Origin of the sequence: Bartonella sp. AA78NXGY (genome assembly GCF_042197005.1) — a bacterium.
In the GTDB taxonomy this organism is placed as follows: domain Bacteria; phylum Pseudomonadota; class Alphaproteobacteria; order Rhizobiales; family Rhizobiaceae; genus Bartonella.
On the sequence record NZ_JBHIRI010000007.1, the window covers coordinates 1 to 115,343 of the forward strand.

Annotated in this window: 99 protein-coding genes, 1 other RNA gene and 1 pseudogene (1 of these 101 running past the window's edge); 47 read left to right on the forward strand and 54 right to left on the reverse strand. The window is 37.6% G+C overall.

Annotated elements, in window-relative coordinates:
- From ACFINL_RS05145 to ACFINL_RS05165, 5 genes and pseudogenes are all read right to left on the reverse strand, one after another.
- Window positions 1–351, reverse strand: a pseudogene (locus tag ACFINL_RS05145) (hemagglutinin repeat-containing protein); the annotation flags it as partial.
- A gap of 215 nt (window positions 352–566) precedes the next feature.
- The gene (locus ACFINL_RS05150) at window positions 567–1,457 is read right to left on the reverse strand and encodes an outer membrane protein (protein WP_375650795.1); all 891 of its coding nucleotides are present in this window, start codon (window positions 1,455–1,457) and stop codon (window positions 567–569) included.
- A 181-nt stretch (window positions 1,458–1,638) separates the two neighbouring features.
- Window positions 1,639–1,863 (reverse strand): outer membrane protein, encoded by a 225-nt coding sequence (locus ACFINL_RS05155; protein ID WP_375650798.1) that lies wholly within the window; start codon window positions 1,861–1,863, stop codon window positions 1,639–1,641.
- Complete coding sequence (locus ACFINL_RS05160; RefSeq protein WP_375650801.1) at window positions 1,856–2,014, reverse strand: hypothetical protein; 159 nt, start codon at window positions 2,012–2,014, stop codon at window positions 1,856–1,858. The genes ACFINL_RS05155 and ACFINL_RS05160 overlap by 8 nt, the downstream gene beginning before the upstream one ends.
- 113 nt (window positions 2,015–2,127) lie before the next feature.
- Window positions 2,128–2,319: a hypothetical protein gene (locus ACFINL_RS05165; protein WP_375650803.1), complete on the reverse strand. Its 192-nt coding sequence runs from the start codon at window positions 2,317–2,319 to the stop codon at window positions 2,128–2,130.
- A gap of 32 nt (window positions 2,320–2,351) precedes the next feature.
- Here ACFINL_RS05165 and ACFINL_RS05170 point away from each other — a divergent pair, with 32 nt between their 5' ends.
- Window positions 2,352–2,492, forward strand: a complete 141-nt coding sequence (locus tag ACFINL_RS05170; RefSeq protein WP_375650806.1) for a hypothetical protein — start codon at window positions 2,352–2,354, stop codon at window positions 2,490–2,492.
- Between the two features lie 291 nt (window positions 2,493–2,783).
- Here the strand turns inward: ACFINL_RS05170 and ACFINL_RS05175 are convergent, their stop codons facing one another.
- The 14 genes from ACFINL_RS05175 to gshB form a co-directional block, all read right to left on the reverse strand.
- Window positions 2,784–3,620, reverse strand: coding sequence for a porin (locus ACFINL_RS05175; RefSeq protein ID WP_375650808.1), 837 nt, complete (start codon window positions 3,618–3,620; stop codon window positions 2,784–2,786).
- A gap of 334 nt (window positions 3,621–3,954) precedes the next feature.
- Window positions 3,955–4,788, reverse strand: coding sequence for an outer membrane protein (locus tag ACFINL_RS05180; RefSeq protein WP_375650926.1), 834 nt, complete (start codon window positions 4,786–4,788; stop codon window positions 3,955–3,957).
- 1,491 nt (window positions 4,789–6,279) lie between these two features.
- Entirely contained in the window at window positions 6,280–6,609 is a 330-nt protein-coding gene (locus ACFINL_RS05185; protein ID WP_375650811.1) for a hypothetical protein, read from the reverse strand.
- A 1,127-nt stretch (window positions 6,610–7,736) separates the two neighbouring features.
- Window positions 7,737–8,357 carry a ribonuclease D gene (locus tag ACFINL_RS05190; protein ID WP_375632307.1) on the reverse strand — a complete coding sequence of 207 codons (621 nt, stop codon included), beginning with the start codon at window positions 8,355–8,357 and terminating at the stop codon, window positions 7,737–7,739.
- Entirely contained in the window at window positions 8,350–9,744 is a 1,395-nt protein-coding gene (locus ACFINL_RS05195) for a M20/M25/M40 family metallo-hydrolase (protein WP_375650814.1), read from the reverse strand. The genes ACFINL_RS05190 and ACFINL_RS05195 overlap by 8 nt, the downstream gene beginning before the upstream one ends.
- An 84-nt stretch (window positions 9,745–9,828) precedes the next feature.
- The gene (mutM, locus tag ACFINL_RS05200) at window positions 9,829–10,704 is read right to left on the reverse strand and encodes a bifunctional DNA-formamidopyrimidine glycosylase/DNA-(apurinic or apyrimidinic site) lyase (protein WP_375613328.1); all 876 of its coding nucleotides are present in this window, start codon (window positions 10,702–10,704) and stop codon (window positions 9,829–9,831) included.
- Window positions 10,705–10,975: 271 nt separating this feature from the next.
- Window positions 10,976–12,223 carry an aminopeptidase gene (locus tag ACFINL_RS05205; RefSeq protein ID WP_375650819.1) on the reverse strand — a complete coding sequence of 416 codons (1,248 nt, stop codon included), beginning with the start codon at window positions 12,221–12,223 and terminating at the stop codon, window positions 10,976–10,978.
- A 178-nt stretch (window positions 12,224–12,401) separates the two neighbouring features.
- A complete protein-coding gene (locus tag ACFINL_RS05210) occupies window positions 12,402–13,235 on the reverse strand; it encodes a cell wall hydrolase (RefSeq protein WP_375650823.1) in 834 nt (277 codons plus the stop codon).
- Window positions 13,236–13,784: 549 nt separating this feature from the next.
- Window positions 13,785–14,507 carry a phosphate signaling complex protein PhoU gene (phoU, locus tag ACFINL_RS05215; RefSeq protein WP_375638370.1) on the reverse strand — a complete coding sequence of 241 codons (723 nt, stop codon included), beginning with the start codon at window positions 14,505–14,507 and terminating at the stop codon, window positions 13,785–13,787.
- A 21-nt stretch (window positions 14,508–14,528) separates the two neighbouring features.
- Window positions 14,529–15,287 (reverse strand): phosphate ABC transporter ATP-binding protein PstB, encoded by a 759-nt coding sequence (gene pstB / locus ACFINL_RS05220; RefSeq protein WP_375611792.1) that lies wholly within the window; start codon window positions 15,285–15,287, stop codon window positions 14,529–14,531.
- A gap of 51 nt (window positions 15,288–15,338) precedes the next feature.
- Entirely contained in the window at window positions 15,339–16,628 is a 1,290-nt protein-coding gene (gene pstA, locus ACFINL_RS05225) for a phosphate ABC transporter permease PstA (protein ID WP_375611793.1), read from the reverse strand.
- Window positions 16,625–18,085: a phosphate ABC transporter permease subunit PstC gene (pstC, locus tag ACFINL_RS05230; protein WP_375611794.1), complete on the reverse strand. Its 1,461-nt coding sequence runs from the start codon at window positions 18,083–18,085 to the stop codon at window positions 16,625–16,627. Before pstC ends, pstA begins: the two co-directional genes overlap by 4 nt.
- Window positions 18,086–18,160: 75 nt before the next feature.
- The gene (locus tag ACFINL_RS05235) at window positions 18,161–19,207 is read right to left on the reverse strand and encodes a substrate-binding domain-containing protein (RefSeq protein WP_375613323.1); all 1,047 of its coding nucleotides are present in this window, start codon (window positions 19,205–19,207) and stop codon (window positions 18,161–18,163) included.
- 133 nt (window positions 19,208–19,340) lie between these two features.
- Window positions 19,341–20,288, reverse strand: a complete 948-nt coding sequence (gene gshB / locus ACFINL_RS05240; RefSeq protein ID WP_375627632.1) for a glutathione synthase — start codon at window positions 20,286–20,288, stop codon at window positions 19,341–19,343.
- An 87-nt stretch (window positions 20,289–20,375) separates the two neighbouring features.
- Between gshB and ACFINL_RS05245 the strand changes: the two genes are divergently transcribed.
- Window positions 20,376–21,170, forward strand: a complete 795-nt coding sequence (locus tag ACFINL_RS05245) for a molybdopterin-synthase adenylyltransferase MoeB (protein WP_375650827.1) — start codon at window positions 20,376–20,378, stop codon at window positions 21,168–21,170.
- Between the two features lie 918 nt (window positions 21,171–22,088).
- On the opposite strand, the gene ACFINL_RS05250 is transcribed toward ACFINL_RS05245, so the two are convergent.
- Entirely contained in the window at window positions 22,089–22,652 is a 564-nt protein-coding gene (locus ACFINL_RS05250) for a c-type cytochrome (protein ID WP_375650829.1), read from the reverse strand.
- A gap of 104 nt (window positions 22,653–22,756) precedes the next feature.
- On the opposite strand from ACFINL_RS05250, the gene ACFINL_RS05255 reads away from it, so the two are divergent.
- The 24 genes from ACFINL_RS05255 to truB all read left to right on the forward strand — a co-directional run bounded on the left by ACFINL_RS05255 (window position 22,757) and on the right by truB (window position 48,758).
- The gene (locus tag ACFINL_RS05255) at window positions 22,757–23,488 is read left to right on the forward strand and encodes a 3-deoxy-manno-octulosonate cytidylyltransferase (protein ID WP_375650831.1); all 732 of its coding nucleotides are present in this window, start codon (window positions 22,757–22,759) and stop codon (window positions 23,486–23,488) included.
- Window positions 23,485–24,348, forward strand: a complete 864-nt coding sequence (locus tag ACFINL_RS05260) for a prephenate dehydratase (RefSeq protein ID WP_273790573.1) — start codon at window positions 23,485–23,487, stop codon at window positions 24,346–24,348. The genes ACFINL_RS05255 and ACFINL_RS05260 overlap by 4 nt, the downstream gene beginning before the upstream one ends.
- A 536-nt stretch (window positions 24,349–24,884) precedes the next feature.
- Window positions 24,885–25,292, forward strand: a complete 408-nt coding sequence (locus ACFINL_RS05265; protein WP_375610537.1) for a hypothetical protein — start codon at window positions 24,885–24,887, stop codon at window positions 25,290–25,292.
- 1,583 nt (window positions 25,293–26,875) lie between these two features.
- Window positions 26,876–26,973, forward strand: an RNA gene (gene ffs / locus ACFINL_RS05270) — signal recognition particle sRNA small type.
- A 223-nt stretch (window positions 26,974–27,196) separates the two neighbouring features.
- On the forward strand, window positions 27,197–29,137 hold the full coding sequence (locus ACFINL_RS05275; RefSeq protein WP_375650836.1) for a DNA polymerase III subunit gamma/tau: 1,941 nt from the start codon (window positions 27,197–27,199) through the stop codon (window positions 29,135–29,137).
- Between the two features lie 14 nt (window positions 29,138–29,151).
- Window positions 29,152–29,475, forward strand: a complete 324-nt coding sequence (locus ACFINL_RS05280) for a YbaB/EbfC family nucleoid-associated protein (protein WP_375650840.1) — start codon at window positions 29,152–29,154, stop codon at window positions 29,473–29,475.
- A gap of 30 nt (window positions 29,476–29,505) precedes the next feature.
- On the forward strand, window positions 29,506–30,111 hold the full coding sequence (gene recR / locus ACFINL_RS05285) for a recombination mediator RecR (RefSeq protein ID WP_375650842.1): 606 nt from the start codon (window positions 29,506–29,508) through the stop codon (window positions 30,109–30,111).
- 69 nt (window positions 30,112–30,180) lie between these two features.
- Complete coding sequence (locus ACFINL_RS05290) at window positions 30,181–31,209, forward strand: YeiH family protein (protein WP_375650845.1); 1,029 nt, start codon at window positions 30,181–30,183, stop codon at window positions 31,207–31,209.
- 735 nt (window positions 31,210–31,944) lie between these two features.
- Window positions 31,945–32,631 carry a tRNA (adenosine(37)-N6)-threonylcarbamoyltransferase complex dimerization subunit type 1 TsaB gene (gene tsaB / locus ACFINL_RS05295; protein ID WP_375650849.1) on the forward strand — a complete coding sequence of 229 codons (687 nt, stop codon included), beginning with the start codon at window positions 31,945–31,947 and terminating at the stop codon, window positions 32,629–32,631.
- On the forward strand, window positions 32,631–33,122 hold the full coding sequence (gene rimI / locus ACFINL_RS05300; RefSeq protein WP_375650852.1) for a ribosomal protein S18-alanine N-acetyltransferase: 492 nt from the start codon (window positions 32,631–32,633) through the stop codon (window positions 33,120–33,122). The genes tsaB and rimI overlap by 1 nt, the downstream gene beginning before the upstream one ends.
- A gap of 31 nt (window positions 33,123–33,153) precedes the next feature.
- Complete coding sequence (gene miaB / locus ACFINL_RS05305; protein WP_375621198.1) at window positions 33,154–34,530, forward strand: tRNA (N6-isopentenyl adenosine(37)-C2)-methylthiotransferase MiaB; 1,377 nt, start codon at window positions 33,154–33,156, stop codon at window positions 34,528–34,530.
- A 159-nt stretch (window positions 34,531–34,689) separates the two neighbouring features.
- The gene (locus tag ACFINL_RS05310; protein ID WP_375650931.1) at window positions 34,690–35,814 is read left to right on the forward strand and encodes a PhoH family protein; all 1,125 of its coding nucleotides are present in this window, start codon (window positions 34,690–34,692) and stop codon (window positions 35,812–35,814) included.
- Window positions 35,811–36,278: an rRNA maturation RNase YbeY gene (gene ybeY, locus ACFINL_RS05315; protein WP_375611807.1), complete on the forward strand. Its 468-nt coding sequence runs from the start codon at window positions 35,811–35,813 to the stop codon at window positions 36,276–36,278. The genes ACFINL_RS05310 and ybeY overlap by 4 nt, the downstream gene beginning before the upstream one ends.
- Before the next feature lie 109 nt (window positions 36,279–36,387).
- Window positions 36,388–37,413, forward strand: coding sequence for a hemolysin family protein (locus ACFINL_RS05320; protein ID WP_375611808.1), 1,026 nt, complete (start codon window positions 36,388–36,390; stop codon window positions 37,411–37,413).
- Window positions 37,394–39,010, forward strand: coding sequence for an apolipoprotein N-acyltransferase (gene lnt, locus ACFINL_RS05325; protein ID WP_375650856.1), 1,617 nt, complete (start codon window positions 37,394–37,396; stop codon window positions 39,008–39,010). The genes ACFINL_RS05320 and lnt overlap by 20 nt, the downstream gene beginning before the upstream one ends.
- A gap of 148 nt (window positions 39,011–39,158) precedes the next feature.
- Window positions 39,159–39,572 (forward strand): helix-turn-helix domain-containing protein, encoded by a 414-nt coding sequence (locus tag ACFINL_RS05330; RefSeq protein WP_375611810.1) that lies wholly within the window; start codon window positions 39,159–39,161, stop codon window positions 39,570–39,572.
- A 130-nt stretch (window positions 39,573–39,702) separates the two neighbouring features.
- Complete coding sequence (gene metK, locus ACFINL_RS05335; RefSeq protein ID WP_375611811.1) at window positions 39,703–40,971, forward strand: methionine adenosyltransferase; 1,269 nt, start codon at window positions 39,703–39,705, stop codon at window positions 40,969–40,971.
- On the forward strand, window positions 40,968–41,669 hold the full coding sequence (locus tag ACFINL_RS05340; RefSeq protein ID WP_375611812.1) for a tRNA (guanine(46)-N(7))-methyltransferase TrmB: 702 nt from the start codon (window positions 40,968–40,970) through the stop codon (window positions 41,667–41,669). Before metK ends, ACFINL_RS05340 begins: the two co-directional genes overlap by 4 nt.
- Before the next feature lie 127 nt (window positions 41,670–41,796).
- A complete protein-coding gene (gene rimP / locus ACFINL_RS05345) occupies window positions 41,797–42,447 on the forward strand; it encodes a ribosome maturation factor RimP (RefSeq protein WP_375611870.1) in 651 nt (216 codons plus the stop codon).
- Window positions 42,448–42,494: 47 nt separating this feature from the next.
- Window positions 42,495–44,108 carry a transcription termination factor NusA gene (nusA, locus tag ACFINL_RS05350; RefSeq protein WP_375650859.1) on the forward strand — a complete coding sequence of 538 codons (1,614 nt, stop codon included), beginning with the start codon at window positions 42,495–42,497 and terminating at the stop codon, window positions 44,106–44,108.
- A complete protein-coding gene (locus tag ACFINL_RS05355) occupies window positions 44,109–44,744 on the forward strand; it encodes an RNA-binding protein (RefSeq protein ID WP_375611814.1) in 636 nt (211 codons plus the stop codon). It begins immediately after the preceding gene.
- Window positions 44,741–47,260, forward strand: a complete 2,520-nt coding sequence (gene infB / locus ACFINL_RS05360) for a translation initiation factor IF-2 (protein ID WP_375611815.1) — start codon at window positions 44,741–44,743, stop codon at window positions 47,258–47,260. Before ACFINL_RS05355 ends, infB begins: the two co-directional genes overlap by 4 nt.
- Before the next feature lie 123 nt (window positions 47,261–47,383).
- Window positions 47,384–47,791 (forward strand): 30S ribosome-binding factor RbfA, encoded by a 408-nt coding sequence (gene rbfA, locus ACFINL_RS05365; protein WP_375611816.1) that lies wholly within the window; start codon window positions 47,384–47,386, stop codon window positions 47,789–47,791.
- 4 nt (window positions 47,792–47,795) lie between these two features.
- A complete protein-coding gene (truB, locus tag ACFINL_RS05370) occupies window positions 47,796–48,758 on the forward strand; it encodes a tRNA pseudouridine(55) synthase TruB (protein ID WP_375611817.1) in 963 nt (320 codons plus the stop codon).
- Between the two features lie 460 nt (window positions 48,759–49,218).
- On the opposite strand, the gene ACFINL_RS05375 is transcribed toward truB, so the two are convergent.
- Window positions 49,219–50,847, reverse strand: a complete 1,629-nt coding sequence (locus ACFINL_RS05375; protein WP_375650863.1) for an MFS transporter — start codon at window positions 50,845–50,847, stop codon at window positions 49,219–49,221.
- 314 nt (window positions 50,848–51,161) lie between these two features.
- Here ACFINL_RS05375 and rpsO point away from each other — a divergent pair, with 314 nt between their 5' ends.
- The 3 genes from rpsO (at window position 51,162) to ACFINL_RS05390 (ending at window position 54,941) form a co-directional block, all read left to right on the forward strand.
- Window positions 51,162–51,431, forward strand: coding sequence for a 30S ribosomal protein S15 (gene rpsO, locus ACFINL_RS05380; RefSeq protein WP_375611819.1), 270 nt, complete (start codon window positions 51,162–51,164; stop codon window positions 51,429–51,431).
- Window positions 51,432–51,680: 249 nt separating this feature from the next.
- Window positions 51,681–53,873: a polyribonucleotide nucleotidyltransferase gene (gene pnp, locus ACFINL_RS05385; RefSeq protein WP_375611820.1), complete on the forward strand. Its 2,193-nt coding sequence runs from the start codon at window positions 51,681–51,683 to the stop codon at window positions 53,871–53,873.
- A 72-nt stretch (window positions 53,874–53,945) separates the two neighbouring features.
- Complete coding sequence (locus ACFINL_RS05390) at window positions 53,946–54,941, forward strand: class I SAM-dependent methyltransferase (protein WP_375650867.1); 996 nt, start codon at window positions 53,946–53,948, stop codon at window positions 54,939–54,941.
- A 19-nt stretch (window positions 54,942–54,960) separates the two neighbouring features.
- Here the strand turns inward: ACFINL_RS05390 and hslU are convergent, their stop codons facing one another.
- Window positions 54,961–56,271: an ATP-dependent protease ATPase subunit HslU gene (gene hslU / locus ACFINL_RS05395; protein ID WP_375611822.1), complete on the reverse strand. Its 1,311-nt coding sequence runs from the start codon at window positions 56,269–56,271 to the stop codon at window positions 54,961–54,963.
- Window positions 56,272–56,853, reverse strand: coding sequence for an ATP-dependent protease subunit HslV (hslV, locus tag ACFINL_RS05400; RefSeq protein WP_375611823.1), 582 nt, complete (start codon window positions 56,851–56,853; stop codon window positions 56,272–56,274).
- Between the two features lie 220 nt (window positions 56,854–57,073).
- On the opposite strand from hslV, the gene ACFINL_RS05405 reads away from it, so the two are divergent.
- The 4 genes from ACFINL_RS05405 (at window position 57,074) to ACFINL_RS05420 (ending at window position 61,585) form a co-directional block, all read left to right on the forward strand.
- Window positions 57,074–58,063 carry an asparaginase gene (locus ACFINL_RS05405; RefSeq protein WP_273790597.1) on the forward strand — a complete coding sequence of 330 codons (990 nt, stop codon included), beginning with the start codon at window positions 57,074–57,076 and terminating at the stop codon, window positions 58,061–58,063.
- Between the two features lie 122 nt (window positions 58,064–58,185).
- On the forward strand, window positions 58,186–59,184 hold the full coding sequence (coaA, locus tag ACFINL_RS05410) for a type I pantothenate kinase (protein WP_273790598.1): 999 nt from the start codon (window positions 58,186–58,188) through the stop codon (window positions 59,182–59,184).
- 13 nt (window positions 59,185–59,197) lie between these two features.
- Entirely contained in the window at window positions 59,198–60,562 is a 1,365-nt protein-coding gene (locus ACFINL_RS05415) for a M17 family metallopeptidase (RefSeq protein ID WP_375611825.1), read from the forward strand.
- A gap of 159 nt (window positions 60,563–60,721) precedes the next feature.
- Window positions 60,722–61,585, forward strand: coding sequence for an NlpC/P60 family protein (locus ACFINL_RS05420; RefSeq protein ID WP_375650936.1), 864 nt, complete (start codon window positions 60,722–60,724; stop codon window positions 61,583–61,585).
- A gap of 899 nt (window positions 61,586–62,484) precedes the next feature.
- Here the strand turns inward: ACFINL_RS05420 and mutT are convergent.
- The 3 genes from mutT to ACFINL_RS05435 form a co-directional block, all read right to left on the reverse strand.
- Window positions 62,485–62,898, reverse strand: a complete 414-nt coding sequence (gene mutT / locus ACFINL_RS05425; RefSeq protein WP_375627652.1) for an 8-oxo-dGTP diphosphatase MutT — start codon at window positions 62,896–62,898, stop codon at window positions 62,485–62,487.
- A 125-nt stretch (window positions 62,899–63,023) separates the two neighbouring features.
- Window positions 63,024–64,256, reverse strand: coding sequence for a bifunctional glutamate N-acetyltransferase/amino-acid acetyltransferase ArgJ (argJ, locus tag ACFINL_RS05430; RefSeq protein ID WP_375613298.1), 1,233 nt, complete (start codon window positions 64,254–64,256; stop codon window positions 63,024–63,026).
- A gap of 129 nt (window positions 64,257–64,385) precedes the next feature.
- On the reverse strand, window positions 64,386–65,339 hold the full coding sequence (locus ACFINL_RS05435; RefSeq protein ID WP_375611828.1) for a peptidylprolyl isomerase: 954 nt from the start codon (window positions 65,337–65,339) through the stop codon (window positions 64,386–64,388).
- Window positions 65,340–65,774: 435 nt separating this feature from the next.
- Here ACFINL_RS05435 and secA point away from each other — a divergent pair, with 435 nt between their 5' ends.
- The 4 genes from secA to prmC all read left to right on the forward strand — a co-directional run bounded on the left by secA (window position 65,775) and on the right by prmC (window position 71,084).
- Window positions 65,775–68,492, forward strand: a complete 2,718-nt coding sequence (gene secA / locus ACFINL_RS05440) for a preprotein translocase subunit SecA (RefSeq protein ID WP_375650871.1) — start codon at window positions 65,775–65,777, stop codon at window positions 68,490–68,492.
- Window positions 68,431–68,922: a Fur family transcriptional regulator gene (locus ACFINL_RS05445; protein WP_375650875.1), complete on the forward strand. Its 492-nt coding sequence runs from the start codon at window positions 68,431–68,433 to the stop codon at window positions 68,920–68,922. The genes secA and ACFINL_RS05445 overlap by 62 nt, the downstream gene beginning before the upstream one ends.
- A 222-nt stretch (window positions 68,923–69,144) precedes the next feature.
- Window positions 69,145–70,221: a peptide chain release factor 1 gene (gene prfA, locus ACFINL_RS05450; RefSeq protein WP_375650880.1), complete on the forward strand. Its 1,077-nt coding sequence runs from the start codon at window positions 69,145–69,147 to the stop codon at window positions 70,219–70,221.
- Window positions 70,218–71,084 carry a peptide chain release factor N(5)-glutamine methyltransferase gene (gene prmC, locus ACFINL_RS05455; protein ID WP_375650884.1) on the forward strand — a complete coding sequence of 289 codons (867 nt, stop codon included), beginning with the start codon at window positions 70,218–70,220 and terminating at the stop codon, window positions 71,082–71,084. Before prfA ends, prmC begins: the two co-directional genes overlap by 4 nt.
- On the opposite strand, the gene nrdF is transcribed toward prmC, so the two are convergent.
- The 4 genes from nrdF to nrdH are packed head-to-tail and all read right to left on the reverse strand — an operon-like array spanning window position 71,081 to window position 74,821.
- Window positions 71,081–72,055, reverse strand: coding sequence for a class 1b ribonucleoside-diphosphate reductase subunit beta (gene nrdF / locus ACFINL_RS05460; RefSeq protein WP_273722534.1), 975 nt, complete (start codon window positions 72,053–72,055; stop codon window positions 71,081–71,083). The two genes, prmC and nrdF, sit on opposite strands and share 4 nt — an antisense overlap.
- A gap of 11 nt (window positions 72,056–72,066) precedes the next feature.
- A complete protein-coding gene (gene nrdE / locus ACFINL_RS05465) occupies window positions 72,067–74,217 on the reverse strand; it encodes a class 1b ribonucleoside-diphosphate reductase subunit alpha (protein WP_375650889.1) in 2,151 nt (716 codons plus the stop codon).
- A complete protein-coding gene (gene nrdI / locus ACFINL_RS05470; RefSeq protein ID WP_375613294.1) occupies window positions 74,199–74,597 on the reverse strand; it encodes a class Ib ribonucleoside-diphosphate reductase assembly flavoprotein NrdI in 399 nt (132 codons plus the stop codon). Before nrdI ends, nrdE begins: the two co-directional genes overlap by 19 nt.
- Window positions 74,597–74,821: a glutaredoxin-like protein NrdH gene (gene nrdH / locus ACFINL_RS05475; protein WP_005774163.1), complete on the reverse strand. Its 225-nt coding sequence runs from the start codon at window positions 74,819–74,821 to the stop codon at window positions 74,597–74,599. Before nrdH ends, nrdI begins: the two co-directional genes overlap by 1 nt.
- Before the next feature lie 680 nt (window positions 74,822–75,501).
- On the opposite strand from nrdH, the gene ACFINL_RS05480 reads away from it, so the two are divergent.
- From ACFINL_RS05480 to ACFINL_RS05490, 3 genes are read left to right on the forward strand one after another with little or no spacing between them, the layout of a single operon-like run.
- Window positions 75,502–76,254: an ABC transporter ATP-binding protein gene (locus tag ACFINL_RS05480; protein ID WP_375621179.1), complete on the forward strand. Its 753-nt coding sequence runs from the start codon at window positions 75,502–75,504 to the stop codon at window positions 76,252–76,254.
- Window positions 76,255–76,257: 3 nt separating this feature from the next.
- Window positions 76,258–77,127, forward strand: a complete 870-nt coding sequence (locus tag ACFINL_RS05485) for a metal ABC transporter permease (RefSeq protein WP_375613292.1) — start codon at window positions 76,258–76,260, stop codon at window positions 77,125–77,127.
- Window positions 77,128–77,137: 10 nt separating this feature from the next.
- Window positions 77,138–78,055 (forward strand): metal ABC transporter solute-binding protein, Zn/Mn family, encoded by a 918-nt coding sequence (locus tag ACFINL_RS05490; protein ID WP_375650893.1) that lies wholly within the window; start codon window positions 77,138–77,140, stop codon window positions 78,053–78,055.
- A 612-nt stretch (window positions 78,056–78,667) separates the two neighbouring features.
- On the opposite strand, the gene ACFINL_RS05495 is transcribed toward ACFINL_RS05490, so the two are convergent.
- The 7 genes from ACFINL_RS05495 to ACFINL_RS05525 form a co-directional block, all read right to left on the reverse strand.
- Window positions 78,668–79,714, reverse strand: coding sequence for a sn-glycerol-3-phosphate import ATP-binding protein UgpC (locus ACFINL_RS05495; protein ID WP_375613290.1), 1,047 nt, complete (start codon window positions 79,712–79,714; stop codon window positions 78,668–78,670).
- Between the two features lie 2 nt (window positions 79,715–79,716).
- Window positions 79,717–80,568, reverse strand: a complete 852-nt coding sequence (gene ugpE / locus ACFINL_RS05500; protein ID WP_375650897.1) for a sn-glycerol-3-phosphate ABC transporter permease UgpE — start codon at window positions 80,566–80,568, stop codon at window positions 79,717–79,719.
- A gap of 10 nt (window positions 80,569–80,578) precedes the next feature.
- Entirely contained in the window at window positions 80,579–81,463 is an 885-nt protein-coding gene (gene ugpA, locus ACFINL_RS05505; RefSeq protein WP_375627662.1) for a sn-glycerol-3-phosphate ABC transporter permease UgpA, read from the reverse strand.
- A 95-nt stretch (window positions 81,464–81,558) separates the two neighbouring features.
- Complete coding sequence (ugpB, locus tag ACFINL_RS05510) at window positions 81,559–82,893, reverse strand: sn-glycerol-3-phosphate ABC transporter substrate-binding protein UgpB (protein ID WP_375618067.1); 1,335 nt, start codon at window positions 82,891–82,893, stop codon at window positions 81,559–81,561.
- 965 nt (window positions 82,894–83,858) lie between these two features.
- Window positions 83,859–84,581, reverse strand: a complete 723-nt coding sequence (locus tag ACFINL_RS05515) for a glycerophosphodiester phosphodiesterase (RefSeq protein WP_375650901.1) — start codon at window positions 84,579–84,581, stop codon at window positions 83,859–83,861.
- A gap of 170 nt (window positions 84,582–84,751) precedes the next feature.
- A complete protein-coding gene (gene guaA, locus ACFINL_RS05520) occupies window positions 84,752–86,308 on the reverse strand; it encodes a glutamine-hydrolyzing GMP synthase (protein WP_375646410.1) in 1,557 nt (518 codons plus the stop codon).
- A gap of 132 nt (window positions 86,309–86,440) precedes the next feature.
- Complete coding sequence (locus ACFINL_RS05525) at window positions 86,441–87,727, reverse strand: RsmB/NOP family class I SAM-dependent RNA methyltransferase (protein ID WP_375650905.1); 1,287 nt, start codon at window positions 87,725–87,727, stop codon at window positions 86,441–86,443.
- A 467-nt stretch (window positions 87,728–88,194) separates the two neighbouring features.
- On the opposite strand from ACFINL_RS05525, the gene ACFINL_RS05530 reads away from it, so the two are divergent.
- Window positions 88,195–88,341, forward strand: a complete 147-nt coding sequence (locus ACFINL_RS05530; RefSeq protein ID WP_375611873.1) for a hypothetical protein — start codon at window positions 88,195–88,197, stop codon at window positions 88,339–88,341.
- A 179-nt stretch (window positions 88,342–88,520) separates the two neighbouring features.
- Here the strand turns inward: ACFINL_RS05530 and guaB are convergent, their stop codons facing one another.
- From guaB to ACFINL_RS05545, 3 genes are all read right to left on the reverse strand, one after another.
- Entirely contained in the window at window positions 88,521–90,020 is a 1,500-nt protein-coding gene (guaB, locus tag ACFINL_RS05535) for an IMP dehydrogenase (protein ID WP_375611846.1), read from the reverse strand.
- A 150-nt stretch (window positions 90,021–90,170) separates the two neighbouring features.
- Entirely contained in the window at window positions 90,171–91,742 is a 1,572-nt protein-coding gene (locus ACFINL_RS05540; protein WP_375629995.1) for a phospholipase D family protein, read from the reverse strand.
- A 402-nt stretch (window positions 91,743–92,144) separates the two neighbouring features.
- Window positions 92,145–93,530: a sigma-54-dependent transcriptional regulator gene (locus ACFINL_RS05545; RefSeq protein ID WP_375611848.1), complete on the reverse strand. Its 1,386-nt coding sequence runs from the start codon at window positions 93,528–93,530 to the stop codon at window positions 92,145–92,147.
- A 253-nt stretch (window positions 93,531–93,783) separates the two neighbouring features.
- On the opposite strand from ACFINL_RS05545, the gene ACFINL_RS05550 reads away from it, so the two are divergent.
- On the forward strand, window positions 93,784–94,143 hold the full coding sequence (locus ACFINL_RS05550; RefSeq protein WP_375611849.1) for a hypothetical protein: 360 nt from the start codon (window positions 93,784–93,786) through the stop codon (window positions 94,141–94,143).
- 277 nt (window positions 94,144–94,420) lie between these two features.
- On the opposite strand, the gene ACFINL_RS05555 is transcribed toward ACFINL_RS05550, so the two are convergent.
- Both ACFINL_RS05555 and ACFINL_RS05560 read right to left on the reverse strand, forming a co-directional pair.
- On the reverse strand, window positions 94,421–95,413 hold the full coding sequence (locus ACFINL_RS05555; RefSeq protein WP_375611850.1) for an SIS domain-containing protein: 993 nt from the start codon (window positions 95,411–95,413) through the stop codon (window positions 94,421–94,423).
- A gap of 39 nt (window positions 95,414–95,452) precedes the next feature.
- Window positions 95,453–96,343, reverse strand: coding sequence for a UTP--glucose-1-phosphate uridylyltransferase (locus ACFINL_RS05560; RefSeq protein ID WP_375611851.1), 891 nt, complete (start codon window positions 96,341–96,343; stop codon window positions 95,453–95,455).
- Between the two features lie 265 nt (window positions 96,344–96,608).
- Between ACFINL_RS05560 and ACFINL_RS05565 the strand changes: the two genes are divergently transcribed.
- Window positions 96,609–97,865 carry a lytic murein transglycosylase gene (locus ACFINL_RS05565; RefSeq protein WP_375611852.1) on the forward strand — a complete coding sequence of 419 codons (1,257 nt, stop codon included), beginning with the start codon at window positions 96,609–96,611 and terminating at the stop codon, window positions 97,863–97,865.
- A gap of 14 nt (window positions 97,866–97,879) precedes the next feature.
- The gene (locus ACFINL_RS05570) at window positions 97,880–98,956 is read left to right on the forward strand and encodes an SGNH family hydrolase (RefSeq protein ID WP_375611853.1); all 1,077 of its coding nucleotides are present in this window, start codon (window positions 97,880–97,882) and stop codon (window positions 98,954–98,956) included.
- A gap of 162 nt (window positions 98,957–99,118) precedes the next feature.
- Here the strand turns inward: ACFINL_RS05570 and ACFINL_RS05575 are convergent, their stop codons facing one another.
- The gene (locus ACFINL_RS05575) at window positions 99,119–101,143 is read right to left on the reverse strand and encodes a M3 family metallopeptidase (protein WP_375650909.1); all 2,025 of its coding nucleotides are present in this window, start codon (window positions 101,141–101,143) and stop codon (window positions 99,119–99,121) included.
- A 548-nt stretch (window positions 101,144–101,691) separates the two neighbouring features.
- On the opposite strand from ACFINL_RS05575, the gene mgtE reads away from it, so the two are divergent.
- The 3 genes from mgtE to ppa all read left to right on the forward strand — a co-directional run bounded on the left by mgtE (window position 101,692) and on the right by ppa (window position 106,755).
- Window positions 101,692–103,068 (forward strand): magnesium transporter, encoded by a 1,377-nt coding sequence (mgtE, locus tag ACFINL_RS05580; protein ID WP_375606748.1) that lies wholly within the window; start codon window positions 101,692–101,694, stop codon window positions 103,066–103,068.
- Between the two features lie 1,261 nt (window positions 103,069–104,329).
- The gene (gene typA / locus ACFINL_RS05585) at window positions 104,330–106,156 is read left to right on the forward strand and encodes a translational GTPase TypA (protein WP_375613277.1); all 1,827 of its coding nucleotides are present in this window, start codon (window positions 104,330–104,332) and stop codon (window positions 106,154–106,156) included.
- 68 nt (window positions 106,157–106,224) lie between these two features.
- The gene (gene ppa / locus ACFINL_RS05590) at window positions 106,225–106,755 is read left to right on the forward strand and encodes an inorganic diphosphatase (RefSeq protein WP_375613276.1); all 531 of its coding nucleotides are present in this window, start codon (window positions 106,225–106,227) and stop codon (window positions 106,753–106,755) included.
- 51 nt (window positions 106,756–106,806) lie between these two features.
- Here the strand turns inward: ppa and ACFINL_RS05595 are convergent, their stop codons facing one another.
- The 11 genes from ACFINL_RS05595 to proB form a co-directional block, all read right to left on the reverse strand.
- A complete protein-coding gene (locus tag ACFINL_RS05595) occupies window positions 106,807–107,121 on the reverse strand; it encodes a DUF167 domain-containing protein (RefSeq protein ID WP_375611858.1) in 315 nt (104 codons plus the stop codon).
- A 22-nt stretch (window positions 107,122–107,143) separates the two neighbouring features.
- Window positions 107,144–107,437, reverse strand: a complete 294-nt coding sequence (locus ACFINL_RS05600) for a YggT family protein (RefSeq protein WP_375611859.1) — start codon at window positions 107,435–107,437, stop codon at window positions 107,144–107,146.
- Between the two features lie 326 nt (window positions 107,438–107,763).
- Window positions 107,764–108,324, reverse strand: coding sequence for an invasion associated locus B family protein (locus ACFINL_RS05605; protein ID WP_273790632.1), 561 nt, complete (start codon window positions 108,322–108,324; stop codon window positions 107,764–107,766).
- Window positions 108,325–108,423: 99 nt separating this feature from the next.
- Complete coding sequence (locus tag ACFINL_RS05610) at window positions 108,424–108,951, reverse strand: RNA pyrophosphohydrolase (RefSeq protein ID WP_375611860.1); 528 nt, start codon at window positions 108,949–108,951, stop codon at window positions 108,424–108,426.
- Between the two features lie 39 nt (window positions 108,952–108,990).
- A complete protein-coding gene (locus tag ACFINL_RS05615) occupies window positions 108,991–110,301 on the reverse strand; it encodes a S41 family peptidase (RefSeq protein WP_273790634.1) in 1,311 nt (436 codons plus the stop codon).
- Window positions 110,291–111,535, reverse strand: a complete 1,245-nt coding sequence (locus ACFINL_RS05620) for a murein hydrolase activator EnvC family protein (protein ID WP_375630013.1) — start codon at window positions 111,533–111,535, stop codon at window positions 110,291–110,293. The genes ACFINL_RS05615 and ACFINL_RS05620 overlap by 11 nt, the downstream gene beginning before the upstream one ends.
- 133 nt (window positions 111,536–111,668) lie before the next feature.
- Entirely contained in the window at window positions 111,669–112,151 is a 483-nt protein-coding gene (gene rlmH / locus ACFINL_RS05625) for a 23S rRNA (pseudouridine(1915)-N(3))-methyltransferase RlmH (protein WP_375621159.1), read from the reverse strand.
- Window position 112,152: 1 nt separating this feature from the next.
- On the reverse strand, window positions 112,153–112,539 hold the full coding sequence (gene rsfS, locus ACFINL_RS05630; protein WP_375610572.1) for a ribosome silencing factor: 387 nt from the start codon (window positions 112,537–112,539) through the stop codon (window positions 112,153–112,155).
- A 111-nt stretch (window positions 112,540–112,650) separates the two neighbouring features.
- On the reverse strand, window positions 112,651–113,244 hold the full coding sequence (locus ACFINL_RS05635) for a nicotinate-nucleotide adenylyltransferase (RefSeq protein WP_375611862.1): 594 nt from the start codon (window positions 113,242–113,244) through the stop codon (window positions 112,651–112,653).
- A 29-nt stretch (window positions 113,245–113,273) separates the two neighbouring features.
- Window positions 113,274–114,530, reverse strand: coding sequence for a glutamate-5-semialdehyde dehydrogenase (locus tag ACFINL_RS05640; RefSeq protein ID WP_375650913.1), 1,257 nt, complete (start codon window positions 114,528–114,530; stop codon window positions 113,274–113,276).
- A gap of 45 nt (window positions 114,531–114,575) precedes the next feature.
- On the reverse strand, window positions 114,576–115,343 hold the 3' portion of the coding sequence (gene proB, locus ACFINL_RS05645; RefSeq protein ID WP_375638380.1) for a glutamate 5-kinase. The gene runs 372 nt beyond the window's last position; the window shows 768 of its 1,140 coding nt (coding positions 373–1,140); the start codon falls outside the window, past its right edge; its stop codon occupies window positions 114,576–114,578.

Genomic DNA, 115,343 nt, shown 5'->3' on the forward strand with positions numbered 1-115,343 from the left:
AGAGGCTTGCATATCCACTTTCGTGTTTTTGGTGCGAAGATGATACTCCATCTCATCGTTTCTCACCCCTATTGTTACCTCCCCTTGGGCGCCAAGAGCAACATTACCCTTGGCATCTATATCGGAAGCAGCCATATGGATATCGCCACCCGATAGAACAGTGGTCTCTTTTCCAGAACTTAAATGAGAGCCATTGTGCACGGCGACATGAAAGGTTTGATCCCCGCGATGACTATTGGTACTGTTGCGTGTGGCATCAATCGAAACATTCCTCTCAGCTTGCAAGAGAAGTTTATCCTTTGTTTGAACATCAGAGCCTAAAATATTCAAATCTTTTCCAAAGACATAAGTGAGATTGATGTACTTTGAAAAATATTTATTTAAAAAAAATGTGTGAATACACAACAACAAGTATATTCCGTTTAGGGCGTTCTGTTTTGCATGAGGAGTATGATCCCATTAAAAATGAAGAGATTAAGAGGAATAAAATAGAGAGATAATAAAATAAAGGCCCCGTTAAACGAGGCCTTAGTATTTTTTGTGCTGATAATTTCATTTTTACGAAATTAGAATTTGTAAGCGACACCTACACGGAAGTCATTGGTTTTGTAGTTGAATTCACGTGTATCGTTGGCGAATTTCTTTTTACCAAAATCGGAGTAACGGTATTCAGCACGTAAAAGAACGTTGTCTGTCATTGCAAAGTCAACTCCACCACCAATAGTGAAACCAAGCATTGTCTTCGTGTCATCAGCCCAAGTGCCACCAGTCAAATCTATGGCTTGCTTAGCCCCTGCCTCTGGCACTTTTCCATCCCCGCCAGCTTTCTGCTCAACTTTAGCTCTCTCTCCTTTTCCTGCAACGGATTGAATGCCCTGCACCTGCGCATAGGCAATACCACCAGCAACATAAGGCATAATACGGTCAACAGCAGCAAAACCGATACGGACACGTGTCGCACCAGACCATTTTTCTTTGTAACTGTGCGTTTCTGTTACCTTGTCACCGTTTTCAAACCGTTGCTGACCTTTTAATTCAACCTTAGCTTTTTCAAGGGCATCATTAAAATTTGCTGCATCTTTTTCAGTAAGGGTCAATTCACGGGCTTTTTTTGATTCTTCACGGTCTGCCCAAACTGCATCGGTTTCAACACCGAGAACGAGACCATTTCCGAGGTCTACGTTAGATCCGGCATAAATGCCACCCATGAAACCAGAAGGACTAGGTGTGTTATCTTTTTTGAAAAGTTCTTTGTCTGCTCCTGGAATAGTTACTTTAGTTTTACTCGAAAAGTTGCCAACTTGACCACCAAGATAAAAACCTGTCCAAGAAAACGAAGGGGCTGCTGCGATAACTGCTGGGGCTGTTTCACGAGAGATGATAATATCAGCAGCTTGTGCTGCAGAAACTGAAATTAAAGCGGCAATAGAAGTTGCTATTAAAGATTTTGTATTCATAATTTTGCTCCTAAATTAACTATAAAACGACCTTACAAGATTATAAATAGAAAAGCTGTAGTAAAAATGTCACAATCACACAAATAAACCCCAGAAAACAGCGGTTTTGTAAAAGTCAAGATCTCTTGAAAATTTAACTTTTTATTAATACTTTTTATTCATAATTGCACTTTTGATGAAATTAGAACTTGTAAGCGATACTTACACGAAAGTCATTGGTTGTGTAGCCTAGTTTAAGGTAATCCTTTTTATATTCCTTCTTACCAAAGTCTGAGTACCGGTACTCCGCACGAAGCAGAACATGATCTGTCATCGCCAAATCTATACCACCACCAAGGGTGAAACCCTCCATCGTTTTTATTTTATCAAATACTGTAGCAGAAACTTCTTTACTTGGCTTACCCATTTGCCAATTTTTTTGTTCCTGAAACTTTACCAACACCCTGTATTTGCGCATAAGCAATACCATGAGCCACATAAGGCATAATACTGTCAGCGATGGAAAAACCAACACGAACCCGTGTTGCACCAGACCATTTTCTTTGAAACCAATGCAATACACTGCTGTGTCACCCTTTTGAAACTTTTCATCTAATGTGACACCAGCATCTTTAAATTCATCATTAAAATCATCAATCGTAAGAATCTTTGAGACCGTCTTCGTCTCTCCTCAGTCTGCCCAGACTGTATCAGTTTCAACACCTAGAATGAGGACATTTCCAAGATCTACGTTGGAACCTAAATAAATACCACTTATGAAACCGGAAGGCATAGGTAGTGCATCTTTATCTGAAGTTTTTTCTTTTGTCTCAAAATCAAATACATAAACTTTGACTTGAAAAGTTGCCAACTTAACTACCAAGATAAAAACCTGTCTAAGAAAACGAAAGAGCTATGATAACTGTTGGAGCTGTTTTACGAGGAATGACAATATCAGCAGCTTGTGCCGCAGAAGCTGTAGTCATAGCGATAACAAAAGTTGTTACTAAAGATTTTGTATTCGTAAACTTTGCGCCTCATTTATTTAGAGGATAATGCTACAAGATTACATAAAGAAAAGCTGTCGTAAAAAATAATACAGTCATAGAAAATGGAGGATGCGCTCAAAACAAAATCGCTGCATGACTTTACAACGCTATTAACTTCACTCCGTACGAGAATTCGTAAGTTAACTTATCGATTTTGAATGTAATTCTTGTCTGTCGTTTATGAAAATATTTTTATATCTCCAATAAATATGGAGTGAGTAATAATATAACAACAGAAAAGAATAGAGGCCCTGTCTTTGACAGAGCCTCTTGGAAGTTTATTTCGTTGTTTACGAAATTAGAATTTGTAAGCAACACCTACACGGAAATCATTGGTTTTGTATGCTAATTTATCCCCGTCCTTTACAAATGCTTTTTTACCATAGTCTGAGTAACGATATTCTGCACGCAATAGAACATTGTCTGTCATTGCAAAATCAATACCACCACCTACAGTGAAACCAACCATCGTTTTCGTTTCATCAAACACTTTAGCAGAAGCGATTTCGGCACCTTCAGCTGTCGCTGCCTTAAGAGAATCAACCACTTGCAGCTGCGTATAAGCAATACCACCAGCAACATAAGGCATAATGCGATCAACTGCTGCAAAACCAACACGAACGCGTGTTGCACCAGACCATTTTTCTTTTATAGAGGTGCTATCTATACGTTTGTCAGTCGCCACGATACCAGCAATAGTTTTTCCTGTAGCAGGTGTAGCTTTCGCTGCTATAAGCTCATCTTTGAAAGCATCAAGGCCAATTGCTCCAATGACTGCTGAATGCGCTTTTGAATCTTCGCGGTCAGCCCAGACTGCATCGGTTTCAACACCTAGAATGAGGCCATTACCAAGATCTACGTTGGAACCTACATAAATACCACCCATGAAACCGGAAGGCTTAGGTGTCCAGTCTTTATCTGTAATTTTCTTTTTTGTTTCTGAATCAACTACATCAACTTTACCTGAAAAGTTACCAACTTGACCACCGATATAAAAGCCTGTCCAAGAAAATGAAGGGGCTGCTGCGATGACTGCTGGGGCTGTTTCACGAGGGATGATAACATCAGCAGCTTGCGCTGCAGAAGCTGCTGCTATAGCGATAACAGAAGTTGTTACTAAAGATTTTATATTCATAAACTTTGCTCCTAATTTATTTATGAGCACAGTGCTACAAGATTACAGAAAGAAAAGCTGTAGTAAAAATGATACAGTCACAGAAAATGGAGGGCACATCCCAGACAAAATCGCTTCATAGCTTGATTTTGTACGAGAAACCTAAAGATATATATATAAATAACTTATTGGTTTTTAAATGTAATTCTTGTTTATTGTCTATGATTTTTTTAAGAAAACCTGAATAATATCTTTTCACATCCACAATAAATTATGTATTGTGTGATAATATGGCAACAGAAAATAACAGAGGCTCTGTCAAAGACAGAGCCTCTGTTATTTAACTTATCATCTGTTAAAATTTGTAAGCAACACCAACACGGAAATCATTGGTTTTGTAAGAAGTCTCATATTTATCATTTGAGAATTTCTTTTTCCCAAAATCTGAGTAACGATATTCCGCACGTACAATAATATTATTGGTCATTGCTAAATCAACACCAGCACCAAGGGTGTAACCAACAAGGGTCTTTGTTTCATCAGACAGAGTACCAGAAGCGATTACTTTGTCTGAATCTTTATCTGTTATTGAAATCAACGCACTATCTTGAAGCTGTGTATAAGCGATACCACCAGCAACATAAGGCATAATGCGTTCAGCTGCAAAACCAATACGCACGCGCGTTGCACCAGCCCACTTTTCTTTAAAAGTGAAACTGTGGGTTCGTTTAGCACCAGGTTTAAGCACATCTTTACCAATATTAATTGCAGCGTCTTTTAATACCTTGTTAATATAATTGATGTGTTCTGGGGCAATGACATATGTTTTTCCTGTCTTCGTGTCATCTTTATTAGACCACATGATATCTGTATCAACACCTAGAATAAGGCCATTACCAAGATCAACGTTGGAACCTGCATAAAGCCCCCCCATGAAACCAGATAGTTTAGGCAAAAGGTCATCAGGCGCTGGAATCTTGTTTCCATTACTGAGAATATCCATTTTCGTTTTACCCGAAAAACCACCAATCTGGCCCCCAACATAAAAACCTGTCCAAGAAAAAGTTGGAGCAACAATAACGGGAGCAACAGGTGTTGGTCTTGGGGGAACAATAACATCTGCTGCTTGTGCTGCTGAAGCTGAAACAAAAGCGAAAGCAGAAGCTGTTATTAACCATTTCATATTCATATTTTCTCTCCATAGCTGAATATTTATTTGAACACACCGTTTCATATAGAGCCCCATCTTCAGATATCTGTAGCAAAAATGATACACTTATAAAAAAAACAAAAAGCCAATCAAAGTACCCTTAATTGCTTGATCTGTAATAAATGAGAATAAAACTATGCCCATGCACAAATGATCTCTTTTTCTCACATTTGCTCTCCTTTATAAATTTTGTAAAAAAACTGCGTCACAGTACCCTCCGTGTAAAGCGTATGCTATTGGAATGAAAATGTAATATATTGATTTATAATGAAAAAAATATCTTTTATATTAATTCGTCTGCAATATTGACGATGCTTTTATCTTAAGCCTTTTTATATTAAAGCCCCCCAGCACCTCACAAACAAGCAAGTGTGTGAATAAATAAAACTATTTAAAAGCTAGAATGGCTCCTATTAATATTCTCAATATTATAACAATGAAGACTGTTACAATATTGAGAGCAGCTAAATGTAACAGTTCCATTTAAATTCATACAAACAACGTTTTTAGCTTCATCCTTCGTATAACCAAATGTGAATAGCTCTTTGATTATTTTTTCATCATTGTAAAGAATGCTTGTACCCGACAGAACAAGATCTTCACTACCCCATGAACTGCAACAAAATTACATGTAATTTCATCACGCTTGCTCTTTGTTTTTAATTTAGGAATTTATTCCTTTTTGACATATTTACGCTTCTGCTTAACTTTCTAGAAAATCTTTTCCAGAGCTTTAGCCCTATTTGTAGGCTATCATTTCATACTCTTTTTAGCTAAATTGAAAAAAATACCTAAAGACAGATAACCGGTATGATAAACATTAAAACTTATATAGAAATCTCCTTAAAGCTGAAAAAACGAGAAATCTTTCTTAAAGTTTTCACACCACACCTTGCTTTAAAAATCATGAATTTGGCAGAAAAAATATCTGATATTTTGAATCATAGACAAATGAATATTTTATAAATTCTGTAGTCGAAGCATACCATCAAAGATCAAAAGTTTAACATTTTTGTTGCTTCACTCGATTTTGATGAGGTATCCTCTCTGCAAACAGCTTAGTTTCTTGTCGAGAGGATTTTCTTAACTCCTTACTTATGTGATTCACTTAACTAAAGGCTCTCTCTGGACAAGTCCTACTCTAAAAACACTTATCAAGGAGTTTTATATGCGCTGTATAGTTACGCTTAAATGACAGTATTTACAGTATAACAGCGTAACCCAAAATCGGGAGGTTATATTTATCCAAACCCATGAATTTTGTAACGAGCGATTGCCATTATACAGAGTATTCTTACACCGAAATCCACCTCCCCATATCTTTTCCAAATAGTACTCTTCACTCCCTCCGTACACAATTATAATAGCCTTTGCGAACAACTGCTCCTCCACTTTTCAAATGATAAAAAATATCTCCTCTCTTCAATTCCCGATCATACGTTAGACCTCTTGATGTTGTTTTCTTACTTTTTAATAACTCATTGGACTTCGTCTAAATAAATCTGGTCGTCTTCCTTTCCCTGATCCTTTTTTAGGCTTTTTAAATCTTTTTTTACCAGAATATGATACAGGTACTAACTTAGCTGCTGTTATGCATTGGTTGTTATGCGTGCAAGAAAGTTCCATTTGAACAACTTCAGAGAAGATCTTGCTCAACTGTTCACTAGAAAAAAGATCTCTGGGAGGAACAAGAGAAGGTATACCCTCTATTAACTTTTGAGAAGACAAGAAAGAAGCACCCTGAGCTACAGAGATTGAAGCAAACGTAGCGAAAGCCGTAATAAAATATTTTATGTTCATAAATTTAACCTCGTAGAAATATCCATAATGGATTTTATCTAGTGTCTTCATTGCAAATTTCTAGAGAAAAATAGCATGTTTATAGATAAAAAGTGAGAATCCTCAAAAAACAAAGCTTTGAAGCATTTTAATTTTAAAATAAAAGAAAATTGCCCTGCTCTACTAACATAGAAATTACTTATTGAGTAATAAATAAAGGCACGAAGTATCGTCTGAAAATAATAAACTATACGAACTTCATATAATATACTGATTTATAATGATAATTTATCGTTATTCATATTGACTGAGAATTCTAAATACCATAAGATTCTCTCATTCCAAATCTTTTTCATGTTGAATCAATCAAAACCATTTGTTTGCACGTTACAAGTTGGGAGAGCTGTGTGGATAAAAAACACTAAAAAAAAAGACTAAAAATGCCTCTTATGAACCGTCTCAAGTGCTAAAGACTTACACAACATTGGGAATTGGCACAGTTGTGTGGATGGTAGCGGCTTGTTACTCCATAAGCATAAAGATGGTAGTGTTCAATAGATTTTATATTGGTATTGGAAGCTTTATTGTTATATCTTTTATGAGCGCCACCGTAAAATGAACTTGGGTGTCGGTTTCTTTACAAAAAGCACATGAATTAGCAACACAAATATATTCCGTTTAGAGCGTTCTGTTTTACACGAAGAACGTAAATCCATTAAAAACATGAGAAACAAAAGTATGGGGCAATGCGTAATCTCTATTATTTAACAGACATTGCTTTAAATACTTTTGAAAGTCGTAAAGCAGAATTAAAAATGATGGTAAAGATGAGATTGGTTTTTTACATTTACACATTCATATTCTCCTCCAATTAGGCTGTATACCGGTTTCAGAGATTTAAGTCTTCCAACCTACCGTATGTTTCCAGCCTCTCCTCAAAATTGCTTTGTTTCAAATAAAAGCTGTTACAAAAATAAAAAATATGAATTCGCAAAAGTACCTTTATTGCCTAAACTTCAAATGAAATAGCACTTAAGAATTTATTATAATTCTTATCAGAAAAGATGAGAGGATAAAATGCCCATAATGTACAAGCATTTTGTCCTCTCACATCAATAATTAACTCTATTTAAAAGCCAATTTTAAAGTTAGCTATGCGCAAAAATATCAACTTCCGCCCATCCTAAAAGATCAAGCCTAGCTCTCATAGGCAAAAATTGAAAGCATGCCTTGGCAACATTTTCTCGCTCTTCACGTCTTAAACGTTCTTCAAATATAACCTTTAAACGATGTAAATATAACACATCCGACGCAGCATATTCAATTTGTGCCTGTGATAACGTTTCTGCCGCCCAATCCGAAGATTGTTGCTGTTTAGAAATATTCACATTCAGCAATTCATTACAAATTTCTTTCAAGCCATGACGATCCGTATAAGTGCGCGTGAGTTTCGAAGCAATCTTTGTACAAAAAATAGCCTCTGGCATAACACCAAATGTATGCGCTAAAATAGCAAGATCAAAACGCCCAAAATGAAATATTTTGGTTATTGCGTTATCCTCAAGCAATTTTATCAAATTTGGTGCACTCTTTTGTTCTTTAGCAATCTGAATAACGTCAGCAGTACCATCTCCAGAAGAAAGCTGAACAACGCATAAACGATCACGATAGGGTTGTAATCCTAAAGTCTCGGTATCAATCGCAATGGCATCAGTTTTATAATTGTCTAAGTTTGGTAAATCACCTTGATGAACGCGAATCTCAGCCATTTACCCTCCTACTTGCTAAAGCAGCAAGAATACGCGCCCAAGACCGCTGCCCCTTATGAAACGATTTTAAATTATACTTTTCATTAGGAGAATGAATACGGTCATCAGCCAATCCAAAACCAACCAAAAGAGTTTCCATACCAAGAATTGACCGAAAATCTGCTACAATTGGGATCGAGCCCCCCATGGCTGTCAAGACAGCGGGCACTTCCCACTCTTGTGATAAGGCATCCTTCGCCTCCTTGATAAAAGATGAATCATCAGAAATCTGAAGTGCCGGAGAAGAACCGTGATTCTTAAATTCAACCTTACAATCAGCAGGAATTGAGCTACGTACATAATCACGCAACGCTTGGCGTATTTTCTCTGGATCTTGCTTATGCACCAAACGACACGATACTTTTGCACTCGCTTGAGAAGCAATAACTGTTTTCATCCCCTCCCCTTCATAGCCGCCACTAATACCATTAATTTCCATGGTAGGACGTGCCCATACAAGCTCTAAAATGCTCCGCCCTTTTTCACCAGCTGGAACGGAAAGTCCTATAGGACCAAGAAAATTTTCAGCAGTACAATTAAGTGCATTCCATGATTGTAAAATCTGTGGAGGTGTTTCTTCTACGCCATCATAAAAACCAGGAAGTGTTGCCCTATTATTTTCATCGTGAAGTCCTGCTAAGATTTTCGTTAAAATACGAATGGGATTAGCTGCTACTCCTCCAAAATAACCAGAATGTAAATCACGATTCGCTGCTGTGATAATAATCTCTTCTGCCATAATTCCCCGAAGAGAAAGAGCAATAGATGGTGTATCCGCATCCCACATTGACGTGTCACAAACCAATGCATAATCTGCCTTAAGTTCATCTGTATTTGCTTTTAAAAAAGGAATAAGGGAAGGAGAAGCACATTCTTCTTCTCCCTCAAATAAAACAGTAACTTTAACAGGAAGCTGCCCTGTTTCTTTCTTAAATGCACGACATGCTTCAATAAAAGTCATCAACTGACCTTTGTCATCTGAAGCTCCACGAGCACAAATAACTTTCTCTCCATCTCTCTCTTTTAAAGAAGGTGTAAATGGATCATCCTCCCATAAACTCAATGGATCAACAGGTTGAACATCATAATGTCCGTAAAACAGCACATGCAAACAATCATCTGAAGGTCCAGGATGATGCCCAACAACCATTGGATGCCCCGGCGTATCACGGCGTGAAGCCTCAAAACCGATGCTTTTTAAATCCTCCACTAACCAATCAGCTGCTTTACGACATGCATCCTTGTAAGCCGAGTCTGTAGAAATCGATTGAAAACGTAAAAGAGAAAAAAGGCGTTCAAGGCTCTTCTCTATATTTCCATCAAGATGTGTTAGTACTTTATTCAGCATAAAAAAAACCTTTCAAGCCTTGTGTAATTATATTATAGATGCGATGACTTTAAGCCTCTTGTAAGATTTTGCAAGACACCTTATTCATTTTTGACATTGTGAGCAGTAAAAACTTGAACGTCCAGCCTGTAAAATGCGCATAATAGGCGCTCCACATTCCAAACATTGCTTGCCTTCTCGTCCATAAACTGAAAAAGCATGCTGAAAATAACCAAGCGAACCATCTATATGCATATAATCACGTAAAGAAGAGCCACCAGACAAAATGGCTTCAGAAATCACATTGCGTATATTTTGTGCTAAAGAATCTGCAAATTCACGTGCACGTGCCGTTTTTGATGCTAATGTAAATGCACCACGTTGTGGAGACAACCGACTCCGCCAAAGTGCTTCACAAACATAAATATTCCCAAGACCTGCAACAATAGACTGATCAAGTAAAACACCCTTGAGAGACATTTTTTTATTAACAAAAGCCTTTTGTAAATAACGACCAGAAAACGAATTACTTATAGGTTCAAGACCTAGCTTATTTAAAAGTGGATGTTCATAAAGCTTATCCGTATCGACTAAAAGCATAAACCCAAAGCGACGCACATCATTATAAATAAGACGATAAACGTCACCATTCTTTGTCTGAATATCCATGACAAAATGATCATGTTTAACTAATTTACTTGACGCTGAACAAGCTTTTCTTAAAAAATCATTCTCTATACGCCATGAACCAGACATTCCTAAATGGCTTAAAATCGTTTCATCCTGAGAAAGATGAAATAATAAATATTTCGCACGCCGACCAAGTTCTATAATTGTTCTGCCAATAAGGCGCTCAGAAAAAGCCTCAGGAAAAGGAAAGCGCAAATCTCTACGATTAAGTTTGACAGATACTATCTTTGCATCAGTTACAACGGACTCAAGTCCACGACGAACTGTCTCTACTTCAGGAAGCTCAGGCATTACTCTTCTTTAATAATTATACACTTTCCAATCGTATCACTGATAAATTGACTTCTTCCCCCCTCAAAAAACGAAGACTTCCTCTACATCTACTAAACAAATTCTTGATGAGTCGATTTTACTTGGATTCCTACTCATGTGAATCATTTAACTAAAGGCTTTATGGACAAACCCTGCCTTGAATATATACCACACACTCTAAAATACTTAACGTATCAATAAAGCTTACATCCCACCCCACCTCAAATGACCGCGTTTTATGGTAACAAAATTAAGCCCATTCACCCTTACGAAATACAGGAACTCTTACACCATCTTGGGTAATGCCATCTATGTCAATTTCACCAGAACCAATCATCCAGTCAATATGAATGACACTTTTATTCCCACCACGTGCTGCAATCTCTTCTGACGTCAATGATGCCCCATCTAAAAAGCATTTGGAATAACACTGCCCTAAAGCAATATGACATGCAGCATTTTCATCAAATAAGGTATTATAAAAAAGGAGGCCACTCTTAGAAATTGGTGAAGAATGGGGCACAAGGGCAACTTCGCCCAACCGGCTTGCACCCTCATCACTTTGCAAAACCTGCTGTAAAACTTCTTGGCCTGTTGATGCACGAGCCTCAACAATACGCCCGGCTTCAAAACGTACTTCAATATTATCAATCAGAGTTCCTTGATAGGAAAGGGGCTTTGTTGAGCGAACGAAACCTTCAACCTTATGAGCATGAGGAGTCGTGAAAACTTCTTCTGTCGGAATATTCGGATTGCAAATAACATCATTTTGAGCAACGGATGCACCACCATGCCATTCATGATCATCTGCCAAACCAACAGTTAAATCAGTCCCTGGCCCTGTAAAGTGTAAGGCAGAAAAACGCTGCTCATTAAGCCAAGATGACCGTTTCTTCAAATGTGCATTATGAACAGTCCACGCCTGCACCGGATCTTCTCCTGTAACACGTGAAGCAGAAAAAATTGCATCGGCTAATTTTTTAATCGCCTCATTAAGTGGTAAAGAAGGAAACATTGCCTCAGCCCATCCTGCTGTTGGATAAGCAACAATCGACCAATTCATAGCAAAATTTGATATTTGCTTGAGTGCCGGCTGGTAAGCTATTGAAGTGGCTTTATTTAAACGTGAAACCTTATCAAAATCCTGATTGGAAAGGAGCAAAGGATTATCACCAACAATCGCTAAACGCGCTGCCCCATTTTCAAAAGCCTTTGCCATTCCCTCATAAAGCCAAGAAGGGGCACAATCAAAACTAGCTGTATGGGCATTTTCAAACCGTGTAAGCGATAACATATCATCACTAAAAATTGGTGTAATGACACCAGCACCAACCTTATAAGCATGATATGCAATACGCCGAACAAAAGGTAACGCTGAAACTGGAGCAGTTAAAACAAGATCCTGCCCCTCTTGTAAATTCAACCCCACTTTCACTGTAATTTCTGCAAGACGATTAAGCATTTCAGGCAAAATTGTCTCATGAATATCAAAGTACATTACCAATACCCTTCTTTAAATAGAATGCGTTCTTTATGTCGTCATATTATAAATTGTTTTTCAGATCCTTTGAGTTCGCTTTCTCTACGTATATTTATGCGTATCATTATCGCTAAAATTCACTTAATTCATAAACCGCAATGAGGTATATCATCCTTCTTTGGTCATGAAAAACTTACTAGTTCCTGTGTCGTTTTTCTAACATTGCAACAATTGCATTTAACTGATCAGATGAAGGTAAAACCATAATCGTTTTATTTTCCTCTTTCCTAGCTAGATGTTGAGGTGCATAGGCAGGGATAGGAACTTTATCAAGCTGTACCATAGCAAAAGGCGCAGGATGTGCCATCTTGGACTGTGCTACTTCTGTCGAAGGAGATGTACTTTTCTCTGCCTTTACGCCCCTACTCTCTAAGCCTTCATCTATAAAGCTTGGCGCATAACCAGAACGTTCTTGAGCAAAAGCATAAGCAACATCATAAGGGCGATTATTTGTAGGAACTTGAAGCTCTCCATCACGTGATCGTTTTTCATAAAAAGCATTTCCCCCTGCAACCTGAACATAATGCATGTTTTTATACGGAAAAGACAAACCAGCGGTATGAAAAAACTTAGCGTGTTTAACTTTCTTATCTCGTTCACCCCGTAAAACGGCATCAGCCGCCTCTCTTACACGAGCAACAGATGCTTTCTCCGTCATAGGACGCGTTAAAACACCAGGAGCAAATTGCCTATATTGACCAACAACACCACAAATCGTCTTAGGATAGGCGGTTGAATTAACACGATTCATAACAACCGTTCCAACGGCAATCATTCCTTCACGGCTTGTGCGATTTGATTCAAAATACATCGCTCGCATAAGACATTGACGCTCTGTCAATGGATATGTAACCGCTTTTGTCTTATTATTATTTATTTTTCCAGCATCTAAATGACTTGAAGCACATCCCACAACAACTAACGGCGCTACACAACAGGTAACAAAAACATTCCAACGATTTTTTTTCATCTTATGCAACACATTCCTATAATCTCTGAGATATTCAAGTCTTGAAATGAGCTTTAAATGTATCTCTCAATAAAGTACATAGCTAATTGTTACCACTCAGTAAAATTTTAATACAAGAGGTAATCAAAAAGTATCTATGCAAAATAAAAAATAAAAAACTCTTAATTTACAGATCGATATTGTTATTCTTCATGGTTCAATATAGGCTATAATAACCCACACGTTTCAATTACAATAAAGTAACACTATCCACTTCTTCTACATACGAAAAAATAATACAGATATCCCCTTTAATATAAAATTTTAACAAAATGATCTGAAAGGAAATTCCCCTAGAAAACTCCCCTCCTGCCACAATACGAGTGATGATATCATCCAATATACAAATATGTCAAACCAAGAGTTAACAATCTGCCATGCTTCTCTGAAAAAACTCTTTGTTGCTTCTTTGTGCTTTGCCATAAAATGGTTATCTTATTCTTCTTATAGCTGCACTGTAAGAAAATACTCATATATCTACAAACTTATTTTATACATATAAGAAAAATTTTAATCTATTTTCTTCTCACCTACCCCAACTTTATAAGTAAGGTCATCACGAGGACGATCAGAGGACATATGGTAACCCGTTATGATATAATGCAGCATTTCAGCAATATTAGTAACATGATCACCAATTCGTTCAATATTCTTTAAACAAAACAGTAAGTGCGTACAAACCGTAATATTGCGCATATCTTCCATCATATACGTCAAAAGTTCACGAAAAAGAAAAGTATACAAAGCATCAATCTTCTCATCACGCTCACGCACCGCGTCAACACGCTCTAATAGGCGACTCGTATAAGCATTTAAGACTTCTTTTAATTGATTGAGTGCTAAAGCTGTAATTGTTTCAAGCCCATGATAAACAGAAGCAGATTGACGTATTTCTGAAAGTGCAACAGTCCTTTTAGCAATGTTTTTTGCCATATCCCCAATCCGTTCAAGATCAGAAGAAATACGAATGGCTCCAATAATTTCACGCAAATCGACAGCCATCGGTTGGCGTTTGCAAATAATAGCAACCGCTTTTTCATCAATGTCACGTTCTGCTTCATCTAAAAACACATCATCGGCAATCACTGTCGTTGCAAGTTGAAGATCACTACTCACAACCGATGCGACAGAACGTTCAATCATCCTTTCTGCATGGCTCCCCATTTCTGTAATCCTTACTCTTAAATATTTTAGTTCTGCATCATAAGAACGGACAGTATGTTTCATAGACATATCTTACACTCCTCAATTCACCTATCCAAAACGCCCCGTAATATAATCTTGTGTCCGTTGCTCTTTTGGTGAGGTAAAGATCATTTCAGTCGCACCAACTTCTACCAAATGCCCTAAATGAAACATAGCCGTATATTGAGAAACACGTGCGGCCTGTTGCATGGAATGCGTTACGATAACAATTGTATAATTTTGCCGTAACGCATCGATAAGCTCTTCAATCCGTGCTGTTGCAATGGGATCAAGAGCTGAACAGGGCTCATCCATCAAAATAACTTCAGGACTAACCGCAATAGCACGTGCAATACACAAACGCTGTTGTTGTCCCCCTGATAAACTTGTTCCAAGATCATGAAGGCGGTCTTTTACTTCTTCAAACAAACCTGCCTGCCTCAAACTCTTTTCAACGACATCATGCAATTCAGAGCGTGTTTTAACTAAACCATGAATGCGTGGACCATACGCAACATTCTCAAATATAGATTTTGGAAAAGGGCTGGGCTTTTGAAAAACCATTCCAACACGAGCGCGCAATTCTACAACATCAATCCGTGTGTCATAAATATTCTCCCCATCTAAGGTAATAAGACCAGTTGTTTTAGCGCCTTCAATTGTATCATTCATACGGTTAAAACAACGCAAAAAAGTTGACTTTCCGCATCCTGATGGACCAATCAAAGCAGTTACTTGATGTTCAGGAATATCAAGTGTAATACCGTGGAGTGCTTCTTTATCTCCGTAAGAAACCTTCACATCCTGACCGCGCATTTTAATCTTCATTACAAAAATTCACCTTACAAAAATCTTATCAAAGCTGTTGTTTTATTAAAATTACTGGCGGCGTTCAAATCGTCGACGTAAAAAAACCGCAGAAATATTCATGATCGCAAGAAAAATCATCAATACAATAATAGCACCTGATGTCTTTTCAACAAAAGCACGCTCTGCTTCACCCGCCCACATAAAAATTTGAACAGGCAAAGCCGTTGCTGGATCCATGGGGGTCGTAGGAATATTAACAACAAAAGCAACCATTCCAATCAAAAGCAAAGGAGCTGTTTCACCCAAAGCCTGAGCGACTCCAATAATTGTGCCTGTTAAAATGCCAGGCGCAGCTAAAGGAACAACATGATGAAAAATCATTTGTGTTTTTGATGCTCCCAACCCCAAAGCTGCAGAACGAATAGAGAGAGGAACAGCACGCAGAGCAGAACGTGTTGCAATAATGATCGTGGGAAGAGTCATGAGCGCTAAAACAAGACCACCAACAAAAGAGGCTGAACGTGGTAATCCTAAAAAATTAACAAAAAAAGAGAGTCCTAAAAGACCAAACACAATTGAAGGAACAGCTGCAAGATTATTGATATTAACCTCTATAAAATCTGTAAATTTATTTTTGCGTGCATATTCTTCTAAATAAAGAGCCGTTGCTATGCCTATCGGAAGGGAAACTAATAAAACGATGCCTATCATATAAAGAGAACCAATGATCGCAACACCTAATCCCGCAGTCTCAGGACGACTTGAAGCGCCAAATGTAAAAAAACCAATATTAAATGTTTTATAAAGCGTACCATCATGCGCTAAACGCTTTATCCATTCTATTTGTCGATTAGAAACTTTACGGTTTTTTTCTGCTACACGCAGATCAATCTGTCCCTTATAAGCAGAATCAATATCCGCAGATGCCAAAACTTTAACTTTTTGCATTGTGCCAATCAGTTTTGGATTTTTTGTCACCATTTCACGCAGTTGAACACGGACACCATTTGAAAACATACGGTTAACGTCCAAAAGAGAGGCTCGATCATTTTGATTGATATTAAGTTTCTTCGCTAAAGCATTGCGTACAAGAAGTGGATAATTCGCCGTCATGAGCACTTGTGGTTTTGTTTTACGTTGACCACTTGGATCAATGATCTTTTCATCCAAATAAATCGATAATGTCATTTCACTTTGAAAAAAAGCTGTATAACCCTGACTAATGATAGACCATAAAAGCGTAAATAAAAAAAATAAACCAATAAAAATGGCAATCAAACCATAGGCACGAAAACGACGTTCAGCCCAATACCGACGCTTGAGACTAATATTGCGACGAGGAAAAAAATCTTCATTCATTCATATTGTTCCCGATATTTACGCACAATATAAAGAGCTAGAATATTCATCAAAAGTGTCATAACAAAGAGCGTCATCCCTAAGGCAAAAGCCACCAGAGTTTGTGGAGAATTAAACTCAAAATCACCGGTCAATTGATTAACAATCTTAACAGTCATCGTAGTCATTGCTTCGAAAGGATTGAGTGTTAAATTTGCTGCAACACCTGCCGCCAAAACCACAATCATTGTTTCTCCAATTGCACGCGATGCCGTCAACAAAATAGCCCCCATAATCCCTGGAAGCGCTGCTGGTATAACAACTTTTTTAATTGTTTCAGATTGCGTTGCGCCTAAACCATAAGAACCTTCACGTAAAATGCGTGGAACAGCCGTAATAACATCATCCGATAAAGAGGAAACAAAAGGTATCAACATAATTCCCATCACAACTCCAGCAGTCAAAACACTTTGTGCCATAATAAAACTAACCCCGTCTGAGAGAGAAGCAGAGAGATCTCGTAAAAATGGTCCCACAACCTTCAAAGCAAAAAAGCCATAAACAATCGTTGGAATGCCAGCAAGAACTTCTAACAATGGCTTCACAATTGCTCGCAATCGCGCAGAAGCATACTCCGCCATATAAAGAGCTGAAAATAGTCCTATAGGTACAGCAAAAAGCATGGCAACAAATGCAATATAAAGCGTACCAGCAAGAAGCGGTATTAGACCAAATTGTCCTACTTCATCGCTGGAACCGCTCGCGGAAAAACGCGGATCCCAAACTGTTCCTAAAAAGAAATTTGAAAAGGATACAGACTGAAAAAAGCTTACTGTCTGAAAAAGCATAGAAAGCGCAATGGCTATTGTTGTCAAGACTGCAACAATAGATGCACAAATCAATCCAATAATAATAAAAGATTCAACCTTATTACGGGCACGTTGATGAGGCGCAATTTGCATCATTCCACAGATAAAACCAAAGGACGCAATAGCAAAAAGAAAAACATAACCTATAAACTTAAGCTTTTCAGAAGAGAATACCCACGACTGTGCTATTTTGAACACATCATCCGATGCTTCATCGGATAAAATCAATCCCTTCGCGAGTAATTGTGCCTGCACTTCCTTATAGGAAGCGGTAGAAAGATTCCCCTCAAAGCGATGAATCTTTTTGACGAGACTTCGAAGTGTCTCCCAAAGTAGATCGTGATTTACAGGCTCTGTTACATGCGCACTATACGCCCCCAGCTCTCGAGAGGCATTATATTCTAAATAAATTGTACTCCCAGCATCCCAAACAATTAAAAAAATAAAAGCTGGAATAACAGTAATCAAAAATGTCCACCAGCCATAATAATACGCACGAGAATGCATTTTATGTTGTCTGTATTCAAGAATGCGTGCTCGCATATAAGAAATACAAAAGCCACAAAATCCAAAAATCAATAATAGCAAAACAATGAAGGAAATGCGCATTTTATCTTTCAGTTTTTATAAAAAAATAGCACCCAAATTTCCTATCTCAGAAATCCAACAAATTTTCCCTGCAAATTATTTCAATGTCATTACTCGACCAGCAGAAAAATCAGAACGCTGTGCTTGACGCTCCTTTTCAGGAGAAACAATCAAACCATATTCAGCCAAAGGACCCTCTGGACCAATCATTTGATCAGAAAGAAAAAAGTCAACATACTCTCGCAAACCTGAAATAATACCTAAATGTGCTTTCTTAATATAGAAAAAAAGCGGACGAGAAACCGGATATTGTCCACTAGAAATCGTCTCAACTGTTGGCGCAAAACCGTTAATATCGGCAACCTTTAGTTTATCAGCATTATTTTGATAAAAAGACAAACCAAAAATACCAACCCCTGTTTTATTAGAAGTTAGACGCGCAAATGTTTCAGAATAATCACCATCAATATCAACCGCTTTTCCATCCTTACGTACCGCAATACAAGCAGTGTGTATCTCCTTATCATCCATTCCTAAAGACTTCATCACCTCAACTGCCCCACTCTCTTTACACCCCTTAGTAAGTAATTTTTCCTCAAAAACTTCACGTGTCCCATGCTTCTCCCCAGGAATATACGCTGCTATCGTCCAATCAGGAAGAGCACTATTAACTGCACTCCATTTCAAAACATTATTCGGTTGCAACTTTCCGTCTATAATAATTCGAGCAGCAAGGGCTTTATAAACATCTACTGGCTGTAATTTCCAATCAGGTCCCTTGATATCAGTTGCAAAAACAATGCCATCATACCCAATACGTATTTCCTCAACATCTTTTACACCAGCATCAAAACAAGACTGTAATTCACTCGGTTTCATTGCTCGCGAAGCATTAACAATATCAACAGTGTTCTCCCCAATACCACGGCAGAATTCCTTAATACCAGCTCCTGTTCCTCCCGATTCGATAACAGGAACCTTAAAATGGGGATAAATTTCTCCAAATGTTTCAGCAACAATCTTTTGATAAGGTAAAACTGTAGATGAACCAGTAATCTGTATTTGATCGCGCGCATTGCCTCCATTTGCTGACAGCAGTAGCGCAAAAATCAATCCCACTCCAATTGATAATACTTTGTTCATCTATAAACTCCCTAAAAATTGAAAACAAAGCCTCTTAATTTATATTATACGGTCATTCTAGTTCACATTTGCAACATAACAAATATAAAAAACAACATGGATCATTTTTTTAAAACCATGTTTTTGTCTTCTGTCAAATAAATTCATTTGAACGCTTGAACTCAATAACATCCCAAAACAAATGAGCAACATCCGTACCGCAGAAGCGTTTAATTTCACGAATTCCCGTAGGAGACGTCACATTAATTTCTGTTATATAATCTCCAATCACATCAATCCCCACAAAAAGAAGACCGCGTTCCTTTAAGGCTGGACCAATGCGTTCACAAATCTCATAATCACGTTTTGTTAACTCCACATTTTCCGCGCGACCTCCAACATGCATATTAGAGCGCACATCTGTTTCTGTCGGAATTCGATTAATAGCTCCAACAGGTGTACCATCAAGCAAAATAATCCTTTTATCTCCTTTTCGTACTGCCTCTAAATAGCGCTGAACAATAAAAGGTTCGTGATAAATTTCTGCAAACATTTCTAACAATGATGCTAAATTGCGATCATCTTGTCTTAAATAAAAAATACCAGCGCCCCCATTCCCATAAAGTGGTTTAACAATAATATCGCCAAATGTCTCTCTAAAAGCTGTTATTTCTTCAATATCTTTGGTAATTAATGTTTCTGGCATCAGATCAGAAAATTCAGTAACAAAAATTTTTTCTGGACTGTTGCGTACCCATGCAGGATCATTCACAACGAGTGTTTTAGGATGAATACGCTCTAACAAATGAGTTGTTGTGATATAATTGAGATTAAAAGGTGGATCTTGGCGTAAAAGAACCACATCCATATCTGTTAATTCCGTACGAACAGGCTTTTCTAATCGATAGTGGCTTCCCTCTTTATCATGTACAATCAATGGCTCTAGTCGTGCAATCACACAACCATCGTATAGAGATAAACGATCTGGTGTATAATGGAAGAGAGAGTGTCCACGTTCTTGGGCTGCTAAAGCGAGTGCAAATGTCGTATCTCCTTGAATCCGAACTGTTGAAATATGATCCATCTGAATGGCAATTTTCATAAATAAATCCTCTCTATCCTAAAAGCAGACTGGTCTATGCATCATAAACTTAGTAAACAATAAAAGAACTATGACAAGAGAAAATTTATGACACAAGAAACAGATATAAAATTAAACAACAAAGAAATCGAACGCTATGCACGCCACATCATTTTGCCTGAGATTGGTGGTGCAGGGCAACAAAAGCTAAAAACAGCACGTGTTCTTGTTGTAGGCGCGGGTGGTCTTGGTGCTCCTGTCTTAACCTATTTGGCTGCCGCAGGTGTTGGAACCCTTGGAATTGTCGATAACGACATCGTTTCACTTTCCAATTTACAACGCCAAGTTATTCATAAAACAAATGCAATCAACAAAAGCAAAACAGACAGTGCTGAAACCACTATAAAAGCAATAAATCCCCATGTTGTAGTTGAAAAACACACCCTACGCTTAGATAACAGTAATGTGGATAAACTGCTCAATGCTTACCACATCATTGTTGATGGAAGTGATAATTTTACGACACGCTATCTTCTTGCTGATCACGCTGCCCAATGTAAAAAACCTTTAATAAGTGGTGCTGTAGAACGTTTTAATGGCTCATTAACCGTCCTTATGCCATATAAAGACAATAATCCTCACTATCGCGATTTATTTCCCACGCCTCCTGCTCCCGATACTATTCCAACATGCGCTGAAGCTGGAATTATCGGTGTTTTACCCGGTGTTATTGGGACCCTACAAGCAATGGAAGTTATTAAAATGATCACAAACATCGGAGAGCCATTAGTAGGAAAGATTCTTCTCTATAATGGATTATTAGCACAATTTAATATTATTACTTATAAACGCTCAAATTATAAAGAAAATGCCATAGTTATTAAGAAGCTTGGAGAATCTTGATGATGTTCTCTCTTCCACTAACTTTTAGCACTCTCGCAATATGTATTGAAATACTAATATTTTATCGTAAGTCATCGAAACATTGTAACCAATGAAACCTATTAAATTTATCACAAATATGGAAAACCTTTTGTGAAAAAATAATTCTCTATAATGGATTATCATCATAATTTCATGTCATCGTCTATAAATAGACAGAGACTCGTGCAAACTTAGCTCCCATCAGTATTCTTGTGTAAAAAATTTTCAACGTAGATAAAAATACAATCAACGGAACTCTATTCAACTATTTTACTAGTCACACATAAAAATTGTTTCACATGAAAGTGCTCACTTCAAACCATAACCTATAAATAATCTAAGTCATATTTTAGTGATCGGTACTATAAAAGGTCAATGATCTGTCCACACACTTCTAACCTTAAGAGAAAACGTCTATTCATCAAGCATCATAAAATGCAGCTTAGGATTATTGCACGTATAAGAACAATCAATTGTCTCAGTTCATAAGAAAAATACATGGGAATTGATGTAAAAGTACATGGGGATTTGTATATAGAAGGATTGAGATAAACCTCATGGAGAGCTTTAATTACATAATTATTGCATTCAGAAGCAGAAAGCTGCGGCTCATAAATTGATAATCCTTCAGCAATAATTTCACAGACAAGTATATGTAGAAAAAGTGAAGCACACAAATCTTGAAAACCAATCCACAGATGACAGCGTAAAGAGTGCATTTTTATAAAAGATCTCTTTAAAATAAGCGAGTAAATATGCAATGTTAAATGTGTTCTGTTTTGCGTGAGGGGCGTTCCCCCCTAACAAAACATCAATAAGAGCTCTTTTTATAAAACTGTGAAACTAAAATTACAAAAAAATCAGACTTCTTTCTAAAATTAACATCTATGGTATAAGTTAATTTGGCTCGTTCGCTTTATTATTATCCATTGGTAAAGGAACAGGATGATCGGATAAACTGCGTAAATAAAGCAAAAGATCGGCACGATCTTGGTCATTTTTAATTCCACGAAAAGACATAATGGTCCCAGGAAAAGCTTCACGCGGAGAACGCAGATAACGATCTAACGTTACAAAATCCCATTTTTGATCAGAGTGCGCACGCAATGCCCGTGAATAAGCAAAACCTGCTGCTGATGCCAAAGGGCGGTCAACAATCTCCCAGAGAACTGGACCAACACGCCCTGCTTCATTGCGTCCAGAAGTATGGCATATGGCACATTGGCGAAAAACTTTACGGCCATTTTCAAAATTGCCTTGTTGAAGGCGGCTATTTAGTGATAGGGAAACATCAGGTGCTTTTTGTTTTTCTTGAAATATATCATTCTTGGCAACTGTATGATGATATTGGACTGATGTAGGATGATCGTAAATTATATTGCTGAGTGTGGAAATCCCCACAATAGCGACCAGCACACATAAACAAGCACAAATAAAATAAATAAATCTCGAGCGATTCATAAAAACTCAAATGTTCACGGTTTTATTACCATTTTTAGTTTAAGCTTTTTCTTTATAACACACAATATCATAAATGCATCACAGATGACATTGGGAATCTTACAATGGCTCTTGAACCAATTATTCTTATTCCTGCCCGTATGGGCTCAACCCGTCTTCCTCAAAAAGCTCTCGCTGAAATCGCTGGAAAGCCGATGATTGTTCATGTCGCAGAACAAGCAAAAAAAGCCGCATTAGGTCGAACCATCGTTGCAACAGATCATAATGATATCGCTAAAGCTGTTGCAGATTATGGGCATGAATATATCATAACACGAGGTGATCATAAGTCTGGATCTGATCGTATTTATGAAGCTTTAGTACGCATTGATCCTGAACAGCGCTACAACGCCATTTTAAATATACAAGGTGACCTACCAACAATCATGCCTCGTGAAATCATTCGTGCACTACGCCCTTTAGAAAATAGTTTTACTGATATTGCAACCTTGGGTGCTCAAATCATTGAAGAAAATGAAACAAGAGATCCCAATGTTGTCAAGATCATTGGGACACCGCTTTCTCAAAATCGCCTTCGTGCTCTTTATTTTACTCGCGCCACAGCACCCTATGGAGATGGTCCTCTTTATCACCATATTGGAATATACGCCTATAGGCGCGAAGCACTTGAAAAATTTGTATCATTCAAACCCTCACCACTTGAGAAACGTGAAAAACTTGAACAATTACGTGCATTAGAAAACAATATGCGTATCGATGTGGAAATAGTCGATACAATTCCCTTAGGTGTAGACACACAACATGATCTCGATAGAGTTTGTGAGATTTTAGCATGAAAATACTTAAAAAAACCAATAAAATTTCTTTCCAAGGAGAATACGGCGCTAATTCCCATATTGCTTGCTCCAATATGTTCCCCAATATGGATGCTGTTCCCTCTGCTACTTTCGAAGACGCCCTTAATTTAGTGGAAAGCGGGAAAGCTGATCTTGCTATGATCCCTATTGAAAATACCCTTGCGGGACGCGTTGCAGACATTCATCATCTTTTACCACAGTCATCTCTTTATATTATTGATGAATATTTTTTACCTATCCATTTTCAACTCATGGTTTTGCCCGGCGTTACACATGACGAAATTAAAACCGTCCACAGCCATACGCATGCCCTTGCACAATGCCGAAAAATCATACGAAACAACGGTTGGAAACCTGTTGTTTCTGCTGACACCGCTGGAGCTGCAAAATTTATTAAAAAAAATGCTAAACGTTCACAGGCTGCCTTAGCACCTTTAATTGCAGCAGAACTCTATGGACTTGATATTCTTGAAAGAGATGTTGAAGATAACCCTCATAATATTACCCGTTTTGTCATCCTTTCACGCTCCAAACGGCATGTCCCCAAACCTCAAAATGGCGAAAAAATCATCACCAGTCTTCTTTTTCGAGTGCGCAATGTCCCCGCAGCTCTCTATAAAGCTATGGGAGGATTTGCAACGAATGGTATCAATATGACAAAATTAGAAAGCTATCAAATTGGTGGAAATTTCAATGCGACACAATTCTTTGTTGATATTGAAGGACATCCTGAAGACCCGATGATGAAACTTGCCTTAGAAGAATTATCTTTCTTTTCTGCAGAACTGCGTATTATCGGTACTTATCCAGCACAAAACGATCGAACATCGTATATATAAAAGCAATTAAGCTGCTATCATTTTTTGTTGATATCAAAAAGCATCGTAAAAATTTCATAATGCAACGCATTTTGAAAGGGCTGTTTTTTCTACTCAACACCCTTCATAAACACTGAAGAAGAAAAAACAGCTCGTAATAGAATATATAAATTATTTTCATAATATTTTCTCACAAATTATATCATGATAAACCGCAATTCAACTCGTATAAAAACCAGTGTAAAAAAACACAGTAACCAAAAATAAAAACGCTTGTACCATCTATTTCCCTTTATATATTTAAAGAGAGCCTCTTGAGAAAAGTCATTTCCTCTGACAATATTCCAATAAAGATAACGAACTTCTAAATTAGCTCTCAAAACAATTCAAATTATTATACATAATAGAGTATTCGAATCTTTTAGATTAATATCATTCTAAACATGGTTTAAAACTAGAAAATGCAACTTAGCCCTGATTTTAGCGTTAAGTTTGAACTTGTATCTTTATAAAAACTGATTTATGATTCACCTCACTTTAGAAAAAAGGAGAGGATAATGAAAAAAATCTTCACGCGAGGATTATTAGCCGCAAATATTCTCGCCTACTCTAGTGTTGCATTTGCTGGCTTTGGTGAAAAAAAATGGAATTTTGCGCGGGATGAAAGTGTTGTGATCACACCATCCTATACATTCCAGCAAGGAGTTGAATACTCTTGTAATACCTTTAAACCGAAGAAAGTATCCTTTACTTTATCATACTCTGCCCCTTCTGATTTAAACAAATTGAGAATTTTTGTTGATGATGAAAAGAAAATAACCCATGATAAAGAAAAGAAAATCTTTACCCTAAAAAATATAAAATCTCTTCATATAAGTTTTCCTTGGTCAGGACATTATATTTTTAAAAATATTACGAACAAAAAAGTTGTTGGAACAGATTGTGACACAGGAGGTTATGATTAACAATATTTCTATAACATCTAAATTTGAGTAGAGTTATTCTTTTTTCAGGTATTTTTTTCAAAATAGGGCATAATGAGCCATTAAAACTAATCGCTGAAAAGGTTATTTTTATCCTAATATGGCAACCCTTAAGCTGCTTATAAGGTTAGATATTAAAGAACTTTTGCGAAAACTAAATGACTAAAATTAAATTGTTCTGTATTTTCTACTATCAGAGCTATTTTTTAATAAGAATATAACTTCTATCTTTGCAACTGCTTTATTTTAAGTACTATAAAGCACATCGTACCCAAATCACTTAGATAAACAGAAAAGTAAAATTTGCTCTACAGATGCATTCCTCGCTGCATTTTAAATCATACTCATTCAGCTTTTGTAAAAAATCATCTCGCTCTTCCCTCCTTATTAAAGGATATAATTATTTGAAACTATAAAATGTCGCTTATATCGAATAAGAACCATTTTTATGCTTATAAAATCAGTACCCCCTTATTTCTATAGCGTTTAATGTTGCATCTTCTCTTGCATAAGTACAGTCTCTTAAAAATATATGAAACCTTTTCTCAATAATAAAAATTCATATATTGATCCATCTTGTGATAAACATCAATGTTTTTTAATTAAAAGAACAAGTACGCAAAAAAAGAGCGATAACATCTACTCAGTATTTATATACGTTAAAAGAAAAAATATTACATATTTGATATTCTCATTCACTATAGAAATGAGGTGGTTCTCTTATAAGATATTTAATATATTGACTTATCATTATAAGAGTTCGATTTTTTATACTGAATTACAACCACAAATAAAGTAAGATCTCCCATCTTAAATCTCATATTGAATCAATTAAAATCGTTTCCTTGAAAGTTACAAATGGGAGTGATGTGTGAGTAAAAACGATTAAAAAAGGAATAAAAATGCTTCTTATAAAGCCTCTCAAGTGCAAGGGATCGCAACATTGGGAGTTGTTAAGTAGTATGAGGGCTAAAATTTATACTTTTATTAAGCATAAAAAAGATAGTGCACAATGGACTTATATCTCAAGGAGAGTATGTATACTATTTACGAGTAGAGTTTGAAATATAGTTAAGAGTATTGAGCAATCGCTCTTTAAAAAGCCTGTGAATGTACAACATTAAATGTATTCTGTTTGGGATGTTCTGTTTTGTGTGAGATGAGAAACACCATTAAAGCAATATTTTATAATTATTTAAATAGCACTCTTCCCCCTGACTTTCGAATGTTAGCCAATTACATGATCTATCTGCTTTATTTTCTTCTTTAACTGTTGTAAATTTTTGATGATTCAATTTCGTAGTTTTAGAACAGACGTGTCTATCCTAAAACTCTTATATGTTTCAGCGAATGAGAATAATTATACATTCAGACTATCTTAAGCGAAAAGATATTTTCATACCAAATAAATATGCAGAGCTACTGCTATAAAAACTAATAAATCCACAATCTCTTTGTTGTTTATATGTCAATAAATTAAACGCAAAGGAAAATTCTTCATCGTTCTTAGGATATTTTTCGTTTCTGAGCTTGATTTTTCATTCCAAATCGACAATATGAACTCGGGAGGTTGGTGGTGGACGAACTACTCGCCAACTGGGTCAGGTCTGGAAAGAAGCAGCCCCAACGAGTTCTGGTACGGGTCATCGTTCCAACCTCCTATTTTGCTGAAGAAATTATTTTTTATGCTGTCTTTTAGCGAGGTATTTTTAATCTTCAGAGCGGCATTTGTATGCAGCAAATAAAGGGGTTTTATTATTTTTAAACAAATTGTCCCATAAATAATTTGATTAAGAAAAAATCCTTTTATATGAGACTACAGTATTGATCTATGCTTTTGTATTATCAAAATGTACGCATAAAGAACTTCGAAGTTGGAAATATTCATGGAAAATTTACCGGTAGAAACAGCCTATCGTGTTCTTGCTCGTAAATATCGACCCCAAAACTTCTCTGACCTCATTGGTCAGGAAGCTATGGTGCGTACTCTTACCAACGCCTTTGAAAAAGGTCGTATTGCACAAGCGTGGATGTTAACAGGGATTCGTGGCGTAGGTAAAACCACAACAGCACGTATTTTGGCACGTGCACTTAATTATAAAACAAAAGATATTGACCAACCAACAACTGTATTGGACTCTCTTGGTGAACATTGCACACAAATTATCGAAGGACGCCATATTGATGTTATAGAAATGGATGCCGCTTCTCATACGGGCATTGATGATATTCGTGAAATTATTGAACAAATACGCTATCGTCCTGTTTCTGCACGCTATAAGGTTTATATTATCGATGAAGTACATATGCTCTCAACACAAGCCTTTAATGGTTTATTGAAAACTCTTGAAGAACCACCTTCCCATGTGAAATTTATTTTTGCCACAACAGAAATTCGCAAAGTTCCTATTACAATTCTTTCGCGTTGCCAACGTTTTGATTTACGACGTATTGACTCAAAAGCTTTGAGTGCACATTTGCGTCAAATTGCGAAATCTGAAAAGGTAGAAGTAGAAGATCAAGCACTCTCTATGATTGCCCGTGCTGCAGAAGGATCTGCACGTGATGCATTATCCATTTTTGATCAAGCAATCGCCCATAGCAATGGCAATGTTAATGCTATTGCGGTGCGTACAATGTTGGGATTAGCGGATCAAGCACGTATTATTGATCTTTTTGAATTTATCATGAAGGGCGATGTTGTCAATGCGTTACATGAATTACGCAGTCAGTATGAAGCAGGTGCTGATCCTCTTACTATATTGACAGAACTAGCCGATTTTAATCATCTGGTCACACGTTTACGTTTTACACCAGAAATAGTGGAAGATTTTTCTCTGACTGAAGAACAACGTTTAAGAAGTTTAGACTTTTCAAAAAAACTTTCCGTTCCTGTTTTATCCCGAAACTGGCAAATGTTACTCAAAGGTTTACAGGAAGTTAATCAAACTGCACGTCCTCTTCAAGCCGCTGAAATGCTTTTAATTCGTCTTGCTCACACGGCTGACTTACCAACTCTTGATGAGGCTTTAAAAAAGCTTACGCAAGAAAAAACGCCTCTCACACTGGTTAAAAACTCTTCTCATCAAGAATCTACAAATGCAAATAATATAACAAAAGAAACAATGGTCGGAGCCCATGCTTCCTCGAGCATTTCAAATATATTAGCCGATCAATCAGATTTAAAAACATCTTTGAAAAACCAATTAGATCATTCCTTACAACCAGAAAATTTAGTTAAAAATCAAAACCATGACAAAATCAGCGCCCAAGAAGTAACAGAAATTCTAGAAACTTCTCAATCTACTGATCTTTCTGAAAAGATTGCAAATTTATCGCATTCTGTCATGCAAAAAACAGAAAAGATTACTGAACCTAAAACTCTCGTGATTAATTCTTTGCACGATATTGTTCAATTAGCCGAACAGCATAATGACGTTCCTTTCAAACTCCTTGTTAAAGAATTTGTTCATCCTGTTTCTTTTGAAGCTGGGCATATTACCTTGAGACTTTCTGAAAATACCCCACAATTTCTTGCTCATGATATAGAAAAAAAGATATCTCAATGGACAGAAAAACGCTGGACAATAACTTTTGTTAATGAAGGAGGTGGCCCAACCTTACAGGAGGAAAGTATAGCGATTCAAAAGACTCTTTTTTCCAATGCAGAAACAGATCCTGATATCGCGAAAATCCTCAATCATTTCCCAGAAGCAAAAATTGTCGATATTCGACTCAATAAAGAAGAAAATGATCTTGATTTACTCTCCAATACCTTTAAAAATGCTGATATTTTTAAAAATAAAAATGATATCAATGATGAATAAGGATACCTATTCCTATGCGTGAAATGATGAGCATGATGAAAAAAGCCAAAGAAATGCAAGAAAAAATGCAGAAGATTCAGGAGGAAATAGCTAATCTGCAAGCTGTGGGCACCGCAGGGGGTGGTCTCGTCAATATCACTTTAAATGGCAAAAATATTATAACAGCAATTCAAATTGATCCTTCATTACTCAAACCTGAGGAAGCTGAAATTCTTGAAGATCTCATTATGGCAGCTTATAATGAAGCAAGAACAAAAATCGAAGTCGCAATAGAAGAAAAAACCAAAAGTATGACGGCAGGGCTACCACTCCCATCAGGTTTCACGCTTCCATTTTAATGAAACGGATTTTTTCCGTGGGACAAAAATATGCCTAAATACATTGCAGGACCTGAGATTGAACGTCTCATTCAGATTTTATCACGGTTACCAGGTCTTGGTCCACGTTCAGCACGTCGTGCTGCGCTTCATCTTATCAAAAAAAAAGAGACATTGCTGGAGCCTTTGGGAGCAGCTATACAAGCAGCTATAGAAAAAGTTGGCATTTGTTCTGTTTGTGGAAATGTCGATACCATTGATCCTTGTTCAATTTGTACAGATTTGCGCCGCGATGATACAACAATCATCGTTGTTGAGGATATTGCTGATCTGTGGGCTCTTGAACGCGCAAAAACTTTAGCCGCACGTTACCATGTGTTGGGTGGACGACTCTCCCCCTTAGATGGAATAGGTCCTGACGAACTCAACATTGCCACCTTAATACAGCGTGTTGTACAAAACCCTATTACGGAAATTATTCTTGCTGTCAATGCGACTGTCGAAGGTCAAACAACTGCTCACTATATCACCGATCAGCTTTCTAATTTTCCAGTTAAAATTACGCGACTTGCTCATGGTGTTCCTGTAGGAGGCGAGCTTGATTATCTTGATGATGGAACTTTAGCAGCAGCTGTACAAGCAAGAACAAATCTTTAAAAATTTCTTTCTCTTACCTGTTATCTCGTTTTATTTACTATTATTTCTTTGTATAGGGAAAATATTCAAGTGATAAAGAAAAAACTCTCACTTTTAAACGACTTTTGTCCTGGTATTCTAGTATGTTTACTCATATCAGCCTTAGCTTATGGCTTAGAAGTCCTAGAAAAACAGCTTTTTGGACAATCATGGCTTGAAAGCCTTGTTTTGGCAATTCTTTTAGGATCGATTATCCGTAGTTGTTTTCCTTTGCCAACATATTTTCAAAAAGGTATCACCTTTTGTGCAAAAACACTTCTCGAAATTGCTATCGTTCTTCTAGGAGCAAGTATTAGCATTAACGCAGTCCTTTCAGCTGGCTGGAATTTGCTTGCTAGTATCATATTCGTGATATTCGTAACGATTATCCTGAGCTTTGCCATCGGCCGACTTTTCGGGCTTTCTACACATTTGGCAATGCTGGTCGCTTGTGGGAATGCTATTTGTGGCAATTCAGCTATTGTTGCCGTTGCACCTGTCATAAAAGCAAAACATGACGATGTAGCCGCATCAATTGCCTTCACTGCTCTTTTAGGAATTCTTATTATTTTATTTTTACCCTTTTTACATCCATCTCTGAATTTGTCATTTAGCCAATATGGTGTGCTTGCTGGCATGGTTGTTTATGCTGTACCACAGGTTTTAGCAGCAACAGCATCTGTCTCTTTTCTGAGTGTTCAAATTGCAACAATTGTCAAATTAGTACGGGTTCTCATGTTAGGCCCTGTTATTTTTACTCTATCAATCATTTATCGCCGATCAGCACAAACACGCTTGCGTTTACATACCCTCGTCCCATGGTTTATCATTGGCTTTATTATCATGATGCTTGTTCGCTCAAGTGGTCTTATCCCTGAAAAGGCTATCAATTCCATCAAATTTATTGCCCAGTTGTTTACTGTTATCTCAATGGCTGCACTAGGATTAGGTGTTGATATCCGATCACTAAAAAAAGCAGGATGGCGCGTCATTTTGGCTTCAACCTGCTCCATAATTATTCTCGGTATTTGTAGCCTGATCATGATACAACTGAATGATTTAAATCATATAACATTTTAAATGTGCATTGATTATTATTTTTTCAACGTAGTATGCAATCAACCCAAAGTCCTCCTTATTATTAAAATCAGTTCTTTCATAAACCAGAAAAAGTTCTAAAATACTGCTCATTATTCTATACAAAAAATTGAAAGAGCTGATATTTAAGTGAAAACTGTCAAATTTGCTTTTCAGTCCATAATGATTTGCAACGGGGTAGTATCGAAATACATAACTCATGCAAAACAATGCCATTTCTTTCATCTGCTCTCATTACGCTGAGGTTTTTATATAAAGACGGATAAAATATATTCTTATTTGGAAAAAATGTGGGGTCATAACTTTTACTCTTTTAAATTACTTTTACTTACTATGTAATACAAGTGGCATCATCGTACTATTTGATAGCTTAAAAGTTGTGACAATCCTTATATTTAAACGATTCGTGAAAGGAGTTTTTATTCTTTTCTTCAACAGTTTTGATTCATACGCTAACTCCGCTTGTAATATACAAGCTAATAACTTTAATTGTTTCACCATAAGTAGATTTAAAATAAGAGAATCTTACAATACTCAAGATACTCATTCAAAAAGTGATAAAAATAAGGATTAAATCAACATCTCGTTCTATCCCATAAAAAGATATTGTTGCTTATTGGCACTAGTAACTTTCTTACAAATGAAATATACGATAATGAAAAGATTAAAAATACAGCAGGACTTTTATTTATCATTTTATTCAACTAAAATATTTTTATGCTTATCCTTGCTATAGATACTGCTTCAATTTATTGTGCTGTTGCGCTTATTCGTCATAAATCTGTTATTGCGCGTATCAATGAGCGCATGAACAAAGGACATGCTGAAAAACTTATTGGGCAGATTACACAAATAATGAAACAAGCCAATATGACGCTTGATCAAGTTGAGCATATTGCTGTCAATATTGGACCTGGATCATTTACTGGTGTACGTGTCGGTGTTGCAACAGCGCGCGCTTTGGCATTAGCACTTGAAATACCTGCTGTTGGAGTGAGTGCTCTTGAAGCGTTAGCAGCACAAGTCATAAACAATAAAAGTACAGCATCGGCAATTACTGTTGTCATTGAAGCAGGGAGAGGGATGTTCTACCATCAAAATTTTCATAATGATCTCACACCTTTGGGAGCGCCGGGATTAAAAACAATTGAAAATATCCTCGAAGATTTGCCCAAAAAAACCCGACTGACTGGCCCAGCTGCTGATATCGTTGTGGAGCATATTAAAAACCATAAAATACACGAAAAAATTGTCCTAGAAAAAATCCCCTGCGAAGCGGCCGATATTGTAAACTATGCTTATCTTGCTGCAAACAAACAATCAAAAAATTCACCTCGCCCACTCTATCTACGCAGCGCTGATGCAAAACAACAAACCAATTTTGCTTTACCACAAAAAAAATAATGCCCAAATTTTCATTGACAAAAAAGAATTTTGGAATTGCTCCGCTACAAGTTAATGATAGTGCTTCTCTTCATCAAATTCATCAGCATTGTTTTACCCCTTCTTGGGAAAAACAAGCTTTTGATAATTTCTTAACAGATCACTCTATCTTCGGATACAAAGCTTTTCTCATTGATCACTCTGATCAAATTTTAGGCTTTTGCCTATGCCGTCTCATCCTTGATGAAGCAGAAATCATCACAATTGCTGTTCATCCTCATTATCGTCAAAAAGGAATTGGTACCTTTCTTATCGATCGTACAGTTCACTATCTTCACGACAAGGGCGCCATAAAATTATTCTTGGAAGTAGAAGCCACAAATCTTTCTGCTTTGAACCTTTATCAACGCTTTGAATTTCAAAAAATTTCTGAACGTCTTGCCTATTACGCGTCAAAAAATGGTCGTGGTGATGCAATTATCATGCAAAAAACTTTTAAGCAAATAGATTGAGATTTGTGTAAAAAACATTTAGACAAGCACTATGAATAAAGTAAATCCTAAAAATACGCCTCCTGTTGCTCCTAAAAAGGTTTTTATCAAAACCTATGGATGTCAAATGAACGTTTATGATAGCCAACGGATGACTGATAGCCTCAGTTCGCAAGGCTATGTGACAACACAAATTCCCAATGATGCCGATCTTATTCTTGTTAATACCTGTCATATTCGTGAAAAAGCAGCAGAAAAACTTTATTCTGATCTTGGTCGTTTGCGCGTTATGCGTCAAGAGCGCACACCTGATAAACCCCTGATGGTTGGTGTAACAGGTTGTGTTGCACAAGCTGAGGGAAGTGAAATCTTGCGCCGTGCTCCAACAGTGGATCTTGTTATTGGTCCGCAAATGTATCATCGCTTGCCAGAATTGTTAGAAAAAGCCAAACAAGGGAAAAAAATTATCGAAACAGACTATGCTGTTGAAGATAAATTTGCTCATTTGCCGCCCCATAATAAACATGCAGTAAGAAAACGAGGTGTTAGCGCATTTTTAACAGTACAGGAAGGTTGCGATAAATTTTGCACTTTTTGTGTTGTTCCTTACACACGCGGTGCTGAAATATCACGATCCGTTGAGCAAATTACCGAGGAAGCCCTTCAACTCATCGAAGCGGGTGTCAAAGAAATTACGCTGCTTGGACAAAATGTCAATGGTTGGCATGGACAAAGTGCTGATGGCAAAACTTGGCGTCTTGGCGATCTTCTTTATCATCTCGCAAAACTCGATGGTTTAAAGCGTTTGCGTTACACAACCAGCCACCCACGTGATATGGATGATAGCCTTATTGCCGCGCATCGAGATCTTGATATGTTAATGCCTTACCTCCATCTTCCTGTTCAATCAGGTTCAGATCGCATCTTAAAAGCCATGAACCGACAACACAAAAGCTCTCATTATCTTCATCTTATCGAAAAAATTCGAACCGTACGGCCAGATATTGCCTTTTCAGGCGATTTTATTGTAGGGTTTCCAGGAGAAACAGATGAAGACTTTGAAGAAACCATTAAACTTATTCAACAAGTACAGTACAGTTCAGCTTATTCTTTTAAATATTCCCCCCGTCCTGGAACAGTGGGAGCCACAATGAAAAATCATGTTGATGAATCTGTAAAAGATGCCCGACTTCAACATTTACAAGCCCTTCTCCTTGAGCAACAAAATGCGTTTTTGCGTTCTAAAATTGATCAAAAAACGAACGTTCTCATCGAAAAACCTGGACGTCACTCAGGGCAAATGGTAGGGCGTTCCCCTTGGCTTTTACCTGTTGTTGTCGATACAGAAGCCTCTACAGGTAGCGTGATAGAAATTCATATTAAAAACGCAAGCTCAAACAGTTTTGTTGGTGAAGTGACAAATAGATAAACATGCCTCTAATACCTTGTTCAAAAATAAATATTTTGGAAAACTCTTTTATTTTAAAAGCAAATGATTACATCTAAAGCGTGCACTTTTTGTAAAAATTGTCTTTTATAAAGTTTACTTAACAAAATGTGCAATATTTATGTAGATATGGAGAATAGGCTGAAAGCTTCAACCGAAAAAATAAAGCGTATTAAAGAAAAAGTAAATACGTCCCTTGAAAAGGCTGATACCTTGAAACAAACAAGCGCTTCAGATGTGAGCCAAGTTGTTTTGATTTTCGAAAATAATAAATATGCAAAAGCAGTTTTTGGTAAATTTGACGAAAATCTCGCTTATATCGAAAAAAAACTCGAACTTAGTATTCATCCGCGTGGTAATGAAGTCTTAATCCGTGGAAATATTTCTGTTATAAAACATGCGCAATATGTATTGCAGCAGCTTTATGAACGTGCCAAAACACATCAAGAGCTCACTTTATCAGATATAAAAGGAGCGATTGCTATGGCAAATATACCAAAGAAGCAGAAAGAAGACACAATAACACACAAATCTGCAACGAACCGTATACCAGCTCGGTTGAGTACCCATAAAAAAATAATTCATGCAAGAACTCCAACACAAGACGCTTACATAAGTGCTATGGAGCATACTGAACTTGTGTTTGGTGTAGGACCAGCAGGAACAGGAAAAACGTATCTTGCTGTTGCTCATGCTGCAATGCTTCTAGAACGTGGTATCATTGAGCGAATTATTCTCTCACGTCCGGCTGTTGAAGCTGGAGAACATCTTGGTTTTCTTCCCGGTGATCTCAAAGAAAAAGTCGACCCATATTTACGACCACTTTATGATGCTCTTTATGATATGATGCCCGCTGAAAAAATAGAACGCATTTTAGCCTCTGGTGTCATAGAAATTGCTCCTCTCGCCTTTATGCGCGGACGAACACTTGCCCATGCTGCTGTTATTCTTGATGAGGCACAAAATACTACGCCCATGCAAATGAAAATGTTCCTCACACGTCTTGGAGAAGGAACACGTATGATTGTTACCGGTGACGTAAGCCAAATTGATTTGCCTACAGGGCAAAAATCAGGTCTCATTGAAGCAATTCGCATTCTTTCAAATGTAGAAAATATTGCAATTGTGCATTTTGATGAAAAAGATGTTGTACGCCACCCACTTGTTGCTGCTATCGTTCGTGCTTATGATCGTGATTCCGAAATACAAAATAAAAAAAAATCATTCGCATGCGATGCATTAAAAAATGAATTTGATTCATCATGATTATTATTGATATAATGATTAAAAGCGCAGGGTGGAATGATGAGAAAATGCTTTATAATATCACTGAAAAAGCATTAATGGCAACTATGCATCATGTTTCATTGGCAAATGTTGTAAGCGAGATTAGCCTGCTTTTTACGGATGATGAACATATGGCACAAATCAATGCACAATGGCGCAACAAAAACAAATCTACTAATGTATTATCCTTTCCTGCTTTTCCACTTAAAGCTGGAAATCGACCTGGTCCCATACTCGGTGATATTATTATTGCCCGAGAAACTGTTGTTTTCGAAGCAGAGAAAGAAGGAAAAACATTTCAAGACCATTTAACACATATGATTGTTCATGGTATCTTGCATCTGCTTGGTTATGACCATGAAACTGATGATGAAGCATATAAAATGGAAAAGCTCGAAAGAGAAATTCTTCAAAAGCTTTCCATAAAAGATCCTTACGCATAATTGTCTATCAATGATAAAATTTAACTTTTAAAATCAATATTACCAGCATACCATTTAAAGCCTCTTATTTATCTATTATAAAAAAGAAAGTCTAGAAGATTTCAAAACCATGGCAAACAAAATAAATGCACAAAATAATAATCAAGCATCTTCTAATAATGAAAAAGACCCCTCTCAGCAGACGAATCATACAGAAAAATATTCCCTGATGAATCATTTGTTTTCATTCTTACGGGGTCGAAATTGTGCATCTACGTCACTGCGCGATGATCTTACCGTTGCACTCACGACTAACAATGAAAAAGATGCCGCCCTCTTCTCACCTGAAGAACGTACTATGCTGCATAACATTTTACGCTTACGTGAAGCACGCGTGGATGATGTTATGATACCTCGTTCTGAAATCGAAGCATTAGAAATAAACACCTCTCTTGGAGAAACCCTTAAATGTTTTGCAAAAATTGGTCATTCTCGTATCCCCGTTTATGCTGAAACTTTAGATGATCCGCGCGGCATGATCCATATCCGCGATATTCTTAACTACATCACTCGCTTTATTATCAACCCAACAAAAACCGAACAAAAATCCGATTTGCTTCAATTAAACCATACAGACTTGCATACTCCAATCGGTGAATTGGATTTGATCCGAACAGTTCTCTTTGTTCCCAGTTCTATGCTTGCAAGCAAATTATTAACACGGATGCAAACTACACGAACTCAAATGGCTTTAGTTATTGATGAACATGGAGGAACAGATGGTCTCGTTTCAATGGAAGATATTGTTGAGTTAGTCGTTGGGGATATCGAAGATGAACATGATAATGTCGACAATGCTATCGTACGTGAACCAAATAATAAATGGCTCGTTGATGCAAGAACTGAACTAGAAGATGTGGAGAAAGCTCTTGGTCCTGATTTTATCGTAGGGGAATATGGTGATGAAGTTGATACTATTGGTGGTTTGATCGTCTCAATTCTTGATCGCATTCCTGCTAAAGGTGAAATTGTCGAAGCTGTACCTGGTTATAGATTTCGTATTTTAGAAGCTGATAAACGCCGGATTAAACGATTGCGCATTTTTCGCATTCCCAAAAATGAGAATCTTGAGAACAATGCCATCCCTAAAGAATAGTCCAGCATTTTTAAGCAATTTCATCGTTTTTTTGTTCTCTGTTACAGGCTGGAAGCGCCAAGCATGGATATTTCTGTGTGGTGCTCTTACTTCTTTTGCACTTCCACCCTTTTATTTAACACCTCTTTGCTTTTTAACTTTCCCTCTCTTTATTGTTTTACTTGACTCAATACGGGCCACCAAAAACAATAAAAAACATTTTTTTACTTACGCTTTAAGCTGTGGAACCTTTGGTTTTAGTTATTTTATTTGCGGCCTTTGGTGGCTATGCAATGCTTTGTTAACAGATCCAGATTCTTTTGGTTGGGCAGTCCCATTAGCCATTTTATTCCCTCCACTCTACCTTTCTCTTTATTGGTTTTTTTCTGGTTTCATTGTCGGTTTATTATGGACAAAAGGAATAGCACGCTTTTTTGTTTTAGCCTTTGCATTAGGATTATCCGAGTGGTTGCGTGCGTTTTTATTCACAGGATTTCCATGGAATTCTCTTGGCTATACAGCCATGCCAACCCCAATGTTCATGCAATCTGATGCAATCGTAGGACTTTACGGAATGAATATTCTTGCTGTCTTAGCCTACAGTTTGCCAACTGTTTTATTAACGGATGAAAAAAAGAAAGTGGCACTTTCTCTTTGCTTATCACTTATATTCATTCACTGTGGTTTTGGGTTTTATCGTCTTCATACTATAGAAAACACAACTGAAGATCAAAAAAGTGCTTATTGGGTGCGCATTGTTCAACCGTCCATCCAACAAAATATAAAATTGCGTGATAATACACGAGAATCTATGTTGGAAGCGCATATGAAGCTAAGTGCAACGCCAACAACCGATCAAAATTCAGAACCCGATTTTATCGTATGGCCTGAAGCTTCCGTTCCTTACCTTCTCTATGATAATTCATCTATCACAATGCGCATTGCCTCTCTTTTAAAACCTAAACAATGGGCTATTGTTGGAGCAATACGCGCCAGCAATGATCTACCTCATTCCCAAACACGATATTTTAATACAATTGCAGTCATTAATGCTCAAGGTAATATTTTAAATACTTCCGATAAACTTCATTTGGTTCCTTTTGGTGAGTATCTTCCTTATCAGCATTTATTGAAAAAAATTGGATTGCGTACCCTTGCTGATAATATTGGTGGATATAGTGCTGCAAGTGTGCGCAAAATTGTTACAATGCCAAACGGATTTTCTTATCTACCCTTGATTTGTTATGAAGCAATATTTCCCCATGAAATGACTTTCAAAGGCTCCCCGCCTCAAGCAATTATTAATATTACAAATGATGCATGGTTTGGTGTAACACCTGGACCCTATCAACATCTTCAACAAGCACAGCTTCGTGCCGTTGAACTGGGAATCCCCCTCATACGGGCGGCCAATAATGGCATATCAGCTGTTATTGATTCTTATGGACGAATCGTTGTAGCTCTTCGACAAAATGCTGTGGGCATTATTGATTCACAAGTTCCATCATCCATTACCCCTATAGGAAGCAATGAATACAGAACTTTCTCTACTTTTATCTTATTCATCCTTATGCTATTGTGTCGTATTGGTTTTGGTTTTACAAAACAGCTTAAATGATTCAAGTGCCCTTTGTACGGTATTGTGTTGCGTGTACCAGTGATATTGGGAAAAAATATTACATATTGTTTTAATTATATGATAAATCAACTGCGCATAAATATGATGTTGGTTTAGAAGAAAAATGCTGGAAATAAAGAGTTGCATTATGACCGAAACTAGAAAAAAACCTGACCCTATAGATATCTATGTTGGAACTCGTATCCGTTTACGTCGTAATATTTTAGGACTCACTCAAGAGAAACTAGGTGAAAAATTAGGAATTACTTTTCAGCAAATCCAAAAATATGAAAAAGGAACAAACCGTATTGGTGCCAGCCGTCTTCAAGCGATAGCGGAAATTATGGATGTTCCTGTTTCTTACTTTTTTGATAAAGGTATTACCTCCCAACAAGTAGAGGGTTTTGCTGAAAGTGAACACAATTTTATAGACTTTTGTTCTAGCAGCGAAGGGATTCAGCTCATGCGCGCTTTTACAAATATATCTGATGCTAAAGTGCGTCGAAAAATTATTGACTTGGCAAAAGCACTTTCTGAGGAAGATTTGACAAATAAGTTATAAATTAAAATTATATCTTTTCTCTTTTATTCATATACATTTGCATTGACTATTTGCTGTAGAATTAGCAAATGGTGACGACTTTAGTAAGCTATTGATTAAATCGTTGGTTTTCTTTTTTGAAGGAGTTCCTATGCCGCATCAAGATTATCTTTTTACGAGCGAATCGGTATCGGAAGGACATCCTGATAAAATTTGTGATCGTATTTCCGATGAAATTGTTGATATGATCTATAAAGAAGCTGAAAAGACTGGTACTGATCCATGGTTAGTACGCGTTGCCTGTGAAACTCTCGTCAGTGTCAACCGTGTTGTTATCGCTGGTGAAGTACGTGTTCCCGATACGCTATTAAAAAAAGATAAAAATAAAGAATTCATCTATGATGAAACTAGCTTTCCACTCATTAATCCTACACGTTTTCGTACAGCAGCGCGCCGTGCTATTCGTACCATTGGCTATGAACAAGCAGGCTTCCATTGGAAAACTGTTAAAATTGATGTTCTTTTGCGCCCACAATCAGCTGATATAGCAAGAGGGGTTGATAATGCTACGGATCGGCATGGTGAAGAAGGAGCGGGTGATCAAGGTATCATGTTTGGATATGCTTGCCGTGAAACACCTGATCTCATGCCTGCGCCAATTTATTATGCGCATAAAATTCTCAAACTTCTTGCCGCAGCTCGTCATAAAGGAGAGGGAGAAACTGGAAAATTAGGACCAGATGCTAAAAGCCAAATAACCATACGTTATAAAAATGGAAAACCGATAGAGGTCACATCCATTGTTCTTTCAACGCAGCACCTTGATGAAAGCTGGGATTCCAATAAAGTACGTACAGTGGTTGAACCTTACATTCGCCAAGCTTTACATGACATTCCCATTGCAGCTCAATGCAGTTGGTATATTAACCCAACAGGAAAATTTGTCATTGGAGGCCCTCAAAGCGATGCCGGATTAACGGGACGCAAAATTATTGTGGATACTTACGGAGGTGCAGCACCCCATGGAGGCGGTGCTTTTTCAGGAAAAGATACAACAAAAGTTGATCGTTCTGCTGCCTATGCGGCACGCTATCTGGCTAAGAATATTGTTGCTGCTCATTTAGCAGAGAGATGCACCATTCAACTCTCCTATGCAATTGGTATTGCACAACCTTTATCTATTTATCTTAATCTTCATGGAACAGGAAAAGTCGATGAAAAGGTTATTGAAGAAGCCATCCGCAAAATAATGGACCTTTCACCTACCGGCATTCGAAAACATCTTGCCCTCAATAAACCTATTTATGCGAAAACAGCTGCCTATGGTCACTTTGGTCGTAAACCAAAACACGATGGTTCGTTTTCATGGGAAAAAACTGATCTCGTGAAAACGCTTCAAACAATGATCCAAATCCCATGATTAAACATAATATACGTAAGAGTGAAGCATTTTTTGGACGCCGACAAGGAAAACAACTTCGAGACAGTCAGCTTACACGTATACAAATGCTTCTCCCCAGTTTGAATATTGATTTAAATGTCCCTCCTCCCTTAAACCTTACATCCTTATTTTCAAGCAAAGTAAGAGAAATTCGACTTGAAATCGGTTTTGGTGGAGGTGAACATTTACTTCATGAAATGGAATATTTTCCAAAAACCGGTTTTATCGGCGTCGAGCCCTTTATCAATGGCATGGCAAAAATATTATCGTCTCTTGAACAGCATCAAAACCATCAAAATCGTCTTCGCCTCTATAATGATGATGCTACACGCCTTCTTGATTGGCTCCCTGATAACTCGCTTGATGGAATAGACCTCTTCTATCCTGATCCTTGGCCGAAAAAGAAACACTGGAAACGACGCTTCATCAACATAAAAAATCTTAACCGTTTTGCTCGTGTTCTTAAAATAGGGAAATTTTTGCGCTTTGCTAGCGATATAGACAGTTATGTAAACTGGACTTTGTACCATTGTGCACAACATGATCACTTTGAATGGAAAGCAGAAAGCCCTCAAGACTGGAAACTCCCTTATCCACTATGGAGCGGAACCCGCTATGAAGCAAAAGCTTTACGCGAAGGACGAACGCCTGCCTATCTTACCTTTATCAAGAAATAAATGATCAAGCGCTTTTCTCATAAACAACTTGAAAAATTTTGAATTTAAGAGTATCAATAGTTAAATTCTTGGTCTTATGATGAAGAGTGGGCCGTTGGACCCGCTCTTTTTTAATATCATAAAACTGATGAAACCAACTTGGATAAAATGTATGAACGAAGCTGAAAAAATAAGCAATCTTGACGAACCGCGCCTGTTTGAAGAAGATGGTATCGAAGCACAGGTTGCTGCTCTTGTCATACCACTACTTAAACCTTTAGGTTTTCGTTTGGTTCGTGTGAAACTTCTTGGTCAAAATGGTTTAACACTTCAAATTATGGTTGAACGTGCCGATGGTTCTATGACCATAGAAGATTGTGAAACTGTTAGTCGAACAGTTTCTCCCCTCCTTGATGTACAAAATGTTATTGAACGCAAATATCATTTAGAAATCTCATCACCTGGAATTGATCGTCCATTGGTAAGAAAATCTGATTTTTTTCATTGGCAAGGGCATCTTGCAAAAATTGAAACCAAAATAACAATTGATGGGCGCCGAAAATTTCGTGGGACACTTACAAATATCACGCAAGATGGATTTATTTTAAACACTGATAAAGCTGCTTATGGAGAAGCCATGTATACCCCTATTTCCTTTTGTGATATCATAAATGCGCATTTAGTGCTTACCGATGAGCTTATTCGCGATGCATTGAAACAAAATAAAGATTTAAGTCAACAATTCATTGCCGAAGAGAACGCTAACGACTCTATACAGACGCTCAATTTCAAAAAATAATATCACTGGGAAATACCCATCGTGTGGCACAAAGAAGGAGAAAATTGATGGCTACAAGCGCTAACAGGCTTGAGATTCTGCAAATTGCAGATGCTGTTGCACGTGAAAAGTCAATCGACCGTGAAATTGTCATTTCTGCGATGGCTGATGCTATTCAAAAAGCAGCACGTTCTCGTTATGGTCAAGAAACCAATATTCGTGCTGAAATCAATTCTAAAACAGGTGAAATTAAATTACAGCGCCTGCTTAAAATCGTTGATGTCGTTGAAGACTATACAACGGAAATTACTTTGTCTGATGCTCTCAAACGTCAAGCAGAAGCAAAAATTGGTGATTTTTTTGCTGATCTTTTACCTCCTATGGATTTTGGACGTATCGCAGCACAATCTGCTAAACAGGTTATTGTACAAAAAGTACGCGATGCAGAGCGCGATCAGCAATATGAAGAATTCAAAAATAAAGTTGGTGAAATTATTTCTGGTACAGTTAAGCGTGTGGAATATGGTAACGTCATCGTTGATCTAGGGCGCGGTGAAGCTATTGTTCGCCGTGATGAATTAATTCCTCGTGAATCATTCCGCTATGGAGATCGCATTCGTGCTTTTGTCAATGATGTACACCGTGAAACGCGTGGTCCGCAAATTTTCCTTTCACGCACACATCCCCAATTTATGGTAAAACTTTTCACTATGGAAGTACCAGAAATTTATGATGGTATTATAGAAATCAAATCTGTTGCTCGTGATCCAGGTTCACGGGCTAAAATCGCCGTTGTTTCACGTGATGGTTCCATTGATCCTGTTGGAGCGTGCGTTGGAATGCGAGGAAGTCGTGTACAAGCTGTTGTTGCTGAATTGCAAGGCGAAAAAATTGATATTATTCCTTGGTCGCCTGATGCGGCAACATTTGTCGTTAATGCACTGCAACCTGCTGAAGTTTCTAAAATCATCCTTGATGAAGATGCTGAACGGATTGAAGTTATTGTGCCAGATGATCAACTTAGCCTTGCTATTGGACGACGTGGGCAAAATGTTCGCTTGGCTTCGCAACTAACAGGATGGAACATTGATATTTTAACAGAAAAGGAAGAATCTGAAAATCGTCAAAAAGAATTTACTGAACGGAGTAAATTGTTTATGGAAGCCTTAGAGGTTGACGAAATGATCGGACAGGTTATGGCATCAGAGGGTTTTTCTTCTATTGAAGAAATCGCCTATATTGATCTTGAAGAAATCGCTTCTATTGATGGTTTTGACCATGATACCGCCGCTGAAATCCAAAGTCGTGCCCGCGAATATCTTGATCATCAAGAAAAAGAACTTGATGAAAAACGCAAAAAGCTCGGAGTTTCTGACGAATTGCGAACACTTCCTGGAATGACAAGTGCTATGTTGGTTGCTGTAGGTGAGGATGGTGTAAAAACAATAGAAGACTTTGCTGGCTATGCCGTTGATGATTTAGCTGGTTGGAGAGAACGCAAAGAAGGTCAAACACAGAATTTTTCTGGTATTTTAACCCCTTTTGACATTACACGCGCAGATGCAGAAGCTATGGTTTTAGCCGCACGTGTACAAGCAGGCTGGATAGACCAAGCTGATCTTGTTACAGAAAGTCCTGTAGAAGATGAAAAAACAGATGATTTGGATGTGGATACACTTTAAATGAACGAACGGACTTGCATTGTGACCCGAAAAAATGCTTCAGCACAAACGCTGATCCGTTTTGTTATTGGTCCCAATAACCAAATTGTTCCTGATCTTAAAGCGAATTTACCAGGGCGTGGCGTTTGGATTTCTGCCCATCACGCTGTTATTGAGAAAGCAATCAAACAGAAAGCTTTTCATAGAAATTTTAAAACAGATGTTGAGGTTGCACCAAATCTTGTGCATGTTGTTGATACGCTTTTACTAAAAGCCGCTCTTTCAAGCCTTTCCATGGCACGAAAAGCGGGAGCAATTGTTATGGGAGCAACAAAGGTTGACGCTGCTATCCGCTCTGGTAAAGTTATTCTTGTACTTCATGCTAAAGAAACAACAGAAGATGGGAAACGAAAAATTGCACAGGCCATCCATTCAATACAACAACAAACAAATCGGACTATAAAAACCATATCTTTATTTACAAGTGATGAAATGCGAGTGGCTTTTGGCTCTAATCCTGTAATGCACGCGGCCTTACTGGACACAAAAGCTGCTGAAGGATTTCTCAAAACAACATGTAAATTGATCAGCTATCGTGACGACAAGCATAGTAAGTCTAGTGAGATGACGGCCCAAGCCGTGAAGGAAGTACAATGAGTGAAAATAACAACGACAAAACAACCGTCAAGAAGACACTAACTCTCAAGAGGTCTGTCTTGGAAACGAGTACGGTTAAACAAAATTTTAGTCATGGCCGTACGAAGGCTGTCGTTGTCGAAACCAAACGGCGTAAAATTACGCGACCTGATGAAAAAGCTGAAACCCTACAGCCCATTACAAAGCCGCATGTGGCCCCCCAGCGTTCTAAACCGCGTTTTGAGGGGAAAAAGCCTCAAGAATCTGTGACCAAAAGCAATCTTTCATCAACTGAAATGGAAGCGAGACTTCGCGCGTTAGAAGAAGCACATATCCAAGAAAAAATAACGCGAGAACAAGCCGAAGAAGAAGCAAGACGCGCTAAAGAGCGTGAAGAAATTTTACAGCAAGAAATTAAAGAAAAAGAAATACATCTCCAACAAGAAGAAGAAATATCGCCAGTACAGACTCCACCTGTTCCCCCTCTCATTGAACAGACAGATATTCCTATTGCCCCTAAACAGACAACCGTGGTTGAAAAACGCAAAATAGATGACAATAAAGAGGAAGAACGGCATAGTCGACGTGCTAATCCTGCTAAATCAGAAATACGTGTACCCAAAGTTGTCAAAGGAGCTGATGAGCGGAGACGCGGAAAGTTAACTCTGAATAGTGCACTGGATGAAGAAGGAAGCGCACGTGGGCGCTCAATGGCTGCAATGCGGCGTAGACAGGAAAAGTTTAAGCGTGCACAAAATCAAGAACCAAGAGAAAAAATTTCTCGCGAAGTTGTTCTTCCTGAAACGATTACTATTCAAGAGCTCGCACAACGTATGACTGAGCGTTCTGTTGATGTGATTAAATTCTTGATGAAACAAGGACAAATGATGAAACCTGGCGATGTTATTGATGCAGATGTTGCCGAACTCATCGCTGTTGAATTTGGCCATACTGTTAAACGTGTTTTAGAATCTGACGTAGAAGAAGGTATCTTTAATATAACAGATAATCCTCAAAACATGCAGCAGCGCGCCCCTGTTGTAACCATTATGGGCCATGTTGACCACGGAAAAACTTCGCTTTTGGATGCTATTCGTAAAGCAAATGTTGTTTCTGGCGAAGCAGGAGGTATTACGCAGCATATTGGTGCCTATCAAGTAGAACAAAATGGTCAAAAAATTACCTTTATTGATACACCAGGTCATGCTGCATTTACCGCTATGCGTGCACGCGGAGCTCGTGTTACTGATATTGCTGTTCTCGTTGTAGCCGCTGATGATAGTGTTATGCCTCAAACGATTGAATCAATCAATCATGCGAAAGCTGCTGGTGTACCTATCATTGTTGCTATCAACAAAATTGATAAACCAGCTGCGAATGCACAAAAAGTGCGTACAGAACTTCTACAACATGAAGTGTTTGTTGAAACTATGGGTGGAGAAACTTTGGACGTTGAAGTTTCTGCTAAAACTGGTCAAAATCTTGATAAACTTCTCGAAGCTATCCTTCTTCAAGCTGAAATGCTTGATCTGAAAGCAGATCCTCAACGAACTGCAGAGGGCGTTATCATTGAAGCCAAATTGGATCGCGGACGTGGGTCTGTTGCAACAGTTCTTGTTCAAAAAGGTACATTACACCCTTCTGATATTATCGTTGCTGGAAATGAATGGGGTCGTGTACGTGCTTTGATTGACGACCATGGCCGCCATGTCAAAGAGGCCGTTCCCTCTACACCAATTGAAATTTTAGGCATGCAAGGAACACCACAAGCCGGAGACCGTTTTGCTGTTGTCACACATGAAGCAAAAGCACGTGAAATTTCTGAATATCGGCAACGATTAGCACGTGATAAAGCTGTTGCGCGGCAAACTGGTTCGCGTGGTTCTCTTGAACAGATGATGACAAAATTGCAAACGACTGGTGTTAAGGAATTTTCTCTTATTATAAAAGGAGATGTGCAAGGATCAATTGAAGCAATCGCTTCAGCATTGGAAAAACTCGGAAATGACGAGGTTCGTGCGCGTATTGTACATTCTGGTGCTGGAGGAATTACCGAAAGTGATATTTCTCTTGCAGAAGCTTCTAACTCTGCTGTAATTGGCTTTAATGTTCGAGCCAATAAGCAGGCACGTGATTTTGCTAAAACACAAGGAATTGAAATTCGTTATTACAACATCATTTATGATCTTGTTGACGATATCAAGGCTGCTATGTCTGGATTACTCTCACCAGAACAGCGTGAAACTTTCCTTGGTAATGCTGAAATTCTAGAAGTCTTTAACATTACAAAAATTGGAAAAGTTGCAGGATGTCGTGTTACAGAAGGTAAAATAGAACGAGGAGCCGGTGTTCGCCTTATCCGCGATAATATCGTTATTCACGAAGGAAAGCTGAAAACACTCAAACGCTTTAAGGATGAAGTCAATGAAGTGCAAAGTGGTCAAGAATGTGGAATAGCCTTTGAAAATTATGAAGACATGCGCGCAGGAGACATCATTGAGACCTTCCGTATCGAACATATTAACCGCACATTATAAAATAATCCAATAACTTTCCTCATTTCACGATAGAGTTAAAGTGATTGGATTTTATAAACAATGTCTCTTTTTTCCTTATCTTGATGATTAAAAAAGAGATCTTGTAGCAGGGATAAAACTTTGATGAAAAATGCAGGGCCATCACAACGGCAACTTAGAGTAGCAGAGCAAGTACGTCATGCAATAGCGCATATATTACAGCGTGATATTTTGCTTGATGATGTCTTGAAAGATATTGTTATTTCTGTCTCTGAAGTACGCATGTCACCAGATTTAAAAATTGCTACTTGCTTTGTATCACCTCTCAGTACTCTTAAAAATGCTTCTCATACCGATGTTGTTGATACCCTCAATAAACATAGTCGTTTTCTCCGTGGAGAAATCAGTCATGCGTTGCGACAAATGAAATATATGCCAGAACTGCGTTTCCGACTTGATAATAGCTTTGATAATTTTTCAAAAATTGATGCCCTCCTTCGCTCGCCTGAGGTTGCACGCGATCTTCACCATAGTGATACAGATGAGGATTAAAGATATGGCGCGGCAACACAAGAAAAAAGGGCGTCCTGTTTCTGGCTGGGTCATATTTGATAAACCAAAAGGAATGAAATCAACAGAAGCTGTCTCACAAATCAAATGGCTCTTCCATGCTCAAAAGGCAGGACATGCGGGTACACTTGATCCTCTTGCTTCTGGTCTCCTTCCCATTGCATTGGGCGAAGCAACTAAAACCGTCCCTTACGTGATGCAAGGCAAAAAAACTTACCGTTTTCATATTGCTTGGGGGCAAGAGCGCTCAACAGATGATTTAGAAGGAGAAATAACGAAAACTTCTCTCATACGTCCAACACAAGAAGAAATACTTGCTCTTCTTCCTCAATATACAGGTGTTATTTTGCAAACACCTCCACAATTTTCAGCAATCAAAATTGCTGGAAATCGTGCCTATGATTTAGCGCGTGAAGGGGAAGTTGTTGACATTCCGCCCCGTGAAGTGGAAATAGAAACTTTCAAGTTATTAGAAATGCCTACCAAAGAGCATTCTATCTTTGAAATAACCTGCGGAAAAGGAACTTATGTGCGCTCTTTAGCACGCGATATGGGACGTGATCTCGGTTGCTATGGGCATATTGCTGATTTAAGACGTATTGCCGTCGCACCTTTTGATGAAGAAGATCTCATTACATGGGAGGAACTAAAAGCGGCCATTCCGCCAAATAAAAACACTACAGATGAGAATAATCGTTCTTTTGAAAAAAACTTCTCAACACTCGATGGGCTCTTAATTGACACAAGCGCCGCATTGGATTGCCTCCCTCACTATATCCTTAATGAAACTCAAGCACAGAGAATTATAAGAGGCCATTCTATCCTCTTGAATCATCACAAAGCACCTCTTGATGAAGAGGAAATTTGTGTCCTCTATAAGGAACAACTTCTTGCTATAGGCACTCTCGACAAAGGTCTATTTAAACCAAAGCGGATTTTCACAATTTAATCGATTCTTTTCCCAACCACCTTTTGCGGAAAGATATTTTTCTCTATCAATTAAGAAAAATATGGTGCTTTTCATTGTCTATATTTACCGTATTCATATCAAAATTTAAGTCAGTGCTATAAGCTAACACCACCACACACTTTTTCCTCTTAATGTCGCAATAATCCTTGCATTTAAAGGATTCATAAAAGGCTTTTTATTTCTTTTTCAATCGTTTTTTACTCATACTTTAGTCCTCGTTTATAATGTACAAGCAAAGATATGGACTGATTTACTCTAAATAGATTTGAAACGAGAAAAGCTTAAGATTTTCAGAATCTATCACTCAACATGAAAAATGAAAAATAACCATTATAAATCAATTCATTAAATATTGAAACAGCAATTTTTTTATGATTACGCTAACAAATTGATCGAAATAATATTAATATATGTAATATTTACAAAAACTGTTTTAACCCTAAGGGAGATGATCAGAGGAAACTTTTAAAAGCATCTCATTGGCTTGGGGTATTGTTTGGCGTTCAATCATACGGTGCACTCTTATACCGTTAGGAGCACAATTTAAATGACGCAGACGCTTATTGACTTCTGCATCCGCTTTTGTGCGACGATGATTATGGCGTAAATAATCTACCCATGTTGGCATATGATAAGCCTCTGTCCAATATTCAGGTCTTTCAAGATCTCGTAAAAGAACCCACTGACGCGCACCATCACGTAATCGAATATGGCGTCGACGCGTCATCACTTTGAGAAACTCTTCAAGATCATTTTCATGAATTTTATAATCGATCATTATCATAATCGGGCCACTTCTTGCTTTGAGGTCGAGTAATAATTCCGGCTCTCTAAAATGATCAAGAGGATTTAAATCTATCTGAGGAATTTCTTGAATTCTAAATTTTACCCCTGCAAGAGCACCAAAAATCAAGAATAAAGAACAAACGCTCAAAGCAATTGTTGGAGAATAACCATCAGCTAAACCTCCCCAGATTGCACTTCCAATAGCCATCCCCCCGGCAGATGCCGTTTGATAAAGAGCTAAAGAACGTGCAACAACCCAGCGTGGTGTAGAGAGTTGTACAGATGTATTAAACAACGATAAGGCCAAAACCCAACATAACCCTGCAGGAAATAAAGCAATATGGCTTATAATCAGTGAACGACTGATTCCCAATAAAAAGCAAGAAAAGGCGAAACCAATAAATGCACTTGCAATAATTGTTTCTGAACGAAAATGATGCCGTACAACTGCATTAATAATACCTGCTGTCATGGCTCCTAACCCAAAACAACCGAGCAATGTACCATAAAGAAGGGCACTTCCTCCAAGAACTTTATGCGCAACAATTGGCAAAAGTGCTAAAATAGAAGTTGCTCCTATACCAAAAAGGAACGCTCGAACCATAATACTCAGGAGATTAGGTGACATCGCAACATAACGCAAACCATCTGAGACAGCTCCTAACAGCCTTTCTCGTGGCAATGAGTTGTTTTCATAATTCGACTTCCAGAAAAACAACGCACCAATAAGAGGAATATAGCTTATAGCATTAAACAAAAAAGCAGCCGATGCCCCTAAAGTTGCAATGATGGCACCACCAATCGCAGGACCAACACTCCGCATCAAATTAAAGCCGACACTATTCAAACTAACAGCAGCAGGAATATTTTCCCTGCTCACAATATCTCCTATCGTTGCTTGCCAAGAAGGATTATAAAAAGCTGTGCCACATCCAATCAAAAACGTAAAACATAACAAAAGCCAAGGTGTTAGAAATCCCATATAGGCTAAAATAGATAAACTCATCGATATGACCATCATCATAATCTGTACACACAACATAATTTGACGCCGATTAAAATTATCAGCTAATGCCCCTGCCATCAAAGAAAACATAACAAGTGGTAATGTTGTGGCACTTTGAACTAGCCCAACCATGGAATGCGAAGAACTAATCAACGCCATTAACCACCCTGCTCCAACAGCTTGTATCAGCCCCCCTAAATTAGAAATAAGAGTAGATGACCATAAATTTCGAAATACCGAATTACGAAAAAGTTTTAATGTTGAAATGCTCTGCATCTTTTCCCTCCAACGCTATTTATCACTTTTGTTACCACTCACACACACTCATAATCTTTGTATCAAAAGGATGCATAATTGTTTAAAACACTTCTCATAAAACTCTATTTAAATCAATATTTCAAAACAAAAGCTTTTATTTAAAGAAAGACTTCAAAATGCTGTCAAGGACTAGTATTTTAACCTTCTTTCCTATATAAGAACGAAATTAGGTAAGAGTCTTCGACTTTTCCTGTTTTCTCACAGACCCTAGCTGAACGACATCTCGGCTATGGGTGGCTTTATGTTTCTTCGTTTTTGGAAAGGATAATACGATGTCGATTACAGCTGAACGTAAAAAAGCTCTTGTCGCAGAATACGCAAACAAAGTTGGTGATACAGGATCACCAGAAGTGCAAATTGCTGTACTTTCTGAACGTATTTCTAATTTAACAAACCACTTTAAATCTCACAAAAAAGATAATCATTCTCGTCGTGGTCTTTTGAAGATGGTGTCTCAACGTCGGCGTCTTCTTGATTATCTTAAAGGAGTTGACCAAAATCGTTATCAGACACTTATAAAGAAGTTAGGTTTGCGTCGCTAAAAGAAAAATGGAAGTGATATTTAAAAAACACCCATTTTTTCAACGTGTTGCTTTTAATTAAAAATTTTAAAAACTGATAAGTTATTATGGGATAGAACTGCTCATCGTTTCGCATTTAATACGATTTACTTCTCTCTTCGTCGTAACAAAGGAAGTAATTTGTTGTTCACCCCAGAATTTGCAAATATGCTATGCACAACCAGAATGTAAGCAATCAAAGATTTAAACACTGGTCATTAAGGATAAAAAATGTTCAAAACGCACAAGATAGAAATTGAATGGGCTGGGCGTCCTCTCACCCTTGAGACAGGGAAAATAGCGCGTCAAGCTGATGGTGCAGTGATTGCTACCTATGGAGAAACTATTGTCTTAGCAACCGTTGTATCGGCCAAAATCCCAAAACCAGACCAGGACTTTTTTCCACTCACCGTTAATTATCAAGAAAAATCCTATGCTGTTGGTCGAATACCTGGGGGCTATTTAAAACGTGAAAGTCGACCAAGTGAAAATGAAACTTTGGTTTCACGTTTGATTGATCGCCCAATTCGTCCCCTTTTCGTTGAGGGATATAAAAATGATACACAAGTTATTGTTTCCGTTATACAGCATGATCTCGAAAACAATCCCGATATCCTTGCGATGATTGCATCTTCTGCGGCATTGACCCTGTCAGGTGTTCCTTTCATGGGGCCTATAGCCGGTGCCCGCGTTGGCTATTGTAATGGACAATATATTCTTAATCCTCATATCGATGAAATGCCTGAATCAAAACTTGATCTTGTTGTTGCTGGAACAGAAAGTGCTGTTTTGATGGTTGAATCAGAAGCACAAGAATTACCGGAAGATATCATGTTGGGGGCCGTAATGTTTGGTCACAAAGGCCTTCAACCTGTCCTTGATGCCATTATAAAGCTTGCTGAAGTTGCTGCAAAAGATCCTCGTGATTTTGTTCCTGAAGATCTTTCTGAGCTTGAAAAAGCGATGCAGAAAATGGCAGAACAGGATATACGAAAGGCTTACACAATTACTGATAAGCAAGAACGTTATGCTGCAATTGATGCACTAAAGACAGAAATCCTCAATAAATTTATGCCAGAACCAGAAAAAGACTGTCAATTTAGTGCAGATCAAATTGCAACCGTATTTAAACAGTTGCAAGCAAAAATTGTTCGCGGAAACATTCTTGATACCCAAAAGCGGATTGATGGACGCAATCTTTCTACCGTACGCCCTATCCAATCAGAAGTAAGTATTTTACCCCGCACACATGGATCAGCACTCTTTACCCGCGGAGAAACACAAGCGATTGTCGTTGCAACATTGGGAACTGGTGAAGATGAACAATATGTTGATTCTTTGACAGGAATGTATAAGGAAACATTCCTTCTCCATTACAATTTTCCACCATTTTCAGTGGGTGAAACGGGACGCCTTGGTTCTCCAGGTCGTCGTGAAATTGGACATGGCAAATTGGCATGGCGGGCAATTCACCCCATGTTACCAACGAAAGAATCTTTTCCTTATACCATTCGTGCTGTCTCAGAAATCACTGAATCCAATGGCTCTTCTTCTATGGCAACGGTTTGTGGAACCTCACTTGCTCTTATGGATGCTGGTGTTCCTCTAGCACGCCCTGTTGCTGGTATTGCTATGGGCTTGATTAAAGAAGGAGAACGCTTTGCTGTTCTTTCTGATATTTTAGGGGATGAAGATCATCTTGGAGATATGGATTTTAAAGTCGCAGGAACAGAAAATGGTATTACTGCCTTGCAAATGGATATCAAAATTGATGGTATTACCGAAGAGATTATGAAAATCGCGCTTGAACAAGCCAAAGGTGGACGAATCCATATCCTTAATGAGATGGGGAAAGCTTTAACCAGTGCACGTGCTGAGCTGAGTGAATTTTCTCCACGAATCGAAGTTATGAATATTTCTGTCGATAAAATCCGTGATGTTATCGGCTCTGGTGGTAAAGTTATTCGGGAAATCGTGGAACAAACTGGAGCAAAAATTAATATTGAAGATGATGGTACCATTAAAATTGCTTCTGCTGATGCTAAAACCATTGAAGCAGCAAAACGTTGGATCCATTCTATTGTCGATGAGCCTGAAGTTGGTGCTATCTACCAAGGAACAGTTGTAAAAACTGCAGAATTTGGTGCATTTATAAACTTCTTTGGTTCTCGTGATGGACTCGTTCATATCTCTCAGCTTGCATCAGAACGCGTCACCAAAACAACAGATATTGTAAAAGAAGGTGACAAAGTTTGGGTTAAATTAATGGGCTTTGATGAGCGTGGAAAAGTTCGGTTATCAATGAAGGTCGTTGATCAAACAACCGGAAAGGAAATCACCGGTGATAAAGCGATGAATGAAGAAAAGTGCGTGGATGAAAAAAAACAACCTGAAAATAAGCGCCGCCGTAAGAAAGAAGAGTAAGTTTTTCCTCTTATCGTATCATGAAATGCCATCCCAACATTGGAGTGGCATTTTTCTTTGAAAGAGTCATATGTGTTATTATTTTTGCCTTTTGAAAATCATGAACTCCCGTATCCTGATCCAAACCAGTGTTGGCTAAGTTTTGGTTTAACAGAAATCCCAGCTCCAGAATGGGCACAAAATTTAAAAGTTATTACGCCTTGGCGACCAGATTTTTTAAAATTTGTCGATACTCAATTTCACTGCTCTCCTCAAATAGATAAAACTTTCAGCTATGATGGTGCATTTTTACATTTGAGCAAATATCGTGGTTTGAACCAAAATTGTTTTCTTGATTTATTAGAATGCGTTAAACCCAATAGATGGATTGTAATTAGTGGGGATAAAACTGCTGGTGCTGCTTCAATGATGAAATGGGTCAAAACAATTGTTCCCATCACCAATAAATTGTCTAAAAATCATGGTCTTGTATTTTGGTTGCAAGTTCCTCAACAAATTGAGAGACATAACATTGCGCAATTGCGCTCACCACCGCTCACTTTTGGTAAATTTCAAACCACTTCTGGTATGTTCTCACACGGACGTATTGATCCAGGATCTGCTGCGCTTGCTTCTTATATGCTCAAAGTTATTTCTGGAAAAACAGCTGATTTTGGTGCTGGATGGGGTTATCTTTCTCACGTTGCGCTTGAAAGAAGTGAAAAACTCACTGCTCTCGACCTTTATGAAGCAGACTACAATGCTTTGAGAGCAGCAAAACAGCACCTTAAATCCATAACAACTCCTTTTCCAATTCATTTTTATTGGCATGACCTTGTACATGAACCTGTCACAAATCTATATGACACAATCATTTCAAATCCACCGTTTCACACACAACAAACAACAGATGTTTCATTAGGAAAAAATTTTATTATAAATGCTGCAAAGTGCTTAAAGCCAAGCGGCAGTCTGCTTTTTGTTGCAAACCGCCACCTGCCTTATGAAACATTATTAAAAAATATTTTCCGCACAGTGTTGATACATGAACAAGCCCATGGTTTCAAAATTATCGAAGCACGCAGATAAACAGAACAAGCAATAACTTTCAAAGAATAAAACGTGAAAGATCGATATCAGCAGCAAGCTCGCCAATCGATTTTCTCACATAAGCAGCATCAATTTTAAACGATGTTCCAGCTTTATCAGGTGCAGTGAAAGAAATCTCATCCAAAACGCGCTCCATCACTGTTTGCAAACGACGTGCCCCTATATTTTCAATCCTTGCATTTAAATCTACAGCAATATCTGCTAAAGCATCAATTGCATCATCGGTAATTTCCAAATGAACCTCTTCTGTTGCCATAAGAGCAATATATTGTTTAATCAAACTAGCTTCTGGTTCCGTTAGAATGCGCCGTAAATCTTCCCTTGTTAAAGGGTTCAGCTCCACACGGATGGGCAAACGTCCTTGAAGTTCCGGTAATAAATCAGATGGCTTGGAAACATGAAATGCACCTGAGGCAATAAAAAGAATATGATCTGTTTTGATTTGCCCATATTTTGTAGCAATTGTTGTTCCTTCAACCAAAGGCAAAAGATCCCGTTGAACGCCCTCACGCGAAACCGCAACACTTGCTCCACCATCCCTGGTTGCAATTTTATCAATCTCGTCGATAAAAACAATACCGTCATTTTCAGCAACACGAAGCGCCTCTTGAATAATTTGCTCCTGATCAAGGAGTTTTTCAGATTCATCATCAATGAGCGGTTTAAAAGAATCCTTTACTGTCGTCTTACGGACTTTTGTACGACTGCCCATTTTTCCCAAAATATCTGATAAATTCATAATACCCATTTGTGCCCCAGGCATACCAGGAATATCAAAGGTTGAAGCACTATTGCTATTATTATCGGCGACTTCAATTTCAATCTCTTTCTCATCCAATTCACCTTCACGCAATTTTTTACGAAAACTATCACGGGTAGCAGGACTTGCTGTTTTACCAACAAGGGCGTCTAAAACCCGCTCTTCAGCATTCACGTGAGCCTTTTCTTTTATTTCATCCCGTTTCTTTTCACGCACAAGAGAAATGGCAATTTCAACAAGATCTCGAATAATTTGCTCAACATCACGTCCCACATAACCAACTTCAGTAAATTTCGTCGCTTCTACTTTCACAAAAGGTGCTCCAGAAAGTTTTGCTAATCGACGTGCGATTCCTGTTTTACCAACACCTGTTGGCCCTATCATTAAAATATTTTTTGGCATAACTTCTTCACGCATCGGCTCATCAAGCTGTTGCCTACGCCACCGATTGCGCAATGCAATAGCTACAGAGCGTTTGGCATCATTTTGGCCAATAATAAAACGATCAAGTTCAGAAACAGTCTCACGAGGGGAAAATACAACACACATTTAAATAGCTTTCTCTAAAGAAGATAATTCTGCATCCAATGTTTCAATCGTAAAATGATCATTGGTGTAAACACAAATTTTAGCGGCAATAGCCATAGCTTTACGAGCAATAGTTTCTGCATCTAAATCCAAATCCATGAGTGCACGCGCTGCTGAAAGAGCAAAATTTCCTCCAGAGCCAATTGCCATAACCCCATCTTCTGGTTCTAAGACATCACCAAGCCCTGTTAGAGCCAAAGTTACTTTCTTATCAGCCACGAGCATCATTGCTTCGAGACGACGCAAATAGCGATCTGTTCTCCAATCTTTTGCAAGTTCCACACAAGCACGCATAAGCTGATCAGGATATTGTTCAAGCTTTGTTTCCAATCTCTCCAGTAATGTAAAAGCATCTGCCGTAGCACCAGCAAAACCAGCAATAACCACTCCGTTCTTTCCAAGACGACGCACTTTACGTGCATTGCCTTTCATAATTGTCTGTCCAAGAGAGACCTGACCATCCCCAGCCATCACGACTTGTCCACCTTTTCGTACCGTAATAATTGTTGTACCATACATTATGTCTGGCTTATGTTCTGTCATAAGGAAACTCCTTAATATTAACTTTACTTTTTAATATTGATTTCTTTTCATACAATGTAAAACTCAATTACTATTGTCCTATTTAAGAACATATACAGCAAAACACAATGATTCAGCATAACTCAATTTGTTGAAAATGGAAAAATGATATCATTGTTGTCAATGTAAATTACTGCTAAATAGCTTTATATAAACAGTTTGTGCTTTTTAGAGGAAAATTATGAAAAAAATAGCCATAGGGACCTTAGGTGGAACAATTGCAATGACTGCTGATAGTTTTGGTCACATGCAACCGACTTTAACTTCAGATAACCTCATAAAAAGTGTTCCTGATTTAAATAACGTTGCTGATATTCATGCACAAACATTAATGCAAATACCAAGTGGATCTTTATCGTTTCAAATGCTTTTTGAAATAATTAAGTGGGCAAAACAACAAATAAACGCTGGTGCAGAAGGTATTGTTTTAACACAAGGGACTGATACTCTGGAAGAAACAGCTTTTTTTCTTTCTCTTTATTGGAAAGAAGCCGAACCACTCATCATAACCGGCGCTATGCGCATGCCTCATGAAGCAGGCGCCGATGGCCCCGCAAACATTTTAGCAGCCACTCGTGTCGCAGCAGCCACACAAAGTCGTAACAGGGGCGTTCTCGTTGTCATAAATGATGCAATTCATTCACCTTATTGGCTCTATAAAAGCCATACCGTCAAAGTCGAAACATTTCAATCAGGTCTTGCAGGTGTTTTAGGAACTATTTTAGAGGGAAAACTTATTTATTTCAATGATCGAAAATTTTTTCCGACAACGTTTGATCTTCCCCAAAACCATGATCATCAAATTGCACTCCTCTATTCCTCTTTATCATCTGGTGCACAATTAATGAAACTATGCCTTGAAAGTGGGTATTATGCTGGAGTTGTTATTGCTGGTTTTGGTGCGGGGCACTGTAGTTTTCAAGAAGCAGACCTTGTACAACAATATGCACAAAAAATACCAATCATTATTGCTAGTCGTTGTTGTAATGGCTCAACAACTCGTATAACTTATGGCTATAAAGGCTCCGAAATCGATATGATTGCTTCTGGTGCTCTCATGTCTGGTTATTTATCAGCCGTAAAAGCGCGTCTACTTTTATGGACTTTTTTGGCGCAAGGGCACTCATTAGCACAAATCCGTGCAAACTGGAATGACTGGACTATAAGTTAATGAAAAATGATCCATTATCTTAAAAGAAGAGAGCATGCAAAACAAAATTTATTTGAAAATAAAGCCGCTCATCTGTCTACTCTTAATCAATTGCTGCTGCAAGAAAATCTCGACAAATACAAATGATTGATACGACTATACAAAAAATTAATCAGAAAGATAATCTGGTCAAATCCGTTTCTGACCGATATTCACCCTATCGTGTTTTTACTGCACAAGAATGGTCAGAGTTTCGTGAAGACACACCTCTTACTTTGACTTTTGATGAAATTAAGCGTTTACGCTCTATTGATGATCCTATCGATCTTAAAGAAGTCCAACGCATTTATCTTTCTTTATCGCGTCTGTTATCATGCCATGTTGAAGCAGTACAGGAACTTTTTCACAAACGTCAGCAGTTTCTCCATCAAGAAGAGAGTAGAAAAACGCCCTTTATTATTGGAATTGCTGGTTCTGTAGCTGTAGGAAAATCAACCACGGCTCGCATTCTTCAAGAACTGTTGAAACGTTGGACATCTAGTCTTAAAGTTGATCTAATCACAACGGATGGTTTTCTCTATCCTAACGCAATCTTACAGCAAAAAAATCGTATGAATCGTAAAGGATTTCCTGATTCCTATGACATTAAAAAACTGCTGTGCTTTCTTTCGGCTATAAAAGCAGGTATCGGAAATGTTCGTGCCCCACTTTACTCACATATGACCTATGATGTTCTAGAAAATCAGACAATTACCATTGATCGTCCTGATATTTTAATTGTTGAAGGTATTAATGTATTACAAGTCAGTGATCTTCCTAAAGATGGAAAAGCTATTCCTTTCGTATCAGATTTTTTTGATTTTTCAATCTATGTCGATGCCGAAACAGAAGTCATTCGTCACTGGTATTTGGAGCGCTTTAAACGTTTGCGTAAAACAACTTTTCAAAATCCTGAATCCTATTTTCATCGTTATGCCCACCTCAATGAAAAAGAAGCCTCAAAAATCGCTGAGGATCTTTGGCAAACGATTAATTTAAAAAATTTACAGGAAAATATATTGCCAACACGACCACGGTCCAATCTCATTCTACGAAAGGGAAAAAATCATTTGGTCGAATATGTCGCACTTAGACGGCTATAAGGATCTCATAACTATGCACCACCACATTCATTTTACCTCAACGCGTATCGATAACAGTTGCCCTATCATATTGGTAAACCAAAGAACTCTTGCCAACTTATCACTTGATGCGTCAACAACAGCATGGATAAAAGTTAATGACTTTACTGGTAAAGCAGGACAAATACTCTTTATTCCTCACGAAACGGGGCATTTAAAAAAAGTTTTATTTGGAATTGGCAATGGTAACGATCCTTTTATCACAGGACTGCTTGCTCAAAAGCTTCCTGCTGGTCAATGGCATTTAGAAGGTACAACCTCTGATGAAATAAATACCTATCTTGGATTGGCATTTGGTAGCTATCAATTTAATCGCTATCGTCAAAATTCTTCTTTCAAATCATTATCTATCCATGTCAATGAGGCTATTGATCTTAATGAACTCCAACGAATTTATGAAGCTGTCTTTTTCGTCCGTGATCTCATTAATATTCCAGCCAATGATATGAACCCTGATACTCTCGAAAAAGAAGCTCGAAAACTAGGAAAAACCTATGGTGCTCATATCAAAAGTATTTGTGGAGACGATCTCTTAACCCATAACTTTCCGATGATTCATGCTGTAGGACGAGCAGGCAGCACTGCACCACGACTGATTGAGTTACTCTGGGGGCAAGAACATCATCCTAAAATAACGTTGGTGGGCAAAGGCGTAACTTTTGATACTGGAGGCCTCGATATTAAATCAGCCAATAACATGTTGCTTATGAAAAAAGACATGGGGGGTGGAGCAAACGTTTTGGGATTGGCTAAACTTATCATGGATGCAAAATTGCCTTTCCGTTTACGCGTTTTGATTCCAGCTGTAGAAAATGCAATTTCTGCGAATGCTTACCGACCAGGTGATATTCTTAAAAGTCGTAAAGGTTTAAGTGTTGAAGTAGGTAATACAGATGCTGAAGGGCGCCTTGTCCTTGCCGATGCACTCGCCTATGGTGATGAAGAAAGTCCACAATTCATGCTTTGTATGGCTACTTTAACAGGGGCAGCGCGTATAGCATTAGGACCAGATCTTCCCGCATTTTATTGTAATGATTCAATATGGGCACAACAAATTTCTGAATCTGCTCACGCTGTCTTTGATCCTCTTTGGCAAATGCCCCTTTGGAAACCTTACCAAGAGATGTTATCATCACCAATTGCCGATCTTAACAATGTAACTGGAAATAGCTTTGCTGGTTCTATAACGGCTGCTTTATTTCTTAATTCTTTTGTTGAAAAAGCTGAACATTTTGCGCATTTTGACCTTTATGGATGGGTTCCAAAAGAAAAACCAGGATACCCTATTGGTGGATCAGCACAAACTATTCGTGCCCTTTATAATATTTTTAAAAAATGAATTTTGACACAAATATCCACAAAAATGGACAATTTTGCAGCTTAAAGAATAATTGGTCTTACACTGTGTTCTTAGTTTTGTTTGAGGATAAAAACCTTACCAATACAGTTTTCATGAGTTTGTTTAAAGGTAAGGAGTAACAAAATGGAAAGCAAAAAGATGATCTCTAAAGACCCAAGACTTCATGCATTCAGAGATGATCTAGCAGATCAACGTCTTGAAACAGAAATTACAGCTCAACGCTTTGTTCAAGGTGAAAAAAGACGTGTTAATACAGCGGTCGCTGGACTTTTTAAAGAAAATAGTAAAAAAAGTGAAAGACAAACAGAATGCTTATTGGGAGAAGAACTTCTCATTTTTGAACAAGGGGAAACATTGTCGTGGGGACAATCACTCAAAGATGGTTATGTCGGTTATATTGATACAAAAGTTCTTTGTACATCAACCATAAAACAAACACATGTGGTTTCAGTACCACGCACATTTAAATATTTACACGCTGACTTACGTGGACCAATAGTATCCCCATTATCTATGGGAAGCAAAGTCAGTGTTGTTGATGAAATTGAAGTCCGTGACACAATGTATTCTATTCTTGAAAATGGAACAGCAATCATTACGAGCCATCTCAGCCCCATTGGACGCGTATATGAAGATTATGTCACAGTTGCAGAAACCTTTATCCGTACACCTTATCTTTGGGGTGGTATCAGCGGTTTTGGAATTGATTGTTCGGGACTCATTCAGCTCTCTATGATGATGACCGATCAAATAGTTTTACGAGACACCGATATGCAGCAAGAAACTGTAGGCAAGCTTCTTACAGACACTGATAAACTTCAACGAGGTGATTTAATTTTTTGGAAAGGTCATGTGGCTATTATGATTGATCATGAAAATATTATTCACGCTAATGGTTTTTCTATGGACGTTATGATCGAGCCATTGGAAGAAGCAATTACGCGTATCGCTAAAAAAAATCAATACCCCATTGCAAAACGTCGCCCAATTCAAGAAATTTAATACATGCCTCCTATAAAAAATTAATTGAATGTTTTTTATTATACAATAGATTGATTTATAAGGATAATTATCCATTATTTACTCTGTGTCAAGCATTCTAAATATCGTAAAATTCTCTCATTTCAAATCGGTTTTTATGTTGAATCAATCAAAATCGCTTGCTTGTTCATCACAAGCAAAATTGATGTATAAGTAAAAATGATTACGAAAAGAAAAATATCCCTTCTGAATGCTCTCAAATGCCAAGAGCTATCGTAACTAACATTGGAACTAGCTTACTCCTTCATAAGCGTAAAGATAGTGGCGCTCAATAGATTTTATCTTATAAAGTTTTACCATTATACCATTCACGAGTGCCGGCACGAAATGGGCTTTGGAATATTGCGAGATGCCTCTTTTAAACAACCCCGCAAATATGCAACACAATGGCGTTCTATATTACGTAAGGGATATGCCCCTCTTAATCAAAAGCAACATTTTTTGAAATTTTTCCTATTATCGATATCTTATGAAAGAAATACTCCTAATATCTCTCGGTGCATCCAAGACAATCTCTCAATAATAATCGCGAAAAGTATAAATCCATTATCTACCACCATTTTTATGCTTATGAAGCGTGCAAAGGCATCATTATACACTTTGCCAATTCTCAATGTTGCGATAACCCTTGGCTATTGGAGAGTATTCTTTCAACACGTATTTTATTTCTTTCTTAAATAATTTTATCCACATGACCCGCCCCGCTTGGAACGTGCAAAAGAATGGTTTTGACTAATTTAACATAAAACAGATTTGAAATGAGAAAATTTTTATGACCCTGGACTTTCCCATTCAACATAAAAAATATAAATTATTATTTTAAATCAATATATTGAATTATATTTTCTTCTTATAACACATTAAAGAAGATGATTTTTCAATACCTGAACCAATGGTTTATCAGCATCAGGCATAGGGTATTTATCAAGATCATTAATAAAAACCCATTCTAAATTTTGGCCCTCTCGTCCTTGCGCAACGCCCTCATAATGGTCACAAAGATACAATGGCATTAAGAGATGAAATGTTTTATAGCTATGACTTGCAAATGTTAAAGGGTGTAAATTATTTGGTTGAACATAAATACCAAGCTCTTCCTCTAATTCACGAATCAATGATGCTTCCGGAGTTTCACCTTGCTCAACCTTGCCACCAGGGAACTCCCATAAACCAGCCAATGATTTTCCTTCAGGACGCTGTGTAAGCAAAACACGATTATTCTGATCTAACAGTGCACATGCAACAACAAGAAGAATGGAACTTTTCATACACATATCACTCCCCAATAGGGAACATAAAGATAACTGACTTTTCTATCATATCCCCTCTGCTCCTAAAAGAGCTCACATACCCCATTTGCTCTGAAAAATAATAAACTGTTAAATATAAAGTGCATCCATTAACTTCTGTAATCGCTATTGATCATAACGTACTCTTTTGTTAAATCGCAAGACCAAACCGTCGCCGTACTCTTACCCAAACCGATATCAACACGAATCGTGATGTGCTTACCTTGCATATAAGTACCTATTGTCTCTTCACAATACTCAGGATCTCGTACGCCATTCACGGCCACACGATGCTCACCAAACCAAATCGTCAATAGATCACGATCGACTTCAACACCGGCCTTCCCAACTGCCATAACGACCCGCCCCCAATTCGCATCTTCACCGGCAATAGCCGTTTTTACGAGCGGTGAATTTGCAATTGATAAAGCAATAGTTTTAGCTGCATTATTTGTTGTAGCACCCACCACATTAACCTCAATTAAATGACGAGCACCTTCACCATCACAAACAACTTGTAGTGCAAGTTCATGCAGAAGTGCACTCAATTGTTTCACAAAAACCCCATAACGCGGATCAGATTTACTTGTAAGACATGGAAAATGTTCTTTTCCTGTCGCAAACAACATAAGCGTATCTGAAGTTGAGGTATCGCTATCAACAGTAATTGAATTGAAAGAACCCTCAACTGCCTCTGATAACATGGATTGGAGTGCATCCGAAGAAATGGTAGCATCACTAACCACAAATGACAGCATTGTCGCCATATCGGGTGCAATCATACCAGCACCTTTTGCAATTCCATTAATGGTAACACGCTCTCCCCCACAGTCAAAAGTGCGGGTCGCAAGTTTTGGAAATGTGTCCGTTGTCATTATGGCTTTTGCAGCTTCCAACCAATTTCCCTCTTCTGCTGTCTCTGTCATACTTGGTAAAAGATTGACAATACCCGATGCATCCATTGGCTCACCAATAACACCCGTAGAAGCTATAAAAATTTCATCTTCTCTAACCTTTAAAGCGTTCGCTGCTGCACAAATAATTGCATCGGTTGTGTGCTTTCCTTTGCTTCCTGTAAAAGCGTTTGCATTTCCAGAATTCACAACAACACCCCTCGCAACCCCATGAGGAAGCGATGCACGACAATGCTCTACAGGGGAAGATGGACATTTTGAACGGGTAAAAACACCGGCCACACTCACTGGCTTATCGAATATGATGAAAAGAAGATCTGTACGATCTTTATATTTAATCCCAGCTTCAGCTGTTGCTATCCGTACACCAGATAATGGAGAAAGCTCTTGGATCTTTTGAGGCGACAAAGGAGAGATTTTCAAAACCACAATATGCTTTCTATAAAAAAATGAAATGATTGCAGATCAATAACCTCTCATAGAAAACTGCTAGGCTTTTTGAACAAAACTAACCTAGAAAATTATCTATAAAAGAGGCTATCTACTTATTTTTACTAGCTATTCCGTATCTTCTTCATCAGATGTCTCATCGGGAAGTAGCGTCCCATTTTGATGAAGCGATTCCATGATTTTTGTAACATTAGGATCAGGGTATTTCACATCTATCTTGCTACGCAAATCAACAATCAGTTCTTGATAGCGCTTTTTTATCAGCTGTGTCCGCAACATCTCTTTAACATCATCAAATGCAGGCGGTTGTTTTACACGACGATCTTCTAATTTAATAATATGCCAACCAAAAGGACTTTCAACGGGTTGTTTTGTGTATTCGCCAACTTTCAAACCAAATGCGGCATCTTCAAAAGGCTTGACCATTTGACCATGGCTAAAATAACCAAGATCACCCCCAACGGCAGCAGAACCATCTGTTGAACTTTTCTTTGCAATCTCTTCAAAATTTTCGCCTTTATTTAAATGCTTAATGATAGCTTCTGCTTCTTTTCTCGTTTTGACCAAAATATGACGCGCTTTAACCTCATCCTCTTTAGGTAAAGCAGCAACTTCTTGCTTATAAAGAGCTTCCAAATCAGTATCCGATATTTTATCAACAATCGCCTGTTTAAAATAAAGCTGTTGAAGAACATTGTCACGCATGACTGCCATACGTTTATCGTAAGCTTCTGTCTTATCAAGACCTTTGCTTCTTGCTGCTTTTGCGAGGGCCTGCATATCTAAATAAGCTTTTAGAACCATCATACGGCGTTGTTCATCAGGAAAACGTGCTAAATTAGGATTTATTTCAAGCGCTAAATCATCCAATTGGCCTGCTGTAATATTTTTCCCATCAATAACCGCCATAACATGAGAAGGAGAAACGGCTTTTTCAGAAGCTTTCTCTAAAGTCTTTAAATCACTCGACGATGAATTCAAACCTTCTTGAGCACTCACCCCTAAACTTGTACTTGCCAATAAAGTTGATGCTAAAAAAAGCGTGATAAAGTTAAATTTCATAAATATACTCCTTAAAAATGAAGGCAGGTTCAAGATTCCAATTTTCTTTACCATAACACTTTAATCTTTAAACATAGAGAAATAAATTAGTAATTTTATTTAAAAAAAGTATAAAATTATCCTTTTATCTCAGTTTCTCCAATCCTATCTAATGCAGATGAAAAACATGATAATAGAGAAAAATGACATATTGTATCTTAAATTACTTTGTATTGTATCAGTTAAATAGCATACTTAAAGTTGACATAAAGCGCTTAGCCTCTTATCTCTACTTTACAATTAGAGTGAAAAATTGCACACCAGCAAGTATAATGGTACCATCTGCATTTCATGATGTCACTAATGATATCAGATAATTTGAAGAAAATGTAGAGTATGGGGAGAGCGTATGAATTACCCAACAAGAGTGACAACAATTAAAAGAAAGGGCCAGAGATGGTCAGTTTAGGTGTTTTTGCCCGTAAGTTTTTTGGTTCAGCTCATGAGCGACATCTCAAAGCACTCCGCCAAAAAGTTGCACAAATTAATGCTTTGGAAGAACAATTCGTAAAATTAAGTGATGAGCAGCTTTGCCAAAAAACAGATGCCTTTCGTAAACGTCTTAGTGAAGGTGAGAGTGTTGATTTGCTCTTAGCAGAAGCTTTCGCGACTGTTCGTGAAGCCGCAAAACGTGTTTATGACATGCGTCCTTTTGACGTGCAACTTATTGGTGGAATGGTCCTTCACGACTGCGGCATAGCTGAAATGCGTACTGGTGAAGGTAAAACATTAATGGCAACTCTACCAATTTATCTCAATGCATTGGAAGGTAAAGGCGTTCATGTTGTGACAGTAAACGATTATCTCGCCAGTCGTGATGCTGAAACAATGGGGAAAATTTTTAGTTTTCTAGGGCTTACAACAGGCGTGATTCTTCATGATCTTGATAGTGATGCCCGCCGAGAAGCCTATGCATGCGACATCACCTATGCCACAAATAATGAACTAGGTTTTGATTATTTGCGTGATAATATGGCTTTCGATCATAGTCAAATGGTCCAACGTGGACATCATTACGCAATTGTTGATGAAGTTGATTCGATTCTTATTGATGAAGCCCGTACCCCCCTTATTATTTCTGGTCCTCTAGAAGATCGTACTGACTTCTATAACCTTATTGATACATTTATTCCTGCCTTAACTCCAGAAGACTATGAAATAGACGAAAAACAAAAAACAACGACCTTTACCGAAGTTGGTACTGAAAAAATTGAAAAAATGCTCGAACAAGCTGGGCATCTTAAAGGTGAGAGTCTTTATGACATAGAAAATGTCGCTATCGTTCATCATGTCAATAATGCTCTAAAAGCTCATAAACTCTTTGCTCGCGATAAAGATTATATTGTTCGCAATGATGAAATCGTTATTATTGACGAATTTACAGGGCGAATGATGCCTGGGCGGCGTTATTCTGAAGGACTTCACCAAGCGTTAGAAGCTAAAGAGCATGTTGCTATTCAACCAGAAAACCAGACACTTGCTTCCATCACTTTCCAAAATTACTTCCGTATGTATAGAAAATTATCTGGCATGACTGGAACTGCAACAACAGAAGCCGAAGAATTCAGAAATATTTATGGTCTTGACGTTGTCGAAATCCCTACAAATTTGCCAATACAACGTATTGATGAAGATGATGAGATTTATCGAACAGCAGAAGAGAAATATCGGGCAATTGTGCGTGATATCCGTCAAGCTCACGAAAAAGAACAGCCTATTCTTGTTGGAACAACCTCTATTGAAAAGTCAGAACAATTGGCAGAGCGTTTGCGAAAAGAAGGCATTACCGATTTTAGAGTCTTAAATGCTCGCTATCACGAACAAGAAGCATATATCATTGCGCAAGCAGGAGTTCCTAGAGCTCTCACCATTGCAACCAACATGGCAGGACGCGGTACGGATATACAGCTTGGTGGTAATGTTGAAATGCGCATCCGACAAGAGTTACAGGATATCCCAGAAGGTCCAGAGCGGACAGCTAAAATTGAAGAAATAAAAAAAGATGTTCAGAAGCTTAAAGAAAAAGCTTTAGCGGCTGGAGGGCTTTACGTTATCGCTACTGAACGTCATGAAAGCCGTCGTATTGATAACCAACTTCGTGGACGTTCTGGTCGCCAAGGCGATCCTGGTCGCTCAAAATTCTTTCTCTCTCTTCAAGATGATCTTATGCGTATCTTTGGCTCTAACCGTATGGATGGTATGCTGCAAAAACTTGGATTGAAAGAAAATGAAGCTATTATCCATCCATGGATTAATAAAGCCCTTGAAAAAGCACAAAAAAAGGTTGAAGCACGAAACTTTGAAATTCGTAAAAATCTGCTAAAATATGATGATGTCATGAATGATCAACGCAAGGTTATTTTTGAACAGCGTATGGAGGTCATGAACGCAGATGATTTATCAGAAATGATCCTTGAAATGCGCAATGAAGTCGTAGAGGATCTCGTAGAGGCTTATATTCCTTCAGGGACATATTCTGAAAAATGGGATGCAAAAACTCTTGAAGAAGAGCTTCAACAACTCTTTAATCTTGAGCTTCCAGTGGAAGAATGGGCAAAAGAAGATGGAATTGCCGAGGAGCAAATTCTAGAGCGTGTATCAGATGCTGTTACAAAACTTGAAAATGAGCGTACTGAACGATATTCTCCAGAAGTTATGGCTTATTTTCACAAAGCAGTATTGCTCGAAACTATTGACACGTTATGGCGTGAACATCTGGTGAGTTTAGACCATTTGCGTTCTGTTGTTGGTTTTCGTGGTTATGCGCAGCGGGATCCGCTCAATGAATATAAGACAGAATCATTTGAACTCTTTCAAAGTATGTTGAGAAATTTGCGCCGAATTGTCACTTCTAAGCTTATGCGCTTTGAAATCATTCAACACCCCACAGAACCGACCATGCCTGAGCAAACTGATGCTGCTTCTTCTGTCTTTAATGATCAAAGTCAAGAAAATGCTCCCACCTTATGGGCACGATCACAAGAAAATAGATTTGTTAATCCACAAGATCGTGACCCTAACGATATAACCACATGGGGAAAAGTTGGACGTAATGAGCGTTGTCCTTGCGGTTCAGAGAAAAAATACAAACACTGTCATGGAGCCTTTGTTTGAAAAGCAAACTATGGAAATGAATAAAAAGCGAAATTATGAGCAAGAATTGCGCACCGCTGGTTTAAGAGTAACACGTCAACGACGAGTTATTCTTGATATTTTGACTGATACAAATGATCATCCTAATGCATTTGAAATTTTTCAGCGTGCAAACAAAATAGATTCGAATATTTCACTCTCAACTGTTTATCGAACCATGAAAATATTAGAAGGAAATGGAACAATTCATCGCCATAGCTTTAGTGGTGGTCCATCTCGTTTTGAGCAAGCAGATGGGCAACATCATGATCATCTCATTGATATAGAAACAGGACAAGTCATCGAGTTTCATTCTGATGTTATTGAAAAGCTACAAGAGGAAATTGCAAAATCTCTTGGCTATGATATTATTCATCACCGCCTTGAACTTTACGGAAAAAAAAACTCTTAAAAAAGTAATCATATATCATTAGATAAAATACCTCAGGCAAATCAAATTTTATAAAAATTTACCTTTAAAATATAATAGTTTTCATTGGCAAAAAAAAAGAATTGCTTTATTACCCCTCTTTGTATGATGCTATACGGTAATTCATTGCCAATATTATAACAAACAATCATTGCAACAAAATATTATAAAAATTGTATTATGAAAAATTAGGCCAATATTATCATGGTTTCCTTGCCACAAGATCGTATGAGACAGCTTGAAAAGCGCTTTGAAATAATTGAAAGCCAAATGACGACGAATCCAAATGCTGAAACATATGTCAAATTAGCTTCTGAATATGCAGAACTACAACCCGTTATTGCCTCTATACGCGCATTAAATGCTCTTTACGAAGAGATTCCAGAATTAGAAACGATTATCAACGATAAACAAACAGATATAGAGATGCGTAATCTTGCCCAGGAAGAGCTACCATCGTTATATAAAAAAGTAGAGCAATTTGAAAAAGAACTCCAGATTCTGCTTTTGCCTAAAGATGTTGCTGATGAAAAAAACGCTATTGTTGAAATTCGAGCAGGAACGGGTGGCTCAGAAGCAGCACTTTTTTCCGGTGATCTTTTCCGCATGTATGAACGTTATGCCCATGCTCACAATTGGAAAGTAGAAGTTATTTCACTCAGTGAGGGGGAAGTTGGCGGATATAAAGAGATTATTGCTACCATTTCAGGAAAAGGTGTCTTTTCTAAATTGAAATATGAATCAGGGGTTCATCGTGTGCAACGCATCCCTGAAACAGAGACAGGTGGACGTATCCATACATCTGCTGCTACCGTTGCTGTGCTTCCAGAAGCTGAAGATATTGATATTGATATTCGTCCTGAAGATATTCGTATCGACACAATGCGTGCATCTGGAGCAGGAGGACAGCATGTTAATACAACGGATTCAGCTGTTCGTATCACGCATATTCCAACAGGAATTATGGTCGTACAAGCAGAAAAATCACAACATCAAAACCGAGCACGAGCCCTTCAAATTTTACGGGCACGCTTATTCGATATCGAACGACAAAAAGCGGAAAGTGAACGTTCAGCTTCTCGTAAAAGCCAAGTTGGTTCTGGTGATCGCTCAGAACGTATTCGTACCTATAATTTTCCACAAGGACGCGTCACGGATCACCGTATTAATCTAACCTTGTATAAGCTTGATCGCATTCTAGAGGGAGATCTTGATGAGCTTCTTCATGCACTCATCTCAGATCACCAAACAGCACTCCTGATGGAAATGGACAATAATTGAACAAATATTCTTTCAAAAATGTCATCCAACAAACTCAAGAAAAATTGCGCACGAAAGGAATTGCTGAAGCCAATCTCGATGCGAAAATACTCATTGAATGGATAACAGGAATAAATGCTGCTGAAAGAATTTCTCAACCAGATATACCTCTATCTTCTGAGCACATTACACAAATAGAACAGGCTGTCCAACGGCGGATTGCAGGTGAACCCGTCTACCGTATTATAGGAGAACGAGAATTTTATGGCATATCCTTCGCTTTATCTCAAGAGACGTTAGAACCCCGTCCTGATACAGAAACGTTGATAGATCTTGTTCTCCCTTTCCTCAAAAAATATGTCGAAAATTCGAGAAAAATAACACTCCTTGATATGGGGACAGGAAGTGGCGCCATTGCCATTGCCATTCTTAAACAAATTCCACAATCCTATGCAGTCGCTGTCGATATTTCTGAAGATGCCCTTAAAACAGCGACAAAAAATGCAAAAAATGCTGAAGTAATACATCGCTTCACACCTCTTCTTAGCGATTGGTTTGATTCTGTCACTGGTCGCTTTGATTTTATTGTTTCCAATCCACCTTATATTCCCGCAAAAGATATCAAAAAACTTGCAAAAGAAGTGCGCTTACATGATCCATTGCGCGCTCTTATCGGTGGAAAAGATGGTCTTGATTTTTATCGAAAGCTCGCCCATGAAGCAGCCAACTACTTAAAAGAAAACGGCACTATCGCTGTTGAAATTGGTTACTCTCAAGAAAAAGAAGTATGCAATTTGTTTGAAACAAATGGCTTTCAATGTTTAGAAATGCGCAAAGACCTCAGTGGAATACCCCGCGCACTTCTATTTGCATGCAAACATTAAAATTCCCAATCATCATCCGTAGTAGCAACCGCCTTGCCAATGACATAAGAAGAACCTGCCCCTGAAAAAAAGTCATGATTTTCGTCAGAGTTTGGTGATAAAGCTGCCAAAATAGCGGGATTAACACGACAAACCTCAGGGGGGAAAAGAGCTTCAAAACCTAAATTCATTAAAGCCTTGTTAGCGTTATAATGAAGAAAAATTTTAACATCTTCTGTCAATCCAAGCGCATCATAAAGATCTTCAGTATATTTGCACTCGATGTTATAAAGATCAAAGAGCAGGTTAAAAGCAAAATCTTTAATTTCTTGTCTTTTGGCTTCATCAAGCTTTGCAAAGCCCAATTGGAATTTATAACCTATATAATAACCATGGACTGCTTCATCACGAATGATTAGTCGAATAAGATCTGCTGTATTGGTCAACTTAGCGCGACTGGCCCAATACATGGGCAAATAAAAACCAGAATAAAATAAAAAGCTTTCCAGCAAAGTCGAAGCAATTTTTTTCTTAAGTGGATCATTTGCTTCATAACGCTCAAGTACTAATCTAGCCTTTTTCTGCAAATGAATATTTTCTTCTGACCATCTAAACGCATCATCAACTTCTACCGTCGAACAAAGGGTTGAAAAAATAGAGGAATAAGAACGTGCATGAACCGCTTCCATGAAGGCAATATTCGTCAAAACTGCCTCCTCATGCTCTGTTATCGCATCAGCCAGAAGCGAAATGGCTCCTACAGTGTTTTGAATTGTATCAAGAAGCGTTAGTCCTGTAAAAACACGAATCGTTAGCTTGCGTTCTTCATCCGTTAAGCTTGACCATGAGGGAATGTCATTGGAAAGTGGAACCTTCTCAGGTAACCAAAAATTCCCAGTTAAGCGGTTCCATACTTCAAGATCTTTCTCATCATGTAATCTATTCCAATTAACAGCGCACACAACAGGATTTTTGGTTGTAATCTTTGTCATATGATGATCTCCTATAAACTGCACGAAACACAGCCATCAACTTCTGTTCCACTTAATGCTACTTGCCGTAATCGTACATAGTAAATACTCTTGATACCCTTTTTCCAAGCATAAATTTGTGCGCGGTTAATATCACGTGTGGTCGCTGTATCAGGAAAAAATAATGTTAATGAAAGACCTTGATCAACATGCTGTGTTGCAGCAGCATAGGTATCTATAATTTTTTCAGGACCAATCTCATAAGCATCTTGGTAAAAATTCAAATTCGTATTATTCATATAAGGAGCGGGATAATAAACGCGCCCAATTTTTCCTTCTTTGCGAATTTCAATTTTTGAAGCAATTGGATGAATGGAAGAAGTGGCATGATTAATATAGGAAATAGATCCCGTAGGTGGAACTGCCTGCAAATTGCGGTTATAAAGCCCATACTCAATAACTAATTTTTTGAGTTCCTGCCAATCCTTTTGATCTGGAATAACAATATTATTCCGTGCAAAAAGCTCTTGCACAAGCGGAAATTGCGGTTTCCATTCTTTTTCAATATATTTTTCGAAAAAACGTCCATCTGCATAAGCTGATTTTTCAAACCCTGCAAACATTTCTTGACGTTCGTGCGCAATTAAATTGGAAGCCCGTATGGCGTGATATGTCACAATATAAAAATAGATATTGGTAAAATCAATCGCTTCTGGAGACCCATAATAGATCTGCTCACGCGCTAGAAACCCATGCAAATTCATTTGTCCCAAACCAATCGCATGACTTTCAGCATTGCCTTTCGCAATGGAAGGCACACAATCAATATTGCTCATATCCGAAACAGCAGTCAGAGCGCGAACAGCAGATTCCACGGTCTGTCCAAAATCAGGACTTTCCATTGCTTTGGCAATATTCATGGATCCAAGATTACAGGATATATCACTTCCAATCGTGCGATAAGTTAAATCTGTCTCCAGTTCACTCGCCTCACTCACCTGCAAAATTTCTGAACATAAATTGCTCATACTTATGCGCCCAGCTATCGGATTCGATCGATTAGCAGTATCCTCAAATAAAATATAGGGATAACCCGACTCGAATTGTATTTCCGCTAATGTCTGGAAAAAAACGCGTGCACTTATTTTCTTTTTACGAATCTTTGCATTATCAACAAAAGAACGATAATGCTCCGTTAAAGAAATATCGCTAAAGGGCTTACCTGTCACACGCTCGATGTCATACGATGAGAAGAGATACATATCCTCATTATTCCGTGCAAGCTCAAAAGTAATATCAGGAATAACGACACCAAGCGAAAGCGTTTTAATTCTAACTTTTTCATCAGCATTTTCACGCTTTGTATCCAAAAACTTCATAATATCTAAATGATGAGCATGCAAATAAACAGCTCCAGCCCCCTGTCGTGCCCCAAGCTGATTGGCGTAAGAAAAAGAATCTTCCAAGAGTTTCATCACCGGTAAAACACCTGAGGACTGATTTTCTATTTGCTTAATTGGCGCCCCTGCTTCCCGCAAATTCGTTAAACAAAGCGCCACACCTCCACCACGTTTTGAAAGCTGCAAAGCCGAATTAACCGAACGACCTATCGATTCCATATTATCTTCAACACGTAGCAAAAAACACGAAACCAATTCACCTCGTTGTTTTTTCCCAGCATTTAAAAATGTTGGTGTTGCCGGTTGAAAACGTCCTGTAATAATTTCATCCACAAAACTTTCAGCAAGAGCTTTATTCCCTTGTGCCAAATATAAAGCTACAAGACAAACGCGATCTTCATAACGTTCAAGATAACGTTTCCCATCAAAAGTCTTCAGTGTATAGCTGGTATAATACTTAAATGCGCCTAAAAAGGTAGGAAAACGAAATTTAAATGCATAAGCACGTTTAAAAAGCTTTTTAATAAAAGAAAAATCATAAAGCTCAAATAAAGCTTTTTCATAATAACCTTCCTCTATTAAGTAATCTACTTTTTCCTTCAGGTTATGAAAAAAAACTGTATTTTGATTAACATGCTGAAGAAAATATTGCCGCGCAGCAAGCCGATCCATATCAAATTGAATATGACCATTTTCATCATAAAGATTAAGCATTGCATTCAACGCATGATAATCAGTAATCTGATCCGATTTCTGCGATTGTCCTATACCAATTGTTTCCAAAATCTTTCCAATCCCTTTTTTACATAAATAACGTCTTCATCAGTTCCACGCAGCTCAAAACGATAAAGGCAAGGTACACAACATTTTTCAGCAATAATTTTACTTGCTAGATTATAATAGCGACCAAAATTACGATTCCCACCGCCAATAACACCACAAATTAATTTTCGGTTCTCAGCTTCATTAAGAAACTGGACAACGGCTTTCGGCACGGCCCCTCTTCCTTCACCATCTGCATATGTAGGAACAACCAATACATAAGGTTCACCAACCAATGCAGAAGGCTTTCTTTTATCAATTTTGAAGAGTCTTTGCCCAAGCTGCGAGACAAAATGTTCTGTATTACCCGTTGCACTCGAATAATAAACAATAAGCCCCATTAAGCACAAAGACCACTAATCATATCTGGTCTAAAACCAGACCAATGATTTTCACCACAAACAACGACAGGAACCTGACGATACCCCAGAGATTGAACAAAACTGTATGCTTGTTCATCACAGGAAATATCAACAACACGATAATGAATGCCTTTTGCATCAAAAGCGCGGCGTGTAGCATCACATTGGACACAAGATGGTTTGCTATAAATAGTGATCGACATTTTCTTCAACTTTCACAATTCCAAACAATCAACCCTGAAAGGTCAATCTAATAATTTTATAGGTACTCAAGAATAACAAAAAATAGAAATTGTACGCAAAACATGTGGTTATTTTCAAATAATACACAGCTTCCTGAACATAACAGAATTCCTCATCAAATAACTTCAAAAACTATGATGAGAATAAGCGATTATTCTACAACTTAAATGGCAAAGCCCCCTAGTTATAAAACAATCTTTTGCTTGCATTACAATTCCCTCCTGCTGTCTAAAAAACTAATGTTCTAAACTACCGTTTTTCAAGAGCTCTGTTTGCTCTTTTACGGCAAAAATCAATTACAAAAACGAAAGGAAATCCTTCCAAAAGAGACCCTTCAGTAAAAATACTGCTATACCTTTGGCCAATAAACTCTTTACAATAATGGAAATAACTTAGATACCAAACGAAACACACTAACACCCTCTCTTGTGCTTATTTAGAATCACCAATCATTTTGATACTATATATAGTATATACTCTCTCTCTTTCGTCAAGGTGAATTCAATTATTATTTTTAATTTTCCACGATCTTCCCACTAAAATTTTCAGTACTCAAAACTATGTAATAATATAACATTTTGTTGACAAACGTTATATTATTACATAGTTTCCAAAATAATAAGTAACGATGGTAAAAAATATGGATCTGTACTTCAATAAGACAACATTAGGCTATAGGAATAGAATAGCAATAAAGAACTTTTCAGCAAAGTTAAAAGCTGGTTCATTGGTTGCAATAACAGGTGATAATGGCGCTGGAAAATCGACACTGCTAAAAGCCATCGCCGGATTGATTAAACCTCTTAAAGGAAAAATTACAAAACCAAAAAAAAGCCGCATTGCTTATCTTGCTCAGCAATGTGATGTGGATAAAACATTTCCAATTGATGTGAAAACGCTTGTAAAAACAGGACTGTGGTCTTTTTGTGGATTATGGAAGAATCAGCGCCCTTATGATTCTAAGATTCAAAATGCTCTTAAAATGGTTGGGCTTACAGAACTCGCACCCCGTTCGCTTGAAACATTATCAGGCGGGCAATTACAACGCGCTCTTTTTGCACGTATCATTGTACAAGATGCCAATATTATTTTACTTGATGAACCTTTCAATGGTGTAGATCATAATACCCAAAAAGACCTTCTTGCTCTGATCACATACTGGCAACAGCAAGGACGCACAATTCTCACAGCACTCCATAACCCTCTCATCGTGCAAGAATTTTTCCCCCAAATGATTCAAATTGATCAACAAAACGCCTTTTATGGAGAAACAACACAGTTTTTAAACAACACCCTTCATCACGTTATGCCACCTCTTACATCCAATTCTTTCCCTATTAGCGCACAAAAACAAAATCTTCTCATCAATGATCCTCTCTTTCTTAGGTTATAAGACGTGTATGCATTTTTTCTTGCCCCCTTTGTTGATTTCCAATTTATGCAAAACGCCCTTATCGGTTCTATTTTTCTGTCTATTAGCGCTTGTCCTGTTGGTGTGTTTTTGATGCTCCGAGGAATGAGCTTGACAGGAGATGCTATCTCTCATGCCATTCTTCCTGGTGTTGCAATTGCTTTTCTGATTTGTGGTTTTTCCCTCATATCTATGACACTTGGCGGTATCTTCGCTGGTCTTATTGTTGCTTTAGCAACCATTTTGATTTCACGAAACAGCTTTCAGAAAGAAGATGCATCCATGACCGTCTTTTATCTTATTGCACTCGCGGCAGGTGTTATTATTATCTCACTGAAAGACTCAACAATTGAGCTGCTTCATCTCTTATTCGGATCGGTTCTTGCACTTGATGCACAAGCCCTTTGGTTAATCACTACTATAATGCTGATCACACTCTGCAGCCTTTGTATTTTTTGGCGTGCACTCGTTTTAGAAAGCTTTGACCCCCTCTTTTTTAAATCACTCTCTCCATTGAGTAAATATATTCATATTTCATTGCTTGGACTTGTGGTGCTGAATCTGGTTGGAGGCTTTCAATCACTAGGAACATTACTTTCCGTTGGTATTATGATGATTCCAGCCATTACAGCCCGTTTTTGGTTTTCACGGCTAGGCCCTATTTGCGCGCTTTCCACTCTTTTTGGAATCATTTCTAGCGTATGTGGTCTCCTGCTTTCTTTTCATCTTTCACTTCCCTCCGGCCCTGCTATCATCATTGCCGCAGGATTTATTTATCTTGTTTCCTGTTTGATAAGTCCACGTGGCTTTATTGTAACATGGTTTCCCCACCTCTTTTATACCTCCTCACTTTAAGGAAAAAAATGTGCCTAAGTTTGCTCAAAAATTTGTTCTTCTTGGAGCTTTATTGCTTGCCCTTTCTCCATTTTCTGCTTCTGCACACAATAAAATCAAAGTTGTTGCGAGCTTTTCTATTCTTGCAGATCTCGTAAAAAATGTAGGAGACAACCATATCTCTATGACCACTTTTGTAGGTCCCAATGCGAATACCCACACTTATGAACCTACTCCCCATGATGCTCAGGCTCTTAGAAATGCTCAAATTATTTTCATCAACGGGCTTCATTTAGAGGGGTTCATTGACCGCCTCATTACAGCAAGTGGTACCAAAGCACTTCTTGTCGAAGTTAGCGCTAACATTCCCTCCCTCAAAATGAAAAATCAAGAACATAATGCCCATCACCACCACAGCGTTATTGATCCACACGCTTGGCAAACAATTCCCAATGTCAAAATCTATGTGAAGAATATCGCTGCTGCTTTTTGTAAAATCGATCCACAATCCTGTACCAGCTACAAAAAAAATGCCGAAACCTACATCCAAAAACTTGAAATAGCACAAAATACCCTGAAAACAAAAATTGCTACCATTCCTAAAGATAAACGTATCATTATCACATCTCATGATGCCTTTGGCTATTTTGCCAAGGAATATGGTTTTACTATCCTTGCCCCTCAAAGTGCTTCAACAGAAACTGAAGCAACCGCAGCCGATGTTGCTAAACTTATAAAACAAATTAAAGCGAATAAAGCAACTGCCCTATTCGTTGAAAATATTTCTAATCCCCGTCTCATAAAACAGATTGCAAAAGAAACAGGTTTAACAATTGGTGGAACACTTTATTCTGATGCATTGTCAAACAAAAATGGCCCTGCAGCAACTTATCTCGATATGATGGAACATAATGTAAATACCATCATTGATGCTATCACGAAACCTTAAAAAATCTTCTACGAAAGAGAGAAGAAAAAATTCATAAAATCATAGATCTATGATTATGTTACCAATGATACTCAATCCTCATGATTGGTGACAATGATATAAAACAAAGTTGATTTTACAGAAAAAATTTATACCCTATAGATGCTAAAATGGATCAAAGTTAAGATATAAGGTGCATAGTGCCATCATCTATGAATAATTTTCTCTCTCTATTTTTCTTATTCATTCTTTATAAGATACATAAATTATTACATCAGGAAATATATAATAATAGATTGTTTTTTATTGATAAAGTACCTTTCTAAATGAGAAGAAATATGGTTAATAAATGGTTATTATCTCTTGATGTTTTTCTACAATGAAAAGAACTTTATTATGTTTGATGTTTGAAAATAATATCCTTCTTATAGACCATAAAAGTGCAAGATTTCATTATATGAGTGTTTCGAATATTCTCAACATCATGTGACAATGGACCATTACCAAAACTTTTAAAATTTTATTTTTAATCTCATCGGTTATACTCTGATTTTGTGAATGTAATCGAGAAAGTCAAAACACAACATTATCATGACGCAGCATAAAAGAGAGTCGTATCACATCAATTAATGCTTACTTATTATTTGTGCGCTTTCCTGTGTTTTTATTAAAAGTATGAAAATTCTGATGAGCAACAGTGAAACTTAGTTTTTGACCATAGTCGTGTGTCAAGCGTTCTTTTATTTCAATCGTAAAGATGATACCATTCCAACGCGTTAAAACATGGCAACCTGTTCCAATAAGCTTGATAAGCTCAATTTTTGTGTGAAAGACAGGCCCTTTATCTGGATGTTCGCCCAATAAGATTATTTCAGGTCTGAATGCTAAAAGATCAGTTTCTTCACCATAAGAAAATGAATGCCCTAAATGTTGTTCTAAGACATAGCGATCAAGAAAATTCATAGGAGGAGAACCAATAAAATCAGCAACAAATGTTGTTGCTGGAGTATCGTAAATTTCCATTGGTGTTCCAATTTGCTCGATAGCTCCTTTATTCAAAACGACTATTCTATCAGCTAATGTCATAGCTTCTAGTTGATCATGGGTAACATAGAGGCTCGTTGTTCCTAATGAACGCTGTAGTGTTTTTATTTCAATACACATTTGCGCCCGTAATTTTGCATCAAGATTTGAAAGAGGTTCATCAAAGAGAAAAACACGGGGTTGACGTACAATCACACGCCCCATTGCAACACGCTGACGTTGTCCTCCTGATAATTGTCGTGGTTTACGATCAAGAAATGGTTCTATCTCCAAAAGCTTTGCAGCATGTGCGATACGTTTTTTAATTTCTTCTTTAGGAGTTTTACGATTTTTAAGACCATATTCTAAATTTCCACGAACTGTCATATGGGGATAAAGGGCATAATTTTGAAAAACCATAGCGATATCACGATCAGCTGGTTCACGATCATTGATACATTCGTTATCAATGCATAATTCACCTGAGGTAACTTGTTCAAGTCCTGCTATAATACGTAATAAGGTCGATTTTCCGCACCCTGAAGGACCGACAAGAACAAGAAGTTCTTTATCGGCAACAGTTAAGTTTAAATCATCAATGACCAGAATGCCGTTGTCATACTGTTTTTTTATATTTGATAACTGGATTATGGCCACAATTACTTCTCCGTTTCAATAAGGCCTTTGATAAAAAGCCGCTGCATGAAGATAACAACAAGAACAGGGGGAACCATGGCAACAACCGATACTGCCATGAGTATATTCCATTGAGGATCATGTTGAAGTGATTCGACAATAAGCTGTTTTAAAATAATAAGGATCGTTTGATGATTTTGATCCGTTGTGATGATAAGAGGCCAGAGATATTGTATCCATCCATAAATGAACATAATGATAAATAAAGCAGCAATATTGCTTTTACTAAGAGGAAGAAGAATATCCATAAAAAATTTAACTGGACCTGCACCATCAACACGTGCCGCCTCTAAGAGTTCATCTGGAACAGTCAAAAAAAACTGGCGAAATAAAAATGTAGCGGTCGCAGATGCAATAAGTGGAATAATCATTCCACTATAGGTGTTGACCATCCCCAATTTTGCAACAATCTCATAGGTTGGAAGAATACGAACTTCGACAGGGAGCATCAATGTAACAAAAATAAGAACAAAAGCAGTTTTTCGGAAGGGAAAGCGCATGTAAATAATTGCATAAGCAGACAAAAGTGAAATAATAATTTTTCCAACGCTAATCCCAAGAGCCATAATGAATGAATTCATTAAGAGTGGCCAGAGGTTGGGCAAACCCAGCTGTGCAAGGCCATCACCAAAGATTGTTTTATAATTTTCCAGAGCATATTTCCCAGGCAAAAGAGGAAGTGTTCCTGAGTTAAATGCTGCTGAACTATGAGTTGATGCAATGATAGCAACATAAACTGGAAAGCAAATAATGATAATACCAACAATGAGAATAATATGGGTTAGAAATTTCAAAACAGGGCGATTTTCAACCATAATTTGTTTCCTAATATTGTACACGGCGCTCAATCCAGCGAAACTGGATAAACGTTAAGACAATAACCATCAACATCAATATTGTTGATTGTGCTGCTGATGCACCGATTATTTGATTTCTAAAGCCATCGTCATATACTTTATAGACGAGGATGCTCGTTGCACGCGCAGGACCTCCAGAAGTTGTATTATCAATAATACCAAAAGTATCAAACATAACATAATTGACATTGACAATAAGAAGGAAAAACGTCGTTGGTGAAATTTGCGGGAAAACCACTGTCCAAAATCGTTTAAAGGGACCAGCACCATCAATGGCGGCTGCTTCTATTTGAGAACGCGGAACAGATTGAAGACCTGTAAGGAAAAAGAGAAAATTGTAAGAAATTTGTTTCCAACTAGCCGCAATGACAATAAGAATCATTGCTTGAGTGCCATTAATACGATAATTCCATAGCACCCCTATTTTCTCGAGAAAAAAAGGGATAATTCCGATGGTGGGATGAAAGATAAACAGCCACAATATACCTGCCAATACTGGAGCAACAGCATAGGGCCAGAGCAAAAGCATTGTATAAGCCTTTTTTGCACGGATGACACGATCAACACAGACAGCTAAGAGAAGTGATATTGTCATTGAAGCGACAGTAACTGAGATGGAAAATACTGCGGTTGTAAAAAGCGATTGCCGATAAGTAGGATCAGAAAGAACGGTTAGATAATTCTCAAAACCAATAAAGGTTGTTGTAAAGCCAAAAGGGTCTTCACGCTCAAAAGATGATTTTATTGCTTGAGCAGCAGGCCAAAAGAAAAACAAAAAAGTCACAAGAAGCTGAGGAAAAAGCAGTCCGTAAGAAAGTAGACTATTTTTAAAATATGCATGTTTTTCTTGCATTCATAGGGCTCTTTAAATGTAGAGACTTTAAAAAAGTAAACAAAAAGGACTCAACCGTTTTTGTTGAGTCTTTAATGTTTAACAATAAAACGAAATTAATGATTAGATCTTTCAAATTCACGCAAGAGTTTATTTCCACGTTCAACGGTCTCATCTAAACCATCTTTCGGCGTTTTTGAACCACTAAGAACAGCTTCCAACTCTTGATCAAGAATGGCACGAATTTGTGGTAAATTACCAAATCTTATCCCTTTTGAGTTAACTGTTGGTGGATTAAGATTAATCTGTTTGATAGCTATATCCGCACCTGGCGTTTTTTCATAGAAATGTTGTTTTTTGCTCAATTCATAAGTCGCTTTTGTGGTTGGGAGATAACCTGTTTCCTGATGCCATTTTGCTTGATTTTCTGTTTTTGAAAGAAATTTAAGAAAAGCGGCTGCCCCTGCATATTCCTTTGGAGTATGGCCCTTAAACGCCCAAATAGAAGCTCCCCCAATAACTGAATTTTGTGGTGCTCCTTCTGTATCCTTATAGTACGGTAGCATACCAACCCCCACATTAAACTGAGCTTCAGAAACAATTCCAGCATGTGATCCTGAAGATTGCATAAAAATTGCACAATTTTGTGCCATAAACATTGGTGTTGAATCTAATGCACCTGCTGGACCACCATAACGGAAAATACCTTGATCAGACCACTTTTTCAGGTCAGTCCACATACGCACTTGTAAAGGTCCATTAAATGTAAGTTCTGAATCAAGTCCTTTAAAGCCATTTTCCTTCGTTCCAAAAGGAACATTATGCAACGCTGAAAAATTTTCTATACCAATCCATTGAGCGGCATAAGCCATTGTAAAACCACAAGTTGCCGCTTTAGTCTCAAGAATTTTCTTGGAAAAGTTTTCTATATCTTGCCACGTTCTAGGAGGCTGTTCTGGATCAAGCCCTGCTTTTTTAAAGATATCTTTGTTATAATAAAGGATGGGTGTTGAAATATTAAATGGCATAGAGACGATACGTCCCTGTTCATCGGAGTAATAACCACTAATAGCAGGGAAATAATCTGTAGGATCAAATTCTTGTTTTGTATCAGCCATAAGTTGATAAAATGGGTAGATTGCACCTTTTGCAGCCATCATAGTTCCAGTACCAACGTCATAAATTTGAGCAAGTACTGGCTGTTTCTTTCCACGAAATGCTGCAATGAGTGAAATCAATCCCTCTTCATATTCACCGCGAAATGAAGAAACAACTTTATACTCAGATTGACTTGCATTAAAATCGTTAATGAGACTTTCAGTTTGCTTTCCTAATTCACCACTCATAGAATGCCAAAAGCTGATTTTTGTCTGTGCAAAACTTTCTGTCATCCCCGCTGTGGACATTATGATAGCAACCGTGGCCGCTATGGAAAGATAAAAACGACTCATGCTTCACCCTTTCTGAAGTGATGGAATACAAACTACCCCTAAATTTATAGTATTACACATGAACATGCTATGACAGTTTTATTTCAGAAACATATTCTCTCATTTAAACAGGAACCACCTAAAGGTCAAATGAATTTGTTTAAATTTATTTATTTTCTTTTATAAGCTTTCTTATGTATTCACGAAATACGCGTTTGTAACTATCTGAAAAAAGTGAGATGGCTTAAATAAGAAAAGTCACTTGGTAAAAAGATATAGATCGTAAATATCATTTCAATGACTATTTTAATATCTGGATTTACTTTTTTAAAAAGAATTGTTTATTCTTTTATTATTTGTCTTATAACTTTCGGCTTATAACTTTAACACGATGTTGCTACTGAATTTAAAGAAGAGACAAATAGAATTTTTTTAAAATTAAGAAAATCATTTTGAAGCGCTTAATAGTCTCTTTCCCTGTAACAAGATCACACCCCTCACGCAAAACAAAATGACACTGTATAACCAATTTCCATGCTGTTAAAAAATCTTTCAATACATCTACATTTCATGATAGCACCTATAAAATAAGCCCTAAAGCCTCTCCATTAAAGTATATAAGACTTTTTGTATGCCATCATTTTTACACTTCATAAAAGTGCAAAACGACATCATCATGTGCGATCCTAATGCTTCAACAAATCTTGCATTTAAAATACGTTAAATGAATATTTTTATTCTTTTCTCAATCATTTTTTATCCACACACCAACCCTGCTTGTAATGTGCAAACGAATGATTTTGATTGATTCATTGTAAAAATATTTGAAATAAGAGAATCTTACGTATTAAGGTCTCTTACTCACATGAATAAAATATTAATTATGATTATAAATCAATGTATTATTGTCGTATATTAGATAATTTTTCTTCTTTCATTACGCTAACTTTATGAAGATATATAGTTCCTTTTGTGTTGATGTATTTTTACCTTTGTGCACACAATTGCAATGCGAGATCAGGTTGATCTGTCGTAATATAATGTACAGGCATATCAAGCCAATATGATAACCGAGCTTTTCCATTAATTGTCCATACCCCTACAGTAAAACCAGCCACAAGAGCTGATTCAATAAAGTTCTGTGAAACAATAGAGCCATCTAAACTTAGATCAGAATAACCTAATTGCTTCCATTCAGAAAAATGACGGTACATATCACCTTCGAAATTATCAACACATGGACCAGATGGTATTCCTGCTTCAATAAAAGGACGAAGGATAAAAGGATCAAAACTAATAGCAGAAACCCGTTCTGATAAATTTCGGCTTTTTATTAGCGCAAGCGCTTTTTGGGATAATATTGTTTCGCGCTCCACTTCACCGCATGTCTTGATTTCAAGATGCAATGCAACATTCGTTGGTGCTAAAAGATCAAGCACTTCTTCTAATAAGGGAGGTGCTTCTTGGCTTCCTTTTACGCAGAGTTGTTTGCGTGTTTCATTATCAATGTCGTGAATATACCCCTTTTTTCCAACCAATTGGTCTAGACGGAAGTCGTGAAAGACAACCACTTCACCGCTTTTTAGCAAATGAACGTCGCATTCAACTTCATCAACACCTAACGCTATAGCATTATTAAATGCCGAAAGGGTATTTTCAGGATAAAGATGAGCTCCTCCACGGTGTGCAACAATTTTTTTCTCAGACATGCAAAATCCCACACTTCTCAATTTTAAACGATATTGACGTACAGATTGCCAGATAAAAGCTTATATCATATGAAAATACACAATCATTTTTAAATGATTTTTTCTACACTTTTCGAATATCAAACCCTCAGTCATATTTTATTCTGAAAAAGGCTTATCCTTCATTTCAATTATTCCCATTCAATGGTACCAGGAGGCTTTGAGGTTACATCATACACAACACGATTAATTCCTCTAACTTCATTAATAATACGTGCTGCTGTCTTACTTAAAAATGCCATATCATAAGGATAAAAATCAGCGGTCATTCCATCTACAGATGTGACGGCGCGAAGAGCACAAACAAATTCATAAGTGCGATCATCCCCCATAACACCAACAGTTTGAACTGGAAGAAGAACAGCAAAAGCTTGCCAAATTTCATCATAAAGTCCGGCCTTACGGATTTCCTCAAGATAAATAGCATCTGCTTCGCGTAAAATTTCTAATTTTTCACGTGTTACAGCACCTGGACACCGAATTGCAAGGCCGGGACCTGGAAAAGGATGGCGACCAATAAACTGCTCCGGTAGCCCTAACTCTCGCCCTAGCGAGCGAACCTCATCCTTAAAGAGTTCACGCAACGGTTCTACAAGTTTCATCTTCATCTGTTCTGGTAGTCCACCCACATTATGATGGCTTTTAATGGTTACCGTTTCACCAATAGCAGACACACTCTCAATGACATCTGGATAAAGTGTTCCTTGTGCTAAAAACTCTGCACCTCCTATTTTTTTCGTTTCTTCTTCAAAAACTTCAATAAAAAGGCGACCAATTGTTTTGCGTTTTTTTTCTGGATCTGTCTCACCTTTTAAAGCATTAAGAAACACATCAGCAGCATTAACGTGAATAAGCTCTATATTATAATGATCACGAAAGAGCGTGAGAACTTCTTCAGCTTCATTCTTGCGCATCAGCCCATGGTCTACCAAAATACATGTCAGTTGATCTCCTATGGCTTCATGAAGGAGTACCGCTACAACAGATGAATCCACTCCCCCTGAAAGACCACAAATCACACGACTTTTCCCAACTGTTTGTCGTATTGTCGCAATTGCCTGCTCACGATAAGAAGCCATTGACCAATTACCTTTAATAGCAGAGATCTTATGAACAAAATTTTGCAAAAGTTTTGTACCATCTGGTGTATGGATAACTTCAGGATGAAACTGTACCGCATAAAAATGCCTTTTCTCATCAGCAATAGCCGCATAGGGAGCACCTTTTGAGGTTCCTATGACACGAAAACCTTCCGGTAAAGCTGCCACACGGTCACCATGGCTCATCCATACTTGATAACGAGAACCTTTTTTCCACACTCCATCAAAAAGGGCACTCTCTTCTTGAACTTCCAAAAAAGCGCGCCCAAATTCACGCTCATGTCCAGCTTCAACCTTTCCTCCAAGCTGAATACACATGACTTGTTCACCATAGCAAATACCCAGAATCGGAACACCCGCCTCAAAAATTTCCATTGGAGCACGCGGAGAGCCCTCATCAATAACGGAATAAGGACTCCCTGATAAAATAATAGCTTTAGGATTTATGCGGCGCACAGCTTCTAAAGCCAATTGAAAAGGAGTAATTTCACAATACACTCCCATTGCTCGTACCCTTCGTGCAATAAGTTGTGTAACTTGTGAACCAAAGTCAATAATAAGAACAGTGTCTGGATGTGATATGCTCATAGAAAACCAATCAACAATTGTAAAAGAAAACTCATGAGAGTTATGATTCAATCTTTCTCTTTTCACAAGCCTGTTTTCTTAAGAAAAAGATTATTCTCGTAAAGTTTATGATAAAAAGTGCAAAAATATGGATCAATGTTTTTTTTGCAACACAGATAAAAAGAACCCATCTGTTTCTGTTGTGGCCGGCGACAAAGTAAGTCCATAATTTGAAAAAACTGGTTGCACAGGAGAAAAACTAAAATGTTTCTGCCAAAGCGCTGGCATATCCATTGGAGAAAAATGAGAATGTTGTTGAAGGAAATGGGAAATTTGTTCCTCATTTTCATCTGTAAAAAGAGAACAGGTAATATAGATTAGGCGCCCATTTGGCTTAAGATAAGCTATCGCTTCATTCAAAATATCCCTCTGTTCTGTTTGGCGTTGTTTCACTTGTTCTAATGTTAAACGCCATTTCGCATCTGGACGACGACGCCATGTTCCTGTCCCACTACATGGTGCATCTAGTAGAACTCTATCCATCTGGCCTATTAATGGCTTCAATTCTTCTTTTTGTGCTCGTGTTTGTACATTACGAACACCAGCACGTCGAAGACGATCAAAAATAGGAGCTAGGCGCACTTTATCAAAATCATAAGCATAAATTTGCCCACGATTGTTCATATCGGAAGCTAAAGCTAATGTTTTGCCCCCAGCACCTGCACAATAATCTAATACCTGCATGCCCTCTTGCGCTTCCACAAGGTGAGCAACAATTTGAGATCCTAAATCCTGTATTTCAAAGTGTCCTTTTTGAAAAGCTGGTTCCACTTGAACATTGGGATGACGATTAAACTTTTCAATCGGTGCAATTCTTAAAGCTTGCCCAAACCATGGAAAAGATTTAAGTTTGGTTTTTGCTAATTCTTTCAGCACCTTTTCTGGTGTTGCCTTTAGGTTATTTACCCGTAGGTCTAAAGAAGGACGCGTTGCTAACGCAGCCGCTTCAGTGATCCAATTATCACCAAATAAAGGACGCAGATGCGCTTGACACCATTGCGGAATATCACCACGAATATAGTCTGGAGCATCCACTAATTGCTGACCTTGCCACGATTTACGCTGTTTAGCCCCTAATAACTGCGGTGCAAACCGATCTTCTGCCAACTCACCGTCAATTTGCTCCAGCGTCATTTTTCCAGAATCTAATAAGGCACCAAAAACGATATCTCGGATATCATCACTCTCCATACGCCATTGTAAAGAATAACGTCGTCTTAAAACATCATAAACGATTGTACCAATAGCTGCACGATCACCTGCTCCAGCAAAGCGATGAGAAAGACCCCAATCCTTTAAAGCTTCTCCTACTGGGCGATGCTTCATTTCTATCTCTGTGAGAACATCTATTGCTGCTTGCAAACGCCCACCTAATCGCATTCATTTCTCCCATTAAAATAATAAAATTTTAAATCATCTAAAAAAATAATATTATCGCCTTCTTGCCAATGAAACCTTCTCAACGCCATAAAAAATTTACATTCAATATTAAAATGATCTGATCATACTTTTTTATAAGATCCAATTTAGAGTATCTAAATTTTTCCTTTCATCTTCTGCCCATTCGTTTTTTATCCTTCTACCTCTTATACTAAAAGATACGTAGCCATCCATAAAAAACTTATTTCCGCCATGCATTACGAAAAAAACAAACTCTTTAATTTATTTGCGTAAAATAAAGTTTACGAGGATTGTCTGAACAATAGAAAAAATCTTCTCATAAAATTAAACAAGCTCATCTTACGTTCAACAAAAAATTAACTTTTTAGAAAATGCTTGGAACCACTATTTGGCATGACCGTTTTTACTCTAATGGCAACTGCCAGACAATTTTAAAGGAGAAAATAATGACTTATAATAATGGAAAAACAACTTCGTCTAAAAGCCGTCATAATACAACGCCCTCAAACAACGGAAAGAAATCCGTCCAAAGTGATCAGACAAACACTCGCCAACGTGCGTCAAAGACTGGACGGAAGACAACAAAAAGTTAATTCTAATTTTATATAACTTATTTCATATAGTCTTAACAGAAAGAATTAGAATTTTAACCTCTAATTCTTTCCTTTTTGGGATTATTACACCAAATTACAAACAGAAAAAAGCGCAGTCTCTCTTTCTTGTTCTCGGAAAATTTTATATTTATGCAATATGATATTAGGCTCTTGTATCTTTAAACTGGCCCACGATAATTTGGACTCTCTCGTGTGATAGAAACATCATGCGTATGACTTTCATGGAGTCCCGCATTCGTAATACGTACAAACGTTGCTTTTTCACGAAACTCTACGAGATCTTTTGCTCCAACATACCCCATCGAAGCACGAAGTCCACCAGCAAGCTGATGTAGAACTGATGCTATAGGACCTTTATAAGCCACCTGCCCCTCCACACCTTCAGGAACCAACTTAAGTTCATCACGAACATCATCTTGAAAATAGCGATCTGCCGATCCTCGTGCCATAGCACCAACAGATCCCATGCCGCGATAAGCTTTAAAGGATCGTCCTTGATAAAGATAGACTTCGCCAGGACTTTCTTCTGTACCCGCTAAAAGAGAGCCAATCATAGCAGCACAAGCCCCACCTGCTAAGGCTTTAGCAAAATCACCCGAAGCTTTTATCCCCCCATCAGCAATAACGGGAATGCCCGCTTTTTCAGCAACTTCTGCAGCATTCATAATGGCTGCAAGCTGAGGAACACCAACACCTGCAACAATTCGCGTTGTGCAAATAGAACCAGGACCAATCCCAACTTTTATAGCATCCGCACCACTGTCAATCAAAGCCTGTGTTGCTTGAGCAGTCGCCACATTACCAGCAATAATAGCTGGAGAAAACATCATTTTTTTAATACGCTCAACAGTGTCTAATACACGCTGAGAATGTCCATGTGCAGTATCAATTACTAGAATATCAACGCCTGCATCAATTAATCGTTCAGCCCGCTCAAACCCATCGTTCCCTACACTACTTGCAGCTGCAACACGCAAGCGACCTTGTGAATCTTTGGCAGCGTTTGGATTTAATTTTGCTTTTTCAATATCCTTAACTGTTATCAGTCCGACACAACGATTCTGTTCATCCACAACTAATAATTTTTCAATACGATGATGATGTAAAAGATACTTCGCTTCACTGAGTTGAACATTTTCACGCACTGTGATTAAATTTTCATGCGTCATTAATTCATAAATTTTTTGTTTAGGATCCGATGCAAAACGCACATCCCTATTTGTCAAAATGCCAACAAGCCGTCCAGCAGTTTCACCTTTAGCACCATTTTCAACAACCGGAATACCGGAAATACCATGAGAGCGCATCAAAGATTTTGCTTCTTCAAGTGTTGCATCTGGTCCAATGGTGACTGGATTAACAACCATACCAGATTCAAACTTTTTTACTTGGCGAACTTCTTCTGCCTGCTCTGCAGGAGACATATTACGATGAATAACCCCAAGACCACCAGCTTGAGCCATAGCAATTGCCAAACGCGATTCTGTTACCGTATCCATTGCCGCAGAAAGCAATGGCAAATTGAGCTTAATATCCGCTGCAATGCGCGTACTGAGATCCACTTGACTAGGCATAACAAGAGAATGACCGGGTTGTAAAAGTACATCATCAAAAGTCAGTGCCAATGCACCTGTCCCCGTTTCAACAATCTTTGCCATATCAAAATTCCTTTTATAATAAAACACCGCAAGAAGCTTTAAAATACAACTGCGGTTCTCATACATGGTAGATTGGCAAAAAATTATGCCATGCTACAAACAAAATGAAAAGAAAAATAAATATTTTTTTTAAGTGTGGTTTATAAAAATTTACAATTGTGATTCAATAGGTAACCAACTTATTATTTTTGCAAATGCGCGACGCCAAAAATTGCTTTCTGGCTCATAGTCAATGCTATATTTTTTTTCATTTTCAATAAAATCCCAATAAATACGATTATTATCACCAAGACGCAGATGATAGCTCATTTCCCCTGTGGTTTCTTCAGAAAACAACAAATCTAATCTTGCTGTAATGGGAGCACATTCAAAAAGAATGCCCATTTCTGTATTTAATGATGCTGATCTTGGATCAAAATTTAAAGATCCAATAAAAGCTGTTTTACGATCAATTAAAAAAGCTTTGGCATGTAAACTTGCCTTACTCGATCGAAACAATCGTAACCCATGAGTATTGCCTTCCGCTTTTAATTCATAAAGATTAACACCACTTTTCAACAACGCCTTACGATAAGGTACATAACCACCATGCACTAATGCTACATCAGTAGCAGCTAAAGAATTTGTCAGAATTTTGACATCAACACCCTTTGAAACCAAATTACTAAAATTCTGCGTGCCAACCTTACCAGGAACAAAATAAGGTGACGTAATCTGAACCGTTTTTTGGGCATTTCCAATAACCTTTGAAAGTGCCTTCATAAGCCAATTGCTTGCTTTTTTACGCAATGCTTTTTCTGGAGGATCAGAAAGAACAACAACTTTGTCTGCTAAAAATAACCGCTTTCCTGTTTGGATAAAACAATTAAAGTTAATGTGCTCTTTGACATAATCTAAATAAACTTTTGCAACCTTGGAATCACGAAACTTTCGTAATTTATCTTTCCAATAGCTAAGATCACTTGCGCTTTTAGGAACAACCAAAGTATGAATTGGCAAAACAACAGCACTATTCCAAAAATCATCAAAGATACTTTCTACCTTTTTAACAGAAGGACCGATTAACATCAAATCTAAATCTCGAAAATGGGATTCTTTACCAGCATCAAAATAAGAATCTGCAAGATTACGTCCTCCTACAAAAGCGACCCTGCCATCAACAATAAAAGCTTTATTATGCATTCTACGTGTTACAGTAATTGCCCGTAATATAATTTCTAAACCACGGCGTAAACCACCTTTACGCGATCGCCCTGGATTAAACATTCTCACCTCAATATAAGGATGTTTATCTAGTGCAATATAAGCTGGATCACGTGCCTGAGCATTAATATCATCCAAAAGAAGCCGTACCCGAACCCCTCGATCAGCTGCCTCAACTATTTCACTTAATAATAGGCGCCCCGTTAAATCATCATCCCAAATATAATACATCAGATCAAGGCTACGTCCAGCCTCTGCAGCTCCTATTGCCCGAACACAAAACGCATCCAAATTGCTGATAATGAGGGAAAGGGCATCTTTATCAATCCCCAATCCATTTTCTTTCTCAGCTAATTGACTGACGATACGATCAAGCTTAGTTTCATCTTTCTGAAGAGGTAACGCATAAGAACATTTTCCCCTAGCATTTTTCACAAAACGCCCATAGGTGTAGATTGCCAACATAGATGCAATAAAAAAAAAGAGGACAAAACCAATAACAATCTGTAAAAGAGTCAAAGAGGGCAAACTTTCTATTTTAAACTATCACATCATCAGTAATGCAAACGATAACACTAATCACTTTATCTTAATCGTATAGCAGGTAAAATGCCACTTCTTGCTTAAGAGAGTATAAATTTAATATTGATGATACAAAAATTTTAGCGGTAGTATTTAAAAGTTTTTAAAAATGCTTCTCTGTTTTAATAAATGTAAACTTAACTAAAATTGTATAAATTGAAACAAACGATTAAAATAGTCACATAAAATTTATATTTGATTTAAATCAACAAAATCATCCACTATAGATAAATTTTACAATAAATGATTGTTTTCTTCAGCTTTCCCCCACGGACTTTATCAAAATTCACTCTATTTTTTGAAACGCTTGCTTGTCATGAAGAGAAATTTGTTATGAATTTACTTTCGTTCTTGATTTCTTATTGCTCTCAATTCTTCCATTTTTCTATAAAGTGTAGAGCGACCAATATGAAGGCGACGCGCAATCTCACTCATATGTCCTTTATAATGTTTAATCGCTTTCTCTATAATATCATGCTCCATTTCTGCAAAAGTACGTACATGCCCATCAGTATTCAAAAATTTTATCGATTCTTGCTCATTATCTTCTTGCATATTACCCTCAATGATATTGGGAACATTCATTAATGAATTTCCCATTAATTGCGGAAAATCTCGAACAGTTAATAACGGTCCTTCACTGAGTAAAATCGCACGAAATAAAAAGGTTTCAAGCTCATTTCTATTGCCAGGCCAATCATACTGCATAAGCAAGGAAAGAGCAGAGCCTGCTAAACCATGGACATGTGATCGCCCTGTTTCTGTGATAATGCGATCAATCAAACGTTGTGTGATCTCTGGAAAATCATCCCTTAATTCTCGTAAAGCAGGAACGCTAATAGACAAGTGAGAAAATTGTTCAAACAAACTATGCAAAAAAAAGTTCTCATTAACCAAGTCCTTTAAACGCGATGTTGAAATAGCGATGATCCGAAAAGGAAAAAAATCTCCTTTTGTATCCCTTTCCCTTTCTTTAAGGTAATGAGCAAACCGTTTTTGCTGTATGGGCTCAAGTCGATCAATATCACAAAGGCAAAGTGTCCCTTTTTCAAGAGAAGAAACCAATGGTAGGAATTCTTTAAACCACTGCTGATTTTCTTCTTCTGGATCAACGATGGCTGAACATTGAAAGCGAACAAAAACACCCTCCGAAAATAATCCCTCATGATGAATAATCCGAGCTAATGTCTCACGTCCTGTTCCAGCTTCTCCCTCTATCAAAAGATTCTGTAAAGAAGTTGCTGCTTGTCTCGATTGTTCTAATACTATCTGCATAGCTCTACTTTTTACGCAAAGATCAGAAAACCGTAAATGATTCTCTTTTTTTCGCCGAATATCTCGAACCTCATGCTCCAAGGCAGAAATAAGAGCAAGGATATCCAAAGTAACTCTTACACGTAATAATGTTACTGGATGGATCCAATAATCAATAGCTCCAGCTGTTAAAGCTTTCTGGAGTAAATGCTGATTCTCTTGTTGTGCTATAACGACAATAGGAACAGAAACACCAGCAACTCTAATCATTTTAATCAAATCGCTCACACTCAAATCACTCATAACGACATCAAGGAGTGCAAGCACAATGTTTTTACGCCTGTGTAAAAGATCAATCGTACGGAGACCATTTTCTGCTTCAATGACACGATAACCAAAACCTCGCAGCATAGAAGAAAGTTCTATACGTCTTCCATAATCTTCACTCGCAACAAGAATGGGACCAACCATAATGTCAATAATCTCCTTTGAGACTACTTAGCAGCTTAATATAAAAATTGTTGTAAACCATAAGAAATATTTTACCTCTTGTGTTTCACTTACGAAATTCATCAAGCTGTCAATTAAATACAACATTAAGGCATTTTTTTCCATTTTTTTGCTTTTTCATTGATTTTTATCAAATTTTTCATATTGACTCATGGGGTAATTTAATAATGTTATAGAAACTAGAGAGCAAAATAATCTAAATAGAGTGCAATAAATGAAACATACCTATCATATTTTATGTCTTACAATTACCGCCTTGCTGTTAAGTGCCTGTAACTTTTCGCGATATTATAACTCAAATATGCCAACTGGAATTGATGGAAAATGGGTTGATGAGAATGGTATTATTTCTTCTTTCCACAATGGTGTTTTTGAAACGCATGCAGCAGATACAGAAGAAAAACTATCAGAAGGAGCATATAATTATCTCAATGCCCAAAATATAGAAATTGAAATACGCTCTATTCTCCGTGGAACAATTTCTAGAGTCAATTGTACAATGTCATATGACGCCACACAACTTCTCTGCACCTCACATACAGGAGCACAGTTTTTCCTTAAGCGGAAATCTTAACAAAGTACAAGGGAAACCTCTCTTAAGAACAGAGGGAGCACACACATTAAGCAGGAGGCGATATCCTTTCTCCTCCTGATAGAAAATCCTCTCTAAAATACGCAAAGAGGCTAGTATAATCTTTACCCTGAAAATTTTCTAAACATTATGAAATGCGTAAAATAATCATTTTCTTCCACAAAATATCAGTAAAGCCACCTCACAATAAAATTGTAACTTTGTATCATTCAATCTATTTCAACCTAAAATAACATTTTATTTGATAGGGAAGCTTAATCTAAGCAGCGCCAATGCGCAAAAGATCATGAAAATGAACAATTCCTATCGGTTTTTTATCTTCAACCACAAAAAATGCACCAATCTGATGATCATTAATAAAAGCTGTTGCTGCACCAACAAGTGTATTTGGCTTTACAACTTTAGGAGCTTTGGTCATCACCTCGTCAACATTAAATTTTGATAAATTAAAATGAATGTTACGTGCAAGATCGCCATCAGTTACAATTCCGATTAGTTCACCTTCTTGATTCACAACACCAACACAACCAAAATGTTTTTCCACCAAAACATTCATCGCTTCAGTCATAGCTGTTCCCTGCATAACCAAAGGAATATTATCACCCTCATGCATAATATCACACACGTATTTAAGGCTTGCACCAAGAGAACCACCAGGATGATATATTTTGAAATCCGTTGCGGTAAAACCACGCATTTCTAAAAGAGAAACCGCTAATGCATCTCCCATTGCCAATTGCATAATTGTTGAAGTTGTAGGGGCTAAACCATGGGGGCAAGCCTCTTCTATCTTTGGTAATAATAGTACAATATCAGCTTGTCGTCCTAACACAGAGTGCTTACTTGATGTCATCGCAATAAGGGGGATACGAAAACGCGCCGCATAACTCATAATACCACTTAACTCTTGAGTTTCACCAGACCATGATAAAGCAAGAATAACGTCATCAGAGCCAATCATACCAAGATCACCATGATTGGCTTCTGCAGCGTGAACAAAAAAGGCAGGTGTTCCAGTTGAGGCTAAGGTTGCTGCAATTTTTGTCCCTATATGACCACTTTTTCCAAGACCAGTAATAACCACATGTCCACGAGCATTTCTAATAGTTTGAACAGCCGCTTCAAAAGAAGAAGAAAGACTTTCCAGAAGAGCTTTTTCAAGAGCTTCAAGCCCCTGCTTTTCACTAGCAAGTGTTTTAAGCGCTGATGCTACTGCACCTTGCAAAGCCATATGAGGAGACGGTATTGTCATAATCAAATTCGATCAATAAAATTAAGTGAGGGATCTATATCACTTTTCAACATTAATGGTTTCCAGTAAATTTTTCAATGAAGCAGAAACGTGGCTGTGCATATCAGCGCGTGCCAAAGAAAATGCAACGTTGGCTTCAATAAAACCAGCTTTAGAACCGCAATCAAAAGTGCGCCCTTTTACTTGCAAACCCCAAAAATCTTGCTCATTTGAAAGCCGCATCATAGCATCTGTTAATTGAATTTCATTTCCTGTTCCCCGTTCTTGAGTGGAAAGAATATTAAAAATTTCTGGCTGCAAAATATAACGTCCATTGATGTACAAATTTGATGGTGCCGTTCCTTGTGCCGGTTTCTCTACCATTTTTGTGATTTCAAAACCATTTGCAATCTGTTTGCCTTTCCCAACAATACCATATTTATGTGTTTCTCTAGGATCGCATTCCTGAACTGCTATAATATTCCCCCCACCCACCTTTTCATAAAGGCTCATCATTTCAGAAAGACAGCCCTTTTTCGCCTGTATCAACATATCGGGTAATAATAAAGCAAAAGGTTCCCCTGCAACTAATTCACGCGCACACCAAAGAGCATGCCCTAATCCCAAAGGTTGTTGTTGCCGAGTGAAAGAAGTTGACCCTGGTAATGGCTGTAAACGGTATAAGTGTGCAAGATCTTCTTTCTTTCCACATTCAGCAAGTGTCGTGTATAATTCAACTTGCGCATCAAAATAATCCTCAATGACTGCTTTGTTACGTCCAGTCACAAAAATAAAATGCTCAATACCAGCTTCCCTCGCCTCATCCACAACATATTGAATAACAGGTTTATCAACAACTGTTAGCATTTCTTTAGGAATCGTTTTTGTCGCAGGAAGGAAACGCGTACCAAGACCTGCTACTGGGAATACTGCTTTCCGGATTTTACGCACACTCACCCTCCTCAATGAATTCATATAACTTTTTTGTTTTATTTATCATATGTTTTTACGAAATGGTAAAAAAGATATCTTATTGTTTTGATTATCATTATAATGGGCAATCAAAATGTAAAAAGAGTCTGAGAATTTATTGAAAGGATTAAAATGAGTTATTTATTTCAGTTTTTTCCTCTTCTTGATCATATTATCGATTAAACTAAATACAAAATAAAGTTATTGCACATCTAATGAATTGAATATTAATGGGGATTTCAAAATGCAAAAAACAGAATTGAAGACTTTCTCTTTTTTAGAGAAGTCAATAGCTTGGAGAACTCTTTTCACTGTCTCTGCCGTTATTTTTTCTGCTTTTTTTATGTTTTTTATATCCCTTTCATATGCTGATAGCGGATTTAAACACTGGATTAAAGAATTTAAAAAAATAGCTATTGCTCACAATATTACCCCTTCTACGTTTCATATGGCGTTTAAAGGTGTTAATGCCATTGATCCTGAAGTTCTAAAAAGCGCCGCATACCAACCGGAATTTGTTGCTCCTTCCTGGAACTATTTCGATAATCGTGTCCATGATATCGCAATTGTGGAAGGACGGCGCCAAGCAAAAAAATGGAACAAATGGCTTCTTCAAATTGAAGAACGTTTTGGTGTTGACCGTAATATTCTGCTTGCTATTTGGTCAATGGAAAGCAATTATGGGAAAATTTTAGCCAATAAAAGTGTAATGCGTGATGCCATTCGCTCACTTGCAACCCTAGCCTATGCCGATAAAAAACGCGAAAAATACGCATATACACAGCTGATTGCTGCTATGAAAATTCTACAAAGTGGTGAAATTAAACGCTCTCAACTCACTGGATCTTGGGCCGGAGCATTGGGACATACACAATTTATTCCAAGCAGTTATCTCGCCTATGCTGTTGATATAAATCAAGATGGACGGCGTGATATCTGGAACTTTGTTCCAGATGCTCTGGCTACTGCTGCTAACCTTCTCCACAAAAATGGCTGGCAACCTAATCTTATTTGGGGAGTAGAGGTAAAAGTGCCGCAGGGGAAAAACCTTCCTGAAGGCTGGTATTCCTTTGAACAATGGAAAAAATTAGGTGTAAAACACGCAAATGGGCACCCTCTTCCTACATCAGCTGAACAAGCAATATTAAAATATCCAGATGGAGCAAAAGGACCTATATTTTTAGTCACAAAAAATTTCTTTGTTCTGAAACATTATAATAATGCAGATCGTTATGCGTTTGCTGTTTCCCTTCTTGCTGATCGTATTGCTGGACATCTTGGATTAGTGCATGATTGGCAAAGACCTTTTCAGCCTATTACCTTCCAAGAGTGCAAAGAACTGCAATCTCGCTTAAGTGCATTGGGATATTATAAAGGAGATATTGATGGACAAATCGGAACAGCCTCTCGCAAAGCAATCAAAGCTTTTCAGCTGCATTACGGTCTAAAAGAAAATGGATATCCATCATCTCAAGTGCTTTTTCTCCTTCGCAAACAATAATGGAAACTAAGGTTTTGTCTTCTTTTCGCCTGATATACTTGACATTATTGCTGTTTTCACTTTCTATTGTGGGGATCTTACAGCCATCCCCAAGTAAAGCAACGAACTTCTTCAAATGGTTATCACAACAAAACAAACAGACACAGCAGCCACCGCAAATTATAGAACAAAAAATAGACAAGCCGCAAAAAAAGATCGTAACACAAAAAAACATACAAAAGCTAAAAAATGAGAATGCAAAACGCATTCTTGTTGTAGGGGATTTTGCAGCCTCCGCTGTTGCCGATGCACTTAAAAAGTTTTTTATAAATAATAGCGATATCGTTATCATGAACAACACAATACCAGCTTCCGGCTTAGTTCGAACGGATTATTATTCTTGGCAAAGCAATATTTCTAAACTCATTGACCAAAATAGCCCCGATGTTATTATCATGATGATCGGTGCAAATGATAATCAACCCATCACAGACTCTCATAACATGATTAACACAGATCAGTCAGAATGGATACGCATCTACAAACAAAGAATTATCGAAATTACTGAAAGTCTTCACGCCTCTGGAAAATCATGGATATGGATAGGTCAACCTTCTTTTGGAAATGACCTTTTGACACAAAAAATGAAAATTTTTAATGCGCTCTATAAACAAGAAACAGAAACAGCAGGAGGGTATTTTCTCGATATCTGGAGCGGCTTTAGTGATGAAGAAGGAATTTTTTCTTTTTCAGGCTATGATATTAATGGAAAAACAACCAAATTACGCACCAATAATGGCATGCATTTCACCCCTGAAGGAAAGAAAAAAATTGCCTCTTATTTAGAAAAACCATTGAAAAATATTTTAAATTTTCACGCCTTTTCTCATGAAAATTCATACTCAACCGATAAAGCTATTCAAAAACTTATACAAGAATCAGAGAATCAAGAGCGGAGTAAAATTATGCGTCAGCTTCCAATGAACCTCGATGATATGGTACAAAAAAACACTCACCTTTTAGGCAAAAGAAAGTCAAGTTTTATAAAAAAATCATGGTTTCCACCAAATGGGCATCAAAAAGATCGAGCTGATAATTTTTCTTTCCCATAATGTCTATTTAAAATACAAAATCTATTTTCCTCTATAAACAAAAAGCGAATAAGATAAAAAACTCTGTTTACAGAGCTATAATGAAGAGAAAATTTGCATAAATCGCAACTGTACCTTTCGAATAATATGAAAACGGCATGGTGTTAACCATACCGTTATATCTTATAGTCCACGTTTGTTAATCATTGCCTCTGGTAAAGGCATTCGTCCCCGAAAAGCTTTATAAAGCTCCTCTGGATCACGACTTCCTCCAGCGGAGTAAATAAAACGTTTCAACTTATCAGCAAGCTCTGAATTAAAAACATCTCCCGTTTCTTCAAAAGCTTGAAAAGCATCAGCATCAAGCACTTCCGACCACATATAAGAATAGTAACCAGATGCATAACCATCTCCCGCAAACACGTGCATAAAATGTGGGGGACGATGACGCATAATAATTGTATCAGGCATTTGCAGCTTTTCTAATTCTTGGCGTTCAAACACTGTTGGATCAGTGACTGTTTCGCCTTGATGAAAAGCCATATCCACTAAAGCTGATGAGATAAATTCAACGGCAGAGAATCCTGCATTAAATGTCTGTGCTACTAAGACTTTATCTATCAACTCTTGTGGCATAGGATGACCTGTTTTTGTATGTATAGCATAAGATTTTAATATCTCTGGTACTGTTAACCAATGTTCGTAAAGTTGAGAAGGTAGCTCAACAAAATCACGTGAAACAGATGTTCCCGACACAGATGGCCATGTGACATCAGAAAGCAAACCATGCAATGCATGTCCAAATTCGTGGAAAAGCGTACGTGCATCATCAAGTGATAAAAGAGCAACTTCCCCTTTAGGTGGTTTAGCAAAATTACAAACATTGTAGATAATAGGCTTTTGTCCGCCATCCAATTTATGTTGTGATTGCAAACTACTCATCCACGCACCGGAGCGTTTTGAAGAACGCGCAAAATAATCACCAATAAAATGCCCAAGTAGACTTCCATCAGACTTTTTTACTTCCCACAAACGTGCATCAGGATGCCAAAGTGTAACAGCGTTTTTTTCTTCAAATGTAATGCTAAAGAGTTTTTCGGCTACCCCAAAAGCCGCTTTAATCATAAGATCAAGCTGAAAATAATATTTAATCTCAGCGCTATCGAAAGAAAGTTTTTCAGTGCGAAGTCTTTCAGCATAATAACGCCAATCCCAAGCAGCTAAAGATTCATTGCTGCCCTGATTGTTGGCAAAATTTTGTAAGTCAATTTGCTCAGTAGAAGCTTTCGCTCTTGCGCGCTCCCATACAGGCATAAGCAAATCCATAACGGAATCAACACTTTTAGCCATAGTATTATCGAGCTTCAAATCTGCGAAAGATTTATATCCCAATAATTTAGCCTGCTCATCTCGAAGCGCAACAATCTCTACAATAATTGTTTTATTATCATTCTTGTTATTATTTTCACCACGTTTAGCCCAAGCTTGGAATGCAACCTCACGCAAATCACGACGATCAGAGAATTTTAAAAAAGGTTCAACAATCGAACGTGCTAGTGTTAATGCATACGCTTTTTCATTGCCTCTTTCACACGCAATTTCCTTCATTGAAGCAATGAGATCTTGCGGTAAACCAGATAAGTCTGTTTGTTTTAAAAACAGAATCCATTCAGCTTCATCATTTAAGACATTTTGTCCAAAAGTAGCATTTAAAAAAGCAAGTCTTTCATTAATTTCCAAAAGCCGTTTCTTAGCTTTTTCATCGAGTTTTGCCCCATGACAAACAAACTTTTTCCACCATAATTCAAGAACACGTGTTGTTTCACTCTCAAATGTGCCCAACTGCGACTGTTTATAAAGTACATCTATTTTCGCAAATATCCGTGCATCCATCATCATTTTTGAAGAATAACGAGAAAGTTTTACAACGAACTCTTGCTCTAGCTGTTGAATTAATACATTCGTATGAGCACTGGTGCGTAAGAAAAATATTGAACAGACACGATCAAGCGCTTTGCCGCAAAGCTCAAAAGGCTGCAAAAAATTCTCAAGCGTTGGTGGTTCTTGCACCATCGCAATTGCCTCTAGTTCTTCTTCTGCTTCTTGAAGTGCCTGTTCAAAAGCGGGTTTAAAATCTTCGTCACTTATAGAAGAAAAATCAGGAAGACCTGAAAATCCCTTCCAGTCCAACACTGCTGCTTTTGTCATAATACTTTATGTCTCCATTATAAATTTAAACTGTAACAATTATCTTTACGACACAAATTGATAACATACTAAAACTATTTCGTGAGTTTCAAAACTACCTTTCAAAACGCTATTGAATAAAAAACCTGAAAATCGTAAAGTTCTTTCATTCAAACCATATTCTATTGAAGCAATAAAGATTATTCGCTCGCACATCACAATAGAATTGCATATTAACAAAAACACTTGGAGAAAAGCATAATCTCCACTCTTTATAAAATATTGCTGTAGATTCTTTTGAAAATCGCAAACTGCATTAAAGAAATGATGGTAAAATCAGAACTGATTTTTACATTTACGTTTTTATATTATCCTCAAATTAAGCTGTATTCTCGTTTTAGTGATTCAGAAACTTGTTTATAACTTATAATTTATCCTTGACTTTACTTCAAATATTAACAATTGGGAATATAGCTGGGGAGTTTTTTTAAATCTTCCATAAACTTTTGTTTTTATCTCATCTATTATCTAGATTTACAACTCTCCAACTCTTCAGGAGGTACTTTATCATGACTGAAATCAAAACGGCCTTCGACTTCAAAAATTTTTCTCCTGAAGCTCTCGCTGAAAAGTTAAAGAACCAGCATTTTGCAGACTCTATTGATATCATCAATGACCTCGATATCATGGAACGTGTAACTATTCTTAGTCTTCTGCCTCTTGATTATGTTATCGAACTTTTTGATAAACCAGAGCTTGAGCAACCTGCTGCCATCCTAGAACTTCTCCCTATAAATCGTGCTGTTGAAATTCTTGATGGCATGTCTGCCGATGCTGCTGCAGACGTCTTTCAAGAAATGGATAAGGAAACCCGTACACGACTTTATGCCTTGCTTAACCCCTTAACGCGCGCTGAACTTAAAAAACTCACCAGTTATCCTGATCATACAGCAGGAGCACTGATGACAACAGAGTTTATAGCCGTTCCTTCAAACTGGACCATACAAAAAACTTTGGATCACATTCGTGAGGTCGAGCGAACACGTGAAACAGTTTATACCAGCTATGTAATTGACCCCAAAACAGGTACTCTTCTCAAAGCTGTTTCCCTGCGTAACCTTATTCTTGCCTCACCTGATGAACAAATTCTTAATGTCCCTACCCATGACTCGCCCATTACAATATCACCTTTCACACATCATGAAGATATCGCACGCCTTTTCCAGCGCCATGATCTTCTCTCTGTGCCTGTAGTTGATGAAAGTAACCATGTCATTGGCATTGTAACCGTTGATGACGTGCTTGATACTATGGTCGATGAAATGAATGAAGATGCCTATAAATTTGGGGGTATGGAAGCACTTAATAAGCCCTATATGCAAATTAAGTTTCCTGAAATGATGAAAAAACGCGGAGGCTGGCTCGCTTTACTCTTTATCGGTGAAATGCTGACAGCAAGCGCTATGCAACATTTCGAAACAGAACTCGAAAAAGCGATTATTCTTACACTGTTCATACCTCTCATTATGAGCTCAGGAGGAAATTCCGGCTCACAGGCTACATCCCTTATTATCCGTGCATTGGCTTTACGTGAACTCACGTTGAAAGACTGGTGGAAAGTGATCATTCGTGAAATTCCAACAGGATTATCCCTTGGTCTCTTACTAGGAATTATTGGTGTTACGCGCATTGCTCTTTGGCAAAAACTGGGTATCTACGACTATGGCCAACATTGGATTGCTATTTCGACAACAGTGGGTACAGCTTTAGTTGGAATCGTTACCTTTGGTTCTCTTTCTGGATCTATGTTGCCTTTTATTCTTAAAGGTTTAAAATTTGATCCAGCAAGTGCTTCTGCTCCTTTTGTGGCAACTTTAGTAGATGTCATGGGCATTATAATCTATTTTTCTGTAGCTTCTCTCATTTTGTCAGGAACTCTTCTTTAAACATGTAAAGTAAAAACTCTTACTTATGGAAAAATCTTGTCATGTAACCTAAGATTCTTTCCATAAGAGAATAAGCTTTATTATTTATTTTCTAGCGCACCGCTCTATAGATAATTTATTATTTTTTTGAATAACAGCTCCGAATAACGTAATTTTACCTCATCATAAAGCTTCTCATATTAAATCGATTAAAGTCATCTTCTTGCCAGTCACAAACGAGATCGGTGTATGTCTAAAAACTATTCAAGAAAAAATAAAATACTTCTTATATCCTCTCTCTCTCGTATCAAAAACTGGCGCAATATTGACAGCTGAGAAAGAATAATCATGATGATACTCAACAGGCTTTATATTTCTTCACAAAGGCGTTAATAGTATACTATTCGCGTATATTATATCATTTATGAGCTCTATCATGGAATGGATGTAGTGTACGTTAAGCAATCTCTCTTAAGTACATGAATATGCAACAAAAAGTATATGCTGTTTAAAGTGTTCTGTTTGGCATGAAAAGCATACTCCTATTAGAGAGTGCAATTAACAAAAGTAAGGCAATGCACTATCTCCATGGTTTAAAAGATATTACTTTAGATGCTTTTGAAATTATAAATTGGATTAACAGCAAAGATGGGAATTTTCTTTGGATGCCTTCATATTCTTTCTAAATAAGACTGTATGCCGAGTTCATAAATAAATCAAACAGATATAACTCTTGCCCTAATCTGGCATACAAAAGCTAGAACTTCTTATAAAATTCTTAATCGTCTCAATATTTACCTCAAATACACGGTTGCATTAGATCTGGATTTTGATTGACAAGTTATGGAATAAGAAAAAGCTTTATTTAGAATAAAAATATTGTAAAGTTGTCAATAAATTGGCTATGGATTAAGAGATATTCCGGATTTTTAGCAATCTCTTTGCAAAACAACAACCACAATATCGCTAGCTTTATACTTACTCTTACAAGAATTCATATAAATTTCTTGTGTCATATTGATAAAAATCAAATTGACTGTGATTTTTGGGATAATTTTTAGCTCGAGAATAGAACATACGTACTATAAAAAACTTTTACGAAGCTTCAGAAATCGAAGCTCAATAGAGCCTTAAAGACTTGGATAAATAGTTTTGCCATAAAAATATTGCCTCCATCTTCCAAAATTATAAAAAAACATGTAAAAGGTTTTTTAATAGTCAGGCAAAGAATGTAAAGACTTTGCCTCAAATGAAATTTCATTAAACGAAAAGAAGAAAATTTATGCAATTGCGTAACATTGCCATCATTGCCCACGTTGACCATGGGAAAACAACGCTTGTAGACGGGCTTCTCAAGCAATCAGGAAACTTCCGTGATAATCAGCGTACAAGCGAACGTATGATGGATTCAAACGATATTGAGAAAGAACGCGGAATTACAATCCTAGCGAAAGTGACATCTGTTGTTTGGAAAGATACTCGAATTAATATTGTTGATACACCAGGACACGCCGACTTTGGTGGAGAAGTTGAACGCATCCTCAATATGGTTGATGGAGCTATTGTACTTGTTGATGCTGCTGAAGGACCAATGCCACAAACAAAATTTGTCGTTGGCAAAGCATTGAAAGTAGGATTGCGCCCTATTGTTGCTATTAATAAAATTGACCGACCGGATGCACGCGTTGATGAAGTCATTAATGAGGTTTTTGACCTTTTCGCTGCTCTTGACGCAACCGATGAACAGCTTGATTTTCCTATTCTTTATGGATCTGGACGCGATGGATGGATGGCTGAAGCCCCTGAAGGACCAAAAGATCAGGGATTAGGTCCTTTATTTGATCTTGTGACGCAGCATGTCCCTTCTCCTAGTGTAGCAGAAGGACCGTTTCGCATGATTGGAACTATTCTTGAAGCGGATCCGTTTTTGGGACGAATTATTACAGGACGGATTCATTCTGGCTCTTTAAAACCCAATCAAAATGTCAAGGTTCTTGGACAAGATGGAAAACTTTTAGAAACTGGGCGTATTTCAAAAATTTTAGCATTTCGTGGCTTAGAACGGCAACCTATTGAAGAAGGAAGTGCTGGTGATATTGTTGCGATTGCAGGTCTGCAAAAAGGTACCGTAGCTGATACTTTCTGTGATCCTACTGTCAATGAACCCCTTACTGCCCAACCAATTGATCCTCCTACTGTTACTATGAGTTTTCTCGTCAACGATAGTCCCCTTGCTGGAACTGAAGGCGATAAAGTAACAAGTCGTGTCATTCGTGACCGATTGTTAAAAGAAGCAGAAGGCAATGTCGCTCTTAAAATTGAAGAATCAGCCGATAAAGATTCTTTCTACGTTTCAGGACGAGGAGAATTACAGCTTGCAGTTCTCATTGAAAATATGCGCCGTGAAGGATTTGAACTTAGTGTTTCACGCCCACGTGTTGTTATGCAAAAAGATGAAAATGGAATAACTCTTGAGCCAATCGAAGAAGTTGTTATCGATGTTGATGAAGAATATTCCGGTATTGTTGTACAAAAAATGTCTGAACGTAAAGGCGAAATGGTGGAGTTACGTCCTTCTGGAGGTAATCGTGTCCGCCTTGTCTTTTATGCCCCAACCCGAGGACTCATTGGTTATCAATCTGAACTTTTAACGGACACACGTGGTACAGCAATTATGAATCGCCTTTTCCATGCTTATGAACCTTATAAAGGAGACATTGCTGGTCGTGTTAATGGTGTTATGATTTCAAATGACAACGGTGAATCTGTCGCTTATGCTCTTTTTAATCTTGAAGATCGTGGACCTATGATCATCGATGCGGGTGTGAAAGTCTATCAAGGTATGATTATTGGCATCCACTCACGAGATAATGACTTAGAAGTTAATGTGTTAAAAGGAAAAAAACTCACCAATATGCGCGCTTCTGGAAAAGATGAGGCCGTAAAGTTAACGCCTCCCATTAAAATGACATTAGAACGCGCCTTATCGTGGATACAAGATGATGAACTTGTGGAAGTAACCCCTAAAAATATTCGTCTCCGCAAACTCTATCTTGATCCTAATGAACGTAAACGTTTTGAAAAAACACGTGCATCAATTTCAAATTAATTTCATAATCTCTTTGGTAAAATATTTAATTGTATTGAGCCTCACTATATTCCAGAAAGGATGTCTCTATGAATATTAAGGAAATACCCGTAGGCAAAAATCCACCAGAAGATATTAACGTTATTGTGGAAGTCTCCCTTGGTGGGCAGCCAATAAAATATGAGATGGATAAAAAGTCGGGTGCATTATTTGTTGACCGTTTTCTTCATACATCAATGGTTTATCCTGGAAATTACGGTTTTGTCCCTCATACGCTTTCAGATGATGGTGATCCTATTGATGTCCTTATCTGTAATACCCGTCCACTTATGCCTGGTTGTGTTATCAATGTTCGCCCCATCGGAGCTCTAATGATGGAAGATGATGGTGGTAAAGATGAAAAAATTATTGCCATTCCCACTACAAAATTAACAAAACGCTATATCAATATTCATGACTATACAGACCTGCCCGAGATTACACTCAAACAAATTGAACATTTCTTCAAGCATTACAAAGATCTGGAACCTGGAAAATGGGCTAAAATTGAAGGATGGCGTGATAAAAACTTTGCTCATGAATTAATTAAGCAAGCTGTTGAGCGCAATAACAAAATATAACGATTTAATAAAATAAAGCCTATTTTTTATAGGCTTTGTTATTTATTTTTTCTACGAGATGTAATCTCTAAAGGATTGCCATATCTGTTTTAGCTCTTCTAAATGTGTTGAAAAGTAAAGTTGTTTGTAGCGAGATATTGCACCGTTTTTCAGAGAAATAGAAGAAGATGGGATTCTCCACTGCTTCGCAAGAAATTTAATGAGAGCTTTATTCGCTTTTCCATCTTCAGGAACAGCACGAAGGCGTATAACCAGATATTGTTTTTCACCATCCCTACATTCAACCCCTATTATTTTGTCAACAGATGATTTTGGAATGAGATATACAAACAAAATCAAGTTATTTTTATCAACTTGATAAAACATGTATTCGCCTCAAGTAATATTTCTATACATACATGTTTGCGTAAACGCGCCACATAAAAGTACGAATAAAATAAATAATAATGAACACTACAATAGGTGAAATATCAATCGTTCCAAAATTTGGTAAAATTTGCCGGATACGGCTTAGAACGGGATTTGTAAGACGATATAGAAAGCTTCCTATCAAAACAACAAAGCGATTGCGCGAATTTATGATATTAAAGACATAAAGCCAAGAAAAAATGACACTCGCGATTAAAATATCAATATAAATCTCAAAAATCAAATCAATCGTTCGAAGCAATGCATAAATCATGCGTCATCCCTTTCAATCAAGGAAACAGAAGAGCGTATAGAAAACCTTCATTAAAGCAGGTCTGTGTATCAAAAAATGGTTTTATATTTCAATACTCTTTTTTCTTGAATAAAAACCAGACATCTAAATTCTTCATCTCTCTATTTAATGACGATGCAGTTAGAAAACAAATATCAAAATTAAAAATAGCACATAAAATAGAAGAAACGGCAAAAAATCTGAATATCCCTTATAGGATTAATCTTAAATCTCATCGTTTTAATTATTAATTATAAAAAACAAACAAACTAAAAACGGCCTTTTAAAGGCCGCTTTTAGTTTTAAAATTATTTCTGCAAAGCAGTCAAACGATTAAGAGCACTGCTAAAACCATCTAGCTGAACAAATAAATCATTCAAAGCTGGTTCACCTGCAGCAGCAATTGTCATCGCCAACTTTAACTGTTTTCCAGAACGTAAAGCTGCTACGTGATTTTTGTCAAAAACGACAGGAACCACACAACCTGCTGGTACACAAGTCCGGATACCGGTTTCGATAACAGCTTTTCCCTCATCAACTTGTAAACGAACAGGTTTAGAAACCAAAATGCCAAAAGGAACTGTTAAATTACCAGATACAACACCCTCAGCATCGAGAGTAAGGCCCATAGCCACAACAACACGCCCCTGCTCATTTACTTCTTGACGGTGCATAAAACAAATTCTTTTCCCTTCTTGTATACCACAGTTAATAGTCCACAAACCGTAGGTTTCAGTCAAAGAAGAAGCTCCATTTGGCAATGTCGCTGCCGCATCTTTTGATGCAGGAGGCTTTGAACTTGTTGCAAATGCAACAGATGAAATACTCAAGAGAGTAAAAACTATAAGTAAATTAAATAACTTTTTCATTTTATATTCCTGTTCTTTACATAAAAGATAAACATGTTTATTATTTATTATAATATAAAGCATCTTAATAAAAAAAGCTTTCTCATAATCATATAGCTTTTATAATGGTCTAAGGCTACCTCGAAATTCGCTGACAACTTTCGTATAAACGTGCTTTTTAAAAGAAACAGCAATCAACGGAAGGGTTTCTAGATCAATCCATTTCCATTGATCGAATTCCGCTTTATTGCCATCTGGTGGCGGATTAATCGCAATTTCAGAAAGCTTTCCTGTAAACTGGAAAGCAAACCATTTTTGTATTTGCCCACGATATTTATTTGTTAATGTGCACCCAATAAGTTCTTGTGGAAAATCATAATGGAACCAATTTTGTGCTTCTTTAATCAACTTTACAGATCGAATACCCGTTTCTTCATAAAGTTCACGATATGCCGCATCTAATGGTTTTTCATCTTCATCAATCCCTCCTTGAGGAAGCTGCCAACGATGAGATATGTCAATATCTGCATCTGCATGAATGGGCATCATTAAACGACGCCCAACCCACACTTTCCCCTCATGATTAAAGACAACAATCCCAACACATTTGCGATATGGAAGAATCTTCAAATTAATATCTGCATCCATTTAATATTCCTCAAAATCGCAAGCTATAGATATCAATTCTCACTTTAACACATCCTTATTGGGATCTGGTGGAAATGCTGCATTTGCCATTTCACCTCGTAACAGTTTATAAGCCTCATTCAATTGAATATCATCTTTAGGGTCTTTGGGAACAAAAGCAGCTGAACCAGATCCTTTATTACTCTCTCGTTTTCCTTTGATATGTCCTTTTAATGCAGACTCACCAACTTTTACATCATAACCTTTATATTTTTCAGGGAGTGGTTGCTCTACAATAATATCTGGTGTGATCCCTGTTCCTTGAATAGAAGTGCCTGATGGCGTGTAATAAAGTGCTGTTGTTAAGCGTAAAGCCCCATTTTCACCCAAAGGAATAATTGTTTGAACAGATCCTTTACCAAAAGACTGCGTCCCTAAAATTGTTGCACGACGATGATCTTGCAGTGCACCCGCAACAATTTCAGAAGCACTTGCTGAACCACCATTAATAAGAACAATGAGCGGTTTTCCATTAATGACATCACCTGGCTTCGCATCAAATCTTGTCACATCACTCTTTTTGCGCCCACGAGTCGACACAATTTCACCTTTATTGAGAAAAGCACTCGAAACATTAACAGCTTGATCTAAAAGCCCACCCGGATTAAGCCGCAAATCAAGGACATAACCTTTTAGCTTATCTTCAGGAATTTTAGATTGGATATCTTTAATTGCCGCTAGAAGATTATTTAATGTCTGTTCAGAAAACTGGATAACTCTTAAATATCCAATATCACCTTCAACCCGATATTTCACCGCTTTTACTTTGATAATATCACGAACAATCTTCACTTCAAATGGCTTATCAACGCCAGAACGAATAATTGTTAAGGTAATTGGTGTTCCAGGAGCACCTCGCATCTTATTAACAGCTTCATTCAATGTTTGACCATTCGTTTGTACATCATCAATTTTTGAAATAAGGTCTCCTGCTAGAATACCTGCTTTTGAAGCGGGAGTATCATCCATTGGTGAAACAACTTTAATTAAGTTTTTTTCCATAGTGACCTCAATACCAAGACCTCCGAACTCTCCTTTCGTAGAATCCCGCATATCCTTGGCTTCTTCAGCATTCAAATAAGATGAATGAGGGTCCAGTGATGTGAGCATGCCATTGATAGCGTTTTCAATAAGCTTTTTATCATCTGGAACTGTAACGTATTGCATACGTACACGCTCAAAAACATCGCCAAATATAGCTAGCTTTTTATATGCATTATCTTCATTATTCGCAGCAACAGACTGCACCATAATCATTGAACAGGCGCCGAGCAATACCCCAGCGACCAAAAGAATAACTTTACGAATCATTTTGGCTCCTTCTTATTTTTTCAGTCTGCCACCAAGGAGTTGGATTTACAGGTTTCCCCTGCTTTCTAAACTCAATGTAAAGCATTGGAGAAGTTTTTCCTATATCCAATGCAACACTGTTTGAAATAAATTGCATTTCCATTATACCCAGAGGCTCACCTGAAAGAACAAACTGCCCCTGTTTTACATTAATTCTCGACATTCCAGTAAGAATGATATGATAACCATTTCCAACATTGAGAATGATTAAATGTCCGTAAGAACGAAATGGCCCAGCAAAAGCAACAAAAGCATCTACAGGTGATATAACAACAGCTCCTGACTCTGTTTCTATCGTTTCACCAAAGCGCGTAATCTGCGAACTTTTATTAGAATGACGTATTCTTTTTCCTGAAACAGGAAAAAGTAAAGAACCTTTTCGGCTTTCAAAATTGGACTGTTCTAACAATTGCAAACTTTTCCGTACCTGTACTGATGCATCAGAGCTAAATTTTGACTGGCGGTCGAGCTCTAAAATCAATTCTTCCAAAGACTGCGCTTTTTTAGCAAGAGCAATATTTTTTTGTTGCTGTTCTGTAAGTTCTTTTTCTGATTTTTTTTGTAGTTTGTTTTTTTGGTCTAATAAAAGCTCTAGACGTTTTCGCTGCTCTGCTTGATTTTGCAGTTTTGTCTTTAATGCCTTATATTCCGTAGTAATGGAATTACTCAAATTGGTCAACTCCTTGAGTTTTTCTGTTAAATCTCGCGTTTTCTCTTGCATCTGAGGAATAACAGTACCTAATAAAACGGAACTACGTATAGAAGCCAACGCGTCCTCTGGCTGTATCATAAGAGCAGGAGGCGGATTCAATCCCATACGCTCCAAAAGTGCAAGAACTTCCGCAAATTCAGCACGACGATTTTTTAAACTTTGATAGACTTGTACCCGCTTTTCTATCATTTTTTTAAGCTTTTCTTCCCTTTTAGCAATATCATCTGCTACTATACGTTCTTCTTTAGCCGCCTTTATGAGTGCATCACTCAAAACACGTTGATCTTTTTTTAAATGCTCAACTTGATGCATAAGAAAAGCAACACGCTCACGCGAAAGTGAAATATTTTGGCGAATTTCTCCTAATTCTTTATGGACTTCCGTACTCCTCATTGTATCTTCCGCATGCGATACAGAAAAGCAAAAAAATATACTCAAGAGCAGAATGACAAATATGACGCACTCCTCATATAAATATAGCATCTTTCTATGAAGAAGCTTTTTCATTTGCAAAAACCATGACACCTCATTGTATACATTAGAGATGCTTTAAATGGTGTCAGCTAAAACAATATTAATAAACATATAAATAAGTGCTAAAAATTGAACAAAAATATTAAAAACGATGATACGGATGATGATTTTCAATTGTTACAGCGCGGTAAAGTTGTTCTGTAAGAAGAATACGTGCAATTTGATGTGGCCACGTCATCAAACCAAAAGATAAAAGAAAATCAGCACGCTTCCTTATTTGTTCATTATGCCCATCAGGTCCTCCCAAAGCAATGACGACATCTCGAATGCCCTCATCACGATAACACCTCAATTTTTCAGAAAAAGAAATTGACGAAATCGATTCTCCACGCTCATCTAACACAATTAATCGACATTTTTCAGGTAAAAATTCAATAAGTTTTCTCCCCTCTTCCTCCATACGTTGATAAACTGTTTGAGCACGACTTTCTGGTATCTCTTGTAACTTTTTTAAATGAAAGCCTACATCTCCAGAAATTTTAGAAAAACGATCCAAATAATGCTGAACTAATTTTTGCTCCGCCCCACTTTTCATACGACCAACCGCAAAAATAGAAATTTGCATTTTAATGATCTCCGAAGAGAAGCAAAGCCGTATCGTTTAAATCCGGCGTCATCCATATTTTTTCTAAATTATAAAAAAGACGAATTTCTGGACGAAAAAGATGAATGATAATATCACCTGTATCAATCAATACCCAGTCACCTCCAGCAAGCCCTTCTACACGCGCAAGCCCCTGCCCACTATCTTTCCAAGTATGTAATAAATGATCAGCAACAGACGATACATGACGCTGCGAATTTGCTGAAGCTATGACCATATAATCAGCCAAAGATGACTTCCCTCGAATATCAATAGCAACAATATCTTCTGCTTTTGTATCTTCTAAACTCTTGAGAATAACTTCAAGACTCTCACTAACAGAAAAAACTTTTTTTTCTTTTGAAGGCATAATATCGTAAGAGTGTTTGTGTGCAACGTTTTTCAGATCAATATCCTTTCTTATCGTTGTGGAATCTAAAAAAAAGACTTCTCTAAAGAGAAGCAGAATCTTATGAAATGTTCAAGAAAAATCATTCTTCTTCAAACGAAGGTTTGTTGAAGATTGAAAAGATAAAGGTCCATGCAAATAAGTCCAAACAGGTGGCTTGATAAAAGGTAATCGCTTACTTTCTCTCTCATCCAAACGAAAACGGCGATAAATATGTGCCATAGGAGAGGAAAGTGCTGACCGATTGCCTAAAGGACGATCAATAATCGCAATAGGAAGCATAGAGACGATATCATGCCATCGATACCAATGATGTATCGTCGCAAAACTATCTGCCCCCATAATCCATACAAAATTTACGCCACTGTAATGAGTAAGAATATGAAAAATCGTATCTACCGATACTTTGCTCCCTATAGCTTTTTCAAAACCTGTCAAGCGAATTTTCGGATGGTCAATAAGTTTAAAACTTAATCGCATTCTCTCCTCTAAAGGGAGCAACTGTGTACAATCCTTTAAAGGATTTCCTGGAGTGATCATCCACCATAACTGATCAAGATGCAAACGCCGAATGGCAATTTTTGCAACAAGAAGATGCCCCGCATGCGGTGGATTAAAGGAACCACCAAAAAGACCCACAACATTAGATCTTTCAACATGTGGCATACAATTTTTCCATGGAAAAAATGGTGTTCTCAAGCTCTAACCTGACCATTTCCTTTAACGTGATATTGAAATGATGTTAGCTGTCCAACACCTATGGGACCACGTGCATGCATTTTTCCTGTTGCGATACCAATTTCCATTCCAAAACCAAATTCACCTCCATCAGCAAATTGTGTAGATGCATTGTGTAATAAAATAGCTGAATCTAAATGATTAAAAAAATTCTTCACCACTTCCAAATCCTCAGCAATAATCGATTCCGTATGTCCTGATGAATAACGCTTGATATGAGCAATGGCTCCCTCAACACCCTCAACCGTTTTAACAGAAAGAATAGCATCAAGATATTCATGCGACCAATCTTCTTCAGAAGCTAATTTGACATCTGGCATAAGAAAAACAATATCTTCTGTGGCACGAATTTCACACCCCTTTTCCTGTAAAGCAGTTAAAACAGGAAGAAATTTTTTTAATGCTTGGCCGTCAATGAGAACTGTCTCAACAGCACCGCATATCCCTGTTCGCCGCAGCTTTGCATTTAAAACAATATTGCGTGCCATATCTAAATCTGCCGATTTATCAATATAAATATGACAAAGTCCCTCCAAATGAGCAAAAATTGGAACACGTGCATCAGACTGAACGCGGGCAACAAGGCTCTTTCCACCACGTGGTACGATCACATCAATCGCTCCATCCAATCCTTTGAGCATTTCCCCAACGGCAGCACGATCTGTCGTTCCAACCATTTGGATAGCATCTTTGGGTAAACCAGAGCGCTCTAAACCTTGTACCAAAGCTAAATGAAGAGCATGAGAAGAATGAAAGCTATCCGAACCACCGCGCAAAATCGCAGCATTACCTGCTTTTAAGCACAAAGAACTCGCATCAACTGTAACATTGGGACGACTTTCATAAATAATGCCAATCACACCAAGAGGTGTTCGTACACGACTTATATGAAGCCCATTTGGACGCGTCCATTCATCCATCACTTGTCCAACAGGATCAGATAAACGAGCAACTTGGCGAACACTGTCTATCATTGCACGTAAACGCAAATCATCTAATTTTAGCCGATCAATCATTGCAGCTTTCAAATTATTCTGAGCAGCATTCTCTAAATCTTGACAATTCGCCCGTAAAATTTCATCTGACTGAGCCTCTAAACTTAAAGCGATCATTTCTAATGCATTGTTCTTTTGCTCAGAAGAAGCAACAGCCAATGCTGCAGCGGCATAGCGTGCTTTTTGTCCCATATCTTTCATTTGTTCTTCTAAAGTCATCGTAACATCCACTCTGCCAAAACAATAAAAACAAAAGTAACTTTTTTAAACAGTATTGGTCAAGCAACGTACAATCATATCATTACGATGCACCATAGCAGAGCGCGCCTCATACCCAAGAATAGCTTCGATTTCTTCACTTTTATGTCCTATAATGCGTACAGCCTCATCTTTGTCATAGCTTACAAGTCCACGAGCAATCTCAACTCCATCTGTACCAACAATTGCAACCGTATCCCCACGCTGGAAATTTCCCTCAACGCCAATAACCCCTGCAGCTAATAATGATTTTCCTGATTCAAGAGCCCTAATGGCTCCTTGATCAATCGTCAAAACACCAGATGGATCTAAATGACCAGAAATCCATGTTTTCCAAGCATTGACAGATTTCTTACTTGCCGCAAAAAAACTCTTGCGTTCACCTTTGTCAATTGCAGCAAGAGGATTCATACGCTTGCCTGAGGTGATAATCATCGCCGTTCCAGCAGCATTAGCTATTTTTCCGGCTTCAAGCTTAGTCTTCATTCCTCCCCGTGAAAACTCTGAAGCAGCAACATCTGCCATTTTTTCGATATCATGCGTAATGGATGCAACAAAAGGTATAAATTCAGCCGTAGGATCACTATGGGGAGACTTTGTATAAAGACCATCAATATCGGATAAAAGTATTAAAAGATCTGCCCTCACCATTGTTGCCACACGTGCAGCTAAACGATCATTATCACCATAACGAATTTCAGTTGTTGCAACAGTATCATTCTCATTAATAACAGGCACAGCTCCCAAATATAAAAGCGTCTCAATCGTTGCACG

Excerpts from the sequence above, each read along its gene's own strand:
- ACFINL_RS05150 (WP_375650795.1), bottom strand. The coding sequence starts at position 1,457 with ATGAATACAAAATCTTTAATAGCAACTTCTATTGCCGCTTTAATTTCA.
- ACFINL_RS05155 (WP_375650798.1), bottom strand. The coding sequence starts at position 1,863 with ATGGGTAAGCCAAGTAAAGAAGTTTCTGCTACAGTATTTGATAAAATA.
- ACFINL_RS05170 (WP_375650806.1), top strand. The coding sequence starts at position 2,352 with ATGATAACTGTTGGAGCTGTTTTACGAGGAATGACAATATCAGCAGCT.
- ACFINL_RS05175 (WP_375650808.1), bottom strand. The coding sequence starts at position 3,620 with ATGAATATAAAATCTTTAGTAACAACTTCTGTTATCGCTATAGCAGCA.
- ACFINL_RS05180 (WP_375650926.1), bottom strand. The coding sequence starts at position 4,788 with ATGAATATGAAATGGTTAATAACAGCTTCTGCTTTCGCTTTTGTTTCA.
- ACFINL_RS05185 (WP_375650811.1), bottom strand. The coding sequence starts at position 6,609 with ATGAACATAAAATATTTTATTACGGCTTTCGCTACGTTTGCTTCAATC.
- ACFINL_RS05190 (WP_375632307.1), bottom strand. The coding sequence starts at position 8,357 with ATGGCTGAGATTCGCGTTCATCAAGGTGATTTACCAAACTTAGACAAT.
- ACFINL_RS05195 (WP_375650814.1), bottom strand. The coding sequence starts at position 9,744 with ATGCTGAATAAAGTACTAACACATCTTGATGGAAATATAGAGAAGAGC.
- mutM (WP_375613328.1), bottom strand. The coding sequence starts at position 10,704 with ATGCCTGAGCTTCCTGAAGTAGAGACAGTTCGTCGTGGACTTGAGTCC.
- ACFINL_RS05205 (WP_375650819.1), bottom strand. The coding sequence starts at position 12,223 with ATGTACTTTGATATTCATGAGACAATTTTGCCTGAAATGCTTAATCGT.
- ACFINL_RS05210 (WP_375650823.1), bottom strand. The coding sequence starts at position 13,235 with ATGAAAAAAAATCGTTGGAATGTTTTTGTTACCTGTTGTGTAGCGCCG.
- phoU (WP_375638370.1), bottom strand. The coding sequence starts at position 14,507 with ATGTCTATGAAACATACTGTCCGTTCTTATGATGCAGAACTAAAATAT.
- pstB (WP_375611792.1), bottom strand. The coding sequence starts at position 15,287 with ATGAAGATTAAAATGCGCGGTCAGGATGTGAAGGTTTCTTACGGAGAT.
- pstA (WP_375611793.1), bottom strand. The coding sequence starts at position 16,628 with ATGAATGAAGATTTTTTTCCTCGTCGCAATATTAGTCTCAAGCGTCGG.
- pstC (WP_375611794.1), bottom strand. The coding sequence starts at position 18,085 with ATGCGCATTTCCTTCATTGTTTTGCTATTATTGATTTTTGGATTTTGT.
- ACFINL_RS05235 (WP_375613323.1), bottom strand. The coding sequence starts at position 19,207 with ATGAACAAAGTATTATCAATTGGAGTGGGATTGATTTTTGCGCTACTG.
- gshB (WP_375627632.1), bottom strand. The coding sequence starts at position 20,288 with ATGAAAATTGCCATTCAGATGGATCATATTTCAACAGTTCGGATTCAA.
- ACFINL_RS05245 (WP_375650827.1), top strand. The coding sequence starts at position 20,376 with ATGACACAAGAAACAGATATAAAATTAAACAACAAAGAAATCGAACGC.
- ACFINL_RS05250 (WP_375650829.1), bottom strand. The coding sequence starts at position 22,652 with ATGAATCGCTCGAGATTTATTTATTTTATTTGTGCTTGTTTATGTGTG.
- ACFINL_RS05255 (WP_375650831.1), top strand. The coding sequence starts at position 22,757 with ATGGCTCTTGAACCAATTATTCTTATTCCTGCCCGTATGGGCTCAACC.
- ACFINL_RS05260 (WP_273790573.1), top strand. The coding sequence starts at position 23,485 with ATGAAAATACTTAAAAAAACCAATAAAATTTCTTTCCAAGGAGAATAC.
- ACFINL_RS05265 (WP_375610537.1), top strand. The coding sequence starts at position 24,885 with ATGAAAAAAATCTTCACGCGAGGATTATTAGCCGCAAATATTCTCGCC.
- ACFINL_RS05275 (WP_375650836.1), top strand. The coding sequence starts at position 27,197 with ATGGAAAATTTACCGGTAGAAACAGCCTATCGTGTTCTTGCTCGTAAA.
- ACFINL_RS05280 (WP_375650840.1), top strand. The coding sequence starts at position 29,152 with ATGCGTGAAATGATGAGCATGATGAAAAAAGCCAAAGAAATGCAAGAA.
- recR (WP_375650842.1), top strand. The coding sequence starts at position 29,506 with ATGCCTAAATACATTGCAGGACCTGAGATTGAACGTCTCATTCAGATT.
- tsaB (WP_375650849.1), top strand. The coding sequence starts at position 31,945 with ATGCTTATCCTTGCTATAGATACTGCTTCAATTTATTGTGCTGTTGCG.
- rimI (WP_375650852.1), top strand. The coding sequence starts at position 32,631 with ATGCCCAAATTTTCATTGACAAAAAAGAATTTTGGAATTGCTCCGCTA.
- miaB (WP_375621198.1), top strand. The coding sequence starts at position 33,154 with ATGAATAAAGTAAATCCTAAAAATACGCCTCCTGTTGCTCCTAAAAAG.
- ybeY (WP_375611807.1), top strand. The coding sequence starts at position 35,811 with ATGATTATTATTGATATAATGATTAAAAGCGCAGGGTGGAATGATGAG.
- ACFINL_RS05320 (WP_375611808.1), top strand. The coding sequence starts at position 36,388 with ATGGCAAACAAAATAAATGCACAAAATAATAATCAAGCATCTTCTAAT.
- lnt (WP_375650856.1), top strand. The coding sequence starts at position 37,394 with ATGCCATCCCTAAAGAATAGTCCAGCATTTTTAAGCAATTTCATCGTT.
- ACFINL_RS05330 (WP_375611810.1), top strand. The coding sequence starts at position 39,159 with ATGACCGAAACTAGAAAAAAACCTGACCCTATAGATATCTATGTTGGA.
- metK (WP_375611811.1), top strand. The coding sequence starts at position 39,703 with ATGCCGCATCAAGATTATCTTTTTACGAGCGAATCGGTATCGGAAGGA.
- ACFINL_RS05340 (WP_375611812.1), top strand. The coding sequence starts at position 40,968 with ATGATTAAACATAATATACGTAAGAGTGAAGCATTTTTTGGACGCCGA.
- rimP (WP_375611870.1), top strand. The coding sequence starts at position 41,797 with ATGAAACCAACTTGGATAAAATGTATGAACGAAGCTGAAAAAATAAGC.
- nusA (WP_375650859.1), top strand. The coding sequence starts at position 42,495 with ATGGCTACAAGCGCTAACAGGCTTGAGATTCTGCAAATTGCAGATGCT.
- ACFINL_RS05355 (WP_375611814.1), top strand. The coding sequence starts at position 44,109 with ATGAACGAACGGACTTGCATTGTGACCCGAAAAAATGCTTCAGCACAA.
- infB (WP_375611815.1), top strand. The coding sequence starts at position 44,741 with ATGAGTGAAAATAACAACGACAAAACAACCGTCAAGAAGACACTAACT.
- rbfA (WP_375611816.1), top strand. The coding sequence starts at position 47,384 with ATGAAAAATGCAGGGCCATCACAACGGCAACTTAGAGTAGCAGAGCAA.
- truB (WP_375611817.1), top strand. The coding sequence starts at position 47,796 with ATGGCGCGGCAACACAAGAAAAAAGGGCGTCCTGTTTCTGGCTGGGTC.
- ACFINL_RS05375 (WP_375650863.1), bottom strand. The coding sequence starts at position 50,847 with ATGCAGAGCATTTCAACATTAAAACTTTTTCGTAATTCGGTATTTCGA.
- rpsO (WP_375611819.1), top strand. The coding sequence starts at position 51,162 with ATGTCGATTACAGCTGAACGTAAAAAAGCTCTTGTCGCAGAATACGCA.
- pnp (WP_375611820.1), top strand. The coding sequence starts at position 51,681 with ATGTTCAAAACGCACAAGATAGAAATTGAATGGGCTGGGCGTCCTCTC.
- hslU (WP_375611822.1), bottom strand. The coding sequence starts at position 56,271 with ATGTGTGTTGTATTTTCCCCTCGTGAGACTGTTTCTGAACTTGATCGT.
- hslV (WP_375611823.1), bottom strand. The coding sequence starts at position 56,853 with ATGACAGAACATAAGCCAGACATAATGTATGGTACAACAATTATTACG.
- ACFINL_RS05405 (WP_273790597.1), top strand. The coding sequence starts at position 57,074 with ATGAAAAAAATAGCCATAGGGACCTTAGGTGGAACAATTGCAATGACT.
- coaA (WP_273790598.1), top strand. The coding sequence starts at position 58,186 with ATGATTGATACGACTATACAAAAAATTAATCAGAAAGATAATCTGGTC.
- ACFINL_RS05415 (WP_375611825.1), top strand. The coding sequence starts at position 59,198 with ATGCACCACCACATTCATTTTACCTCAACGCGTATCGATAACAGTTGC.
- ACFINL_RS05420 (WP_375650936.1), top strand. The coding sequence starts at position 60,722 with ATGATCTCTAAAGACCCAAGACTTCATGCATTCAGAGATGATCTAGCA.
- mutT (WP_375627652.1), bottom strand. The coding sequence starts at position 62,898 with ATGTGTATGAAAAGTTCCATTCTTCTTGTTGTTGCATGTGCACTGTTA.
- ACFINL_RS05435 (WP_375611828.1), bottom strand. The coding sequence starts at position 65,339 with ATGAAATTTAACTTTATCACGCTTTTTTTAGCATCAACTTTATTGGCA.
- secA (WP_375650871.1), top strand. The coding sequence starts at position 65,775 with ATGGTCAGTTTAGGTGTTTTTGCCCGTAAGTTTTTTGGTTCAGCTCAT.
- ACFINL_RS05445 (WP_375650875.1), top strand. The coding sequence starts at position 68,431 with ATGAGCGTTGTCCTTGCGGTTCAGAGAAAAAATACAAACACTGTCATG.
- prfA (WP_375650880.1), top strand. The coding sequence starts at position 69,145 with ATGGTTTCCTTGCCACAAGATCGTATGAGACAGCTTGAAAAGCGCTTT.
- nrdF (WP_273722534.1), bottom strand. The coding sequence starts at position 72,055 with ATGACAAAGATTACAACCAAAAATCCTGTTGTGTGCGCTGTTAATTGG.
- nrdI (WP_375613294.1), bottom strand. The coding sequence starts at position 74,597 with ATGGGGCTTATTGTTTATTATTCGAGTGCAACGGGTAATACAGAACAT.
- nrdH (WP_005774163.1), bottom strand. The coding sequence starts at position 74,821 with ATGTCGATCACTATTTATAGCAAACCATCTTGTGTCCAATGTGATGCT.
- ACFINL_RS05480 (WP_375621179.1), top strand. The coding sequence starts at position 75,502 with ATGGATCTGTACTTCAATAAGACAACATTAGGCTATAGGAATAGAATA.
- ugpE (WP_375650897.1), bottom strand. The coding sequence starts at position 80,568 with ATGGTTGAAAATCGCCCTGTTTTGAAATTTCTAACCCATATTATTCTC.
- ugpA (WP_375627662.1), bottom strand. The coding sequence starts at position 81,463 with ATGCAAGAAAAACATGCATATTTTAAAAATAGTCTACTTTCTTACGGA.
- ugpB (WP_375618067.1), bottom strand. The coding sequence starts at position 82,893 with ATGAGTCGTTTTTATCTTTCCATAGCGGCCACGGTTGCTATCATAATG.
- ACFINL_RS05515 (WP_375650901.1), bottom strand. The coding sequence starts at position 84,581 with ATGTCTGAGAAAAAAATTGTTGCACACCGTGGAGGAGCTCATCTTTAT.
- guaA (WP_375646410.1), bottom strand. The coding sequence starts at position 86,308 with ATGAGCATATCACATCCAGACACTGTTCTTATTATTGACTTTGGTTCA.
- ACFINL_RS05525 (WP_375650905.1), bottom strand. The coding sequence starts at position 87,727 with ATGCGATTAGGTGGGCGTTTGCAAGCAGCAATAGATGTTCTCACAGAG.
- ACFINL_RS05530 (WP_375611873.1), top strand. The coding sequence starts at position 88,195 with ATGACTTATAATAATGGAAAAACAACTTCGTCTAAAAGCCGTCATAAT.
- guaB (WP_375611846.1), bottom strand. The coding sequence starts at position 90,020 with ATGGCAAAGATTGTTGAAACGGGGACAGGTGCATTGGCACTGACTTTT.
- ACFINL_RS05545 (WP_375611848.1), bottom strand. The coding sequence starts at position 93,530 with ATGGTTGGTCCCATTCTTGTTGCGAGTGAAGATTATGGAAGACGTATA.
- ACFINL_RS05550 (WP_375611849.1), top strand. The coding sequence starts at position 93,784 with ATGAAACATACCTATCATATTTTATGTCTTACAATTACCGCCTTGCTG.
- ACFINL_RS05555 (WP_375611850.1), bottom strand. The coding sequence starts at position 95,413 with ATGACAATACCGTCTCCTCATATGGCTTTGCAAGGTGCAGTAGCATCA.
- ACFINL_RS05565 (WP_375611852.1), top strand. The coding sequence starts at position 96,609 with ATGCAAAAAACAGAATTGAAGACTTTCTCTTTTTTAGAGAAGTCAATA.
- ACFINL_RS05575 (WP_375650909.1), bottom strand. The coding sequence starts at position 101,143 with ATGACAAAAGCAGCAGTGTTGGACTGGAAGGGATTTTCAGGTCTTCCT.
- mgtE (WP_375606748.1), top strand. The coding sequence starts at position 101,692 with ATGACTGAAATCAAAACGGCCTTCGACTTCAAAAATTTTTCTCCTGAA.
- typA (WP_375613277.1), top strand. The coding sequence starts at position 104,330 with ATGCAATTGCGTAACATTGCCATCATTGCCCACGTTGACCATGGGAAA.
- ppa (WP_375613276.1), top strand. The coding sequence starts at position 106,225 with ATGAATATTAAGGAAATACCCGTAGGCAAAAATCCACCAGAAGATATT.
- ACFINL_RS05595 (WP_375611858.1), bottom strand. The coding sequence starts at position 107,121 with ATGTTTTATCAAGTTGATAAAAATAACTTGATTTTGTTTGTATATCTC.
- ACFINL_RS05600 (WP_375611859.1), bottom strand. The coding sequence starts at position 107,437 with ATGATTTATGCATTGCTTCGAACGATTGATTTGATTTTTGAGATTTAT.
- ACFINL_RS05605 (WP_273790632.1), bottom strand. The coding sequence starts at position 108,324 with ATGAAAAAGTTATTTAATTTACTTATAGTTTTTACTCTCTTGAGTATT.
- ACFINL_RS05610 (WP_375611860.1), bottom strand. The coding sequence starts at position 108,951 with ATGGATGCAGATATTAATTTGAAGATTCTTCCATATCGCAAATGTGTT.
- ACFINL_RS05615 (WP_273790634.1), bottom strand. The coding sequence starts at position 110,301 with ATGATTCGTAAAGTTATTCTTTTGGTCGCTGGGGTATTGCTCGGCGCC.
- ACFINL_RS05620 (WP_375630013.1), bottom strand. The coding sequence starts at position 111,535 with ATGCTATATTTATATGAGGAGTGCGTCATATTTGTCATTCTGCTCTTG.
- rlmH (WP_375621159.1), bottom strand. The coding sequence starts at position 112,151 with ATGCAAATTTCTATTTTTGCGGTTGGTCGTATGAAAAGTGGGGCGGAG.
- rsfS (WP_375610572.1), bottom strand. The coding sequence starts at position 112,539 with ATGCCTTCAAAAGAAAAAAAAGTTTTTTCTGTTAGTGAGAGTCTTGAA.
- ACFINL_RS05635 (WP_375611862.1), bottom strand. The coding sequence starts at position 113,244 with ATGCCACATGTTGAAAGATCTAATGTTGTGGGTCTTTTTGGTGGTTCC.
- ACFINL_RS05640 (WP_375650913.1), bottom strand. The coding sequence starts at position 114,530 with ATGACTTTAGAAGAACAAATGAAAGATATGGGACAAAAAGCACGCTAT.